The sequence below is a fragment of the Desulfobacterales bacterium genome (assembly GCA_029211065.1).
Classification (GTDB): Bacteria; Desulfobacterota; Desulfobacteria; order Desulfobacterales; family JARGFK01; genus JARGFK01.
Map to the genome: position 1 here is coordinate 1 of JARGFK010000003.1, position 93322 is coordinate 93322.

Annotated in this window: 90 protein-coding genes and 1 pseudogene; 36 read left to right on the forward strand and 55 right to left on the reverse strand. The window is 51.3% G+C overall.

Annotation, left to right across the window (positions count from 1 at the left end):
• Window positions 1-78: 78 nt before the first annotated feature.
• Window positions 79-666 (forward strand): annotated as a pseudogene (locus tag P1P89_01265) (sulfite exporter TauE/SafE family protein).
• 40 nt (window positions 667-706) lie between these two features.
• Window positions 707-2485 (forward strand): adenylate/guanylate cyclase domain-containing protein, encoded by a 1779-nt coding sequence (locus tag P1P89_01270; GenBank protein ID MDF1590115.1) that lies wholly within the window; start codon window positions 707-709, stop codon window positions 2483-2485.
• Window positions 2486-2513: 28 nt separating this feature from the next.
• On the opposite strand, the gene P1P89_01275 is transcribed toward P1P89_01270, so the two are convergent.
• Window positions 2514-2804, reverse strand: a complete 291-nt coding sequence (locus P1P89_01275) for a hypothetical protein (protein MDF1590116.1) — start codon at window positions 2802-2804, stop codon at window positions 2514-2516.
• Window positions 2805-3242: 438 nt separating this feature from the next.
• Between P1P89_01275 and glgP the strand changes: the two genes are divergently transcribed.
• Together glgP and P1P89_01285 are read left to right on the forward strand one after the other, a co-directional pair.
• A complete protein-coding gene (gene glgP / locus P1P89_01280) occupies window positions 3243-5381 on the forward strand; it encodes an alpha-glucan family phosphorylase (GenBank protein MDF1590117.1) in 2139 nt (712 codons plus the stop codon).
• Between the two features lie 51 nt (window positions 5382-5432).
• Window positions 5433-6764, forward strand: coding sequence for an SLC13 family permease (locus P1P89_01285; protein MDF1590118.1), 1332 nt, complete (start codon window positions 5433-5435; stop codon window positions 6762-6764).
• A 126-nt stretch (window positions 6765-6890) separates the two neighbouring features.
• On the opposite strand, the gene P1P89_01290 is transcribed toward P1P89_01285, so the two are convergent.
• Window positions 6891-8984 carry an SPOR domain-containing protein gene (locus P1P89_01290; GenBank protein ID MDF1590119.1) on the reverse strand — a complete coding sequence of 698 codons (2094 nt, stop codon included), beginning with the start codon at window positions 8982-8984 and terminating at the stop codon, window positions 6891-6893.
• Between the two features lie 355 nt (window positions 8985-9339).
• On the opposite strand from P1P89_01290, the gene P1P89_01295 reads away from it, so the two are divergent.
• Complete coding sequence (locus P1P89_01295; protein MDF1590120.1) at window positions 9340-9543, forward strand: heavy-metal-associated domain-containing protein; 204 nt, start codon at window positions 9340-9342, stop codon at window positions 9541-9543.
• Between the two features lie 62 nt (window positions 9544-9605).
• Window positions 9606-12053, forward strand: coding sequence for a heavy metal translocating P-type ATPase (locus P1P89_01300; GenBank protein ID MDF1590121.1), 2448 nt, complete (start codon window positions 9606-9608; stop codon window positions 12051-12053).
• Between the two features lie 19 nt (window positions 12054-12072).
• Here the strand turns inward: P1P89_01300 and P1P89_01305 are convergent, their stop codons facing one another.
• From P1P89_01305 to P1P89_01400, 20 genes are all read right to left on the reverse strand, one after another.
• Window positions 12073-12312: a hypothetical protein gene (locus P1P89_01305; GenBank protein MDF1590122.1), complete on the reverse strand. Its 240-nt coding sequence runs from the start codon at window positions 12310-12312 to the stop codon at window positions 12073-12075.
• Window positions 12313-12425: 113 nt separating this feature from the next.
• The gene (locus P1P89_01310; protein ID MDF1590123.1) at window positions 12426-12785 is read right to left on the reverse strand and encodes a DUF6488 family protein; all 360 of its coding nucleotides are present in this window, start codon (window positions 12783-12785) and stop codon (window positions 12426-12428) included.
• 134 nt (window positions 12786-12919) lie between these two features.
• Complete coding sequence (locus P1P89_01315) at window positions 12920-14467, reverse strand: multicopper oxidase domain-containing protein (GenBank protein ID MDF1590124.1); 1548 nt, start codon at window positions 14465-14467, stop codon at window positions 12920-12922.
• A 160-nt stretch (window positions 14468-14627) separates the two neighbouring features.
• The gene (locus P1P89_01320; protein MDF1590125.1) at window positions 14628-15884 is read right to left on the reverse strand and encodes an MFS transporter; all 1257 of its coding nucleotides are present in this window, start codon (window positions 15882-15884) and stop codon (window positions 14628-14630) included.
• A gap of 14 nt (window positions 15885-15898) precedes the next feature.
• Window positions 15899-16789, reverse strand: a complete 891-nt coding sequence (locus P1P89_01325; GenBank protein ID MDF1590126.1) for an EamA family transporter — start codon at window positions 16787-16789, stop codon at window positions 15899-15901.
• Window positions 16790-16842: 53 nt separating this feature from the next.
• A complete protein-coding gene (locus P1P89_01330) occupies window positions 16843-17736 on the reverse strand; it encodes an EamA family transporter (GenBank protein MDF1590127.1) in 894 nt (297 codons plus the stop codon).
• Window positions 17737-17845: 109 nt separating this feature from the next.
• Complete coding sequence (locus tag P1P89_01335; protein MDF1590128.1) at window positions 17846-20365, reverse strand: heavy metal translocating P-type ATPase; 2520 nt, start codon at window positions 20363-20365, stop codon at window positions 17846-17848.
• Window positions 20366-20546: 181 nt separating this feature from the next.
• On the reverse strand, window positions 20547-21062 hold the full coding sequence (locus P1P89_01340; GenBank protein MDF1590129.1) for a c-type cytochrome: 516 nt from the start codon (window positions 21060-21062) through the stop codon (window positions 20547-20549).
• Window positions 21063-21290: a hypothetical protein gene (locus tag P1P89_01345; protein MDF1590130.1), complete on the reverse strand. Its 228-nt coding sequence runs from the start codon at window positions 21288-21290 to the stop codon at window positions 21063-21065. It abuts the gene before it with no gap.
• A gap of 1 nt (window position 21291) precedes the next feature.
• The gene (locus P1P89_01350) at window positions 21292-21567 is read right to left on the reverse strand and encodes a hypothetical protein (GenBank protein ID MDF1590131.1); all 276 of its coding nucleotides are present in this window, start codon (window positions 21565-21567) and stop codon (window positions 21292-21294) included.
• A gap of 23 nt (window positions 21568-21590) precedes the next feature.
• Window positions 21591-21857, reverse strand: coding sequence for a hypothetical protein (locus P1P89_01355; protein MDF1590132.1), 267 nt, complete (start codon window positions 21855-21857; stop codon window positions 21591-21593).
• Window positions 21858-22009: 152 nt separating this feature from the next.
• The gene (locus tag P1P89_01360) at window positions 22010-22942 is read right to left on the reverse strand and encodes a cbb3-type cytochrome c oxidase subunit II (GenBank protein MDF1590133.1); all 933 of its coding nucleotides are present in this window, start codon (window positions 22940-22942) and stop codon (window positions 22010-22012) included.
• Complete coding sequence (locus tag P1P89_01365; GenBank protein MDF1590134.1) at window positions 22939-24312, reverse strand: cbb3-type cytochrome c oxidase subunit I; 1374 nt, start codon at window positions 24310-24312, stop codon at window positions 22939-22941. Before P1P89_01365 ends, P1P89_01360 begins: the two co-directional genes overlap by 4 nt.
• A gap of 11 nt (window positions 24313-24323) precedes the next feature.
• Entirely contained in the window at window positions 24324-24950 is a 627-nt protein-coding gene (locus tag P1P89_01370) for a cytochrome c3 family protein (GenBank protein MDF1590135.1), read from the reverse strand.
• Window positions 24947-26161, reverse strand: coding sequence for a hypothetical protein (locus P1P89_01375; protein MDF1590136.1), 1215 nt, complete (start codon window positions 26159-26161; stop codon window positions 24947-24949). Before P1P89_01375 ends, P1P89_01370 begins: the two co-directional genes overlap by 4 nt.
• Window positions 26162-26164: 3 nt before the next feature.
• Complete coding sequence (locus tag P1P89_01380; protein MDF1590137.1) at window positions 26165-26671, reverse strand: DUF3341 domain-containing protein; 507 nt, start codon at window positions 26669-26671, stop codon at window positions 26165-26167.
• On the reverse strand, window positions 26661-27995 hold the full coding sequence (nrfD, locus tag P1P89_01385) for a polysulfide reductase NrfD (protein ID MDF1590138.1): 1335 nt from the start codon (window positions 27993-27995) through the stop codon (window positions 26661-26663). Before nrfD ends, P1P89_01380 begins: the two co-directional genes overlap by 11 nt.
• 34 nt (window positions 27996-28029) lie before the next feature.
• A complete protein-coding gene (locus tag P1P89_01390; GenBank protein MDF1590139.1) occupies window positions 28030-28761 on the reverse strand; it encodes a 4Fe-4S dicluster domain-containing protein in 732 nt (243 codons plus the stop codon).
• Window positions 28727-30172, reverse strand: a complete 1446-nt coding sequence (locus tag P1P89_01395) for a molybdopterin dinucleotide binding domain-containing protein (GenBank protein MDF1590140.1) — start codon at window positions 30170-30172, stop codon at window positions 28727-28729. The genes P1P89_01390 and P1P89_01395 overlap by 35 nt, the downstream gene beginning before the upstream one ends.
• A 21-nt stretch (window positions 30173-30193) precedes the next feature.
• Window positions 30194-30979 carry a hypothetical protein gene (locus P1P89_01400; protein MDF1590141.1) on the reverse strand — a complete coding sequence of 262 codons (786 nt, stop codon included), beginning with the start codon at window positions 30977-30979 and terminating at the stop codon, window positions 30194-30196.
• A gap of 283 nt (window positions 30980-31262) precedes the next feature.
• On the opposite strand from P1P89_01400, the gene P1P89_01405 reads away from it, so the two are divergent.
• Window positions 31263-31556 carry an MTH1187 family thiamine-binding protein gene (locus P1P89_01405; GenBank protein MDF1590142.1) on the forward strand — a complete coding sequence of 98 codons (294 nt, stop codon included), beginning with the start codon at window positions 31263-31265 and terminating at the stop codon, window positions 31554-31556.
• A gap of 116 nt (window positions 31557-31672) precedes the next feature.
• Here P1P89_01405 and uvsE read toward each other — a convergent pair whose 3' ends face one another.
• Together uvsE and P1P89_01415 are read right to left on the reverse strand one after the other, a co-directional pair.
• Window positions 31673-32569, reverse strand: coding sequence for a UV DNA damage repair endonuclease UvsE (gene uvsE, locus P1P89_01410; protein ID MDF1590143.1), 897 nt, complete (start codon window positions 32567-32569; stop codon window positions 31673-31675).
• Between the two features lie 54 nt (window positions 32570-32623).
• Window positions 32624-33028 carry a hypothetical protein gene (locus P1P89_01415; protein ID MDF1590144.1) on the reverse strand — a complete coding sequence of 135 codons (405 nt, stop codon included), beginning with the start codon at window positions 33026-33028 and terminating at the stop codon, window positions 32624-32626.
• A 204-nt stretch (window positions 33029-33232) separates the two neighbouring features.
• On the opposite strand from P1P89_01415, the gene P1P89_01420 reads away from it, so the two are divergent.
• Window positions 33233-33763, forward strand: a complete 531-nt coding sequence (locus tag P1P89_01420; protein MDF1590145.1) for a hypothetical protein — start codon at window positions 33233-33235, stop codon at window positions 33761-33763.
• Window positions 33764-34062: 299 nt separating this feature from the next.
• Window positions 34063-35061 carry a tripartite tricarboxylate transporter substrate-binding protein gene (locus P1P89_01425; GenBank protein MDF1590146.1) on the forward strand — a complete coding sequence of 333 codons (999 nt, stop codon included), beginning with the start codon at window positions 34063-34065 and terminating at the stop codon, window positions 35059-35061.
• A 122-nt stretch (window positions 35062-35183) separates the two neighbouring features.
• Here P1P89_01425 and P1P89_01430 read toward each other — a convergent pair whose 3' ends face one another.
• Window positions 35184-36461: an FAD-dependent oxidoreductase gene (locus P1P89_01430; GenBank protein ID MDF1590147.1), complete on the reverse strand. Its 1278-nt coding sequence runs from the start codon at window positions 36459-36461 to the stop codon at window positions 35184-35186.
• Window positions 36462-36516: 55 nt separating this feature from the next.
• Window positions 36517-36966, reverse strand: coding sequence for a hypothetical protein (locus P1P89_01435; GenBank protein ID MDF1590148.1), 450 nt, complete (start codon window positions 36964-36966; stop codon window positions 36517-36519).
• Between P1P89_01435 and P1P89_01440 the strand changes: the two genes are divergently transcribed.
• From P1P89_01440 to P1P89_01460, 5 genes are all read left to right on the forward strand, one after another.
• Window positions 36944-37318 carry a molybdopterin-dependent oxidoreductase gene (locus tag P1P89_01440; protein MDF1590149.1) on the forward strand — a complete coding sequence of 125 codons (375 nt, stop codon included), beginning with the start codon at window positions 36944-36946 and terminating at the stop codon, window positions 37316-37318. The two genes, P1P89_01435 and P1P89_01440, sit on opposite strands and share 23 nt — an antisense overlap.
• Window positions 37314-37988, forward strand: a complete 675-nt coding sequence (locus P1P89_01445) for a molybdopterin-dependent oxidoreductase (GenBank protein MDF1590150.1) — start codon at window positions 37314-37316, stop codon at window positions 37986-37988. Before P1P89_01440 ends, P1P89_01445 begins: the two co-directional genes overlap by 5 nt.
• A 41-nt stretch (window positions 37989-38029) precedes the next feature.
• Window positions 38030-38659: a PA14 domain-containing protein gene (locus P1P89_01450; GenBank protein ID MDF1590151.1), complete on the forward strand. Its 630-nt coding sequence runs from the start codon at window positions 38030-38032 to the stop codon at window positions 38657-38659.
• 67 nt (window positions 38660-38726) lie between these two features.
• Window positions 38727-39182 carry a GatB/YqeY domain-containing protein gene (locus tag P1P89_01455; protein MDF1590152.1) on the forward strand — a complete coding sequence of 152 codons (456 nt, stop codon included), beginning with the start codon at window positions 38727-38729 and terminating at the stop codon, window positions 39180-39182.
• Window positions 39183-39271: 89 nt separating this feature from the next.
• Complete coding sequence (locus P1P89_01460; GenBank protein MDF1590153.1) at window positions 39272-40375, forward strand: Ldh family oxidoreductase; 1104 nt, start codon at window positions 39272-39274, stop codon at window positions 40373-40375.
• Window positions 40376-40662: 287 nt separating this feature from the next.
• On the opposite strand, the gene P1P89_01465 is transcribed toward P1P89_01460, so the two are convergent.
• Window positions 40663-41691: a zinc-binding dehydrogenase gene (locus P1P89_01465; GenBank protein ID MDF1590154.1), complete on the reverse strand. Its 1029-nt coding sequence runs from the start codon at window positions 41689-41691 to the stop codon at window positions 40663-40665.
• Window positions 41692-41936: 245 nt separating this feature from the next.
• On the opposite strand from P1P89_01465, the gene P1P89_01470 reads away from it, so the two are divergent.
• The 8 genes from P1P89_01470 to P1P89_01505 all read left to right on the forward strand — a co-directional run bounded on the left by P1P89_01470 (window position 41937) and on the right by P1P89_01505 (window position 47714).
• The gene (locus P1P89_01470) at window positions 41937-42257 is read left to right on the forward strand and encodes a cupin domain-containing protein (GenBank protein MDF1590155.1); all 321 of its coding nucleotides are present in this window, start codon (window positions 41937-41939) and stop codon (window positions 42255-42257) included.
• Window positions 42258-42291: 34 nt separating this feature from the next.
• On the forward strand, window positions 42292-42624 hold the full coding sequence (locus tag P1P89_01475; GenBank protein MDF1590156.1) for a DUF3147 family protein: 333 nt from the start codon (window positions 42292-42294) through the stop codon (window positions 42622-42624).
• A gap of 65 nt (window positions 42625-42689) precedes the next feature.
• Complete coding sequence (locus P1P89_01480) at window positions 42690-43055, forward strand: DUF2784 domain-containing protein (protein MDF1590157.1); 366 nt, start codon at window positions 42690-42692, stop codon at window positions 43053-43055.
• Window positions 43056-43073: 18 nt separating this feature from the next.
• A complete protein-coding gene (locus P1P89_01485) occupies window positions 43074-43841 on the forward strand; it encodes an N-acyl homoserine lactonase family protein (protein MDF1590158.1) in 768 nt (255 codons plus the stop codon).
• A gap of 149 nt (window positions 43842-43990) precedes the next feature.
• Window positions 43991-44521, forward strand: a complete 531-nt coding sequence (locus P1P89_01490) for a nitroreductase family protein (protein MDF1590159.1) — start codon at window positions 43991-43993, stop codon at window positions 44519-44521.
• Window positions 44522-44530: 9 nt separating this feature from the next.
• The gene (locus P1P89_01495) at window positions 44531-44728 is read left to right on the forward strand and encodes a DUF296 domain-containing protein (GenBank protein MDF1590160.1); all 198 of its coding nucleotides are present in this window, start codon (window positions 44531-44533) and stop codon (window positions 44726-44728) included.
• 236 nt (window positions 44729-44964) lie between these two features.
• A complete protein-coding gene (locus P1P89_01500; protein MDF1590161.1) occupies window positions 44965-46587 on the forward strand; it encodes a universal stress protein in 1623 nt (540 codons plus the stop codon).
• A gap of 95 nt (window positions 46588-46682) precedes the next feature.
• Window positions 46683-47714, forward strand: coding sequence for a hypothetical protein (locus P1P89_01505; GenBank protein ID MDF1590162.1), 1032 nt, complete (start codon window positions 46683-46685; stop codon window positions 47712-47714).
• Between the two features lie 386 nt (window positions 47715-48100).
• Here P1P89_01505 and P1P89_01510 read toward each other — a convergent pair whose 3' ends face one another.
• Entirely contained in the window at window positions 48101-49303 is a 1203-nt protein-coding gene (locus P1P89_01510; GenBank protein MDF1590163.1) for an OmpA family protein, read from the reverse strand.
• A 320-nt stretch (window positions 49304-49623) separates the two neighbouring features.
• Here P1P89_01510 and P1P89_01515 point away from each other — a divergent pair, with 320 nt between their 5' ends.
• The 4 genes from P1P89_01515 to truA all read left to right on the forward strand — a co-directional run bounded on the left by P1P89_01515 (window position 49624) and on the right by truA (window position 54459).
• A complete protein-coding gene (locus tag P1P89_01515; protein ID MDF1590164.1) occupies window positions 49624-50538 on the forward strand; it encodes a MoxR family ATPase in 915 nt (304 codons plus the stop codon).
• Window positions 50538-51449 (forward strand): DUF58 domain-containing protein, encoded by a 912-nt coding sequence (locus P1P89_01520; protein MDF1590165.1) that lies wholly within the window; start codon window positions 50538-50540, stop codon window positions 51447-51449. The genes P1P89_01515 and P1P89_01520 overlap by 1 nt, the downstream gene beginning before the upstream one ends.
• Complete coding sequence (locus P1P89_01525; protein ID MDF1590166.1) at window positions 51446-53419, forward strand: DUF3488 and DUF4129 domain-containing transglutaminase family protein; 1974 nt, start codon at window positions 51446-51448, stop codon at window positions 53417-53419. Before P1P89_01520 ends, P1P89_01525 begins: the two co-directional genes overlap by 4 nt.
• Before the next feature lie 245 nt (window positions 53420-53664).
• Window positions 53665-54459 carry a tRNA pseudouridine(38-40) synthase TruA gene (gene truA / locus P1P89_01530; GenBank protein MDF1590167.1) on the forward strand — a complete coding sequence of 265 codons (795 nt, stop codon included), beginning with the start codon at window positions 53665-53667 and terminating at the stop codon, window positions 54457-54459.
• Here truA and P1P89_01535 read toward each other — a convergent pair.
• The 6 genes from P1P89_01535 to P1P89_01560 form a co-directional block, all read right to left on the reverse strand.
• The gene (locus P1P89_01535) at window positions 54456-55301 is read right to left on the reverse strand and encodes a sugar phosphate isomerase/epimerase (protein MDF1590168.1); all 846 of its coding nucleotides are present in this window, start codon (window positions 55299-55301) and stop codon (window positions 54456-54458) included. The genes truA and P1P89_01535 overlap by 4 nt on opposite strands.
• Window positions 55302-55368: 67 nt before the next feature.
• Window positions 55369-56553 carry an inositol-3-phosphate synthase gene (locus P1P89_01540; GenBank protein MDF1590169.1) on the reverse strand — a complete coding sequence of 395 codons (1185 nt, stop codon included), beginning with the start codon at window positions 56551-56553 and terminating at the stop codon, window positions 55369-55371.
• 270 nt (window positions 56554-56823) lie between these two features.
• Window positions 56824-57363 (reverse strand): TlpA disulfide reductase family protein, encoded by a 540-nt coding sequence (locus P1P89_01545; GenBank protein MDF1590170.1) that lies wholly within the window; start codon window positions 57361-57363, stop codon window positions 56824-56826.
• A gap of 160 nt (window positions 57364-57523) precedes the next feature.
• Window positions 57524-58258 (reverse strand): ABC transporter ATP-binding protein, encoded by a 735-nt coding sequence (locus P1P89_01550; protein ID MDF1590171.1) that lies wholly within the window; start codon window positions 58256-58258, stop codon window positions 57524-57526.
• 9 nt (window positions 58259-58267) lie between these two features.
• Entirely contained in the window at window positions 58268-59425 is a 1158-nt protein-coding gene (locus P1P89_01555) for an ABC transporter permease (protein ID MDF1590172.1), read from the reverse strand.
• A 2-nt stretch (window positions 59426-59427) separates the two neighbouring features.
• The gene (locus P1P89_01560; protein ID MDF1590173.1) at window positions 59428-60051 is read right to left on the reverse strand and encodes a DUF2318 domain-containing protein; all 624 of its coding nucleotides are present in this window, start codon (window positions 60049-60051) and stop codon (window positions 59428-59430) included.
• Between the two features lie 919 nt (window positions 60052-60970).
• Between P1P89_01560 and P1P89_01565 the strand changes: the two genes are divergently transcribed.
• Window positions 60971-61447, forward strand: coding sequence for a ferritin family protein (locus P1P89_01565; protein ID MDF1590174.1), 477 nt, complete (start codon window positions 60971-60973; stop codon window positions 61445-61447).
• 76 nt (window positions 61448-61523) lie between these two features.
• Here P1P89_01565 and P1P89_01570 read toward each other — a convergent pair whose 3' ends face one another.
• On the reverse strand, window positions 61524-62207 hold the full coding sequence (locus P1P89_01570) for a Crp/Fnr family transcriptional regulator (GenBank protein MDF1590175.1): 684 nt from the start codon (window positions 62205-62207) through the stop codon (window positions 61524-61526).
• Between the two features lie 132 nt (window positions 62208-62339).
• Between P1P89_01570 and hcp the strand changes: the two genes are divergently transcribed.
• The 4 genes from hcp (at window position 62340) to P1P89_01590 (ending at window position 67671) form a co-directional block, all read left to right on the forward strand.
• Window positions 62340-63968, forward strand: coding sequence for a hydroxylamine reductase (gene hcp, locus P1P89_01575; GenBank protein MDF1590176.1), 1629 nt, complete (start codon window positions 62340-62342; stop codon window positions 63966-63968).
• 67 nt (window positions 63969-64035) lie between these two features.
• Window positions 64036-64767, forward strand: coding sequence for an HD domain-containing protein (locus P1P89_01580; protein ID MDF1590177.1), 732 nt, complete (start codon window positions 64036-64038; stop codon window positions 64765-64767).
• A gap of 49 nt (window positions 64768-64816) precedes the next feature.
• The gene (locus tag P1P89_01585) at window positions 64817-65575 is read left to right on the forward strand and encodes a 4Fe-4S binding protein (protein MDF1590178.1); all 759 of its coding nucleotides are present in this window, start codon (window positions 64817-64819) and stop codon (window positions 65573-65575) included.
• 485 nt (window positions 65576-66060) lie between these two features.
• A complete protein-coding gene (locus P1P89_01590; GenBank protein MDF1590179.1) occupies window positions 66061-67671 on the forward strand; it encodes an adenylate/guanylate cyclase domain-containing protein in 1611 nt (536 codons plus the stop codon).
• Between the two features lie 197 nt (window positions 67672-67868).
• Here the strand turns inward: P1P89_01590 and P1P89_01595 are convergent, their stop codons facing one another.
• The 20 genes from P1P89_01595 to P1P89_01690 form a co-directional block, all read right to left on the reverse strand.
• Entirely contained in the window at window positions 67869-69302 is a 1434-nt protein-coding gene (locus P1P89_01595) for a hypothetical protein (GenBank protein MDF1590180.1), read from the reverse strand.
• Window positions 69303-69570: 268 nt separating this feature from the next.
• Window positions 69571-70110 carry a hypothetical protein gene (locus P1P89_01600; protein ID MDF1590181.1) on the reverse strand — a complete coding sequence of 180 codons (540 nt, stop codon included), beginning with the start codon at window positions 70108-70110 and terminating at the stop codon, window positions 69571-69573.
• A gap of 132 nt (window positions 70111-70242) precedes the next feature.
• Window positions 70243-70785: a type 4a pilus biogenesis protein PilO gene (gene pilO / locus P1P89_01605; GenBank protein ID MDF1590182.1), complete on the reverse strand. Its 543-nt coding sequence runs from the start codon at window positions 70783-70785 to the stop codon at window positions 70243-70245.
• Between the two features lie 176 nt (window positions 70786-70961).
• On the reverse strand, window positions 70962-71561 hold the full coding sequence (locus tag P1P89_01610) for a PilN domain-containing protein (GenBank protein MDF1590183.1): 600 nt from the start codon (window positions 71559-71561) through the stop codon (window positions 70962-70964).
• Window positions 71552-72670: a pilus assembly protein PilM gene (gene pilM / locus P1P89_01615; protein ID MDF1590184.1), complete on the reverse strand. Its 1119-nt coding sequence runs from the start codon at window positions 72668-72670 to the stop codon at window positions 71552-71554. Before pilM ends, P1P89_01610 begins: the two co-directional genes overlap by 10 nt.
• Before the next feature lie 106 nt (window positions 72671-72776).
• The gene (locus P1P89_01620; protein ID MDF1590185.1) at window positions 72777-73958 is read right to left on the reverse strand and encodes a hypothetical protein; all 1182 of its coding nucleotides are present in this window, start codon (window positions 73956-73958) and stop codon (window positions 72777-72779) included.
• A 259-nt stretch (window positions 73959-74217) separates the two neighbouring features.
• Window positions 74218-74583: a four helix bundle protein gene (locus tag P1P89_01625; GenBank protein MDF1590186.1), complete on the reverse strand. Its 366-nt coding sequence runs from the start codon at window positions 74581-74583 to the stop codon at window positions 74218-74220.
• Window positions 74584-74650: 67 nt separating this feature from the next.
• A complete protein-coding gene (locus tag P1P89_01630; protein ID MDF1590187.1) occupies window positions 74651-75541 on the reverse strand; it encodes a type II secretion system protein in 891 nt (296 codons plus the stop codon).
• The gene (locus tag P1P89_01635) at window positions 75538-75966 is read right to left on the reverse strand and encodes a prepilin-type N-terminal cleavage/methylation domain-containing protein (GenBank protein ID MDF1590188.1); all 429 of its coding nucleotides are present in this window, start codon (window positions 75964-75966) and stop codon (window positions 75538-75540) included. Before P1P89_01635 ends, P1P89_01630 begins: the two co-directional genes overlap by 4 nt.
• A gap of 181 nt (window positions 75967-76147) precedes the next feature.
• Entirely contained in the window at window positions 76148-76726 is a 579-nt protein-coding gene (locus P1P89_01640; protein ID MDF1590189.1) for a GspH/FimT family pseudopilin, read from the reverse strand.
• 252 nt (window positions 76727-76978) lie between these two features.
• On the reverse strand, window positions 76979-77515 hold the full coding sequence (locus P1P89_01645; protein MDF1590190.1) for a type II secretion system protein: 537 nt from the start codon (window positions 77513-77515) through the stop codon (window positions 76979-76981).
• A 122-nt stretch (window positions 77516-77637) separates the two neighbouring features.
• Window positions 77638-78789, reverse strand: a complete 1152-nt coding sequence (locus tag P1P89_01650) for a type II secretion system F family protein (GenBank protein ID MDF1590191.1) — start codon at window positions 78787-78789, stop codon at window positions 77638-77640.
• 218 nt (window positions 78790-79007) lie between these two features.
• The gene (locus tag P1P89_01655; protein MDF1590192.1) at window positions 79008-80717 is read right to left on the reverse strand and encodes an ATPase, T2SS/T4P/T4SS family; all 1710 of its coding nucleotides are present in this window, start codon (window positions 80715-80717) and stop codon (window positions 79008-79010) included.
• Window positions 80714-81079 (reverse strand): STAS domain-containing protein, encoded by a 366-nt coding sequence (locus P1P89_01660; GenBank protein ID MDF1590193.1) that lies wholly within the window; start codon window positions 81077-81079, stop codon window positions 80714-80716. The genes P1P89_01655 and P1P89_01660 overlap by 4 nt, the downstream gene beginning before the upstream one ends.
• A gap of 11 nt (window positions 81080-81090) precedes the next feature.
• On the reverse strand, window positions 81091-82587 hold the full coding sequence (locus P1P89_01665; protein ID MDF1590194.1) for an HD domain-containing protein: 1497 nt from the start codon (window positions 82585-82587) through the stop codon (window positions 81091-81093).
• A complete protein-coding gene (locus tag P1P89_01670) occupies window positions 82580-82963 on the reverse strand; it encodes a response regulator (protein ID MDF1590195.1) in 384 nt (127 codons plus the stop codon). Before P1P89_01670 ends, P1P89_01665 begins: the two co-directional genes overlap by 8 nt.
• Window positions 82950-84779, reverse strand: coding sequence for an ATP-binding protein (locus P1P89_01675; GenBank protein ID MDF1590196.1), 1830 nt, complete (start codon window positions 84777-84779; stop codon window positions 82950-82952). The genes P1P89_01670 and P1P89_01675 overlap by 14 nt, the downstream gene beginning before the upstream one ends.
• A gap of 612 nt (window positions 84780-85391) precedes the next feature.
• Window positions 85392-86294 (reverse strand): TIGR01777 family oxidoreductase, encoded by a 903-nt coding sequence (locus P1P89_01680; GenBank protein ID MDF1590197.1) that lies wholly within the window; start codon window positions 86292-86294, stop codon window positions 85392-85394.
• Between the two features lie 20 nt (window positions 86295-86314).
• Entirely contained in the window at window positions 86315-87028 is a 714-nt protein-coding gene (locus P1P89_01685; protein MDF1590198.1) for an enoyl-CoA hydratase/isomerase family protein, read from the reverse strand.
• 15 nt (window positions 87029-87043) lie between these two features.
• Window positions 87044-88492, reverse strand: a complete 1449-nt coding sequence (locus P1P89_01690) for a sigma 54-interacting transcriptional regulator (protein ID MDF1590199.1) — start codon at window positions 88490-88492, stop codon at window positions 87044-87046.
• Window positions 88493-88802: 310 nt separating this feature from the next.
• On the opposite strand from P1P89_01690, the gene P1P89_01695 reads away from it, so the two are divergent.
• The 5 genes from P1P89_01695 to P1P89_01715 all read left to right on the forward strand — a co-directional run.
• Window positions 88803-89657, forward strand: coding sequence for an SDR family oxidoreductase (locus tag P1P89_01695; GenBank protein ID MDF1590200.1), 855 nt, complete (start codon window positions 88803-88805; stop codon window positions 89655-89657).
• 94 nt (window positions 89658-89751) lie between these two features.
• On the forward strand, window positions 89752-90816 hold the full coding sequence (dctP, locus tag P1P89_01700) for a TRAP transporter substrate-binding protein DctP (GenBank protein MDF1590201.1): 1065 nt from the start codon (window positions 89752-89754) through the stop codon (window positions 90814-90816).
• A 159-nt stretch (window positions 90817-90975) separates the two neighbouring features.
• Window positions 90976-91497 (forward strand): TRAP transporter small permease subunit, encoded by a 522-nt coding sequence (locus P1P89_01705; protein ID MDF1590202.1) that lies wholly within the window; start codon window positions 90976-90978, stop codon window positions 91495-91497.
• Window positions 91494-92813, forward strand: coding sequence for a TRAP transporter large permease subunit (locus P1P89_01710; GenBank protein ID MDF1590203.1), 1320 nt, complete (start codon window positions 91494-91496; stop codon window positions 92811-92813). Before P1P89_01705 ends, P1P89_01710 begins: the two co-directional genes overlap by 4 nt.
• A gap of 98 nt (window positions 92814-92911) precedes the next feature.
• Window positions 92912-93322: acetyl-coenzyme A synthetase N-terminal domain-containing protein (locus P1P89_01715; GenBank protein ID MDF1590204.1), on the forward strand; the 411-nt coding region annotated here is incomplete at its 3' end.

Consider the following 93322-nt stretch of genomic DNA (forward strand, 5'->3'; position numbering starts at 1 on the left):
CGCCTGTGTCGCGCCAAATGATTATTGGAGGTAACCCTCTACATATAGTGGGCGGTTGAGTTAACTGCATACCCAGTAAATTTAAAAGGGAAAAACATTTTCATATCACACGGCTTCTACAATGCCGGCAGAATTGTGACCTATGCGGTTCTCGGCGGCGTGATGGGGGTTGTCGGGTCATTTACGGCCGTTTCCGCCAGGATTGCCGGCCTCCAGCAGGGCGCCATGATCGCAACGGGCGTATTGATCATGGCGATGGGGTTGGCCATGAATGAATGGCTTCCCTTTGGAAAATGTTTCAGGAGGGGAGACCCTGCCGGAGGCATATTTTCCCGGGGGTTTCGCAAACTGTCTACCATCAAGTCTGCTTATGCCTACTTTCCCATCGGTCTTTTACTCGGCCTGCTGCCCTGCGGGCCGGCCTATACGGCCCTGATCGCAGCGGCCGGCACCGGCATCGGGGCCCCCAACGCGCTTAATGGTTTTCTTTCCGGGGCGGGACTGATGATCGCCTTTGGCCTGGGGACGGTACCCGCCCTGATACTTGTGGCCAAGCTTGCCGGCATGGGGTGGTTAACATCCCGGCGCCTGATCTACAGGATCGGGTCGATCCTGATGATTCTGGCGGGACTGTTATATGTCATTAGGGGGGTTCGGTACGTCTAAGTCCTTCTGGCCGCGATAAACTCATGAAAAGGGTGAAACAATGGCCGCCAAAGAAAAAAATATAGCGGGTATAAATTTTGCCCCGATAATTTCTTATCTGGAACAGCTGGGAAGAGACCCTTCGATTATCTTTGAACGGACCGGTCTTAACCGGAAAGAATTAACCGACCGCAGAGAATATGTTGATCTTCCCACCAGCAAGATTATATTCAGTTCGGTCAAGGAAATCATCGGCGACAGCGACCCGATGATTTTTTACGACATCGGCCGGGAAGCGGCGCGGCTGCGCGCGCTGGACCTGCTGCATGATATCGGCGTTTCGCTGGGAAATGTTGAAGAAAACGTCCGCTTTATCCCCAGGTTTAACCGCAAATTCAATAACGTATTTGACATGGTGGTTTGCGGGGTCACCGACCATTCAGCCGTCGTTTTGATTTATTATAAAAACAGGTTTGACAACCTGTGGTTCTATGATCAATGCCCGTGGAACAAGGGCAACATCGCGGCCATTCCCACCGCCTGGGACCTGCCCTATATGGCTATCGAAGAACCCCTTTGCAGGTTCAGCCTGGAAGAGATCTTCAGGGATTATGCTTTTTGGGAACATTCCTACCGCTGCGAAGACGGCAGGGCCTTTTTGGGGGAGGAACCCTTTGCCGTTAAGGTTCACATCGGAAAAGAGAAACTGAACCGGTCCGTTGACAGGTTGGGCAGAATGAATCCGCTCAACCGCAAAGGCGCCCCCATGGCGGTTCTCACCAACCAGGGATATGAAATATTAAAACACGATACTCCGTCAGGGCAGAGTGATATTCCCAGCGGCATGCTGATTATAAAAGATACGGTCGTCAGTAATCGGCTGACTCTTAAAAAGGGGCAGATTTTCGGGGCGCCGTATTGCCGACTGAACATACGCTGGCAAAGGAAAAATCAGCTTTTGGGAACGCTGCTGAATAAAACGGTCAGAAAGCGTCGGAACTCAGGCCTGCTACTGGAACACCTTGACAAAGAGCTGGAAGCAAATATTGTGCAAAAGCAGGAGTTGCTTAAATCCAAAGAAGAACTTCAGATTGCGCACAACCGGCTGAAGGATTATACCGAACGCCTGGAGCAGATGGTCCGGGAAAGGACCCGGGAACTGGAGGCTGAAAAAGAAAAGGTGTTAAATGCTCAGAAACTTCTGTCGCACTACCTGGCGCCGCAACTGGCCAGAAAAATTCTGGAGGGTCATATCGAAATTGTTTGGGGTCATCATCGCAAAAAGCTCACCATGTTTTTTTCAGATATCAAGGACTTTACCCAAACCACTGACAGTATGGAGCCTGAAGATATGGCGAACCTGCTCAATGAGTATCTGGCCCACATGATTGAGATTGTTCATCAATATGAAGGCACCCTGGCCCACATCATCGGCGATGCCCTGTTTGTCTTTTTCGGCGCCCCGGAACAAACCACGGATAAAAATCATGCCTTGCGGTGCGTCCATATGGCTATGGATATGCAGAAGCAGATGAAAGCGCTTCAGAAAAAATGGTTTTCCGAAGGGATCGAAGACCCCTTGCAGATTCGCTGCGGCATCAATACGGGGATGGCAACCGTGGGGGGGTATGGCTCAAAAGACCGGCGGGAATACACCGCCATGGGCACCCAGGTCAACCTGGCCTCGCGGCTTGAAAGCAGCTGCGAACCCGGCGGCATTCTGATCAGCCATTCAACCTGGGCGCTTGTCAAAGGCAAGATCAGCTGCGAACCGATGGAGCAGATAACCATGAAGGGCTTTCAGCGGCCGGTGCGGACGTACCGGGTTGTTTTTGAATAAATACAATCAAGGCCATGAACGCCGGGGTTCATGGCATCGGTTCTATTTTTCGGATTAAATATGTCCGAACTTCTTTTTCCAGTTTGGCGGGAGAACCGTAGCGGTATAGGCTGGGGCTGTAAAAAGCGCGGATGCTAGATTTATATCGGGTTCGTTTGTTTTGCCGGCCGATATCCACGGCGATCACTGTTTCCAGTTTGGCGGAATCCGGTTTGAAAATGTGGATATTGAATTTTAACTTTCCGGCCGACAGGCCGTATTGACGAGTTGCTTCGGCAACCTGCTGATCGATTCGTTCATATAATTGCGGGGTATTCATTTTCATTACCACCTATTTATTTGGTGAAAACATGACGTTTACTTAACCAAAGATCAAAACATCCTTTAGCTTCATTCACTTCGCCGGAACGGTAGGCTCTGTCGGCAGGGCAAAATTTTACCTGAGTGCAAAACTTATTTAAAATTTTCTGCCGATATGATAGCAAATAACAGGCTTTGCTATAAAATGTCAATCTATCCCCCAACAGAAAGATGAACTTTCACCCCAGGGCGGGGAGAACCGGCGATTGTTTGTATGGGCGGGGTCATCGCAACGGCCGTCCATGCTGCTACCGGGGCAAAGCCGCTGTATCTTCCCATTACACCGGTTCGCCTGAAAGAGGCGCTGGCAAAAGCATGAGCGGGTTTTGACGGTTAAAGGGAATTCGGCTGAAAACAGATTATCAGTTATGCCAATATGGAAAAAATGGAGCGTTGAATGAACAACTCTACGAATCATTTGCATGAAAGGCTGCGCGCGCTGGCTCAAAATCTCTGGTGGATGTGGCACCCGGAGGTCATTCGGCTGTTTACCGACCTGGATCCGCATCTGTGGCGGGAGGCCGGCCATAATCCCATTGCGTTTTTAAACCGGATGACGCCTGAAGATATTGAGCACAGGGCATCGGAACTGGTCTTGCACAGCCGTATCAACCATGCCTTCCGGCGGCTGACTGAATATCTGGAAAGAAAACAAACCTGGGGCAACATGCACTGCGGCAATCTGAGCAGCCGTCCGGTGGCCTATTTTTCCGCGGAGTTCGGCATGCATGAATCCTTGCCGATTTATTCCGGCGGGTTGGGGATTCTGGCCGGCGATCATTTAAAAAGCGCATCTGATCTGGATATTCCACTTGTCGCCATCGGGCTTCTGTATCAACAGGGATATTTCAACCAGCGCTTGACCCGGGATGGCTGGCAGCAAGAGGAATATGTTGATTTTGACAAAAACCAACTGCCGTTGGAACCGCTGAAAAATGGGGAAGGTCAACCCCTGACCGTCCATATCGATACCCGCGGTGCTGCGCTCCTGGCGAGAATCTGGCAATTGCAGGTGGGGCGGGTGCGCCTGCTGCTGCTGGATTCGAATGTGGAGGGCAACTCGGATGAAGACCGCGGTTTGACTTCCCGTCTTTATGGCGGCAATGAGCGCACGCGTATCCGCCAGGAACTGCTGCTGGGGATCGGCGGGGCGCGCGCCCTGCAGGCGCTTCATATTTATCCGGGGGTGCTTCATCTAAACGAAGGACACAGCGCCTTCGCCATCCTTGAAGAGGTGTGGCGAATGATGCAGGATGACGGCATTCCCTTTGAACGGGCACGCCGGCGCGTCGGACTTTACACCGTGTTCACCACGCATACGCCGGTAGAGGCCGGCCACGACCGGTTCAGCCCGGACCTGATCGAAGAACACCTGGGGGTTTTCCGTGAAAAACTGGGCCTCTCCCATGATGATTTTATGGCGCTGGGGCGGGTAAACCCCGCGGACCGCTCAGAACCGTTTTGCATGACGGTTCTGGCGCTGAAGAATTCCCGCCAGGCCAACGCGGTCTCCGCGATTCATGCCGATGTTTCGCGACGGATGTGGCATTCCCTCTGGCCCCAGCGCAGCGAAGTGGAGGTTCCCATCGGGCATATCACCAACGGCGTACATGTGCTTTCCTGGATTGCGCCCCAGATGTATAAATTGTTTGAGATGCGACTGGGGTCCGACTGGCCGACCCGGATGACCCACCCCGATATCTGGGAGAAAGTCTATGACATCGATGACGGCGAACTTTGGGAAACGCACCAGATCTTGAATATGCGCCTGGTAAATTTTGTCCGACGGCGGCTGCAAGTTGCGGCAAAACGGCTGGGCGACCAGGAAACAATCGATAAAATCGACCAGATTCTGGACCCTGATATTTTAACCATCGGCTCGGCCCGGCGCCTGGCAACCTATAAACGCGGCGATTTGATTTTTTCCCAGCTTGATCGGTTGGCCCGGCTGATAACCGATCCAAAGCGGCCGATCCAGATTGTTTTTGCCGGAAAAGCGCACCCGCGGGATGACGAAGGCAAAAAGATTCTGCAGCGAATCATGGGACACACCCGGAATCCGGCGTTCAAAAATCGAATCGTTTTTGTTGAAGACTATGATTACAATGTGGCCCGCCACCTGGTGCAGGGGGTCGACGTCTGGCTGAATACGCCGCGGCGGCCCTTGGAGGCTTGCGGCACCAGCGGCCAAAAGGTGATCCTCAACGGTGGGTTGAACCTGTCCATCTTGGATGGATGGTGGAATGAGGCGTATAACGGCCAAAATGGATTTGCCATCGGCCGTGGCGGGATGCATAATGACCCCAACATTCAGTACCAGAGAGATGCGGAGTTTCTTTACGATGTCTTGGAGAAGGAAGTGATTCCGCTCTACTATGAGCGGGAGGCGGACGGCATCCCCCACCAGTGGATCAGACAAATCAAATCGTCCATGCAAAGCCTCGGCTGGCGCTTTAGTGCAGACCGGATGGTCACGGACTATGCCATGCGGTTTTATCTGCCTGCGGCCGGATCAAAGTCAGCCGATACTGTATAGACCATGAAACAGCTGATATCTTTCCCTCGGATTGCGGCGGGTCTTGTGACAATGTCCGCCCTAGTGGTCGCCTTCGGCCCGGGCGTTATGCCGGCAACAAATGCCCGGGCATTGGGTCTGACCATTTTCACCATCGGATTTTGGGCAACCGGGGTTCTCCCCGAATATTTGACGTCGCTCGTTTTTTTCGTGCTGGCGATGCTTTTTTCCGTGTCGCCGGGCTATGTGGTGTTTTCCGGTTTTGCATCCTCGGTGGTGTGGCTGGTTTTCGGCGGGTTGCTGCTGGGAGTGGCGATCAAGCGAACCGGTTTGGGCGAACGCATTGCCAACCAACTGGCCTTGAAATTCGGTAAGACCTACGGCAGCATCATCATCGGGATGGTGGTGGTGGGGATGGCGCTCAGCTTCCTGATACCGGCGACGGTAAGCCGGGTGATACTCTTAACCCCGATTGCATCGGCGCTGGCAGCGCGGTTTGGCTTTAGGGAGGGGTCTAAAGGGTATACGGGCATCATCATGGCGGCTGTTTTCGGTACGTTTTTGCCCGCCTTTTCCGTTCTTCCGGCCAATGCGCCCAATCTGGTCATGGCCGGTTCCGCCGAGACCCTCTATGGAATTACCACGATCTACGGTGAATATCTCTGGCTTCATTTTCCGGTGTTGGGGCTGCTCAAAGCCGTGTTGCTCATCGGACTGATCCTGGGGCTCTATCCCGACACCCCCCGTTTAAACATACCCAATGAAGTCAGCCATACGCCCCTGTCTGTTGATGAAAAAAGACTTGCCGTCATTTTAACACTTACCATCGGATTCTGGCTGACGGATTTCTGGCATCATATTTCGCCCGCCTGGATCGGGCTGTCTGCCGGGGTGGTCTGTCTGCTGCCCGTATTCAGACTGGTGCCGACAGAGGGGTTCAGGCACGAGGTCAACTACGGGACGGTGTTTTTTCTTGCCGGGATCATCGGGTTCAGCGCCATGCTGCGGGACTCAGGTGTCGGCGACCATCTTGCAAAATTTCTGCTGGCGGTATTCCCCCTTGCACCGGATTCGCCGGTGCTGAATTATATCACCATCATCATTGCAACGTTCTTAACCGGCATTGCAACCACCTTGCCGGCGGTGCCGGCGGTGTTGACGCCGCTGGCGGGCCAAATGGCCCAGGCCGCTGCCCTGCCGGTTGAAACCGTGTTAATGATTCAGGTCATCGGTTTTTCCCTATTGCTGTTTCCGTATCAGGCCCCCCCGGTAGTACTGGCAATTCAAATGGGCGGATTGAAACCCAAAGCCGTCGTTCATTTTTTAATTCTTGTGACAATTGCGAGCGGTTTGTTTTTGTTGCCGATTAATTTTCTGTGGTGGCGTTTTATAGGTTGGATTTAACCAGAAGCCTTTTGAACTCGAACAAAATTGAACATTTTTCAAAGGTCTCTTAGCGCAGGTTTTGGGCAGGTAAGAACTACGCACTTTTAAGGTGTGAAAATATCTGTATTCAACGGCAATAACGAATCAGCGTTCGACTACCCGCGAAGAAATCCCCCTCGCGCTTAATTCGTCGGAGAGTTTTTCAGCGTTTTTCAAGCTGACATGGGCGCCCACATACAAACTCAGTTTGCCGTTGTCATCCATAATGACATAGGGCGAGTAACCACTTTCCGCAATCAGCCGGCGCTTGGGTTGCAAATCGTCTTCAGAGGCATAAGTGCCGATCAGGTTTGCATATCGGGTTTCTTCGGGCCGGACATCCGTTAGCGATTTAACTTCTATAATTCTCCGGGCTGATGCCAGATTGTTATAGTAACCGATAAAAACGCGATACCAAGTTCCCTTTTCTCCCAGGTCCACCGATGTCCAGTAGGCTTCCAATCCCATTTTACGATAGGCTTCAATCGCCTCCCGGGTGGCCGTCAGGGTTCGGTAGGAGCCGTCATGAAGCGAGTAGGGATAGGAGGATGTCGATGTTTGTGGGTTGGTACCGATAATCTTCCAGTCGGAGGCCTCTTTTTGCAGGACAAGGACCTGGTTTGAAGTGTCTGCATAATTCGAGGATTGATAGGCCTGGGTAAACCTGGCCTCATATCGGCCGTTTCCCAGGGGGCCAATTATATTGATTTTGTCCAGTGTAATACGGATCCACGCTTTTCTCCGGTTTTTTTCAGCCTTGTTCCGCCGCCATTTGTTTTTGTCGAGGCCGTTTGAGGTAAAACCTTCGGCGTAAAAAGACATAAAGGCGTCCGTGTCTCCTTTTTCTCCCGCGCTCTTTTCCCAGGCTGTTTTCCATTCTTGTAAAAAATCTTTTATTTCATCGGCGGCATTTTTGGCAGGCGTGGTCGGCGGTGCCGATTTTTTCTCATGAGCCGGGGTTGCAGTAGGGGGAACGTCAGGTTGGCTTACAGCGGGTTCGGGCCGTTTTGGAATGGTTTGCGCGGTTGGCGGAGTTGGTTTTGTTTCAGGAGCCTTTGCGGGCGGTTTTATAATTTTATTAACTGTCGGCGCTGCAACGGGTTGACTCTGGCGGGACGGATCTTGAGTTTGAAAAAAAGTGAGCAAAGCGATCATCCCTCCAACAAGAATGATTCCGCCTATGGCCAGCTTCAGCACGATAGATTTTTTTTTGCCTTGCTTTGGGTCGGATTTTTTCGATTCTTTTTTCGATTCAACCGGTTTGGCCGGGACCGGTGTTTTGATGTCTTTGATTGGAGAAATTTTTTCAGGCCTTGGGCCAGATTTGGTTTTTGAAATGATGGGTTTTTCTTTTGGGTCCTTACCGGCGGGAATCTTGTCTGCCGGTTTTTTCACCGCTGCTGCGTTTGCCGGCCTTTGTTCCTTTATCTGGAGCTTACCGGGCAGGTCGGATTTTGTTTTTAACTTGTCGGCAGTTTCCGCCTTGGTCGGTTTGCTGCTGTCGGTTTTCTTTCTCGATTCTTCTATCTCATTGGGGTGGATCGGTTGAAAGGATCCGAGTTCTAAGGGTTTCTGTTTTATCTGGCCGGAGACGCTCTTGCCGACCGGCTTTATTTCAGGTTTTTGAGGTGCCGGTGCTGCCGGTTTCACTGTCGGCGTTTTCGGGGCTTTGGAATCCGGAACTGCAATCGGTGCCGGTTTCGATTTTTCAACAGGCGAGGGCTGTGGTTTTTTCCCAACGGTTGGCGCTTTGGCAATGGGCGCTGATTGCGCTTTTTTGATGGAGGGTAAGGGCTCTTTCTGCTTTTGAACGGTTGTCTTTATAGAATCGGTCGCCGCGGGTGCAATTTTCCCCGGAGCTGAAGCGTCGGCTTCTTTTTTTGGGGGGGCAGCCGGAGGGGACGGCGCCACAGTTTTGACCTCCTCCGCCTTGTCTTTGACGGGATCTGCCGTTTTAGGGACGGTAGAAGTTTCTTTGATATCATCAAAAGGCGACTTGATTATTTGATGATCTTCAGCCTCTTCGGCTTCTTTTTCGTCAAACCCAAACAAATCATCCAGCTTGCTATCGAGTTCATCCAGGAGGCCTTTCGTCTTGGCGGTATCGGTATCTGTCTTATCGCCCTTTGCCGGGGGTGAACCGCCGGGTTTGGCGGAGGTTTTCAGCTTTTTATCAACGTCTTTGTTACTTTCTGTCAATTAGCATTCTCCTTAAACAAAAAAACAATTATATCAAAATATTATACATATAATGGTCAAAAAGTTTGCCCGTATTTAATAACATATAAGCATCAGATCTTCAAATATTATATGATTACATATTATTTGTCTGGATTTTAATGATAATATGTTTATATTTTCTTTTAAACGGGGTTGTTACGTCAGTTGTAACGGGTATAAAAACAAACCCCAGTAATTCCGTTCTTCTTAATATCCTTAGTGAGCGTTATGGGAAAAAGGGGAAATCGGCATAGCGGAATTTTAAATGAGGAAGAAAGACATTGTGGGATAATTCAGTCCGCGAGCTGTTTATTTTTAAAAGGAGGTACGAATCATGGAAGAAAAAACATTGTCAATTTTCAATATAACCTGCGGCCATTGTGTAAATGCGATCAAAAATGAATTGAGCGAGATAGATGGGGTCAAAGAGGTAATTGGATCTCCCGAAAACAAAAATATTACGGTGAAATGGGATCTCCCGGCAACCCTTGATAAGATCAAGGCGGCCCTGAAAGAAATCAACTATCCCGCCGTGTAATGGAAAATGGCGGATCTGCCGTTTCCCGGCGGACCGGCTGTAACGGAAAAGAGGTGATTTAGATGGCGGAACAGAATGTATCTTTGCCGATAACCGGAATGACGTGTGCCAATTGTGCTGCCAATATCGAAAGAGGGTTTAAAAAGCTTAACGGCATTAAAGCGGCGGCGGTAAATTTTGCATCCGAACAGGCCGCTGTTACATTTGATCCGGTAAAGCTGCAGGTGAAAGATATTGTCGAAAATATTCATAAATCCGGATATGCTGTGGCAACGGCAAAAGTAGAACTGCCGATAACCGGCATGACCTGCGCCAATTGTGCGGGCAACATAGAAAGGGCCCTGAACCGGAAGGTGCCCGGCGTTTTAAATGCGGCGGTGAATTTTGCATCCGAAAGAGCGTCCGTCGAATATCTGCCGTCGCTGGCGACCGTGGATGATATCATCGGCGCTATTCAAAAGGCCGGCTATGGGGCCATTGCCCCGGACGACCTTATGGACGGTGAAGATGCCGAACAGGCCGCCCGAAACGCCGAGATAAGAGACCAGACCCGTAAGTTTATTGCCGGCGCCGTATTTGCGCTGCCGCTGTTTACCCTGAGCATGCTGCGGGATTTTAATCTGATCGGCCCCTGGGGTCATGCCGCCTGGGTCAACTGGCTGTTCCTGTTCCTGGCCACCCCGGTCCAGTTTTATACGGGCTGGGATTATTATGTCGGTGGGATCAAGAGTCTCAGAAACAAGAGCGCCAATATGGATGTTCTCATCGCGCTGGGGTCTTCCGTGGCTTATTTTTATTCGCTGGCTGTTTTACTGCTTCCGCACGTCGGCGAGCATGTCTATTTTGAAACATCCGCCGTCATCATCACCCTGATCAAACTGGGTAAGCTTCTCGAAGTTCGCACAAAGGGCAAAACCGGCGGAGCGATTCGAAAGCTGATGGGCCTGCAGCCTAAAACGGCAACCGTCATCGTCAACGGCGACGAACAGGAAATTCCCCTTACCCGTGTCAAGGCCGACGACACGGTCATTGTCCGGCCGGGTGAAAAGATACCGGTGGATGGGGTTGTATTGGAGGGTTTATCGGCCGTAGACGAATCCATGCTGAGCGGTGAACCGATTCCGGTGGACAAAAATCCTGGCGATAAAGTGGTGGGCGGTACGATCAACGGCCACGGGCTGATTAAATTTAAGGCAACCCGTGTCGGTAAGGAAACCGCTTTGGCCCAGATTATCAAACTGGTACAGGAGGCCCAGGGGAGTAAAGCACCCATCCAGGCAATAGCCGACCGGGTATCGGCCATTTTTGTTCCTACTGTTATCGCCATTGCGGTTATCACGTTCGGGTTGTGGTGGGGTATCACCGGTGACTTTGTACCGGCCATGATCCGGATGGTGGCTGTCCTGGTGATCGCGTGCCCGTGTGCGCTGGGTCTTGCCACGCCCACTGCCATCATGGCCGGAACCGGCAAGGGCGCTGAAAACGGGATCCTATTTAAAAAAGGGGAAGCCCTTGAAAACGCCACCAAGCTGGACACCATTGTACTGGATAAAACCGGCACCATCACCATTGGAAAGCCGGCAGTTGCCGATGTGCTTTCGTTTGATCCCGTGTACCAGACACCCGAATCATTTTTAAAACTGGCAGCCTCGCTGGAAAGAGGCTCTGAGCATCCGTTGGGCAAAGCCATTGTCAATGAAGCCAAGTCAAAGGGCCTCAAACTCTGGGACCCGGAGGGGTTCAAGGCCTCCGGCGGTTTCGGGGTAGAGGCGCGGGTTGACGGGCATTCCGTCAAGCTGGGAAAGCCCAAATGGTTCGATGAATTAAACATCGATATCAGCCAGGCAAAAGATAAAATCGAATCCCTGCAAGGGGAAGGAAAGACCGTGATGGTTCTCGTCCGTGAGGATGCCCTGTCAGGCCTGATAGCAGTTTCGGACATGTTAAAGCCGGAATCCGCAGAAGCTATCCGGCAGTTGCACGAGCAAAACCTGAAGGTGGTGATGCTGACCGGCGATAATATTCAGACCGCCAAGGCAATTGCCTTACAGGTTCACATCGATGAGATTTTTGCGGAAGTGCGGCCGGAGGAAAAATCCTTGAAAATCAAGGAGCTCCAGAATAAAAAAGAAAACGTCGGCATGGTGGGAGACGGCATCAACGATGCCCCGGCCCTGGCCCAGGCCGATATCGGCATCGCCATTGGTACCGGGACGGATGTGGCCATCGAATCCGGCGACGTGATCCTGTCCAGCGGCAGCCTGACCGGGGTATCCAAGGCCATCGCCCTCAGCCGCAAAACCATGCGCACCATCCGGCAGAATCTTTTCCTGGCATTCTTTTATAATGTTGTGCTGATTCCGGTGGCAGCCGGCGTCCTGGCGCCGTTTGCGTTTTTCCCCATGGCGCTAAAACAGCTTCATCCGATTCTCGCGGCCCTGGCAATGGCCATGAGCAGCATATCCGTGGTGTCTAACAGCTTAAGACTGTATCGAGCAAAAATTGAATAACCTTTTAATGAAAGAGGGTTCAGTTTTTTGAAATCCATAACTGCCGAAGAATCAAAAAGGAATCGATGACAAAAACGGTTCCAAAAAGCATGCCGCCGGGGATATGCAGCCAGAAAAAGGCGGGATGGATGAATACTTTTAGCCAAACGGAGGCCAGATCGACACCCACGCCGATAAAGGGTAGAACGACTAGCCAGGTGCGGACCTTTGTGCTGAGATCGAGAAAAAGAACGATTCCACCCATTAAAATAAAGATCAAACTCATCCCGAACAAATGAATATGGACAAATTTGAGAGCGAAAATGAATTCGTCGGTTTGATAAAAAGGTTTTTTACTTCGTTTTGATTCATCGGCCCTGTCTCCCGAAACCATTAATCTCCAGTGAAATTCGAGCCCATGTATTCGCCTTTTTGAGAAAAAAAGATATAGACCGATTTGGGTTCTCCTTTGGCGCGACTGAACTTTACAACGAACCCTTCTTGATTGTCGATGGTTTTTTTGAACACGTTTAGATTTTCCAGGTCAATCTCCCAGCTTTCATCAAGCTTATCGCTGACAACCAGGCGATCGTAGAGTTCGACCCCTTTTTTTACAGCCATAAGGGCAGAAAATTCCATTTCATCATGGCCTTTGGGGCCATGGGCAACCGCAAGGGCCGTGAAGAATAAAAACAAAACACTCAACCAAATGCGTGTGGCTTTATGTCTTATGATATTGTCAAATTGAATCATAAGGCCTCCTTAACCGATAAGATATCAGGATTTATATGCAACAAATTACTACATTAAAATAAACCCTGTCAAAAATATGTCAAATTGCCTGCGGCGGTGTTTTGATATTGCAGTGGTTCATATCATCTGGTCATTCATATTTTTCTGACATAATAATTACGCATCATGCCCATATCTTCATGCTCCAGATTGTGGCAGTGATACAGGAACAGGCCGGGATAGTCCTCGAATCGGACCAGCAGCTTAACCCGCTCGCCGGGCATCAGCAAGACGGTATCCTTCCAGCCTTCGTCCACATAGCCGCGGTGTTTCACGCCGCTGCGACCCAGAACCTGGAACTGCATGCCGTGGATATGAATGGGGTGGGGCATGTCCATGGCCCCCATCATTCCCATCCCGCCGGGTTCGTTAACAAACTCCCAGACATCGAGGGTGTTTAACTGCACGATTTCGTCATCTGCGACTTCTTCCATACGGAATGTGCGACCATTAATGGTCCAGTTCATATGATTCAAAAGCAGACGGAATGTGCGGGGGGAGCCGGAATTGACCGCGGCACTCTCCTGGTAGCGCTGGATAGCTGAAAATCGCTGGGGCAAAACCAGAGTTTCTTTTTCCTTGCGGTCGACCTGTACCTTGAACACGGTAAAAGGGTACCCGTTCGGTAGCAGGGCGCTGCCTCCCATCATGCCGCGTCCCCTTCCGCCGCCGTTCAAGGTGCCCGCATCAAAGGACAGGCTCACCATGGCCGGGTCAGATCCCACCGGATATTTGCTGAAGTCGGCCCAGAGTTCAATCCGCTCCGCCGGTCCCAGCATGACGTAATTTTTTTGAACCGGCTTTTCCAGCAGACCGCCGTCGCTTCCGATCACCACGAGGGGGCTGCCGTCTTCCCAGGCAAGCTTGTAGACGCGGGAATTGGATCCGTTGAGGAGGCGCAGACGGTATGCCCGGGTGGCCACCGACAGCGTGTATTCCGGTTTTCCATTCACCAGGATGCGATCTCCCAACAGACCGGTCATCCGTTCCATCATATTCTGGACGGGGTATGACAGTTGATTATTGCCGTCAAAAATGCGGTCCTGAATAACCAGGGGGATGTCATATGGGTCCGCCGGCAATGCGACGGACTTTTCTTCGTCATCGGAAACAATAAAAAGTCCGGCCAGGCCGCCGTATACCTGGTGGCCGGTGCGACCATGGGGATGAGGGTGATACCAGTACATGCCGGCGCGATTGCGCACCTCAAATTCATAAACGTAGTTTTCGCCGCGGGGGATGACATAGCGGGGGTGCCCGTCCATGTCGGCCGGGACATGCAGGCCATGCCAGTGGATAATGGACGGGTCAGGTATTCTATTTTGAAAATGGATCCGGACTTTCTGTCCCTTTTGAATCCGGATGGTGGGCCCCAGATATGTGTTGTCGTTGTTGGTCATGTTGTCTTGTTTTCCCCTCAACAGTTTGCCCGTATACTTCCACACGTGAGTCGGCCTGCCGGCCATGATCTGAGCCTGGTCCGGGGCTGCTGTCAAAGCGATCTCAACATCCGGAACAAACGCCGGGCTGATTGCCGTTGCCGCAGATGCGACGGGAAGGTTTAAAAATCCCCCGGGAACACCAGCTAAACAGCCCAATGCTCCCGCAGAGCTAAGTTGTAAGAACTTTCGTCGATTGATCATGATATGCCTCAATGGATATGGAGTCGTTGTTTGGCCGTTTAAGATATACTACATGGTAGGCATTATCATGTGACAGTCAAGAAGAAGATCCAACTATTAATGAAGGTGGCAGCCGATAAAGGGGAAGGGTTCAGGCATTTAAATGCAGCAATTTTGTCAATCAGCTCATTTCAGCCTTTTGGCCTAAATCAACGGTGGAAAATATAAAGGCGGCACAGGCAAACAGCACGGCGACATATAAAAGGGTCGCGCGCATGCCGCTGTATTGATAGAGCGCCCCGGCAATTAAGGGAGAAACAGCTCCCATCAGATAACGGGTCAGCGATTGTACCCCGAGGATGGTTGTTGCCACACGGTTGCCGGCAATATCAAGGATTGTGGCCGACACAAGGGAGTAATCACTGCGGATGCTGAAACCCAGCAAAACGATCAAGAGCGTAAATATCGCGCCTTTGCCGAAAAAGGCCATCAGGGTAATGAGCAGGCATGAGTAGAGCAGCGCAGGCACCAGCACCTGTTTTCTGCCCCAGCGATCGGAAAGGTGTCCCATCAGCGGGCTGGCCACAATACCGATGGCCCAGAGCAGGCCGAAATGAAATCCGATGGATTTTGAAGAAAAGCCGAGCTGCTCCTTCATAAACAGGGGCAGAAAGGTTACGATTACAGCGAAACACATGCCGCGGAATCCGGCCACAAAGTTCACCCGCCAGAGATGGGTTCGTTTCAGAATATCTTTTGTAATGGCCAGCTGCTCTTTAAAATCAGCTTTTTTTTCAACATGTGATTCCGGCGTTTTATTTTTTGTTTTATCAATTATAAAAAAGGTATAATAAATCCAACCGGCCATGATCAGCGGAACGATGAAGTACATGGACAGGATGCTTTGCCAGGAAATAAAGCCGAGAAGGAGTCCGGTTAAGACCGGCCCGAAAATATCTCCCATACTGCCGCCGGAGCCGTGAATCGCAAGGGCGGCGCCGCGATGATTTGAAAACTGCAACCCGAGCTCGGCCAAAGAGGGCAGGTGCCAGATCGAACCGGCAATGGCCAGGATGATCATGCCCACAAGAACAAAACCATAAAACGGCGCAACACTGATCAGCAGCCAGCCAAGACCGAAAACAACCATGCAGGCCGCCATCAGCAGGGCGCGATGCCGGCGCAGGTAATCGGACAGGATGCCGCCCGGCAGAGACGACAGGCCGGCAGCCAATTCATGGGCGGTCATAATGGCGCCCAGCTGAATCGGGCTGATTCCAAAACTGGTTTTGACCGCCGGGAGCATGACGGAAAAACTTTGCGACATAAAATGAAACGTTGCGTGGGCAAAGAAAAAACAGGTCAGTATCAGATAGCTTCCCTGTCTGATGCCGGCGCCGCTAGTGAAAACAGTCTCAGAATGGTTTTCGTTTTTCATCTTTTGTGTGTCCTTTAAACCAAGAATAGCGTCCCGATGACGACTGAAATAGCCCCGATCACCACCCGGGGATTGAATATCTCCAGTTTGCGATTAAATGCAAACGAAAAAATAAGCACAAAAACAGGCACGGTGGAAGCCAAAGGGGTAACCACGCTTGCCGGCGCCAGATCCAGGGCAATATAACGGACAAAATTTGCGACAAAACTCAAAAACCCGGCGGCAAAGAAGAACCCGGCCGCCCTTCCCGAGGTAGCGGAAATAGAAATACGTGTTTTTTGTTTCAGAAGTGAAAGGCTTAAAATAGCCGTTGCCGCAACAAATGATACAAAGGCGCCTGCAACAGGGGATCCGATGCCGTCAAGTCCCAATTTGACGAAGATGGGGGCCACCCCCCACGACACCCCCGCACCGAGTCCCAAGACAAACGCTCTGGCCGGGATCCGGTAGAGAGATTCAGAGGATTTTTGAGTTCGCTGGGAGTTTAAACCGGTCAGGGTGATTCCCGTTAAGATCAGAAAAACGCCGATCCCCAGGCCCCAGCCCAAAGGTTCCCGCAGAACCGTAACGCCGATCACAACGGATATCAGGATATCCGAACGGCTGAGGATGTTGGCGATATTTGCGCCCACCAGCTGGATGCATTTATAATTTAAGGTGCGGCCGAATACAAAATGAACAATCCCTGCCAGTGACAGCCAGACATACCCTTGCCAGGTAAAGTTCAGGAGGGTGTGAATCTGGCCGGTAAATGCAATGACGAGAAACAGCAGCGGCACCGCCATGGAGACGCTGATGAGGATGCCGACGCTGATATCGACAACGATAATGACCGCGCGGCGAAGAAAAATCGCATTCAGTGCAAATGACATGGCCGACAGCAGTGCAAAGAGGGAGCCGAGCATAAACTACAACTCTAAGTGAACAGAAACAAAACGGTTAAAGTTGACATATGGCCTTACACCAGTAGAATGGCGCCGATTACCACGGCGATTGTTCCTACAATGACCGGAAGATTGAACACTTCCAGTTTTCGATTGAATAAAAAGGAAAACGCAACCAAAAACACCGGTGTTGTCGAGAGCAGCGGTGTCACCACGCTGGCCGGTGAGAGGTTCAGGGCAAGGAAGCGAAACATATTGGCAATTCCGGCCAACAGGCCAACCATACAATATAAACCGATGACTTTACATGGCAGTTGTGAAAAGGAATTTCTTCTGTCCCGGTTCAACAGCGAAAAGCTCAATGCAACGGTTGCGGCGAAAAATGAAATAAAAGCACCGGCAACAGGCGCATTTGATCCCTGAAGCCCGACTTTCATCAATACGGGGGTGATGCCCCATAATACCCCCGTACCCAATCCGAAAAAAAGCGCTTTGGATGATAGATTTAAAAAGGGCGCCTGCTTGTCGCGAACCATATTGGGGTTCAAACTGGTAATGATGACACCGAAAACGGTGAGCAGTATTCCAAAAACGAGCGGGAAGCTCAGGGGCTCGCCTAATAAAGCGACTCCGAGTAAGAGGGCAACCAGTGAATCGGTTCGGCGAAGGATTGAAGTAATATTGGCCCCTGAGAATTGTACGCTTTTGAAAAACATCCAGCGACCGATGACAAAATGAAGAATGCCGGCTGAGGACAGCCAGATATATCCGCTCAGAGAAAAACTGAAAATGCGCCCGGTCTGCCCGGAAGCAATCAGGATGCCGAGAAGGAAAGGAAGCGAAATAAGGATCGAGATGAAGACGCCATGCATGAGCGCCGGTCCTTTGATAACGGCCCGGCGGGTTGACACCGCGGCAAAGGCGAACGTCAGGGCGCACAACAGTGCAAACGTTGAACCGGTCAGCAAGCCTGCAGCCTGTTCCCTTTCAAGCTTAAATTATGCGGGATTCGGATCATTAACAGGCGATATATCATAAGGCTGGAAAACTTCAATGCTTTTAACAGCCTAAAACAATTCAGGCGCCGGGCCGTTCGGCATCGGCGGATGTCATGGGACGGCTTCTCATCATCAACAGTGTATTGCCGATAACCGTCAGGCTGCTCAGGAGCATGGCGCTGACGGCGATAAGGGGGTTCAGCAGCCCGCTCATGGCAATGGGAAGACTGCCGGTGTTATAAATGAATGAAAAGATGAGGTTCTGGGATATCTTTGAATTGATCCGCCCGGCAAGCGCCAACAGTTCCATAACCTGGAGGGGATCGCTGCGCATCAGGGTAATGTCGGCAACTTCTTTTCCCAGGTGACTTCCGGAATGAACCGCAACAGAGAGATCCGCCTGAATCAAGGCCGGCGCATCATTGATGCCGTCGCCGACCATGGCAACCCGTAAGCCGGATTCCTGAAGTTTTTCGATGAAATCCGCCTTCTGCCGGGGTAGCATCCCGCCGAATGATTCGCGGATTCCCAGACTGCCGGCGACGATATCGGTGGTTTTAACACCGTCGCCGGAAACCAGATAGGTCTTGACCCCTTTCATGTGAAGCTGCCGGACAACGTCGGCCGTGCCAGCTTTGATCCTGTCGCCGAAAATGAGAGCCGCACAGGGTTTGCCCCCGATGCTCATGTAGACAAAAGAGCGAATGGCAGGAGAATCTTTAAGGTTGTTGAGTTGATCGTCGGGGAGAGCCGCAAGTTCTTTTTGCAGATATCCGCTGGATCCGATTTTTACTTCTGCATTGTTGTGGCGGCCGCTGATCCCGTTTTCAGAATGAGAAATGTGCGCTACATCCGCCGGGGAGAGATGATGCTCTTGCGCATAGCGCCGGATTTCAACAGCGATATAGTGATCCGAATCCTTTTCCAGGGAAACCGCCAGGGACATCACCTGGGCCGATGTGAACGGCGTGAAGGGAACCAGATCGATCAGCTCCCAGCGGCCATGGGTCAAGGTGCCGGTTTTGTCGAATACAACGGCGGCTAGCCGGCCGGCTTTTTCAATGCCGCGAAAGTTGCGGACGAGGATTCCGGATTTTGCAGCCAGGGAGATGCCGGCCATCCGTGTCAGGGGGATGGCAATGCCCAGGGAGCAGGGACAGGCGATAACCAGCACGGTCACCATGCGAATCAGGGCATGCTCAAAAGAAAGACCGGCCAGGAGGCAGCCGGCAACGGTAACAACCGCCAACAACAGAACGGCGGGCACAAACAGGCGCAGGACCCGGTCTGATTTTTCTTCAAGGGGCGTTTTGGCCGACAGGGCCTGTTCCATAACCGCGATCATTTGACCGATGGTGGAATCAGCGCCTACGCTTTCGGCTTTGACGCGCAAACCGCCCTGCAACACCCGGGTGCCGCTGCGAACGCGGTCTCCGGATTCGATGCGAACGGGCCTGGCTTCGCCCGTTAGCGCAGACTCATCCACGGCTGCATTTCCTTCCAGAACCACCCCATCCCCTGCAATGGTTTCGTTTTCAGTCGCCAGAAAAACGTCTCCTGCCTGCAGGCTGTCTGCGCTCACATAGCGGCCCCGGGGATATTGGGCCGAACATATTTTAGCCTTGGACGGACGCAGTGAAAAGAAAGCCTCTATATCCGTGCGGACTTTGTCTTTGGCGTTTTTTTCCAGCAGTTTTCCCAAAAGAACCAGGGTGATGAGCATGCAGGTGGTATCAAAGTAGAGGTGAATGCTGCCTTTGACCAGATTGACAATGCTGAATAAAAAAGCGCAGGTCGAGCCGATGGTGACGAGGGTTTCCAGACCGAATGCGGCTGCAACAAACCCGGTCAGGGCTTTCCTGTAAATATTGATACCGCCGTAAAAAAAGACGACTGCCGTCATGAAAAAGATCGGCCACGATAAATGGCGCACCGTTTCAACAGACAGCTCGCTGAAAAATCCGGAATAAAGCGCAAAAGACAGCATCATGACGTTGGCGGTGAGAAAGGCGGATACCCCCAAGCGGATAGAATCGGATCGCTTGCCGGCCGTGTCCTTTTCTCCGGGTAGAAGCGTCCGGTAACCCAGAGACCGGATTGTGTCTGCAATGTTGTCCGGAGTGGTTGCCACCGGATCATAATCACACCGTAGATAATCGGTGGAAAAATTACAATTCGCTGAAATGATTCCGGGGGTTTTTTTAAAATAGGCTTCAATTACCCAGGCACACGCCGGGCACCACATGTTATCTACTTTAAGGGTGAGACCTAAAGCGGCTTGGGGTGGATTTAGTTGCCGGGAAGGGGCAGGCGCACCGGTTGATTTTGTTTGGGCTCTCCCTGCCCGAAAGGGCTGATCCCGGCCAATCAGATCTTCTTCGGATTGCGGGATGATGCCGATATCCCGGCATTTTTGAAACAGCTCCGTATCCCTGAAAGTTTTCGGATCCGCCGAACCGGCAGCTTCCAGCAGAAGATTGAATACCTGCCGGCAGCCCGGGCAGCAGAAGCAATAGGTTTTTGGGGATATGTCAAGGGAGATGGCGGCGTGGCCCAGGGGCAGGCCGCATAGGTCGCAGCTGGCGGAGGTCTTATTCATGGCAGGTGGGTTGGCATTTATATAATTTGTCCCCCAACGTTTTAAAATCCCTCCCAACCTCCCTTTATGAAAGGGAGGAGAATAATTCCCCCTTTATTAAAGGGGGCAAGGGGGATTTTTTCAAGGAAATATGTTTACATCCAGTTTGCATGAAGATCTTTGCTTTATAGATAATGCCATTCTAATTTCGAATCCCCAGTGATTTTACATATAGAATGATTCGCCAGCGGTCCGCTTCGGCAATTGTGGTGGCGAGGGGGGGCTGCCTGCCCTTGGGTATGCCGTAGCTGATCTCTTTAAACAGGACGCCGTCGGAAAGGGACTGGACCTTGGCGCTGCGCAGATCTCCCGGCAGGGGCGCAAAACTCTGGCCCACCGTGCCGTTGCCGTCATGGTATTTGCCGTGGCACTGGGCGCAGTAGGTGAAATAGAGTTTTTCGCCCTGTTTGGCGATATCCGGTGTCTCACCAAACGGCGAGTGGAGGCTTTCGGCGGCGGTCGCCTTTAAAATCGCTTCCCCGCCGGCAGACGGAACGGTTCCTGCTTCCATCAGGAGCAGGGGTTCTTCATAGGGCCGGACAGCGGGCGTTTCCCGCATCCGGCCGTATGGAAAATCGTTGTCTACCTTCAGGAGGACATGGTAGGCCCCCATGATCAAGACAAACAAAATCACTGCAGCGGCGGCAACCTTCTTCATTTATTCTCCCTCTGCGCCCCTGACATGCTGTGGAAAGGGCATGACATCGTAAACAGCATAGGGTGATTCACCGGGAACGTCCTTGACCGGCCGATACTCCCAGGAGGGTTGCCCCCTGTCACCCACTACATAAAAGGCAAAAAAACCTTTTGCCAGAATAAACAGTGCCAGCAGAAAAACCAACAACCAGGTTTTTCCGGCGGAAAGCGCTGTTGGTCGTGTTTCCATTTTATATCTTAACCCCCATCAAACCGTTGAACAGTATGTACAAAACGGCCCAGACAACCGTGCCGGCGATAATCAGCGTGAGCGCAATTGGAAATGGTGCATTCCTGTCTTCAAGATCGTCCGGATAACGGCCATGGACATGTGTCAGTCTCTCTGCAGCGTCGGCACTTTTAAAGTAAGATTTCGCCAGTGCCAGCCCGAAAATAATAATGAAAATAAAGGCCGGAAACACATACAGAATGACATGCTGAAAATTAAGCAGGGCAAAAAATCGCATACGTTTCTCCTCGCACGGTTTTGTCAGGGCGGCCCGCCGGGCAGCAGCGCAAAAACAAGGACGGCGGCACTGGCCAGCAGTCCGGCGCAGGCCAGCAGCAGCAACCCGTAAATTTCAAACCGGCTGATTCCGGTAATCGGGGCGGCATCGGCCCCTTTTTCATTCTCCAGCGGCAAAAACCGGGCCCGGCGCTGGTCTTTAAATTGATTGTTCTTCAGTGCCCATATGAATACACTCAGACTGATGATAAAGCCCACTGCGATATAGGTGATGAAATAAGGGAAGTACATGTCTTTCTTCCTTACTCGGATAAAACCATCAACGAACATTTTGCTATGTTAAAACAAATTAATCACGATGCAGGTATTTAGGCTGAAGGCTGAAGGTAAAATTCTGACTGAGGCGAGTCTAAAAGCCTTCAGTCTTCAGCCTATTCGCCTAATTACGGTTCATAGGCTGCATCTATCCCCTTGGGTTCGGTATTGGCGTCACTGTCGTTGATAAAATAAACGGCCACATAATTGCCGACATCCCAGATCTTTTCAGACTCCAGCTCCCGTTTGAAATACGGCATGGCCGTACCGGTAATGCCGTTCATAATCTGGTAATAAAGAATGCCGCCGGAGATTTCACGCCCTTTTAACAGGGTAAAGTTAAAAGGCGGCGGATAAATCCAGGGTTGGGCCGGGCCCATGCCGTCTCCCACCGGACCGTGGCAGCCCAGGCAGAAATCCTGATAAATCTTATGCCCCCGTGCAATGCCGGCTTCGGTGGTGGGATACGGATTGGGAACATCCCGCCATCCCCGGGGGATCTGATCATTCAGCCATTGGACATTGGCGTCGGGACCGGCCTCATAGGCCCGGACAGCTTCCTTTTTCCAGAAACGCTGCCGGTCCATGCGCCCATCCGCCTGGAGCAGGCCGAGACTCTGAACATAGCGGGTGAGCGTGTTCATCTTTTTCCTGTCGAGGAAAGCAAACGCCGGCATGATGGAATTCGGCCGGGTATGGCGCGGATTTATAAAATGGGCAATATGCCAGTCGTCGGGGTGCTCGCCGCCTTCCTGGGACAGGTCCGGACCGGTACGCTGGGATCCCAGCAGTACCGGATAGTCTGCCACATAATCTCCGGCCTGGGCGATCCGTTCCGCCCCCAGCCCCCAGTCAATGGAACGGATGGACTGGGTGTGACAGTACACGTAGCCGTTGGCGATATAAATTGCGCGCCCGGCGGATTCTTCCTGAATCCGGGTTCGGAAAATGTCCGAAGGGGTTTCATCGCGGGTGGTGTAGGGAATGAAAACAACCACAAAAACAATAGCCGCCAGGATCAGCAGGCTCCCTAAAATTAAGGCTTTCAGGGTCATCTTCATGGCGTTTCTCCGGGTTTGCCGTACAGGGTTTGCAGAATGTTATACAGGCCGAGTATTGCGCTGACAAATATCATTAGCCCCAGGGAAGCCCTGACAACATAATAGACATGGATTTCAGCCAGAAGCCGGTAAACCGTTTCACCGTTGAGCCAGGCCGATCCCTGAATCAGGCCGGCAAAGGTCAGGACCACGGTGAATCCCACCACGCCGATTAAAATCAGCCAATACTGCAGATCCGCCAGAAATCTGCTGTAAAGGGGACGGTTCGTTATCTTTGGAAGGATATAGTAAAGTCCCCCAAGGGCGATCATTCCGGCAAATCCCAAAACGCCGACATGGGCGTGTCCCACCACCCAGTTGTTGAAGTGCGTTACCCGCTGCACCTGGGGCAGCGACATCATGGAGCCCTGAATGCTGACAAAAAAATACATGATGGTTCCGGTGAAAACGAATTTGGCGCCGATGTCGACATGGATTTCTCCCAGCCGGCCTTTGGCAGTAAACCAGATATTGAGAAGAAACGCCATGACCGGGATTACCATGGCGACACTGTCCACGATGGCGATGACCTTGAGCCAGGTGGAAACCGGCACCTGCAGCAGATGGTGGGTCCCGATATGGGTATAGACCACGATCAGGGACCAGAAGCCCAGCAGCGAAAGGGTATGGCTGTAAAGCGGGGTGCGACAGGCCCGGGGGATAACATAATAGGTCACACCGGCGGCGAGGGGCGTCAAGAGCAGGCCGAACACATTATGCCCGTAAAACCAGAGCAGGATGGCATCCGGAATTCCCACCAGGGCGCCGCTGTCGGGCCGCCAGATCACATTGCCGAGGGCGTAGGTTGCGGCGGTAAGAACGGTGGCTGCCAGGACATACCAGACCGAGACATACAGAATCGGTTCGCGGCGCCCTTTTACCGTCATGGCCAGGTTGGTGAACACCAAGACAAAGGCGGCAATGATCATGATGTCGATGGGCCAGACCATTTCAGCATACTCGCGGCCCTGGGTGTATCCCATGGCCAGGCTGACGGTAACGGCCACCAGGGTGACGTTCCAGGCGATGACGGTGAGGATGCCGAGCTTTTCGCTGAAAAGTTCGGTGCGAAGCAGGCGCGGAAAGTAATAAAATGCCGCTGCCAGGAGTCCCGGTGTCACAAAGCCGAAAAGCACCAGATTGATATGGATCGGCCGGATTCTGCCGAATACCAGCCAGCCGACGTTGGCGGTCAGGTCCGGCGCGATCAGTTCGGTCGCCCCCAGAAGCCCCGCAAATGTCGCAATGACCATCCAGAAGGCGGACGTGAGGCAAAACCCCTTGGCGGTTAAGTGCGGTTGCGGCAATAGAGTCAACGAGGTGTCTGTCAACTGATTCTCCTTTAACTGTGACACGCCAGCCAGCAATCGAGGTTTGCTTTTTTCTGCTGGTGGCAGGTGATGCAAAATTGCATTCTGAAATACGTGCCTTTGATGCGGTCCATGGTTTCAATCGGCCCATGGCATTGCCGGCATTCGATTTCTTTTTTAATATGACGCTCGTGGTTGAACAGCACGTGTTCAGCCAGATAATTTACTTTGCGCCACTTCACCGGCGAACCGGTCTTAAAATAGTCATGTACCTTTAGAATCTGGGGATGACCGGCAATAATATGGTTGTGGCAATACAGGCATTTTTCAACCGGGGGGATTCCCGGATGAAGGGCTCGGTCCACATAGGGATGACAGAACTGGCACTGGATCTGCTTGACGTCGACATGCAGCCGATGGCTGAAGGGAATAGGCTGCTCGGGCCCGATATCCCACCCGGGGGGGCGATAGAAAAGGTACAGCAGCAGGACGGTAGACAGAAAACACAAACCCACCGCCAGCAGCACAAGCCTGTTTGAACGCGCAGGCATAAAGCAGTTATGCACTGCGGTTAATAGTGCCGAGAGCCAGTCCTTCCTGAACAGAATCAATACGGAAAGGATCAGTAACAGCAGGGCAATGGCAATGGTAATTTTCATTCCACCCCCTCACGCTTTCCGATCCGACCCAGTTCCGGAAATAATTTCAGAAAAAAAGCAACGGAAGCCAGCAGCAGGCCTAAAAATCCAAGACTGATCAAACCGTCCGTCAGGCTCAACGGCAAAACGACGGTATCATGACCCAAGGCCGGTCCCAGCAGCAGGAGATGCTCCAGCCATATTCCCACGATGACGATGCTGCACAGGGGTATCATGGCCCAGGGCTTTGTTTTTATCTTTTTGTTGAGCAGCAGCAGAAACGGCAGGATAAAGCAGACGATAAAGACGGTCCAGGCAAGCATCTTCCAGGGAGGCATCAGGGTGCGTTCAATGATATAGCCGGTCAGTTCAGGGATGTTTCCGTACCAGATCACCACAAGCTGGACGTAGAAAAAATCGGCCCACATCAGGCAAAAGGCGAAAAAGAGTTTGCCGATGTCGTGAAAGTCGGATAGCCGCAGCCCGAAACGGTTTTCAGCCTTAAGATACAGCAGCCAGGCGAGAATGATCAGCCCCCCCAGTCCGATGTAAAAGGCCTTGACGAATGTATACGCCCCAAAAAGGGTGGAATGCCAGTGCGGGTCCATGCTCATGACCAGGTCGAATCCCACCAGCGACAGGACCAGGGCAAATGCCAGCATGTACAGAATGCTGAAAATCGACTGTCTGCTTTGACAGCGCCGGGGGTCGATGCGGACCCAGTGTTTGGATAAGCGGGTGCGGATTTTTCCCCGGGACTCCAGCGTTCCGATTTTAGCGCAGAGGGCATAATACAGGTAGGCAAACCCGAACCCGTAGAGGATGAGCAGGCCCAGAATATCCCGGGCAAACAGAAACGGCAGATTAAGCCAGACCTCTTTGCCGTGAAGGTCATGGTGCAGCCAGGGGAAGACATGCTCTTTTCCCAGAAAGAGGAGTAGAAACAGGATGAAGGAAATCGGAAAAAAGGCGCTGAAAGATTCGGCCGCACTGGACAGGGCGCCGCTCCAGCGTGCTTTGGTGGTGTGCATGACGGTGGAAAAAAGAAGCGCGCCCTGGGCGATGCCGGACCAGATCAGAAAATTGATCAGGTACGCCTGCCAGGCCCTTTGCGGGTTTTGACCCAGCAGTCCAAAGAAAAAGGCGGCCAGGCCGATTCCTATCAGGATCGCGAAAAGAATAAAAAGCCTTTTTGCTTTCATAACGGCAATGTCAGTATGAGTTGTCGGCATTTTCTAATCAAACACCTTTACCTCGGCCCCCTGCTGCTGAAAAAAACCGGTCAGCTTCTCCAGTCCGTCCGCTTCACATGAAGCCAACAGGCCGAAATGAGAACCGGAGCAGCGCGGGTCATAATATCTCAGATTGTCGTAACGCGGCAGACCGGTCAGGGTCAGCATGCCGATCACGTTGGCGATGACGGCAAACAGAATGGTGCATTCAAACCCTACGATGAAAAAGGGAATCAGGGCCACGACGGGCTTTCCGCTGACTATCATACCCCAGCGGGTGGATGTGAATATCGCCAGGGCGAACCCGCAGATAAAGCCGATAATGCCCCCGCACAGGGTAAAATAGCCGACCGGGCTTTTTTTTAACTTTAGGGCGTCGGTCAGTTTGTGGCTTGGGATCGGGCTGAATACTTTTTGCAGCTGCCAGGGCGACTCGCGTAATCGGGCGGCGGCCTCAGCCGCCCGGTTTTCGTCCGTAAACAGACCGATGACGTGATGTTTAGCCGCCATGGTTTTCTCCTGCATGAGCGGTTTCCTTTATTTCCGTCATGGACACCGACGGCAGGTGTTTTACAAAGAGTACAAAAAGAAAAAAGAACAGGCAGAAGCTGCCCAGCATAATTCCGAATTCAATGGCTGTGGGCGCATACAATCCCCAGGCATGGGGGATAAAGTCGTGGGCGACGCTGCCGATGATGATGACAAAACGTTCAAACCACATGCCGATATTGACGATAAGGGAGATGATGAAAAGCCAGACAATGGTGGTTCGGATTTTCTTAAAGAAAAACAGCAGCGGTATAACGGTATTGCAGGTCACCATGATCCAGAACTGAAGGGAGTAGTCACCCACGGCGCGCCAGCGGAAAGTTTCCAGTTCCACGACATTATGGCTGTACCAGGCCATGAAATATTCGGTGCTGTAAGCAAAAGCGACGATGAGACCGGTAAAGATGATGGTCTTGGCGACATTTTCAAGTACCGAAAGGGTAATGATTTTTTCGTAGTGGAAGATCTTGCGCAGTGGAATCATCAGGGTCAGGACCATTGCCAGACCCGAGTGGATGGCGCCGGCAACAAAGTAGGGGGCAAAAATGGTGGTGTGCCAGCCGGGGACGACCCCCAGTGCGAAATCCCAGGAGACCACGCTGTGGACCGAAATCACCAGCGGCGTGGCCAGGGCGGCAAAAAAGAGATAGGTGCGTGAAAAATGACGCCAGTGCTCATGTTCGCCGGTCCAACCCAAAGAGAGAATGGTAAAAATCTTTTTGCGCAGCCCTTCGGATCGGTCCCTTACAGTGGCCAGATCGGGCAGCATGCCGGTATACCAGAACAGGGAGCTGACGATGAGATAGGTGCTGATGGCAATGACGTCAAACATCAGGGGGGATAGAAAATTCGGCCAGAGCCCTCGCTGTGTGGGGTAAGGCAACATGTAAAATACCACCCAGACGCGTCCCAAATGAATGAACGGAAACAGCCCGGCGGTGCAGACCGCAAAGACCGTCATGGTTTCAGCGGCCCGTGCAATGGGATTGCGCCAGCCGGCCCGGAAAAGATGCAAAATGGCCGATATCAGGGTGCCGGAATGGGCGATGCCGACCCAGAAAACAAAGTTGATCAAATAGGTTCCCCAGGCAACCGGGTTGTTCTGGCCGCCCACGCCGATGCCGCTGAAAATCTGATACAGCCAGCAGGCAGCGCCCAGCAGAACGCCCAGAAAGAGCAGAGCAATGGTAATCCAGTAGGGGCGCGTCGCCGGGCGGAGGGTGTCCAGCACCGTCTGGTCGATTTGGGCGTAGGTCAGTTTGGGGGAAGCACCGTCATTAGTCATAATCAAAAATCCGGATAGGAAAAAAATTTCAATTTTAAATTTCCGGTAAAACTTTTTTCAAATAAATAACCGCCGGTTTGGTGTTTAAATATCCCAGCACCTGGTAGGCCCGGGGATCTGCCGCCAGTTTCCTTACCCGGCTGCCGGGATCCATCAAATTGCCGAATATCAGCGCCCCGGTGGGACAACTCTGCAAACAGGCGGGCTGGATTTCGCCGTCGCGGACAGGCCGGTTTTCGTCCTTGGCAATTCCATGGGCGAACTTGATCCGCTGAATACAGAAAGAGCACTTTTCCATCACCCCCTTGCTGCGTGCCGTGACGTCGGGGTTTAACTGGAGATTCAACGGTGAGGGAGTTTCCCAGGTGAACCAGTTGAATCGCCGGACCTTATAAGGACAGTTTTGCGAACAAAACCGGGTGCCGATACAGCGGTTGTATATCTGGTTGTTGAGCCCCTCCTTGGAATGGTGGGGGGCATAGACCGGACAGACGGCCTCGCAGGGCGCATTGTCGCAATGCTGGCACAGCATGGGTAGAAAGGTTGTCTTTTCCGGATAGTCGCTGTCAAGATATCGCTCCACCCGAAGCCAGGACATTTCACGTCCCTTGAGAACCTGCTCCAGCCCCGCAACGCCGATGTTGTTCTCCGCATAGCAGGCGGCCGTGCAGGCGCTGCAGCCGATGCATTTATCAAGGTCCACCACCATGGACCAGCGGTAGGTGTCATGGTCATGGGGGGGGGTACATATCGCGTTTGGGGTCATACCCTTCCGGAATCGGCAGGGTCAGGGGAAAATCCTCCAGGGTTACCCCCGGCTTTTTGGGGGATGTTCCTGCTGAAAGTTCTTTCAGCGGTATGGAACGGGCAAGCTGACGGCCGTGCTGAAAACGGCTGCCGTCCAGATGCGCCAGCTTCAGCATTTTGCCGGTTTTTGTTAGGGTCACCGGTGAAGCGGACAGAACCGGCCCGCCGTCCAGCGGGTTGGGGGCGTCGGGGAGTATCCGGAACGGATTCAGACTGGTGTTGCGGGCATAACGACCGTAGCCGGGGTGTCCCTGACCGATTTCCATGACCAGAACGCCGGGTTTGACGCTGGGGGTTCCATAGACCGGCGCTTCCAGGGATCCCCAGCGGCTTTGAATCCGGACGACATCTTCCTGTTCGAGCCCATATTGTTTCAGCGTTACCGGATGCATGCGCACCGGTGTCTGCCATGCGATCTGGGTCAGGGAATCCGGAATTTCACAAAGCCAGGGCTTATTGGCGCCCCGGCCGTCATAAAACCGTATGGAGGGTGCGGCCATAAACGTGAGTTCTGATTCAGGGATGGTCGAGAGTCCCGTAAAATCTTCAACCAGCGGTTTTCCGAGCCTTGGTTGCACATATCCGGTCCGGGAGGGCGGACTGAAATGGCCGCCGGCGCTTAAGGCCAGTACCCAGTCGTTCAGGTTTTTGGCAAGCCGCTTTTCTAAAAAAGAGGTGTAAAGATACGCTTTATAGCTTGATTCAGGCCCGGGATTAGCTTCTTTTGGAAAAGAAAAATTTAAAAAGACGTCGCCCAGATGCGGTGCTTCCGTCAACCTTCCCATGGCCGGTTGAAGCGTGGAAACGACGCCATGCTTTCCGGAATATTCATCCCAGGTTTCCAGGGGAAGGCGGACCGGAAAGATCAGATCGGCCAATTGCGTGGTTTCATCCATAAAATTGGAAAAGCTGACGACAAAAAGGGAATCCTTTTGGAGTATGGCGTCAATGTTGTGTTGGGGCGGCAGGGAGAATGCCGGATTCACATTGTTTAACAGCAGCAGTTCGATTGCTCCGGTATCCATGGCATTGAAAAACTTTAATACCGCTTCCCGGCTGTGGGCGATTTCTATGGTGTGGCGATTGATAAAATCAAAAAGTTCCAGCTCCGGATTCAGGACCAGGTTCAGCAGGTTGACCGCCATGTTGGCCTGAAGGCTGTTTTTGGCAAGGGACCCGGAACCGGTGCCGAGTATCAGCGGCCGGTGTGACTTTAACAAATGGTTCAGCAGCTGCAGGTATTGTTCAGGGGTAATGCCGGCAAGCTGCGCTGCGCTCTCTTTGGTAAAAGGCAATGCCGCCTTATTAATGGCGGCGCGAAGATCTTCAGGCAGCTTCTTGCCCTTGCCCTGCATCATGCTTTCATTCACAAGGCTCAAGGCCAGGGCGGCTTAGCCGCCGGGGTTGCAGGGGAGCCAAACATCGGCATTGGCCCCGGTCAGGGATTGATACGGGCTGATGTGATAAAAAAGGTTTTTACGGCCGTTTTTAACTGAATGCATTTGTTTGAATTTGGCGCCGTATTCAACCGGAGACAGCCAGGTTTCAAGAAAGTCGGCGCCAAAGGAAAGCAGAAAATCGGCCCTTTCCATGCGGTAAGAGACCAATCCTTCAACCCCCAGGACACGATCATTGGCGGCTTTCAGGGACTCATAGGAAAAGGGTTCAAACACCAGCGGATGCGGGGAGTTCCATTTTTCGAGAGTATTGCTAAAAAGCGACAGCAGGCTTTCTCCCACCATTTCCGTGAGCATTCCGATGCGGTTCCGGCCCTTTTGGGCCGCGGTATCGGCCTTTTCTTTTAATAGGTCCTGGGCCGCTGCAAATGAAATTGGACGCCAATCATTGTTTTCTTTCAGCAGGGGGGTTTTGATCCGGTCCGGGTTGTAGATTCCCTGAAGGGCCGCCTGACCCCGCAGGCAGAGCTTACCGCGGTTGATGGGATGGTGCGGGTTGCCTTCGATCTTGACGAGGCGGCCTTTTCTGTTTTTGGCGAGAATGCCGCAGCCGGCCGGACACTCCCGGCAGGTGGACGCATACCAGGTCGGTTTCCCAATGACCATGTCGTCAGGGGCCTGGACCAGGGCATATAGTGATTTTTCAGGCTCGGAAGAACAGCCGGCCGCGATCGATACACTGCATAGTCCGGCTATTTTTAGGAATGTTCTCCGTTTCATTGCGGGAAATGCTTTCCGGTCTGATAAAAAAATTGATAATAAAAAAGCTGAAATCTTGGAAGGTGGCCCATGTATCGATTGCCTTTTAAGCATTTTCATTATATTGAATCTATTGCAGATTGTCAATCCTGCTATTCAGCTGATGTGATGTTGAAAAATCAAAAAACCACCGAAAATCCAAATCAAGGCTGATTTTTTTGGGTCTTCGGAAACTTACTGCTGTCACGGGCATTTTAAGGCATTTTTCAACCGGGAGTTGCCGTATTTAAGGAGGGAGGAAAGGATGAGTGTGATTATTGAATTTTCAATTTTTCCCCTGGACAAGGGGGTCAGTTTAAGTCCCTATGTCGCCAGGGCGGTTAAAATGGTTAAAAAGAGCGGGCTGCCGTATCGGTTCGGACCCATGAGCACGAGTATCGAAGGGGAATGGGAAGAAGCCATGGCCGTGGTCAATCAGTGTTTTGGAGAATTGAAAAAAGACTGCAGCCGAATCAGTTTGAGTTTAAGGGTCGATTACCGACAAGGCGCCGGCGACCGGTTAAACGGCAAAATAAAGTCGGTTGAGGATAAACTGTAAAAAGAATAGGGCTTGAAGCGCACGGCGCAAGGCACACGGCGCCGGAAAAGGGGCGGTTGGCAAGACAACGGTTCAACCGGGAGGCCGGGAAGTCGAGAAGCGACCATAAAAGGTCTCTAAAATTTAATTTGCAGCGAGGGTATCCGGCGATATAGCGCCAATACGGATTGCTCTTTGTTTTTGACCTCCAGCATGATGTCCAGGGGCAGGTGTTGGATGCGGCGATAAAATCGTTTAAATCCGGTCACATTGATGTTTTCGGAATGACTGCCCACGGGCCCTCCCTTTTTCTGATCGGAATAATGAATTTTTTGGGGGCCGTCCTGGGGCTGCCAGGTCGAAGCGATTGATTCCAGGATCCGAAGCAGTCCCAGTTTTTGAAGGGAGGGGTTGCAGCGGTGATGGAAGACATCCAGTATCATCGGAACCTGAAGCTCCCTGGCCACGGTCAAGGTGTCCGCGACTGTATAATTTTTTTCGTCATTTTCTATGACCAGTCGTTTCTGGACCGATAAGGACAGTTTCTCAAAATTCCGGACGAACCGTTTCATTCCGTTTTTTTTGTCGCCATATGTACCGCCCAGATGCAGGATGATTTTATGCGCTGCATCCAGGGAAAACGCGTCCATCAGTCTGGCATGATATTCCAGCTCGGCGATACTTGCGGCGACCACCGTTTCCCGGATTGAATTCAGGACAGTATACTGCCCGGGGTGCATGGAAACCCGCATTTTGTATTTAGCAATCAGGCGGCCCAGTTCGGAAGATTCGGTTTTTAGCAATCGTCGCCACGGCAGCCGGTTAACCGGGTGGGAGCCAAAAGGAATGGTTTCAGAGGAAATACGAAACAGCCCGATCCCCTTGTCCCGGTTCCAGAGTAGAATTTGTTTGAGGGCGCTCAGGTTCCGGCGGGACAGGCTCAAGATGTTTTCTTCGGATGCATTTTTTAACCGGCAGGTTCTACCGGCAGAGGGGAGCTGCGTGTTGATACAGGCGTATCCGAGTCTGATCATTTAGAACGCTCAATCATATTTTTACCGGCAAACGATTTTTAAGCTTGAACGCTGCTAACGTGGTTTTTTAAAAGTCAGAAAAAGTTTGTTGTTTTTGCCGTCAACTTCAAGTCCATTATCATTCCAGTCGAAAATTCTGCAGGCGTCGGTTTGCCCGGTGGGAACCGAGCAGGCAATAAAGGGCATCAGGGGATCGCCGGCGATGGATTTGAAGTTTATGATCATTGCCTCTGTTTCGGGTGTTTTTTCGAATTCGAGGAGTTCAACAAAATAGATGGAACAGTCGCCTTCAAAGAAACCGCTGATTTCTCTTTGCTTTTGAATGCGTTCTTTGAACAGCCCAATGGCGGCGCTGCGGGTTTCGGCCTGGACGATCAGATTGAATTCACCGTGTCGGCGTTCCGACTCCGATGCTTCTTCCTGGTTGGTCTGGTGCAGAAAATTTCCAATATAAATCATAGATTTTCTCCTCATGTGATTTTGGCATAACGGAGGGGTCAATAGTATGGGGCGCCTTTAACATCAACCCGGTGGCAACGCTTTCAAAAAACTGTTAAATTTATAACATAGTTCCGGCGGTTGGACAACTCAATTTCTGTAGATCAGTTTGCCTTTGTTTTGTGGATAATTTCGAATTATTTTACCCTAACTGGAGTTTTTAGCATGAACCCAATAATAAAACGGATGTGCATTTTGTTCATTATTCTTTCGCTTGCCGGGCTGCCGACCGTGACGGTCGGTGGTGAAACAGAAAAAGGGTACAAAGCCCGGGTGCGGCTTTCGGTAATTGCTGCCGAAAAGGTCAGCGGGCTGATCAGCAGCTTTATGACGATCGATTTAAGAAAGCTGGGGGATGTCGTCATAACGGACATGGACCCCGACTGGCATCTTGCGGTTACGGGGGTGGAATTGCATGCCGACGGCAAACGGACCGGTGTGGCCGTTTCGACCGTCATTATGGCGCCGGTTCGGGAAGCCGATGCAAAATCTATCATCACGGTTCTTGAAAAAGAGGGGTCGCTGCCGGCAGCGCTGCAGAAATTCAAATCGAAGCAACTGGTTGAAGTTAAAAGCAGCTGGCTGCGGGCAGATGCCGATACCGCCTTAAGAGAATTATGCCGGGGGATCATAGCCGATTTTGATGCCGAGTATCTTCAGCCCGGGCGGAAGAATGTTCAGCACCGTAATCAGTGATATGAACATTGAAGACAAATGTTCAGTCTTAAATCATAAGTTGCCTTGGGGCGAAATGGATGCAACCGGCCGGCTCAAAACCAAAGAAGGCGTCCGGCAATTTTGTTATTGACGGCCATGCCCATTTGTAGATATATTGTAGCTATAAATGCAGGCTGCCCTTTTTGACTTTCCTCAACATCTTCGTAAAGTGCATTTACAGTGAGCGTTTCTAATATTTCCGATTAAGGCACGCTGCCCAATAGCCGGCAGGGGCTTTGTTAAGTACAACACGTTAAACTATCAAAAATGGGGGGACTATGAGAAAACTGACACTGATTATTTCGCTGGTCTTGATGATGACGCTGACCGTTGCATCCGCAAGTTACGCCAAACCTTTCTATGATGGAAAGGTTATAACAATAATTGTCACCACCAAACCGGGGGGCGGTTACGACTGGTATGGACGCCTGGTTGCCCAATACATGAAGAAATACCTTCCGGGTAGCACCTTTATTGTTAAAAACATCCCCGGCGGCGGGCATATCATCGGCGTCAATACATTGTACAAAGCAAAGCCCGACGGGTTGACCCTTGGAACGTTCAACCGCGCTGTCGGTCTTACCCAGGTGGTGGGCTCAAAAGGCGTTAAATTCGATTTTGCCAAGTTGAGCTGGCTGGGGTCGCCCTGCAGCGAACTGTATGCCTATATCGTCAATCCGAAAATGTTCAAGAATATTGATGAGGTCCTCAAGGCCGATAAAATTCGTCTGGCTGCCGAGGGGTTGGGAGCGGTCTCGTACGTCAATCCCCTGATGATGTATCAGGCCCTGGAAAAGGACAATTTTCAGATTTCAACGGGTTATTCCGGAGCTGAAATGGAAATGGCGCTGATCCGCGGCGAAGCCGACGGTATCTGGGGTTCGGTCGGGAGCCGGATGGCGCTCTTCGAGAGTGGCGACGGCCGCGCGGTGGTCTTGGTGGGCCGGCAGAAACCGGAGCAATTAAAAGATGTGCCGTTTATTGAAGAAGTTTTAACAAAACCGGAGCAGAAGCCTGTTGCAAAACTCCTTCGCGGCATCCAGCTGGTGGGGCGTCCGTTTGCCGCTCCTCCGGGCATGCCTGAGGACCGCCTGAAAATACTGCGGGAAGCTTTTGAAAAAGCCTGCAAGGATCCGGAAGCGGTTGCCCTGGCCCAAAAGGCCGACAAACCGATGGATTTCGTCGATGCGAAAGAGGTCGAAGATTGGGCCAAGGGGCACTTTGAACTGTCTCCGAACATCGTGGCGAAACTCAAGGAAGCATATGGGATGAAATAACTTTTTGTAAAGTTCTTTAGGGGATTTCACAGGTATTTTGTTGAAGACCTTATAAAAACAAAAAAAGCAAGGCAACGTTAGTCTGTTGCCTTGCTTTTTTTGTTCCTTGAAATCCTTTCGATTCAGGTTTTGCTGAAAATTTCAGTTAATCCAAGTTTGTTCACCCGCTGTGCAACCTCTCGCGTATCTGTTGAATAGAGGCCTTTCAGCTTCATACGATCCAGGAACACGGACCCGGAAAAGGTGTATTTTAAGCCGAGACCCGCCTCGGTTTTCATCTGGGACCGAACATACTGAATGGCGTCGCCGACCGCCAGTGCAGGCGGCAGGATCAGGGGCTTTTCCCCCTTGATATATTTTACGGCATTGTAACCGGCCAGGGTGCCGGTACAGATCGCTTCGGTGTGCCCCACCAGCAGCCCGGCCTTTTCTCCGCCGCAGAACAGATTCTGAATGCCTTCCACTTTGAGGCTGTCGTCCCGGGGGGACATGCCGAAATAGCGGACTGAATTTCCCAGTCCGCCGGCGTAGGGATCTTCATAGCGGGCGTTTTCAAATCCGGAGATTTCCCGAAGCGCGTCCAGGGGAAAGAAGGGAGACATCAGCTTGGCATGACCGGTATCCAGCAGGACAATGTTGTTCTCAAACTCCGGCAGCGCATATTGCTGGCAGGCTTTCAGGTTGAGCTTGCCCCTGATGATTTTGGACGGGGGAATGGGAATGACGGCCACGCCCGTTTTGTTCAATTCATTCCGGATTTCGGTTGAAAGCGATTCTTTCAGCAATTTACAAGAACCGCTCATGGCGCCGACCTGGTCGCCCTTTCGGCCGATCATCTCCTTTACACCGGCCTGGGCGGCCAGACTGACGCGGCCGCCAAAAGCATGACAGCGCAAGATACACATGGCACAGCCATTGCCGTACTTGCTGCAATTGGCCGGCGGACCGGCGGTGCCGGTGGTGTCGATAAAAACATCTCCGGCAAAGGAGAGCGCTTCCTTATTGCATTTGCCGATGATTTTTTTAATTTGACCGCCCGAAATCTCCACATCGGTAATGCGGGTGGAAAGCTGAAGCGTGATGTTGCTTTCCAGCAGAAAGCGCCGGATGATCGGCTCCATGGTGGCCACATTGTACAGCGAAGCATGCCGGTGCCCCGGGAAATCAAAGTTTCGGTGAAGGGAATTGCGGTCGGTCAGTTGAAAGATCTCGCCGCCGCCCATGGCGATCATTTCCTCTGTGGCCGTGTAGCGGCCGTTGTTGCGCATAATGCCGCCCACCAGACCGGTCCCCAGCAGCATGTCGGTCCGTTCGACCAGCGTAACCTGGGCCCCTTGCTTTTGGGCTGAAAGGGCGGCCGCACAACCGGACCAGCCTCCGCCCACGATGATGACTTTCATAACTGTGACTCCTTGTGAAATGAATACGCCTTTTTAGAGCACCCCCAAGCTCGTGTCAAGGGCATTTAACAGGCGGTTGATAAACTGCGCCTGATGCCGCCATGCGGCGTTGAGCGGCTCTTGTCAATGCCCACATATGTGCGAAATTGCTGCGCTTGTCGACCTGATTCTTGTTTCTCAACGGCCTGTTAAAGCCAATCAAAACGCATTGAAAAACAGGTGTCTGTGCGTGCAAGTCCGGCCTGCCGGTGGCAAGCGAAAGGCAGACCACTGAAATCGCTTGACATTGAATCGGCAAATATTTAATTTTAATTGCTAAATTTGGATCGTCACCAAACCCGAACATGTTTAGACGTGAACGAAAGCCGCCGTATGTTTCATTAGATGAACCACCCAATCGATCCTGGCCCGGCATTTGATTTTGTCGTTGAGAACCACCTGCCGGCGTCTCAGCGGCAGCGGAAAAAAGAGAGGAGGGTGTCATGAAAGACAAGATGCGTATCATGAGCGAAAAGCCTCTCAACGCAGAGACCGCGAATGAATACCTGCGCTCCTGGATCACGGCCAATTCCGTCTTCTTTGATCGCAATCAAAGCGATATCATGGAGAGGCCGGTAGCACTCGACGATTGGGAACTTACCGTCACGGGAGAAGTATCTCAGGAAACCCGGTTCAGTTTCGGTCAGATTTTAAAGATGCCGAAAGCCATCGTAGCGGATACGCTGGAATGCTCCGGCAACAGCCGCTCGCTATTAAAAGAAAAGGCCCGGGGAAACCCCTGGACCATAGGGGGGGGTCGGAAATGCGGTCTGGGGCGGCGTATGGTTAAAAGACATCCTGGAAAAGGCCGGAATTAAAGAGACAGCCAAGCATATCGGGTTTGAAGGGTTTGACAAGCCGCTGGGTTCCGCCGGGATTAAATTTATCCGCATCATACCGCTGGATAAGGCCATGCCTTCCACCATCCTGGCCTATGAAATGAATGGCGAACCGCTGCCGGTCAAGCACGGGTTTCCCTTGAGGGGGCTGGCGTTGGGATGGACCGGCGCCAATTGCGTCAAATGGCTCCATAAGATAATGGTAATGGCCCAGCCCTATAAAGGGTTTTTCATGGATAATGTCTACCGGGTTTTTCAGAAAGACGAAGATCCCAAGACCGGTCAGGTGGTTACGGGGATTAAAATAAAGTCCATCATTACCCAGCCCGGCAAAGACGAAACCCTCTCCCCGGGTCCGGTTGTGGTCCTGGGGGCTGCCTTTGCGGGAGAAATCGATATCGAGCGCGTTGATATTTCAACGGACAACGGCCAAACCTGGGCGCCGGCAGCCTTCATCGGTCCCCATGAACCGTTTGCCTGGAGGCAGTGGCAATACGTCTGGGACGTAAAAGAGCGGGGGGATTATACCCTTATGGCCAGGGCAATGGATGTCAATGGCAATCAACAGCCCATGAACTCTTCCTGGAATGTTCTGGGTTATGGAACCAATGGCGTCGAAGAGCATGCCGTCGCCGTCCATATTACCTGAAACGGCCGATATCGGTTATAGTGAAAGGGGTGATCACAATCATGGAACAGGCAGGATTAAATAAAAAATGGCGACTGGTGCTTTTATGCCTGGGGCTGGCATTATTTTTGATAAGCGGCTGCGCCAAAACCGCAAAAGTGGTAAAGCCGGACAAGGCCGGCATTGATCCCGCATCCATCAAACCGGGCTTGGCGGTCCTTTACTTTGAGGGGTTCTACCGGCATATCAACAAGATGCCCATTGGTGAAACCGCCCTGAAAGAAGGCAAACCGGGAAAGCCGATCCCTTATATAAACCATCGTTTCGGCGCCGGTCCGGTGTATGACAGCGGGCTGAGCCGCGGGGTGGGGGTGCAGATGACCGGTTTTATCCGGTTCTCTTCGTCGGGCCGGTATCTGATGAAGGCAAAGTCCAATGACGGCATTCGCATTTTTGTAAACAACGAAATGATTATTGATGATCCCCTCGTCCATTCGGGGGGGGACCGATTTTCCGGGGAAGCCTCGGTTAGCATAGATAAACAGGGATGGTACGCTTTTTTCCTGCAGTATTTCCAGCGGAAAGGAACGTCCATGCTGGAACTTTACTGGCAATTGCCCGGCCAGGCCGATTTCAGTATCGTGCCGGCCGAGGCTTTCGGGCATATCCCGGAAACACCCAAAACCAAATGATAAGATGCCGGAAAGTTACATGCAGGAACATTCAGTTGCCTAATATGGCTGGAAAGGAAAGAGATACATGTCACTTTTGGAAAAGTTAAAAACGGACCTTAAGGCCGCGATGATCAAAAAGGATAATGAGGCCAGAAACACCATCCGTCAGATTATGTCGGAATTTCCCAGGCTGACGGTACCCCTGACGCTGGAAAGCGGCAAAAAGACCACGCGGCCCAAAAAGCCGGAAGAAATTACGGATGAAGATATTCAGGACATTATCCGGACCCTGGTTAAATCCGAGAAAACCGTGCTTGAATTAACCGGGGGGGACAGTTCAGCGTACCTCGAAATATTAGAAACCTATCTCCCCCAGATGGCAAGCCGGGCCGAAATTGAAGACTGGATTGGAGCGAACATCGATTTTTCCAATTTCAAATCCCCCATGCAGGCCATGGGAACCATCATGAAGCACTTCGGCAAGCTCGCCGACGGCAACCTCGTCAAAGAGATCCTTCAAGAAAAGAGCAAGGGGAGTTAGGCCCTGTCTGGTACGATCCTCTGAGAACGTTCATTTTTTCATAAGCAATTTTAACGACAATCCGTCTGATAAAAAAGGATAATTCTGTCATGAGCCTGGATCGGTTTAAAGTTCCAAAGGAAGAAGAAGTAAGGGTGTCTGAAGCGGCGTTGCGACGGGTGGTGACATCGATTTTTGAAAAACTGAGAGTCTCTTCGTCCGATGCAACCGAAGCTGCGGAAGCCCTTGTGACGAGCGATTTGCGCGGGGTGGAATCGCACGGCGTTTCCAATATGTTCCGGATCTATGTCAAAGACTATCAGGAAGGCCGGCTGAATTCAGCACCCGGCTGGAAAGTGCTGCGGGAAACAGCCGCAATCGCCGTGATCGATGCCGAACGCCGCCTGGGCATCATCATGGGGCCCAGGGCCATGCGTCTGGCTGTGGAGAAAGCAAAGCGCGTCGGGGTCGGCGTGGTTACGGTCCGAAACAGCGGACATTTCGGCGCCATCGGTCACCATGCCATGATTGCCGCAGAGCAGGACATGGTGGGTGTTTGCACGGCGGGGGCCGGCACACCCAAGGTGAGCGTGGTGCCGACCTTTTCGGCCGAACCGTTGTTCGGCACCAATCCCATTGCTGTTGCCGCCCCGGCCCAAAAGGAGGCGCCGTTTCTTTTTGATGTGGCCACATCGGCAATCGCCGGAAATAAGATCCGGCTGGCGGTCAGGACCGGCGCACCCTTGCTGCCGGGGTGGGTTGCGGACAAACAGGGAAATCTCCTTACGGAAGAGACGCCGGTTCAAGATCGCCATCAGTTCCACCTGCTGCCGTTGGGGGGGACCCGGGAGCAGGGGTCGCACAAAGGGTACGGGTTAATGATGACGGCGGAGATCCTTGCCTCGTTGCTGTCCGGAGGACTCCCGAACATGCTGGACGACAGCGCCGGTTCCAAGGCCCATTTCGCGGCATATGATATATCCGCTTTTACGGATCTCGAGGGTTTTAAAAGAGACATGGACCGGATGCTTCAAAAACTGCAAAATGCGAAACCGGTTGCAGGCCAGGAGCGCGTTCTATACCCCGGACTTCCCGAACACGAAGCGATTCAGGAGCGCCGCAGCCAGGGTATTCCGCTTCATAAGGAAGTGATCCGGTGGTTTGAGAATATCACCAAAGAATTGAATATCCCGGGGCTTGAAATCTTGCCATAAGTCAGACATATCGATGGATTTTCAGCAGACCGATATCTTTAGGGGTTGGAATGATATCTGGAATTCAGGACTTCCTTGAATGACAAATCGACGTCGTCCCATGAAGGACATTGATTTGGATCCGGAATCATCAATCCAAAACCTTGGATACGTGATAGAGGTCACAGACGCAACCAAACCTGTGATATGAGAATAAAATTTCGTGCAGGGGAATCATAGAGGGTACCCCTCTCATTGGCGGTGTTTGTTATATCTGCTTTTTATGGGTTTATGGGCAGCAATAAGAATCAGGGGGTCAATACGATCTTGCCGAACTGGTCACCCTTTTCCAGCATTCCGTAGGCCTTGACGCCTTCACTCAGGGGCATCACCCGGTCGATGACCGGTTTGAGTCTGCCGGACCACAGCAGGGCGGTGATGTCCCTGAAATCCTGGTGGGTGCCCATGGTGCTGCCGATGATGCGGATCTGTTTGGTGAAAATAAAGCGAATGTCGATCTGGGCCTCCGCACCGCTGGTATTGCCGACAATGACGATGCGGCCGTTGCGGGCAACTGCCTGCATGCTGATGCCCAAAGTCGCCTTGCCCACATTGTCCACAACAACGTCGACCCCGCGTTTTTCGGTGAGTTTATAAATTTCCTTGCCCCAGTTGACCTGGGAGCGGTCCAGAACCGCATCCGCTCCCAGCTCCAGGGCGCGCTCTCCTTTCGCCTTGTTTCCGGCCACCACAAATACGGTGGCACCGGCCAGTTTGGCAATTTGAATGGCCATACTGTTTACGCCGCCGCCGGCGCCGACGATGAGAACCGATTCCCCGGCGCGTAATTTTGCGCGGTGAACCAGCATGCGCCAGGCGGTGAGGGTAACCAGCAGGGGGGCCGCTGCCTCGGGAAACGGAATCCTGTCAGAGAGGGAGACCAGATTGCCGGCCGGCACCGCCACATATTCGGCTGCGCCGCCGCGCACATGTTCCCCCAGAATCTGATAGCCGGGACTGATGGAATCTTCGCCGCGGCGGGTAAAGTCGTCTTCCATCGTGGTAATGCCGGGATCCACGATAACCCGTTGGCCTTCTTTCCAGCCGGAAACATCTTTACCAACAGCAGCCACCTCGCCGGCCACATCGGCACCGCACCAGTGGGGCATCTCCAGATTAAGGCCGGGCCAGCCGCGGCGCACCCAGATGTCCAGGTGGTTGAGGGCGCAGGCTTGCACCCGAACGAGCACCTGGCCAGGAGCCGGTTGCGGGTCGGGGACATCGCCGTATTGGATGACGTCGAGCTTGCCGTGCTTTTCAAAATAGAGCGCTTTCATATTCTCCCCCTTATGTTCCTGATTATTTCGGTGGACAGGAGCGGTTGTTATTTAAAGTCATATCACGAGCGCCAATGCGGATCAATTGCCATGAAAAACTCATTATGTTGTTCGGCAGGATCAACTGATATTGCTTGATTTTTGTTACGAAGGGGTGTTTATATAAATATATTGGTACCTTTGCGGATGCTCCTTTTTCCCTTTCATGTATACTTCATGAAATAACGCTTAAAGCCGGTGAATCAATGATGCCGAAAAACATGTTGCGAAATATTCCGGATGTTTTGCCCGAGGAACTGGTTGAAGTGCTTCAAACGGGCAATGGTGTTAAAATTGAACGGATTGTGTCAAGGGGACACGCTTCGCCCAAAGGGTTCTGGTATGACCAGGAACGTCATGAATGGGTTCTGGTTCTGAAAGGCAGCGCCGGTATTTTGTGGGAAGGCCAACCAGATCCGATTGTCTTAGGGAAGGGGGATTATCTGAATATACCGGCGCATACGCGACACCGGGTCGAATGGACCGATTCCAAGCAGGAGACGGTATGGCTGGCGATTTATTATTAAACCGAACGGACATGAAAATGAAAGGCGAATAGAGATGAATTTTTTTGTCAAGCTGCTGATCAGCAATGCCGTCATTATTTTATGTACCCAGATCGGCAAGCGCTTTCCCTCGCTGGGGGGATTGATTGCCACCATGCCGCTGACCGGCCTGATTGTACTCATATGGCTCTTCACCGACAACCCGGAAGATTACGGCCTTATGAAAAACTATACCCGGGGAGCTGTGTGGGGGACGCTGCCCAGCATCCTGTTTTTTGCGGTGGCGCTCCTTTGTTTCAGCAGGCAATTGCCACTGGCGACGGTGCTTACAGCCAGTTTCGGCGTCTGGCTGACCGGCGCTGCGGTCCACCAGTTGTTTTTGAGATAACCCAAGGCCCGGAAGCCTCGGGCGGCGTCGTAGAAGGATAAGACTCCGCAAGTTTGAGGGATCAGATGCTATTTTACCGGATCATGGCCGACGGGATTTTGCTGATTCACTTTGCGTTTGTGCTGTTCGTGGTGGCAGGCGGGATACTGGCATATTACCGCCCAAGACTGGCGCTGGTTCACCTGCCGTGTGTGGCCTGGGGGGCCCTGGTAGAGTTTTACGGGTGGATATGTCCGCTGACGCCCCTGGAGAATTACCTGAGACATCAGGGCGCTGCAGGCGGTTATGATGAAAGTTTTTTGGCGCATTATCTCATCTCGGTTCTCTATCTCCAGGGGCTGACGCCGAGGATTCAGGTTGCGCTGGGGGTGATTGTTATGGGAATCAATGCGCTGCTTTACGGATGGGTGTTATACCGGCTAAAAAAATAAAAAGAGGAGAAGACGACCATGCAAGCTTTTGAGATCTATGCCTTGAAATATGCAGGCCCATTTACCAGTTCGGGGGCATTTCTGATGTGGATGAAGGACTGGGACCGGACGGAAGAACGAAATTGTTATTTGTGGTGCATCAAAGGGCCGGAAACGACGGTGGTTGTTGATGCCGGCGTTCCCCCGCAGCTGGCCGCATCAAAGAAAATGAACGGCTATACCAATCCGGAAGAAATGCTCGACCGGATCGGCGTTAAGGCTGAAACCGTCCGGCATGTTATCCTGACCCATATCCATTGGGATCATGCTGCCGGGGTAAGCCTGTTTCCGCAGGCAAAAATTTATCTGCAGGAAAAAGAATATCGTTTCTGGATTAAAGACAAAATAGCGACTCGGCCGGCATTCAGGTTTTACACCGATGATGCCGCCAATTTGCATTTGGCGTCTCTTGAAAAAACGGAACGGCTGGTTCTTCTGGATGGAGACCGGGAGATCCTGCCGGGGATGGAATGCCTATTGGCGCCGGGTCATAGCGTGGCGTTGCAGGCGGTGGCGGTGAATACGTCGAAGGGGACGGCCGTGCTCGGTTCGGACAGCGCCCATGTTTTTAGAAATTTTAAGGAGGATTGGCCCAGCGCATTGATCATCGACCTGGTGGGATGGATGCAAACCTACGATAAACTGCGGGCCAGGGCGGCTTCAGCCGATCTGCTCTTTCCCGGTCATGACCCCCTGATGACCCGGAATTATCCCCTGGTGGCGGAGGGGGTGACCCGTCTGGTGTAAGGCTTCGATACCGGCGGTTCCTTGACATTGCGGAAACCGGCGGATTTAAAATTTGTATTCTGTTGGGAATTTTGCTAATTGAACCAGGAGATGATGCAAGGAAGCGATTAAACCGGTGTCAAGGAAAGTCCATTAAAAGGAGGCGTTATATGTTGATTTCATTGTTGCAAAAGAGAAGAAGCATCCGAAAATTTCAAGATAAAAAAGTGGAGCCTGAGAAGATTGAAACATTGATCGAAGCGGCGCTAAGGTCGCCTTCGGGCGGAGCAAAAAATCCTTGGGAATTTGTGGTGGTTACCGACAAGGAGATCCTGGAAAAACTCTCGACGGCAAAAGAGCATGGTTCCGCTCTTATAAAAGGCGCATCTCTGGGAATTGTTATCTGCGCGGACCCCGGCAAGCAGGACATCTGGATTGAGGATGCCGCCATTGCTTCTACCATTATTCATTTGACGGCAGCCTCTCTGGAGCTGGGAAGCTGCTGGATTCAGATTCGAGAAAGAATGCACAAGGGAAATGAGCCGGCCGAGTCTTATATTACGGAACTCCTGGGGCTGCCGAAAAATTTGAAAGTGCTTTCCATGGTGGCCATCGGCTACCCTGCTGAAGAAAAACCGGGGCACGGGAAAGAAGAACTGCTGTATGATAGAATCCACCGCAATCGTTATGGAAAAAAATAGCATGGAACAATCTTTCCGGATGAAACCGGCCGGCCGATCCTGCATATGCATATGGCCTGCGGCCGAAAAGGAAAAACCGTTACCGGCTGCGTCCGGTCGGGTGTTAAAACCTGGCAGGTGATGGAAGTCATCCTGCTGGAGCTGGTTGACACCCGGGGGGTTCGTTTGCCGGATCCGGTCACGGGGTTTAAGCTGCTGGCGCCTTAGTGTATGAGAACACAAATACGATGACATTGTAATTCGTCAGATAACTCCGGTGAATAAAAACCCCTCCCGGCCTCCCTTTGTGAAAGGGAGGAGAATAATTGCCCCCTTTATTAAAGGGGGTTTGGGGGATTTTTTCATAGGAATTCGTTAGAATTCATTATACTGAATTCGTCATCGTACTAATGAAGTTGTGTGCTTGGCTCGCAACCATTCGCATAAACCGGGGGTTTTCTTCCATGCCCAACTATCCCCTCCTATTCAAGCCTTTTGATATTCCGCCGCTGCGACTTAAAAACAGGATTACCACGGCCCCGCTGTTTACGATGTACGCCCAACGGGACGGCAGTGTCGGCGAATTGATCCTGGAACATTACAGCGAACTGGCCAAAGGCGGTGTTGCCATGGTGGTGGTGGGCAATGTGGCTGTTGACCCCGGCGGGCTATTGGCCCGGCATTCGCTGCGGGCCGACAGCGACCGGTTTATCTCCGGATTATCGCGACTGGCCGAAACCATAAAGAAAGAAAATGTTGCGGCGGTGCTCCAGATCAATCACGGTGGTCGGTTCGCCCGCGGTGACAGACTGTTAGCGCCGTCGGCGGTTGCGTTGAGCGATATCAGCCTTGGCGGCATATACCGCTCAGCTTTGAAGTCGCTGGATTTCCAACAGCAGTGGTCGATTGTTTCGGAATTGATCCAACATCGTCCGGAACGGATACGGGTGATGACGAAGTCCGATATCCGCCGTATCATGACCGCGTATGTCGGCGCAGCGGTTCGGGCCCAAAAAGCCGGTTTCGATATGGTGGAAATACATGGCGGCACGGGTTATCTGCCGGTTCAGTTTCTGTCCCCCAGAACGAATAAACGTATGGATCGATACGGCGGAGATTTGGAAAACCGGATGCGTTTTCCGCTGGAACTTGTCCGGGCGGTCAAGGATGCCGTCGGGTCTGCCTTTCCCGTGGGCTACCGATTCCAGGCGGACGAATGGCTTCCAAACGGGTTCGGACTCGACGAAGCCAAAATTTTTGCCCAAAGGCTTTCCGAATTGCCGGCGGCTTATCTTTCCGTGACCGGCGGCACCTACGAATCCTTTGCCGACAAAGAAATAATGGAAAAATCCCACCAGCCGTGCTACATGGTACACTTGGCCCGGGCGATCAAACAATGTGTTGCGGTCCCGGTCATTGCCAGCGGCCGCATCGTAACACCGGATCTGGCAGAGACGGTTTTGCGCGAAGATAAAGCGGATCTGATCGGGCTGGCCCGGCCCCTGTTTGCCGATCCGCTCTGGCCGCTTAAGGCAAAAGCGGGGCAGCCGGAGGCAATCAACGCGTGCAGCGACTGCGGGACGTGCTTTCAGTTTTTAGTTCTAAATCAGCCGGTTCGCTGCGCCCAGTGGGAAAAAGATAAGCGGATCCATAGGCAGCGTATGATCAGAAATACCCTCAAGCCCCCCCAAAAAATACTCATTGCCCTGGACGGATCGGATAATTCCGCCATGGGCGCGGTATATGCCGGCGATATGCTGGCGGGGCGCAGCGATGTGTTGATAACCCTGCTGCATATCCGAACCGAAGAGTCGGACCGGAACGAACAAGAGGTCCGAAAGATAATGGAAATCTCCCGGGCCGTCCTGATAAAGGCCGGCATTCCCGCGGAAGCGATTTCGGTTCAGTTCCGCGATAAAAGAACGGGTATCGCCCGGGATGTCTTGGATGAAATCGAAGCAGGGGACTATGGGACCGTTATCGTCGGGCGGCGGGGCCTTTCCCGCGCAAAGCAGTTCCTTTTCGGAAGCGTGTCGAACAAGATCGTGCACAATACCAGGGACTGCACCGTCTGGGTGGTCGACTGATCCGGATTTGCCGAACATTTTGATTGAAATGGGACTGCCCCGGAGCTGAATAGGAACAGAACGGTTCATACAAGCCAACGTAAAAAGGAGACCCCATGAAATTCAGCGCCAGTAAAAAAGAAACCGTCATCATCGACCCCGGCGAGGGGAAAAAACGACGGGCCATACCGAGTGAAATCAGAAAAGACCCTTTAACCGGTAGAAGTTCACGGATTTGTCACTTCATGAAACTGCAGTGGCAAAAACCGGATTTTGAGGCCCTGGTGGCAGGGACCGAAAAGACGTGCCCGTTCTGTCCGGACAAGGTCATGAAAATAACGCCAAGCTTTCCTCCGGAAATTCTTCCGGAAGGCCGTCTGGTTTCTGAAGACATGATCCTTTTTCCGAATATCGCGCCTTATGACAGCCTGGGTGCGGTGGCAACCTTCAGCAGCCGCCATTTCATTCCCATGACGGAAATAGAACCAGAGCGCATTGCCAAAGCCTTCGGACTGGCCATGCAGTTTTTCCGGACCGTGCACCAGGCCGGCCATCCCGAATCGGTCTATCATTTAATTAACTGGAACTATATGCCGGCCTCGGGCAGTTCCCTGATTCATCCGCACCTCCAGGTGTTCGCCACCTCGTTTGCGCCGAATCTGATGCGTGAGGAGCTGACGGCGGCAAAAGCCTATCTGAAAACCAATGGGAGCAACTACTGGGACGATCTTGTTGAATTTGAAAAAAAAGAAGAGAAGCGATACCTGGGGAAGATCGGGCGGACAACTTGGTTCGGCGCCTATGCCCCCATGGGGGTTGCCGGCGACATCCTGGCGGTGACAGAGGGCGTGCGGTCTACGCTGGAGCTTACAGATGGGGATCTTGCAGATATTGCCGCGGGATTAACCCGGGCAATGGCGGCCTATGACAACATGGGAATTTACAGTTTTAATATGAATTTTTTTACCGGTGCGCCAGGGGATCATCATGCCCGCTTTCATCTGCTCTTTTCGCCGCGCACCTTTTTTAACCAGGCTCTGGGCACGCCGGACGTCGGCGCCCTGCGAAACCTCTACAACGAGACCCTTTGCATGGCGTTTCCGGAAGAGATTACCACGATGCTGAAACCCTATTTTATTCCGGGGTAGCATACCGGTTCCTGTTGTCCAGATCAAAAGTCAACCGGCTGTGCAGCGGATAATAGCACTAAAAATTCAAATCCCAAAAGCCAAATTACAATTAAATTCCAATATTCAATGACCCAAACCTCCCTGCAAGAATGTTTGGGTTTTTGAATTTTGGTCATTGGGATTTATTTGATAGTTGAGATTTGATGATCTTGTAAAAAGCCGAAAATGCGCCTCTTTCGTCATTCCCACGAAGGCGGGAATCCAATAATTTCAGACGGTTCTGGATGCCGGATCAAGTCCGGCGTGACAATTGGAGTACTTTTTACGAGTTCATCAGATTGGATGTTTGGATTTTGTCTGGCAAATGAAATTCTATCCGAGCAAATGCTTTAGTTGTCGGATACTTATTTACACTCAACAACGAACAACTCAACACGGCGATCCAGCGCGTCGCTGTCATCGTCCGTGCCGGTTCCAACGATATTTTCGCTGAATCCCTTGCCGACGATTTCGGAGCGTTGAAACACTTCAGGAAAATATTTTTGTAAAAGGGCCTGAACGCTTTTTGCCCGTTCCAGGGAAAGTTTGTCGTTATATTCTTCAGATCCCGTGCGGCTGGAATGGCCGACAATTTTCAGGCAAGTGTTCGTTTGATGAAAATATTTTCCGATATTGCGGATCCAGGTTTGATATCTGTCTGCCAGGGTTTTATCCTTCAGGAATTCAACGGAATTGACGCCGAACAAATACTTGACGGTAAAACTGCGATATTTTTCAGCGCTGATGGCAACCAGTCTGCTAAACGCCTTTTCCGCTTCTTCCAAACGGCCCAATTTATAATTCGCAAGGTATAAACCGGCATAGGTGTCCATACGCTGGCCGTCTTTTCGTCCGGCCGCCATCCGGAATAATGATTCAGCCCCTTCGTAATTGCCGTTTTCATAGGCCATGCGTCCTTCTATTAGGATGGCCGTCGTTTCAAGTGAGGTATCGATAAAATTTTCATCCCGGAGGATTTGCGGGGTTTTATCAGGTGTGGGCAAACGGCTTCCCTTTAAATAGAGAGGACTGTCGCGATATATGGGTGTCGGCACTACGTTGATGTCAAGATCAGCGATCCAGCGGCTTGATTTTCCGATAATTTTTTTGTCCTTTAATCGCGTGACCTCGCCGTGAGCGCGATAATATTTTTGGACTTTTTCGTCATGTTTACCCGGGTAAAGATCCATCCGGAGAGTTCCGCTTATAATGTAATCGATCTGGCTGATGTTTTTGGAGGTGAGCCGGGCCAACTCGAAACCTTTAAATTTTTGCGAGCCTTCGGTGATAAAGATGGTTTCGATCTGCCGGCTGACTTGCGGCACCTCATCGGTGTCAGCATCGGCAAAGGGTATGAGCATGACATGGATTTTGTCTTTACCAGTTGAATCCGGCCGGTCTGCCTTGATCCGGGCCAGCAGATCACCTGCCAGAGCCGAAATCGCTTCTTCGAAGGGAGCAGGCGGCTCAATCGGCTGCGGCGGTTTTGAGAAGATGGCGCATGATGTCAGCACAGACCATCCCAATGCAATGATGACACATCCCACCAATGAATTCATGCGGCGCATGTCAATTTTACCTCCTTAATCAGGATGCCGGTGCTGATTGAGAGTGAATAAAGCAGATATTTCAATTTCAAAAAAATGAGCTAAAAAGAAGCAATTTTCGAAAGGCATTCATGTGTCTTGACGGAATATCATTACCAAAGGCGACCGCGGTTGTCAATCCACGCACGGAAGCGCCGGGGTGCAATGTTGATATTTGCCGGGCTCTGGGTTATAAGGAACATATGAATAGAACTTAATCATAATCCCATTTGATGCCTGACCGTCCTGCTAAAGACGGGATTTCAGGGAAAATAGCGAAACGACCGACAAGATATACATTCATGCAAAGCGAATTTGAATCAATCGTTGACAACATCGGCAAGGTGGTTTTGGGAAAAGAGCCCCAGATTCGATTGGCGCTTACCTGTTTGTTTTCAGGCGGGCACCTGCTGATCGAAGACCGCCCGGGGATTGGAAAAACGATGTTGGCCAAAGTGTTGTCCAGATGCCTGAATCTCAAATTCAGGCGCATCCAGTGCACCAACGACATGCTGCCCGGCGACATTTTAGGGATTTCCGTGTTCGACCGCAACAGCAGCGCTTTTATTTTTCATCCGGGACCGATATTTACCCAGGTGTTGCTTGCCGATGAAATCAACCGGGCGACGCCGAAAACCCAGAGCGCTCTTCTGGAAGCCATGGAAGAGCGGCAGGTGACCATTGACGGAAAGACCCGTCCGTTGGAAGATCCCTTCTTTGTGATCGCCACCCAAAATCCCCTTGAGCAATCGGGAACCTTTCCGCTGCCGGAGTCCCAACTCGATCGGTTTCTGATGCGAATTGACCTGGGGTATCCGGACCGCAAAGCAGAAAAAAGACTGCTGCAACATGGAGAGACGAAAGATATCCTTGCCAATATGACGCCCTGTTTGCAATCCGCGGGCGTCTCTGAAATCCAGGAAAAAATAAAACAGGTTCACCATTCCGATGCCCTGCTGGAGTATGTTCAGAACGTATTGGACTTTACGCGGACATCGCCCCATTTTCATATGGGGCTTTCGCCCCGGGCCGGACTTGCCGTTTTAAGGGCGGCCGCAACATGGGCGTTTCTGGACGGCCGGGACCATACCCTGCCGGAAGATGTGCAGCATATCCTGCCCTGGGTTGCCGGGCACCGGTTGCGTTCCAGTGAAGACCTCATGGAATATCCACGGGGCCGGCTGATTTCTCTGATAAAAAGCGTACCCATACCCTGATGCAAGCATATACCATCCGCGGAAAAGGAATTCGATTCCGCCCCACCGGCTATGGCGTTCTTTTTGGCGTCGTGGTGGCCGCCATGACGCTGGGTTCGGTGAATTACAACAATAACCTGGGGCTGCTGCTGGCCTTTTTGCTGGGCGCCATGGCCATGGCCTCTTTACTCTATACCTACAAAAATATCACGGGCCTTCAAATTCTATCAATGGCCGCCCGGCCGGTATTTGCCGGAGAAACCGCTGTGTATGAATTGCAGGTTTGTGCCGAAGCGCTCCCCAACCGGTCGATCTTGTTTTCATTTAAGCAATCCGAGGAAACCTGTCAGGATATGATTACCCGTTTGCCCCGGCGCTTGTCCCTCCGCATTCCGGCAGATCAACGGGGCTGGCATAACCCCGGAGCCTTGCGGGTTGAAACCCGATACCCGTTCGGCCTTTTCCGGTCGATCATGGATATATCGCTCAATATCCATTGCCTGGTGTATCCCAAACCTATTTCAGATTCTTTCAGCACGGCTCAGAATTACGCTTTATCCGGAAGCGAAGGGGGGAAGGAGCTTTCGGGGATGGATGATTTCAAGGGACTGCAACCCTACCTGCCCGGAGAGCCGGTGGAGCATATTTATTGGAAAGCCTTTTCAAGAGGGCAGGGACTCCAGATTAAACAATTTGTCGAACCTGCCGGCACGGTGATTGTTTTTGACTGGAATTCAATCAAAAGCGCCGATGTTGAGCATAAACTCTCCCGGTTGTGTGATGCCGTACTGAAAGCCCATCGGTTCAACCTGTTTTACGGGCTTAACCTGCCGGGAAAATCGATTCCACCCGATGTCGGCAACACCCATCGCCGGAACTGTCTCAAAGCGCTGGCGCTGTTCCAAACATCCGTTAGCCCGGATATTTCATGAAAATGCCCGATAAAGATATCCCCGCCATTCTTGCGGCACTCGTTATTGCTGTTATTCCTTACTGGGTGAGGCTCCCGATCTGGATCACCCTCTGGTGCCTGTTTTTCTGGGGATATGCCTTCCAGACAACCTGTCGCAACCGGCAGATGCCGAAACCGTGGTTGCGACAGACGCTGATTCCGTTGGGCCTGTTGGGGGTTTTATTTTCTTATGACTGGGCGCTGGCCGGGGACACCTTTGTCGGTATGCTTGCCATCATGGTATCCTTAAAACCATTGGAAATAAGGACCTATCGAGACAAAATGATAACGGTCTTTCTGTCTTATGCCGTCATCCTGACCCATCTGCTGTTTGACAATTCATTTTTTACCGCACTCCATATGCTGGTGAGTGTTTGCATTACCACGGCGGTCCTTATCCACATCAACCACACCATCGCCGGGGTGTCGGCCAATCTGAAGCTTTCCGCCCGGATCATGATCCAGGCTTTTCCCCTGACCATCGCCCTGTTCATTCTGTTCCCCCGGATTCAGGGGCACTTTTGGGGCGTTTTCAATCCGGCAGCGGAAAGGACAGGATTTTCCGAGCGGTTGTCTCCGGGAGATATCAGCAGCCTTGCCCAAGACAATGCGATAGCGTTCCGGGTTGATTTTCATGGCGACATCCCGGCACCGGACCACCTGTATTGGCGCGGTATTGTATTTTGGTACTTCACGGGTCAGAGCTGGGAGCGGGGGAACAGGGCGCCCACTCGCCAAGCGTACTTTCCAGGGACTGAAACCGTACAATACACGATTTCCCTGGAACCGCACCATAAACGCTGGTGGTTTGCACTGGATCTGCCGGAATTTGCACCGCGGCAGGTCCGCCTGCTCGATGATTTTACACTGACCTCGTGGCGGCGCGTAACAGTGCGAACGGTCTACACCCTCCGCTCCCATAGGACGTACCATACCGGACCGTTGCGATATTGGGAGGCGGCCGCGCTGGAGCTTCCGCCCCAGGGAAATCCGAGGGCCAGAGCGCTGGCGCAAGACTGGCGGCGTCAGAACCGAGAACCCGAAGCAATCGTTGCAAACGCCCTGTCATTTTTAAAGGAAAATGGATTCAGCTACACCCTCAGACCGACCCCGCTGGAAGGCGACAGCATCGATGATTTTCTATTTCGGACCCGAAACGGATACTGTGAACACTTCGCATCTGCTTTCGCTTTTCTGATGCGGGCAGCCCAAATACCCGCAAGGATTGTCGGCGGATATCTCGGCGGCGAGCGGAATCCATTCGGCAATTATCTGATCGTTCGTCAGTCGGACGCCCATGCCTGGGTGGAAGTCTGGCTGCCGAAAACCGGGTGGACCCGGATTGATCCGACATCCGTGATAGCTCCTGCAAGGGTTCAGCAGGGTTCAGCCGCCGCCCTCCCGCCGGCCGAAAGACCGATTTACCTGTCTTCGCAGTATCTGGCTGCGCTGTATCGCTACTGGAAGCCCGTTCAATTCGCCTGGGACCGGGCGAATATCGGCTGGAACCTCCTGGTTATCGGGTATTCCCGCAGCCAGCAGCGGGAACTGCTTACGAGCGGGGATTTAATGGGCGCGCCGATCAAGAGAATATTGATCGGGCTCTTGATCCTTTCAGCCGCGATTGCCATGGGGGTATGGGTGTTTTTCCGGGGTTTAAGAAAATCCGGACCGCTCCAAACCGATAGGGTGCAGCGGGCCTATGAGGTATTCTGTCAAAAGCTTGCCCGGACAATCCGCCCCAGGCGACCGGCCCAGGGACCCATCGATTATGCCCGGCAGGTCGCCGGCCAAAGAGCGGATCTGGCGGAACGCGTAGCTGAAATCACCGGGCTTTATGTGCGGCTCAGATACGGGCGCGGCGGAAATGAACGGGATGAAAAACGGTTGCAGACGCTAGTCAAAGGATTTAAGCCCGATAAAATATATCGGACCAATCACCCGAATTAAGGTTGTTTGCTCGACTGTCGAATGAAAGACTTGGTTTTTAGTGACTGTAAAGGCGAATAGAATCTTGTTATTAGGAATTGTTTGTGGATATATTGAGATGATATGGCTATATTAGAGGGGGTGTACAACGGTTCTGTTGTAAAACAAATTTGTTGGATGTACACAGGCAGCAACAACCGATCATTCAGAAGCAAAGTACCCGACGCCTAGGATTTGCATTGAAGCCGGGAGAACACAGGTAAGAAATGGCACGCTTTAAACTCATTATTGAATATGACGGATCACCCTATCACGGCTGGCAGTTTCAGAAGAACAAGCCCACGGTGATGGGGGTTCTCATGAATGCCTGCAAATCGACCCTCGGGGTCGGCGCGTTTGAATTATACGGTGCCGGTCGCACCGATGCCGGTGTTCATGCCATGGCCCAGGTCGCCCACCTGGATGTTCAAACCCGCCTTCAGCCCGATGTCCTTTGCATGCGCCTCAACGACGCCCTGCCGGCTACCGTCAACATCCTTTCCGCTGCAACGGCGGATTCAAAGTTTCATGCCCGCTACGATGCCACGGCGCGCAGCTATGTATATCATGTTGCCACCCGCCGAACGGCGTTTGCAAAAAAATATGCCTACTGGGTCAAGGACACCCTCGATATAGCGGCAATGGAGCGGGTCTGCCATCTGTTTGAAGGGATGCATGATTTTAAATCGTTCGGCAACATCCTTGACGAAAAGCAGTCAACCCGTGTGCATGTTTATCATGTGGCGGTTCAGAAAAAAGGTGCTTCCCTCCTCATCCATATTGTGGGCTCTCATTTTTTGTGGAAAATGGTGCGGCGCGTGGTGGGCGTCCTGATTGCGAGCGGGCGGGGCGCCATGGGCGCTAAAGATATCCGGCGTTTTCTTAAGGCAAATGACCCTGAACCGGCCAAGCACACCGTGCCGCCGGCCGGTTTGTTTCTTGAGCGGGTATATTATGGAGAGCTGCCCCCGGATTTCAGTCCGGTCCTGCCGATGGTGATTCCCGAATGGCGAGATTCCTAATCGATCTTTAAACCGGATTCCAGCAGAATGGGCCGCAGATAGGAAAGACTTTTCCGTCCGGCTTCCTCGGGGATATCCACATAGGGGTATAGCTCCAGGCTGATGTCGCCCTGGTAGCCCAGCCGGGCCATGGTTTTAAAAACGTCCGGAAACGCGATGGCGCCCTGGCCGGCGATGAGGTGGTTGTGGCTGCGGTCGGGCGCGATATCTTCAACATGTACATGGCCGACCCACTGGAAAAGCGTTTCAAACGCCCGGCCGGGATCTTCACCGGCGCAGAAAAAATGGCCGATATCAAAATTGATCCCCACCGCCGCAGATTGAACGTCTTTAATGAAGTCCAGGAATTCACGGGTATTTTCCAAAAGCAGGCGCGGTTCCGGTTCCACCAGGATTTTCACGTCCAGCGATTCCGCCAGGGGAACAACTTTTTCAAGGCCCCGGTAAAACCGGGCCATGGCGATTTTTCTGGATATGCCGTCCAGGGGGCCGCCGGGGGGAACGGATATGTTTTTACAGTTCAGATAGTCCGCAATTTTCAAACAGGCGCGGGTGTGTCGGATGCGGGTTTTGCGGCGTTCTTTTTCAGGTTCGATCCATGACGGCAGATAGGTGTCGCCCACGGCAAAGAGGGTAAAGCTGTTGAGATTGGTTACCGTGAGGCTGTTATCGTCCAGGACCCCTTTGAGACGGGCAAGATCAGCTTCGTTAAAATCCGGTGGATAGAGGTGGGGCCTGTCCGCCATGATTTCAACCGCCCTGAAGTCCAGCCCGGCGATTTTTTGTATTGCTTCGGGGAGTGAGAACTTTACAAAGGCATTGGTACTGTATCCGAATCGCATGCTATTTTCCTTATTGGAGCCGTAATTTTTCTATGAACGGGCCAGGTAATCCGCCTGCAGTCAGCGGTTATTTATTAATGGCGGAATCGCCAAGGAGCCGCTGATCGCAGGCCTGCCGTAAGCGGTCTAAACCCATCATCTGATCCTGGAAAGTGACCGGACCATTCTCGCCGACCGGTTTTTTAAAATAAAAACCCAAGTCCGGGACAGGGCCGGCAAACCCGGCCAGCTTTAATGCGGCCATCCAGCGCGCCAGATCCAGCACCAGCGGGGCTGCCAGAACAGAGTCCCGACCCAGCAGGTTCAGCCGCAGGCTCATGGGCAGCCCGAAGATGCCGGAAAAGTCGATGACATCCCAGGCCTCCTTGGCATCGCCCCGGGGGGGATAGTAATCGATATGTACCTTGTGGGAAGACCCGCCGTATTTTGCGCCCACCGGATATCCCAGGATTTCTTCCAGCACTTCAGTTTTATTGGCCATTTTGCCGGATGCCCGCTCCGGGTCCATCAGGTTTCTGCCGTCTTCGTTTCCCAGGATGTTCAGGCTGTACCATCCGTCAACAACCAGTTTGCGGGCCTTGAGGGCGGAGGCCAGGACCACCTTCAGATACGTCTGACCGGTCTTTCCGTCCCGGCCGGATATCGGTACGCCTCTTTTTTCGGCCTCATCCAGAATCACGGGAACTTCCAGATCATTGGGGGTAAAGTTGACCACCGGGACATCGCAACGGATTGCGGCCAGCAGGTAGGCAATGTCCGGGCACATGACCGGGTCTGCCTTGGCCAGCAGGCGTTCCAAACTGACATGGCGGTAAAGATCCGTCTGGAATCCGGCCGGGAGCAGGTTGATGAAAACCGGCAGTGCGTGCGGAAAGTTATTTTTATACCTCTGGATGTCGGCTTGCAGAAGTTCGACCTGTTCTGCAAGTCCCAGATCGGAGGAAGGGGCCGGCTGCAGCGGAATCTCTTCGATCATGGTTTGAGAAAGCTTCCAAAGGTGTTCGGGTATAATCCCCTGGGATGTAATGGACTGGAGCAGGGTTCCGGGCTGTTTATCCCATCCGGCGAAGTGGACGGCCTGGGGCGGGCCTATGTAGGGGAACAGGTCGGCCGTCATCAAACCGGGCAGCACCGATTCAGGCTGTTGCTGCAAGGCAGCGACAGCGACGGCCAGGGTGGAGGCAACCGCCCCTTTGGCGCCGGCAACCAGCAGCAGGAGTGATCGCGACGTCTCGTCATTCCGTTTTGTCATCTCTGCAACCTTTCGAGAAGCTGCAGTCGTCTGGATCGCTGTCCAGCGCGCCTGCAGTGAAATGTATGTCCAAAAATCGTCTGACTATAGAGAAATGACTTCTGTGTGTCAAGTTCGGCAAAGCCGGGGGGCGATTTCAACCAGAAGCTATCTCAAACACTATTTTTGAGCTGGCTTCTAAATGCAGGCTAAAAATTATGACGATGGATCGAATCAATCATCAACAACCATTCACAGGCAAGTCTTTTGCGATTATTGGGTTCGGGACGGTCACTGACCTGTAAGATGCTTGAACAGGGCGATGGATTTTTTTCCGTTCCACGGTCGGGAACCCAGTGCCATTCCCAGAATTTTTCCGTTTTTATCAATGATCAGGGTTGTGGGAAGGGCCCGTATGGCCATTTTTGTGGTGATTTTTCCGTTCGGATCTAAAAGTCCGATAAACGTCAGTTTATACGAATCAAAAAATTTTTTAACGCGTTCGGCCGGCTCTTTCAGATTTATGGTGACCATGGCAAAGCTTTTGCTTTTAAACCGCGTGTGTAATTTTTCCATCGACGGCATTTCAGTGCGACAATCCGGACACCAGGTGGCCCAAAAATTAAGAAACACCACTTTCCCCCTGAATTCAGAAAGCTGAATTTCTTTGCCTATAAAATCATTTAAAATGATATCATCCGTGGACTCCGGAAAGGGGTATTGCTGAAATCCCATGTCACGCAGCAACTTGTCTGTTTTGCCGGATGGCGTTCCTGAAGCAAAAGGCCCATCAATTTCGGGCGAAAGCAGATGAAGGGCACTCCCGATCATTACTGTCAAAACCAAGAGCGGCAGGAGTCTATATAAAACAAAATTTTTCATGGTTGCGATGATGTTTTTTTTAAAAAAATATTTTAATCAGAGTCGATTCATCGGAATTAAGTTGTTATATAATAAATTTTATACGGATTTGCAATTTCCCTATATAATATCAGTTTAAACATGCAAATTGCCTATCCGGGTCGGGGGCGGGCGTCAAAACGTTCCGGAGTCGGTCTCCCTCAACCAGACGGCCGTCCGTCATAGTGAGTATCCGCCGGGCGTATTGTGCGCACGAGTGGCTGTGGGTAACCATAATAATCGTCATGCCGCCGCGGTTGAGCTTTAAAAGCAGCGCCATGATTTCACCAGAGGTTTTCGTATCCAGGTTTCCGGTGGGTTCATCCGCCAGCAGGATCGGTGGTTCGTTTACAATCGCCCGGGCAATGGCCACCCGTTCCTTTTCTCCGCCGGATATCTGATTCGGCAGGCGATTCGCCTTATTGGACAGTCCCACACACGCCAAGGCTTCTTGCGCCATCTCTTTTTTCTGTTTTCCTTTGGTATTGACGATGGCCAGGGGCAGCATGACATTTTCGATGACCGTCAGATAGGAAACCAGATAAAAACTCTGAAATACAAACCCCAGAAATTCTCTGCGGAAGTCGGCTTGCTGCTCCTGCTTGAGGCTGTAAACATTGATGTCATCGACATGCAAACTTCCTGAAGTCGGTGCATTCATGGCGCCCATTATGGAAAGCAGGGTCGACTTGCCGGATCCGGACTCGCCCATCACCCCGACAAATTCGCCTGTTCTTATTTCAAAGCTCACGCCTCGCAGGGCCGGCACGACCGCGTCGCCGCTGCCGTATAATTTTACCAGATTTTCTGCTACAATATAACTCATAAGCGCCTCCTAAAGTGCCCGTAAGGCATCATTCGGGTCCATGCGTGCGGCCATCATGGCCGGGTAAATACTGGATGCCAGACCTACGAACAAAGCCAGGCAAAAGGCACCGACGGCCAACTCCAGATTTAACGGGATGGAAACGGAATGGCTTTCGGTAAAAAATCGGAACACGGACTTTGTTGCTCCCAATCCTAAAAAATAGCCGACAAAACCGGATAGTCCCGACACGATGACGGCTTCAATCAACACAATTCGGGCAACATGGCTTTTGCGAAATCCAATGGCCCGGAAAATACCGATCTCTTCGGTCCGCTCCCGGACGCTTCCCATCATGGTAACCAGAACAACCAGGCTCCCAACCAGCAGCACCACAACGGAGACGCCGTATGAAAACTTTTGGAAATGCTGGATGGCCTCCATACGACTTTTGACGACCTGCTGGATGGCCATTACTTTGGCTTCAGGAAGTATTTCGGAAAGCTGTCTGACCATATCTTCAATGGGACAGTCTTTGCACAGGGCGGCGACTTCCGCCATGGAAACCCGACCTTTTTTTCCCAGGAGCGACTGGGCTGTTGCGAGGCGTGTAAATATCAGCTGGTCATCCTGGGAACCGGTGGGCTCCAGTACACCCGAGACCTGAAGGCCCCGCTCTTTTACCGTAAAAACGTCGCCTGAATGGAGATTCATGACACGGGCTGCTTCGGCGCCCAGCAAGACACCGTTTTCAGTCGGCAGGGACCCGTTGACCTTCCACCAGGGTTTTAATATTTTTGCCGCTTCAAAATCGACACCCGCCAGCAAAACCCGATGGTTTGGGACTTGGACGACCCCCAACACCAGGGGACCCATGGCCGCCACGTTGGCGGCATTTTTTATGGTGCTCACTTTTGCCAGTTGGTCCTCATGGATTTCTTCCATTTCAAAGGAAACGCCGCCGAGGGAAAGTCCCCCGTAGGACAGGGTGAGGTTTTCCGTTCGCGGGACGATTAAAATATTTGCGCCGTACTTTTCCAGCTTATGGTTGATATCATCTGTCATGGCATCCACCAGGCTGATGACCGTAACGACCGTAGCCACCGCGATCATCAAACCGGCCAGAATAAAAGCGGCTTTACCCTTACGCCGCATCAGGTTTCGATACGCAATCTCTTTAAGTGTCATGGCTAAATCCTTCCGGAAAAGTTAAAATATGGACTGCCTTCAAGAATATCGTTGATACGGATGACGACATTGTCACCCTGGATGTTTCTTGTTAACGGTGAGGGATTGCACCCTCCCTTTACTTCGTTGACTTTAATTGATGCGAATCTCTGGCCGCAATTTCGGCAGACCATGTTGTCGCCGACCTGAAAGTAGCCCTTGCCGGCGCGCCAGCAGACATCACAGGCATCAAAGGCAGCCCGGATGACACCGTCCGAACTTTTCAATATGAAATATTTGATCGTTACACCGGGTCCTTTATATTCGTAGTGACGGGCATTGCCGTCCTCGAACAGCGCTACCGGATATGCAAACTCAGTTGCAGCTGAATTGGCGGAAACTTGCGCCTGAACCACAGGGGTATCACTATTTCCGGCATTCATGCGATGGATCACAAAGTAAATACCACCGGCCACCAAAACGACACAGGTTAAAAGAACAGCCAAAGGGCGATGACGTTTTTTTTCTGTTCCCAGGACGGCCGCTTTTTTGGATGCCATCTTGTCATTGTCGGGAGTGCTTCTGGAAACTTCAGCTTGCTGACCGGATGCTATTGCTTTTGTAGACTTCTTCTTTTTTCTGGACATGAGCGGGTCCTCCTTATTGAGATTGTATTATTAATAAGTTTTTCTAAAAAAGGTTCAGCTATAGCCTGAACCTTTATTTTGACTCATTGGACAGGTCTGAAGGCATGACGAAACAGACTGTCTTTTATTAAGACCTGTTAACGAATATTTGTTTATATACGCTGATTTTTAGAAACAACGACGCTGGGAACGGTTGTGAGCCGTTTTGCGTGGGAATCAACAGATTATGGAAAGGTTCTGGAGGTAAATCGGTACGGAGCGGGCTTTTGCTTCCACAAGGGAACTTTGATAAAGCACCTTGCCGGGGTGATGTTGACGTTGTAAGTTGGTATCGGCATCGATAATAGTGATAGATCGAAAGTTGTCAAGGCGACAGGCTGAAACACAGAAAGCCGTCAACTCCTGCGATTGGCGACGCTCCAATTCACAGGGCGCCTGCTGATGCCGGGCGCAGCAGTCCGATGCCAAAGCCATGGGTTTTGATTGATGATGTCCCGTCGGCACGGCCATCTTCTGGCATGTATTTTCATTACAGCTTTGTTTGGCCGCTGCTCCGCTTGCAAAGAAACTGATTGCCAGAAAAGGGACCAAGAATAAACATATTAGTTTTCGTATTCGCATACACATACAATCCGGATCGTATTGGTACCACAATGTTCAATTTAAAGCATGTTTCTGTTTTTGTCAATTCAAAAAACGAATAGTAAGTTTCCAAAAGTTCAAAATGAAAACCGAAGTTTTAAGCGACGTGCATGTTTTGTTCCTCAAAGCCTTCCGATTTCAGTCTATCAGCCTATGCTGTTTCAGTATTCAGCCCCTGGGTACCGTCACGGTTTAGAGCGGCCGCCTTTACAAAATACATAATAATCGTTATAGTACTGAAAAGTTACGGATTATTCTTATAAAGAAAGGAAAAGATATGGCATACGATTTTAATGCGGACGAAGTATTTATTATGGCCGAACAGCTCGAAAGAAACGGTGCAAAATTTTATCGCGATTCAGCCAAAGCGGTTGAAGATTCCGCCTCCCAAAAGTTTTTAAATGAACTGGCCGAAATGGAAGATGATCATGAAAAGACTTTCAAGGCGCTTCGTGCTGAAATCACGGAAAAAGAGAAAGAGTCTACGGTTTTTGATCCTGAAGGAGAAGCCGCCCTCTACTTAAGGTCTTTGGCTGATGCCCGTGTTTTTTTTGAAAAGGAAATGGATGTGTCATCCTTAAGGGGTATTTTAAAAGCGGCCATTACAGCCGAGAAAGATTCCATTGTCTTTTACCTGGGTATGAAAGAGGCGGTTGCGGCAAGTCTGGGTAAAGGGCGGATTGAAAATATCATCAAAGAGGAGATGGGACACATCAAATTCCTCAGCAACAAACTGATTTCCCTTAAAAAATAACTTGGGTATCCAGAAAGCCTTAGTAAGGTGGTTGGCCGCCATAATAATCCGCTTCTACGCGTGTGAAGCTCACGCATCAGTTCTTGCCATGGGTTGCGAGGGATTCCAGCCCGGATGAATCCAGCAAACGGATCTGGCGGCCGTTTACCGCTATGAGCCCCTGCTCAGACATTTTGGCAAAAATTCTTGAAAGGGTTTCAGGAATTGTTCCCAGCAGACTGGCCAGCTGACCTTTCGAAATATTGAGCTTTACGGACTGCCTGTTTTCCTGTTCCCCCGAAAGATAGATGAGATAAGACGCCAGACGGCCGGGCACTTCTTTGAGAGACAGGTTTTCTATTTGAACGGTGAACTGCCGGAGCCGCATGGACAGGACGGCAAGGATGTTCAATGCCAGCGAGGGGTTGCCGGCTATCAGTTCCACAAATGCGGGTCTGGGAAAAAACAGCAAATGGCTTTTGGCCAGGGCTTCCGCATAGGCCGGAAAGGTTTGCCCGGTAAAAACCGGAACTTCACCGATGGGTTCGCCGGGTCCGAAAATATGCAGAATCTGTTCTTTCCCTTCAGATGAAACCTTAAAGACTTTAACCTGGCCGGCGGCAATAATATAAAAACCGCTGCCTGTATCACCTTCCGAAAAGATGACTTCGCCTTTTTGATAGTTTTTATTCACGGCGATTTGACTCAAGTCCCTTCGCTGGTCTTCGGGAAGACCGCTAAAGAGCGGTACGCCGGATATGATTTCTTCATTTTTCTTCATTTTTTTTGAAAATTACATTCTTTTTTGACCTAAGTCAAGGTAAGGGAAATCCGTTTGGGGTAGTAAGGTTGTAATACTTGAAAAAAAGGTTACTTTTCAAATAACAGATTAACTTAATTAAAGGAGAAGAATATGTTTTGTTTTCAGTGTGAGCAGACAGCCAAAGGTGAAGGCTGTAAATCGATGGGTGTATGCGGCAAAAAACCGGATGTGGCGGCGTTGCAGGACTTGCTGCTGTATGCGGCTAAAGGGCTTTCACAGATTGCCGTTGAAGGTCGCAAAGTTGGTGTTTCGGATGAGGCGGTTGATATTTTCAGTTGTGAAGCCATATTTTCAACCCTGACAAACGTTGATTTTGATCCGGACAGATTCGTCGGGCTGATTCATCAATGTATCGATTTCAGGAATTCATTGAGCGTCAAAGTCAAAGCGGCCGGGGGAAAGGTCGATTTTGCAAAAGGCCCGGCGACCTTTCAGCCCGCCAAAACAGTTGCGGAACTGGTGATCCAAGGCGAAGCCGTGGGGATCAAGTCTGATCCGGAAGTCAATCCGGACATACTTTCACTAAAGGAGATGTTAACTTACGGTCTTAAGGGCCTATGCGCCTACGCAGATCATGCACGCATACTGGGCCAGAGCGATGACAAGGTATTCGCCTTTGTCCATGAAGGCATGGCCGCGACCCTGGACCCAAACCTCGGCGCCGATGAGCTTGTGGGGCTGGTTTTAAAATGCGGAGAGATTAATCTGCGGGCCATGGAATTGCTGGACGCCGGCAATACCGGCGCCTATGGGCATCCGGTGCCGACACGGGTGCCGCTGGGGGCCAAAAAAGGCAAAGCGATCCTGGTCTCAGGACACGATTTAATGGACCTTGAAAAGATCTTGAAGCAAAGCGAAGGCAAGGGGATATATGTCTATACCCATGGTGAAATGCTCCCCTGTCACGGGTATCCGGAACTGAAAAAATATGCGCATTTTTACGGGCACTACGGAACCGCCTGGCAGCGGCAGGGAAAAGAGTTTGCCGAATTTCCGGGCGCCATCCTCATGACGACCAACTGTATCCAGCGGCCGCATGACACCTATAAAAACAATATCTTCACCACCGGACTGGTAGGCTGGCCGGGGATCAGGCATATCGCCGACAAGGATTTTACCCCGGTGATTGAAAGGGCGCTGGAACTTCCCGGATTTGCCGAGGACACCGATCGCGGGGCCGTAACGGTCGGTTTCGGCCGCAATGCCGTCATGGGGGTTGCCGATAAAGTTATCGAAGCGGTCAAAAACAAGGCCATTCGGCATTTCTTCCTGGTGGGCGGCTGTGACGGGGCCAAACCCGGGCGCAGCTACTATACCGAGTTTGTGGAAAAAGTGCCGGCGGATTGCGTGATCCTGACCCTGGCCTGCGGCAAGTTCCGCTTCTTTGACAAGGATCTGGGGGATATCGGCGGCATACCGCGGCTGCTGGATGTGGGCCAGTGCAACGATGCCTTCTCCGCCATTAAAATCGCATCGGCCCTGGCAGAGGCCTTTGAGTGCGGCGTAAACGACCTGCCGCTGTCCATGGTGCTGTCATGGTACGAACAAAAGGCCTGCGCCATTCTCCTGACCCTGCTCTATCTCGGGATCAAGGATATCCGGCTGGGGCCCAGTCTACCGGCCTTTATTACCCCCAATGTGCTCAACGTGCTGGTGGAAAAGTTCAATATCATGCCGGTTTCTACGCCGGAAGAAGACCTGAAGGCGATTCTGGGATAATACATAGAGGGAAACCAACGACGGGCAAGGGGCTATTCCTTGCCCGTCAAACTCAGGGAGGTTTACCATGAAATGTCCGGGACAGGATAGTCGCTATTGGAAACCGGGGGCCATATTTGAGGCCAAATGTCCCAAATGCGAACGCGCCGTCGAGTTTTTTAAAGATGATACCACCCGCAAGTGCGACGGCTGCGGCCACCGGTTTGTGAACCCCCACATGGATTTCGGCTGTGCCGCCTATTGTCAGTATGCCGAACAATGCATCGGCACCCTGCCGCCGGAGCTGGCGGCGCAGCAGGAGAACCTATTAAAGGACCGGGTGGCCCAGGAAATGAAACGCTACTTCAAGAGCGATTTTAAACGGATCGGGCATGCGACCCGGGTAGCGCGCCACGCCGAAAGAATCGGAAAAAGTGAAGGCGGAAATCTGGCGGTCATCCTGGCGGCGGCCTATCTTCACGACATCGGCATCCATGAGGCCGAACGAAAATACAACAGCACTGCGGCGAAATACCAGGAGCAGGAGGGGCCTGCCATCGCCCGGGAGATCCTGGTCAAGCTGGGTGCCAAGGATAGACTGATCGATGCGGTCTGCGATATTGTCGGCCATCATCATCATCCGCGGCCCGACGACAATCTGGATTTCAAGTCTGTTTACGACTCGGACTTGATTGTCGATCTAAAAGAAAAACAGGAGGAAAGCCCGGCAGCGCGGGAAAGGCTGGCGGAAATCATTAATAAGTCATTTTTAACTAGAAGCGGGCAGGAAGAAGCCAGAAAAGTACTTCTGGAAGCATAAACCGGTGGGTTAACCCTAACATTCTTTAACGTATAAAAAAGGCGGTCCTATGAAAGTAATGCGAAAAATCATACAGATTGATGAGGAATTATGCGACGGTTGCGGACAGTGTGTACCGTCCTGTGCCGAAGGCGCCCTGGAAATTATAGACGGCAAGGCGCGGATCGTTGCGGACTTGTTCTGCGACGGCCTGGGGGCCTGCCTGGGGGAATGCCCCACCGGCGCACTTGAGGTGATCGAACGCGAGGCCGAAGATTTTGACGAGGCTGCAGTTGAAGAACGGTTGTCTGAATTGGCCAAAAAGCAGGATAAAAAGGCGCCGACCCATCCCCAGGGGGGCTGTCCCTCTACCAGATTGCAGACATTTCAGCCGATGGAATCCTGCGGGTGTCAGGATCACAACAAACCGGCTGCCGTTCATGCCGGCGATACGGCGTCGGCGCTGACCCACTGGCCGATCCAGATCCGGCTCATCCCCCCCACCGCACCCTTTCTCAAGGGCGCTGACCTGTTGGTGGTGGCGGATTGCGCTCCGGTGGCCTTTGCCCACCTTCACCGGGACTATTTAAAAGGAAAGACCGTCATGATGGGCTGTCCGAAATTTGATGACGCCCAGGCTTATATCGATAAATTTGCCGAGATTTTTAAAACGGCGGATATCAAGCGAATTACAACGTTGATCATGGAGGTGCCCTGCTGCGCCGGGCTCCCGGTGATCGTGAAAAAAGGCCTGGAACTGTCCGGCAAAAAGATCCCCCTTGAAGAGGTGGTGGTCAGCACCCGGGGCAAGATCCTGGACCGCATGTAGAAACCGTTTTAAAACCTGATTTTGGCCTGACAATTCCGCAGAATGCGGGGTCGTCAGGCTTTTTTTCAACTGCTCGAATATTTCCGGTCTTTTATAGCGGTTGTCAAAAAAACGTCCCGTTACCCCAATGTTTTTTCTACAACCGCTTATACCGCAATTCATTGTTTCGGAACTTTATTATGGAAAGCGGTATAGGCCCGCTCTAACTGTCGGTGAACGATCCTGCCTGTATCATTCCATGTCCAAACCCGAACAGATAATGTAGTTTGATATTCGGACACCGACAGTATGATATTGATAATTATTTGAAATTTTGATACTATCTTGCAGAAATAAAATTCTGCGACACCATGCAGAAGGGAGGGAACATTTTCCGTTCTCTCAGCAAGAATCTGCCATAAAGAGCAATTTCTGGTGTTGCACTGCCGGTTTGTTAAGTCGCATCGTGCGATGCATCGAGGTGAAGGGTGTTATATTCCGAACGCATGCGAGAGTTTCTTTTAGACCTGTCTAATACCAGCCGGTTTGACTTTCAGTTATGGTCCGCAGAGAAGGGACTGATATTTTCTTCTATTACTCAGTCGTCCGACAAAGACGCCGGCAACGAATTCGGTGCGTTTCATAAGAAAATCATTTGCTGCGACGGATTCCAGCAAGCCCGGTTTAAGAAAAACGGTGCTGTTTTCGGTATTCAACTGAGGAATGGAACCGATGTGATGGGTTCTTTGGTAACGGTTCTGCCAGAATTTTACGGCCGCCCGTCATTGAAAAATAAAGATTCCACGAAGCTGTCGAACATCACTGAAGTCCGGACGTTTCTCATCCATCTTGCCCAGATCGTTGGATCTCAACTGTCCAGCCAGACCGAAACCGAAAAAATGGCCGAAGAACTGGGCCGGAGTTTCGAGGACATGTATCTGTATTCCAAGATCGGGGTCCAAACCATGCCGTTGAATTTTTCGGGCAAAACACTCCGTACGCTGATTGAAGACCTCCTTGAAACGATGCGTGCGGACCTGGCTTTTGCCTGGTTTAGTGAGAATCCGGATTACAACGCCGCCATCGCATCAGGGCAGGTGTCAGATATAATTTCCGATCCGGCCGCTTTGGTAGAAGCTTTACTGAACCAAATACCCACTGCTGTGCGCGCTTCAAATGAAGAGTGTTTTATTGTCAACGATTCCGGAAATGATCCGTTATACCGGAAGCTGCACCCGCAACCCTTTCGCTTTCTTAGCGTCACCATAGAAACCAAAGATCATCTCTATGGCTGGATGGGGCTGCTTTCATTCAATATGAAAGAATTCTTCCGGCAAAGCGAATTAAAGCTTTTAAAGTCCCTGGCCTCCGCTTCGGCCGTAGCATTCGAAAACTCCCGGCTGTATTTTGAATCGCTGCAGATGGCAAAGAAGGAACGCTACGTGCGCAATATTTTTCAAAAATACGTTCCCGAAGCGGTGGCCCAAAAAATATTAGACCGGGGCGATCGCGACCTCATTACCCTGGGTGAAAAAAGGATGGTCACCCTTCTGAATGTGGACATGCGCGGATATTCACGCATGTCTAAAAAACTGCAGAGCGAAGATGTGGTATCGGTACTCAATTATTTTTTTATGACCATGGGCTCGGCGATTTTAAAGCACAACGGCATTCTGGATAAATTCCTGGGGGACGGGATTCTGGCGGTTTTCGGTGCGCCGGTTGAAAGTGAAAACACCTCCCTCGATGCGGCCCTGGCGGCACTGGAAATGCGGGAAGAAGTTGAAAAGGTGAATGCTTTTGCCCGGGAGAACTATGGCGTATCCTTGGCCATGGGCGTCAGCATCAATACGGGTGAGGCCATCGTCGGAAATATCGGTTTTGAAAAGAAAATGGAATATACAGTCATCGGCGGCGTAGTCAACGACACGTTCCGCATTCAGGATTTTACCCGGGAAAAGCCCAACTCAATCCTGGTCAGCAAGTCAACCCACACAAAAATAAAATCTGTTATTTCTACACGATCGCTGGGCGTGAAGACACTGGGCGCCAATGAAAGCCGGATGGAGGTTTTTGAGGTGGTGGGACGGCGTGAACCGCCGGCCGGCAAAGCTTGAAGCGGGATGTCTTTTCGCCCCAGGCACGCATTATAATGCCTAAAGTTTGAAATGCCTAAAATGCCTAAATGTCTGAAACATCTGGTTCTTTAACTTTAGGCAATTTAGGCATTTTAGTTCATTTTAGGCATTTTTATATCGCAGGGAAAAGCCGTTTTTCTCAGACCTGCCCCCCGGCTGTGTGAAGCGTTTTAAACCTATTGAGGTTGATAGCCCCCCTTCTGCCGCAAATCCTTTTCAGCCTCTTTTGCTTTCTCAATGGCTTCCTGGAACTGCGGGGCACTATCTTCCAAAACCTGGGGCGTGATTAATACGATCAGCTCGGATTTGTCAATGAGGTTGCCGGTCCGGCCGAAGAGCAAACGGATGCCGGGAATATCCCCCAGACAGGGAACGCCTGCCCATGTTTCGGTTTTAGTATCCTGAATAAGGCCGGCGATAAAAACCGTTTCTCCGTTTTTGGCCATCATCCAAGTGGTGACTTTGGTGGATTTGGTCACAGGGATTCCCTGTTCAATCGTGGCGGAAGTCAGTTCCGGCTGGACCTTGAGCAGTATGTTGTTATGGATGTCGACATACGGGGTGATGTCAAGGATGGTACCTGTATCGATGAACTGGATGGTCTCGGTGGAGATCCCCTGATTTACCGTGGTCACGACATAACCCTGCTGACCGCCGACCATGACCTTGGCCGACTTGCTGTGAATCGCCAGTATTTTGGGGGTTGAAAGGGTTTTGACGGTGGTCTTTTCCTGCAGCGCATCGATGGCGGCCGCAAATTGATGGGTGGTTCCGGCGCCGGTTATCATGTTGGCGAAGATACCATCTCCTATGAGCGGCACAGGGGAAACCGGTGCGGTGATGGGCAAGACCGCCCGGCTGAATCCGCCGGTTCCGATCCGAACATCTCCCAGCATTTTTTCCCAGTCGACCCCCAGGGACATGTCATCGGTTAATGTGATCTCTAATATCTTGGCCTCGATCAGCACCTGTTTTGGCCGGGCATCCCAGTATCGGATCAGCGTTTCTATTTTTTTTATGTTTTCCGGGGTGTCTTCAACGATAACCGTTTTGGTGGGTTCATGGATTTTGATCATGCGGATATTGGGGATGGCGGTCAATACCTCCTGGATCTTGTCCATATCGGCATATTCAATTTTAAATATCTCCATCTTTAGTCGTGATGCCAACGGTTCCGGTTCAACCTTGGGTTTAAATACAAAATAAACATCCCCCTGTTTATAATAGCTGAACCCGCCGGCCCGGCAAATCGAATCCAGGGCCTTGTCGAGGGGAACCCGGTAGAGGTGCACGGATACTTCTCCGGAGACGTCTTTCGCCATTACAATATTGAGCTGCTGTTGCACGGCCAGGGCTGAAAGGATTTCGCGGACATCTCTTTTGTAGAAATTCAGGATTAACAGATTTTCGCCGGCGGATGGATCAGGGGGCGACTGTTTCGGGTTGCTGGATTCCGGATCGGCCTGTGCGGGGACGCCCGGTGCGGCGGATTGGGCCATCAGCATTGCCGGAGAGGGAAACAGCAATAGTGTGAAAAATACAATCCACAGTAAGGTTGTCTTTAGCGCTAATCCGGATAAAACCTTTAAAACTTGCTTGTTGGCATTCATATCCCTATTTCTCCATACGAACGACGCCTGATTTTTAATTTAAAATTCCCCACAGCAGCCCAACTTGTCTTCGACCCGGAGGCTCATGACCGAAGGGCTCGTCGACAAGTCTTGCTGAGGGGTAACCTCATATTCCCTCTCCCTGGGGAGAGGGTCAGGGTGAGGGGTAATATAAAATCAGCTTTTGTACCCTGCAGCAACGCGGCTTGTCTTCGACCCTGAGGCTCATGACCGAGGGGCTCGTCGACATGTCTTGCCGCAGGGAGATTCATTTGGCCGCGCCGGATATAACCTGAAGCACCTTTCGGTGCTTTCCCGACTCTAAATACACAGCACTGGGGGTAATCCCGACCACCTGATAATCACCGACTTTTTCCCCCAGCCGCACAAATTTATCATTAATAATGGCCAGCGGTTCGTTGCCGCCGACGACGGTCCCTTTGAGCTCCACATTGAGAGGCGGCGCCGGCGGCGCAACGACCGGTGCTTTTTCCATCGGTTTCGAAAGGACTTGGGGTTTCGGTTGAACCACCGGCTTTGGTTTCGGGGGCATCCGCAGCGGAGCGAAAATATCCCTGATATCCATTCTCAAAGGTTCCGTCAAGGCCGGCCGGGATACCCGCGGCCGTTGCGATTGGGCTGTTTTGGCTGGATCAAGATCGAACTGTGTCTGGGGGGAAGGGGTGCCGGCAACTGTAGCAGGGGTGACCGGTTCAGTCCTTTTATGTATAAAGCGAAAATAGGCGACAACGGCCGCTACCAGCGCCAGCGCGATCACAAGGTAGAGCTTGATTTTCTCGCTATTCACGGTCGGTATCAACCTGAAGTGCTCCTTCCCACCCCATTAGCGGCGGAATCATTAAAAATGCCTAAAGTTTGAACTGCCTAAAATTAATAAAATATATGGTTCTTTCATTTTAGGCATTCCCGGGTCATCCCCTCAGATCGCCTTGGGACGTTCGAAAACAGTAGTCGTTAATTCAACCTGGCACTGATCCGAAATTTCCTCTCTGGTGATGGTTAAAGTTTCCATGACCATGATACGATTCATTCCTTCAAGATTACGGATCAAATGAAGACTGTTGACAAAGCTTCCCTTGAACAAGAGTTTAATGGGATTTCTAAGATATATTTTATCCTGGCTGACGGGTAAGGGTTCTATGCTGATCAGGGTGATTTCATGCCGCTTCATCAAGGCATCGATCTGTTGTAATAACAATCCGATCTTACCGGTCTCCGGAATCCGTTCGTTTAAATCACTCAGTTCTTTTTTGATATCTGTCAGGTTAACCTGAAGCGTCTCCAGGTTTGTTGCCGCCAGGTTGATTTCCTTCATCTTATTTAAAAGTACGTTTCTTTCAGTTTCAAAAAAACGCTTTTTATTTGTGACATGGCGCACGGCCACAAAGCCGCATACCAGCGAAACGATAACGACGGTGATAAGGCATGCCCGGTCCAACTGTTTAATGCTTATGGTTATCATGTATAGAATGCCTAAAATTGAAACTGCCTAAAATGCCTAAAATTTGGAATGCCTAAAATGCCTAAGCTACAATTTGTTGTGTCCGAAATATGAGTTTCTTTAATTTTAGGCAATTTAGACATTTTAAACAATTTATGAATTTTAACTATCACCCGCTGCGTTAACTCGCCCTCATATCAATTGCTTTTAAACCTTGGGGTGTCACAATCAATCTGAAACTGAATAACTTTTAACTTTGATTCCGAATCTCGGGGTGACTGAATATTCTGGGCTTCCCTGGCATATCTGAGCACCACGTTATGGAACAGCGGGGCCTCTGAGAGCCGGTTTAAAAAATTTCCGACATGGTCGTTAGACAGGGAATACCCGTAAAGTTGTAAGGCGGCGGCGACAGATTCATTTTCAGGGCTGCTGTGAATGGTCAGCCTTGTGAGCCAGGTCTGGGCATTGATAATATCCGACAATTTCAGGAGCACCTCTGAAAACGGCTGATTTGTGTTGAGCGTTCTCAGGAAAGCATCCTGCCGGCTCAACTGTTCAATTTCCTGCTGGGAAATCTTGATTTCGGCGATGGTTGCGCCCAACTGGATATGCATGTCCTCGAGGGTTGTCTTCGGACGGTTTTTCAGCAGCACCGCATGGAGTTGGTATTGATAAAATCCGAAAATCAGGCCCAGGGTAAGCACCAGAGAACCGGCCCATAAAAATAGGTGACGGGCGACATGTTTTTTGTAAAGCATTTCCGCTGGAATTAAATTGACTTCTCTTAAAGCCATGTCACTTTCCGCAATGCGAGTCCGAGAGCCAGAGAAAAGGATGCACCCCTGTCCGTATCCGGGAGCTGTCTACCGTCCGCCATGTTCAGTTTTAGTATCGGGTTTATCGATTCCGTCGGAATACCGAGGTGAGCTTCCAGGTACCGGTCCAGTGCCCCCACCGAATTTACCTGACCGTACAAAAAGATTTTTTCAAAGCGGATGCCCGATTGATTCGATCGGGCATAACCGAAAATCTGGTAAAGTTCATGAACCAGCACATCCACATACGGCGACAGAATCTGGAAAAGCGTCCGGTAAATTTCGATGCCGTCTCCCGACCTTCCATTTTTGCCGTTTCCCGAATCGACAGGTTGCTGAATGTGATCGTCATACCTGAGGCCATACATTGCAAGCATCTCGGCTGACTGATGGCTGTCACTGGGGAGTTCAAGGTTGGTCTCCAGTCGATTGAAAAGCCCCTGTATGCCCCAAGTCGTCGTTCGTCTCGCCAGGATGCTGTCTTTGGTAACGATGGCGATCAGGGTCTGGCGCTGCCCGATATTGCATAAAACAACCGGTTCATCGCCCAGGGGATATAGATAATGGTGCAGCCGCAGAAGGGATGACAGGTCAAAATCGATCGTTTCGGCCGAAAGGCCGGCCCGTTTCAGCAGCCGGACATGGCGATCAATCTGGTCGCGGTGGGCAGAGATAATATAGGCTTTAAACCTTTGCTTTTCCTCGGAGGGAACTTCGATCAGGCTGGAATAATCGATGATAGCATTTTCAAGAGAAAAAGAGAGATGCTTACGACACTCCCGGGCAATCGCCATGTCGATGGTTTCCCCGGCATCGATCCTGAAAGATATCGGAAAACAATTCAAATGTCTGGCGGGAAGATGGATGGCCGCCCGTTTGCCGCGAAACCGTTTGTTTTTAGCGGCTGCTTTTAAAGCGGAAATGAGGGTGACCTCCCATTCCGGACTGTCCGTCTGCTGTTCGTTCAATTTCCAATAAAATAAGTCGCGTACCGCCGGCCCCTGCCGGGTTTGTTGGAATTGGGCGGCATAGACATGCCGATCGTCGATGTCAATGCCGATGGGGTATGTTTCGTTATGTCCAAGCATGATGTTACTGTCCAAATTGATCTAAAACAGTTGAAATGTCAATTCCTTTGTATGTGTCTTTCACACCGAGTTCGGCAAACGGGCTTCCCTTTCTGCTCTATTATTGTTATTTTCTGGCCCAGGCCAAAGACTCATAAGAAATATTAAGCTTGTTGACCTCATCATCTTTGCCCAACTGATATCCATCGTCCAGCAGCAGTTGAATGTGGTTGGTTGTGTTCACTTTACTGCTAAAATACATGGATTCATCCGCATTTTTGTCGATGGAAGCGGTGCGGTGAATCATGAATCTACCTGCCGATACGGCTCGAACAATGACATATTCGGGCTTGAATCCCAAACCGGTCACATTGCGGTTGTCCTGACCGTCGCCCCCATGTCCGCCGAACTGCTGCTGGCCGGCGATGTTGGGCCAGCACACATAGTGGTAGATCACCCCGTTTTTGTTTACGCGATCATCGCTGCCCAACCGGAAGCCGTCAAACGGAACCGGCGTCGTCAGGCAGTTGCCCTGTCCCTGGCCGTTGCCAAAGTTAAACGAGAGGTCGGAATAATTGGACCGGTGCATGACCTCGTGATTCTCCTCAGACAGGACGATGATCAGCTCGGGCTGAAATCCGCCCAGCCCGCTGATGACCCGGCCGCCGGCGCCGTCACCCGTGTAGGTCCCCACTTTCATTTCTCCGGCAACGGCCCTGAATGCCGCCCAGTAATAAATTGTGCCGCCTTTGTTGACCCGCCAACCGTTTCCCACCGTAAAGCCTGTGGCATCCAGAGACTGTATCAAATTGCTCAAAATCCCAACGGATCCCACCATGGGTTTGGCGCTCTCGCCGCTCATGGTCGCAGTGCGGATGATCCCTTCTGTCCCGTAATCCGCCGCCTTGATAATGACCACATCCGGCTGAAAGCCTACGTTCGTGATGGGGCGGTTGTCCGTTCCATCGCCCATATAAGCCCCTGTGATCATTTGTTGCGGCCCCGATTTTATGTACATCACATAACTTTGGTGCACCACATTGTCGCCCACAACTCCCACGGTGGCTACAGCGGCAAAGGTGGTATTCGTGTGCACCCTGACCTTGTAGCCGTAACGGCCTCCGCCCAGATCATGCATGTAATAGACGGTCGGGTCGGCCAGCGAACCCGGGTCGTTGAGCAGCCGCCACAGGGCATGGTCGGCCGCGGCTTCGGCCAGATAATCGGCCTGCATGCCGCTCAGCCGGTTGGCCGTCGCCTTTGTCAGGGTGCCGGCCTTGAAGAGAAACGCCATGGCCAGGGTGGACATAATTGCCAGGAGTACGAGGATGGCGACGTAGGCGAGGCCGGATTGGGGGAAGTGCCTGGAAAAGAAATGCCTAAAATGCCTAAAATGAGCTAAATTGCCTACACGGAATGAAATGCCTAAATTGCCAAAAATGCCAAAAATGCCTAAAATTGCAGATCGTAGACAATTTGCCGTTTGCTTGAAAAATGTAAGTTCATTTGAGTTCATTTTTGGCATCTTTAGCATTACTCATTTCCCTTTTCAGCCATTTTGGATCGGGTCATTTTCTTCTTCCGATGGAAGTAAAAATAGCAAGCAATTCGCTGCATTCTTCATACAGGGGTTTCACCTTTTCCCATGCCATCCATCCGGCTTCAACGATGACTTCCAGCCAATACTGAGTTTCGCTGGCTTCACTTTCGCAAATTTTTATTTTGTTTTTAAAATCAGCCCGGCTCCTTGACCGGTTGGCCTCACGGTAGTTTGCGCCGATGGAGGTTCCGGATTTGGCAATCTGGGTTCGAATCACCGTGCACTCAGGCGTATTGTACAGTGTGGATGATAAACGGATTATTTGCACGGCAAATATGCGCGTGCGCTTCTCAAGGTCTTTGGCAAATTGCTTTCGCTCAACAATTTTAGGCATTTCAGGCATTTTAGGTCTTTCACACCATTTTAGTCATTTTTAATTTTAGGCACTTTAGGCATTTTCTTTACCTCACCCTCTTGCCGGTTTTCTGAAAGACGTTTCTGGGGCAGACATATTCTGTAAACGTAGCGCTTTCTCCGTTATCGCCAGTAAGAGATAGGGTAATGCGTATCCGTTCCGGGGCTTCGAAAAAGGCCTCGAAGTTGGTCACGTGATCCGACAAGACCACCTTGGGTGCAGAACCCAATATGCCTGTGACAGGGTCGGAATGTATTTCAGTAAGGGTTTTAGCAGCAGAATTATACAAATACACTGCGAAAAGAACCACCTCCTCGTTTTTAAGCCCGTCCTCATCATCATCACTATCCTCACCTACTCCTTCGTCCACCTGTCCATCACCATCATCATCTATACCCTTAATACCGTAGGCACCGTCCTGGTTCATATCTTTCGTCACGTTCTCGTCGATATTCCCGTCCAAATCATTGTCTAACCCATCAAACTTGTCTTCACCAGTGAGTCCATCTTCATCATCATCAGATTGTTGTCCTTCATCAAACAGCTCATCACCGTCTTCATCGACGCCCCGGATGCCGTAGCCGCCCGATGAAAAATAATCATGCGTATCTTCATCGATGCGTGGAAATAAAGGGTTCCCCCACGCCCCGAAGTAGAAGTCACCGTCGGTGTTGACCAAACGGGAAAATGCCAGGATGTCTCGCGAGGGTTTGCGGTTGTTGGGAACCGTAAGGAAGGTTGTTTTTTTAGCTCCAGCGGTCATGCGTTCAATGGCCAGCAGGCCTTCCTGATAAAGCCGGGAGCGGGCGATGCCGCTGCGGTGGGCATCCAGGCTGCTGGAAAGAAGGGGGGTGGCCACCGCGGCAATGATCAGCAAAATGGTGACGGTAATCAGCAACTCCATCAGGGTCAGGCCGTTTTCACCGCATTTCCTCATGTTATCTTCCCCACTCTGCCTTCGTTATCGACCCGGATGGTTGTCAGGGAATGATTGGGCCGCTGGGTGACGGACACCGTTATCCGGACCGCGGAGGGTTCCGGAATCGTGTTGCCGTCCAGATCCACCGGCACAACCGTCCAGGTGATGGTAAAACTCTGTCCGTTGACGGTGACCGTCTCGAAGCTGCTGCTGAGGGATCCGAAGTTGGTGCTCACAAGCTCTTCCATCTTGCTGCGCAGGCGGCTGTCCAGGAGCATGGATTCGGCCTGCGCGTCCAGGGCCTGGAATCCGGAAATATAGGGAGCTGAAATCCCCACAGCCACAATCGCCAGGAGAGCCACCGCGATCAGGGCTTCTATGAGGGTGAAGCCGGTGGGGGATTTTAGGAGGTTAACAAATGTATAAGTTCTTTTGGGAAACATGGTAAAAAATGCCTAAAGTTTGGAATGCCTAAAATGCCTAAAGTTTGCAAATGCCTAAAGTTTGTAAATGCCTAAGATGCCTAAAATTTGGAGATCTGGTTTCATGGTCTATGGCAAACTGTTTTCGTTCGTCCATTTTAGGCAATTTAGGCATTTCAGCTCATTTTAGGCATTTGTTCTTCTATCCACTCACACTCACCCTCCCGGTGAGCGCATTTAAAGTCACCACCTTCTGACGGCCGCCAAAGGTCAATGTGACCGTTCCGCCTATGGAAGGGGTCCCGGTGGAATCAAAGGTGACCGGGGTGTCGAAGCCCGATGCGTTGATGTCCACGCCGCTGAAGCGGCTTTCATTGGGAAAGGTGATGGTATAGTCGATGCCCTTGTTCATGGGGTTTCCCAGATAGGCATAACTGCCGTTTTCCACTTCCGCCGCGGTATACGAGCCAGCACCGCCCAGCAGGTTTACGTTGGGTTTGAATTGTTTGACGTCGATCTTTTTGGTGGTTGCGCTGATGGTGACCTGGGTTTGCTGGCCGGTGACTGCGGTGAGCTGCGCGAATTCCAGAGCGTTGACGATTTCTTCGGCGGCAGTCCCCAGGCGGTAATCCCCCATGAACGCATTGATCGCCGGCCAGCCCAGCATGGTAAAAATCGATACGATCAGCAGGACGATGAGTAGTTCAAAAAGCGTGAACCCGTCCCTCCGGCGGCGTTTCAGTCGGCATGCTAAAAGGCTGTCTGCTATCTGGTGTTTCATTGGTCATTCATTCATGGAAAAAATATTGATAAAAAATATGGAAACGGGCAGAGGCACACCCGATGCAGCATGAGGTGGGGCATACACGGCCATGATCCGCTGGACGGTCAATTGGCTGCAGGGATAACCGCCGCCGATCAAAGCGGAAACCTCGGAACGGTTCATCCCACTGATACAATTTCAGACAATGACAGCGGATAGCATCGCACCGACAGGGAGCAACGATACCCGTCTCTTTCAACTTAAGCTGAATCAATAAGTGCCGCTGGTCGCACTGTCATTGGCGATAAAAACACCCATTTTGACATAGAATTTCCAGCCCGTGCCGTCGGCAGGGGTTGCCGCGCGGAGGGCAAGATCGATTGTAGTGATATCGCAAGTGACCGCACTAGATTCATTGTAGGGGTTTTGCGGAAGGGTCGCGGTCTTGAGATACGGGCCGAATATTGGTGCGGTCAATGTGCTCTTATCGCTAGATGTTTTACCGTCCAACTGCGAGTAATAAATCAGCTGATCGGTGAAGGCGGCGGGCAGGTCGGCCGCCACCGTGGCCGTGCCGCTACCGTCAATCTTTACAGCCCCGGGGTAGACATTGTTATGCTGATGGTAGTAAAGCTCGATGGCGTTGCGGATCGTACTCAAGTTGGTTCTCATGGTGCTCAACCGGGCTTCGCCCGTTGAGACATTGATTTGCGGGATGATGATCATTGCCAGGATGCCCAGGACAATAACGACAATAAGCATTTCGATCAACGTAAATCCGGCTTCTTTTCTGAATGGTATTTTCATTGCCCGACTCTCCTTTACATACCTCATGGCTAAAGGGTTAACAAATCATTATAACTTGATTTAATAACGTTTCATCTCTTGATTGCGGCTGCTTAGACAGGATCTGCTTCAGCGATCCGAAATTACCGCAATGCCTGGGACAACCGGAACAACGGAAGGATGATGGACGATACGATCACCCCCACGACGGCACCCATGATAATCAATGCGATCGGTTCGATCCGGGCGGCAAATTTTTTGAGTTCCTGTTCGATCTCTGTATCATAAAACGCGGCCAGACGCAACATTACGTAGGGCAGTCTGCCGGTTTCCTCGCCGATGACCACCATCTGTTTCACCGTCCGGGGAATATAGGGGTTTGCGGAAAACGGCAGGGAAAATCGTCCGCCGCGATCCACGCTATCGCTGATTTCATCCAGAAAGCGGCGATAATAGCGATTCCAGATGGTGGGGCGGGTTGCCTTGAGCGCTTCCAGCAAGGGGACCTGGCTTTCCATCAAGTGCCCGATGGTCCGGAGCATTTCACAGGTATAAATCTTGTTCGTTAGTCCGGAAATTAACGGCCCGCTGACGAGCAGTCGATCTCGCAATGCCCGGCCCGGCGGGCTTTTCAGCCAGAGGGTCACGCCCGTCACCGCGCCGCAGGCAAAAAGAGAATACGCCCACCAGTGATGCCGCAACGTTTCGCTGGCCATCATAAGGAAACGCGTGGTCCAGGGCAGGATGCTCTCTTTGCCGGCAAAAAAAGCGGCGAATTTCGGCAGCACTCCGACCAGGATAAACACGACCACTCCAAATCCGATAACGCACAGGAAAGCGGGGTAGGTCAGGGCCAGTTTGACTTGATTGATCATCGCCAGACGCTTTTCCTGCATCTCGACAATCCGGTCCAGGGTTTTATTCAAAAAACCGCCGGTTTCCCCCGCCTTTACCATGCTGGTGAACTGGTCGTTGAAAATCCGGGGGTGAAGCTTCATGCTTTCGGACAGCTGCCGGCCTTCCTCAATATCCCGGGATATGGCTGAGATGACTGCTTTAAATGACGGATGTTGAATCTCCTCAGCGATGGTCTGGAGGGCAACATTAATGGGGGTATCCACCGCCAGCATGAGGGAAAGCTGGGTTGTGAAAAACATCACCTCGCGGGAACTGATCCGGTTGAACAAGCGGTCGGTGATCCCCCGGGCAAACGCTTGGTTCAACCGCGCCGCCGGCAGCGGCCGCAGAGCCGTTTGGGGTTCAAGTATTTCTTCCGGTTTGAATTGTATGGCCATAATCTAAAATGCCTAAAATGCCTGAAATTGAAAATGCCTAAAGGTGAAAATGCCTAAAATGCCTGACCTGCAATTTCTTGTGTCAGTAATATGTGTTTCTTTAATTTTAGGCAATTTAGGCATTCATCAGTTTAGGTATTTATTATTTCACAAGGCTCTGACTGGCCCAGAGGACCAGATTTACGGGATCGACATCTCCATTGTATCGTTTAAACAAGTCAAAGCTCCAGCGATACAGCCCGATGGACCTCCTCTATGGTCGTAAGATTTTGCAGGACGCGCTGATATCCTGCCTGCTCCAGGGTGGTGTATCCGCTTTCCGTGCATTGTTTTTTTATGGCCGCGATGGTCGGATTCTGCAGGATTAAAGCCCGCAGGCCCTGATCGATCGCCAAGAGTTCATGGATGCTGGTCCGCCCCTTGTAACCGGAATCATAACAGTCCGGACATCCCTTGCCTTTATACAAACGCAGCCGTTTGTCTTCATCAACTCCCAGCTCCTTGAGTACACTTGCAGGGGGGAAGTAGGCTGTCTTACACTCGGGACAGATGGTTCGCACCAGCCGCTGGGACATGCAGGCAATCAGGGACGAGGAAAGGAGATAGGGCTCCACGCCCATTTCCAAAAGTCGCGTGACGGCGCTGGGGCTGTCGTTGGTATGCAGGGTTGAAAGCACCAGATGGCCTGTGAGGGATGCCTGGATGGCAACTTCGGCTGTTTCGCGGTCACGGATTTCACCCACCATGATGATGTCCGGGTCCTGGCGCAGCGTGTGCCGGATAAAGGTGGCAAATTTCATGCCCAGAGCCGTATGGACCTGGGTTTGATTGATATTCTCCAACTGATATTCCACCGGATCTTCAACGGTGACGATATTTCTTTCGGTGGTATTGAGCAAGGTGATGGCCGAATACAGGGTGGTGGTCTTGCCGCTGCCGGTGGGCCCGCAGACCAGAATCAATCCATGAGATTTCCGCAGGAAAGATTTGAATTGATCAAGAATTACAGGTTCAAAACCGAGGGCATTGAGATCCAGAATGGTTTTGCGCTTATCGAGGATTCGCAGAACCACTTTTTCACCATGAACCCCTGGCATGGATGAAAACCGGAGATCAATGGTTCGCCCCAGGGCTCTGATCTGAAAGCGGCCGTCCTGGGGCATGCGTCGTTCGGAGATGTTCAGGTTTGCCAGTACTTTCAATCGGGAAACCACCGTGGGATGCATCGCTATATTCTGGGGTTTCAATTCGTAGAGAATTCCGTCGATCCGCAGCCGGATCCGCAGTTTGTCCTCCTGAGGTTCGATATGGATATCGCTGGCTTCGTCCTTGATGGCTTTCAGCAGAATCATGTTCACCAGGTTGATGACCGGACTTTCCTTGGCCTTGTCAGACATTTCGCTGATGTCTATTTCCGGACGGGCCTCGATCACATCGATACCGGACTCGCTGTCATTGACCATGAAATCTTCGATGGTGATATTCTCCTGATAGGCCTGAGATATCGCCGCTAAAATATCCTCGACGCGACAGATGACCGGTTGGACTTCCATTTTAGTCAATTTTTTTACTTCATCAATGACAAAAAAGGCATAAGGGTCGGATACCGCCAGCGTCAAGACGTTGTTGACGACAAACATCGGAATAACCTGGTGGTAGAGCGCCTTTTCTTTGGGCAGAACATGGACGACTTTCGGGTCTATCAGCCCTTTGCGTAGCCAGACATGCGGGATGCCGAGCTGTTCTCCCAGGATTTTTACCAGGTCTTCATTGGATATAATCCCTTTTTCGACAACAATCTGGCCGAGGGACTTGGCGGTTTCCTTTTGGTGCCGGAGAAATTCAGCCAGTTGATCAGGCGAGAGGAGTCCTTGCTGGATCAGAATTTCACCCAGCTTCCTTCTTTTGGGTATCAGGGTGGTTTTCATGATATATTTCGTATCGCCTCGTGAATATCCTTATAGATTAAAATCACGTTGTTCAATCGGGTTGCCGCCAAAATATCCTGGCACACCTGGTTTAAACCGATGATCTTCAATGCGCCCCTTTTGCTCCTGAGCTCATTATGCGTTTGAAGCAGCAGTTCCAGAGCGGCACTGTCCAGGAGTCCCACGTTTTTACAATCCAAAATGACCTCGGTTTTATCCGCTTCAATGGCCGCAAGGATTGATTGTTTAATGTCCGGGCAATTTTCATGGGTGATGGATCTTTCGGGCGTCAAGACGGTTCGGCTACTAACATTCACGCTTTTGGCCCTGCCCGGTTCATATCGTTTCGTAAGGTTTTCCATAGCGTTCCTTATCAATCTGATTTCATATCTTCAGTGTAGACCGTTCTGAAGACGTTAACCAGTCGGGGATCCAACTGGCTCCCGGCCAGTTTTTCCAAAGTATCGAGAACCTTTCCGTCAACAGAGGCGCCGCGGTAAGCCCGTGAAAAATTGATCGCATCGAACGTGTCGGCGACGGCGATGATGCGGGCAGACAGGGGAATCTCTTCGCCCTTTAGGCTGCTAGGGTAACCGCTGCCGTCAAAGCGCTCATGGTGATGGATGATACCGGGAAGTGAACCGGTAAAATACTCGATGGGTTTCAGAATTTTGCTTCCTTTTACAGGATGGTTCTTGATGATTTCTAATTCCGCGTCCGTCAGCTGGTCCTTCTTATTCAAAATACTTTCAGGGATGCCGATTTTGCCGATATCGTGCAGAATTGATGACCACTTGAGCTCTTCATATTCCTTTTTGCCCAGGCCGAGCCGCGCTCCCATCAACATGCAATAAGTGGAGACCCGCTCCGAATGTCCCCGGGTATACTTGTCCTTTGCTTCAATGGCAAAAACCAGGGACTTGACCATGTTGACGACAAACTGTTCCAGATTTTTATAAAGGTTCGTATTGTCGATAATCATCGCCAGTTGTTCTGCCAGGGATAGCAGGAGTTTTAATTCACCCTGCCGGAAGATTTCCGTCAGGTTAAAACAGAGCAGCCCCAGCCAGCCGTATAACTCTCCCTGGTGCTGGACTCTGACGGCAAGAAAGCGATAGGGATCCGGCAGCAGATCCCGATAGCGTGGATCTTCCCGGGAGTCATTGACAATAAAATAGTTTTCATTTGTTACGGACGCGTTCAGCGGGATTAGATGGAGAATTTTTCCGAAAAAGTTCTTTTGGGATGAAAATTTTTCGGAAACCTGCGGCAATATTAGATCCAATTTGTAATCGCGCTTGTGTGACAAATAGGCAAAGGCCGCGTCCACCCGCATGCTTTCTATCAGTTCTTCCATCAGGAGCTGGAGCATGTCGTCGGATAATTTTAATGTCTTTATCTGGGAGGCGACCCTGGTGTACAGGTAAAGATCTTCAAAACCCTGATCCATTTTCTGGGTCATTTCTTCGATTTCCTGCTGTGCGTTCAACTTTTCTTCAACAAGCGTGGCCAGATTGCCGAGGAAGCTTTCCATTTCCATTGATTGAGGGCCTTCGGCGGTATTTGCGGCTTCACCTGTGTCCGGTCTGAACGAGGACAGACCCCCGGCCAGCAGTGCGCCAAAAATATTTCGGCTGTTTCTGAGGGGATGGCCGCACAGAAAACTTTGGCCGACGGTATGATAGTGGTAGCTGTTTTGTGCGATGATGGCTTCGGCCAGGGCCTGCGATTTTTTTGATGAAAACTCTTCCGGCATGGCAACGCCCGTGAAAAATATCACCCTGCCGGTGTCGTCCCATATCTGAAAATGCAACCGGCTGACCGGGGCAAGGCTGGACAGCAAGATTTCGAAGGTTTTTAATTCATTCATTCCGGACCTCGAGATATTTCTCGATGGCGTCCACAATTTTGTTGGGACTGAAAGGTTTTTCCATGAAAAGCGTATCGGTCATCTGCGCGATCCAGTCGCGCTCCTCCGGATTGATCCGGGCTGTTACGATAATGGTCAGAAAAGGCCTTTTCTTTTTGATCGGGTTGGTTTTTTCACATAAGGCTTTACCGTCCAGTTTGGGCATCATGATATCGGAAACGACCACATCAGGCTGCTGGTCTTTAATGGCGGCAAACCCCTCTTCACCATTTGCGGCCGTCAGAACCTGGTAACCCCTGTTTTTCAATTTAAGTTCAAGCACACGCCGAATATATGCTTCGTCATCAATGATCAGGATTTTTTTATTTTTCGCCAAGATAGTCTTCCTTCTTCGGTATTTTCACCGTAAAATGCGTCCCTTTGTCGATTTTGCTTTCCACCTTGATTTCCCCCCCGTGAAGGCTGATGATTTGAGACGTAATGGCCAGTCCCAGTCCGGTACCCTGTTGCGAAACAATTTGCGGGTTGCCGGAACGATAGAATTTATCAAAGATGAGGGGAAGTTCTTCCTTTGATATGCCGTAGCCGCTATCACTGATGTCGAAGATAACCATATGGTCATCCTCACTTAACTCAAATTCGACCTGACCGTTTTCAGGCGTATATTTGATGGCGTTACCCAGAATATTAATGATGGCCCCTTTCAATAATTCCTTGTCACCCATCAGGGTGGGAAAGTTGTCCGGCAATCTTTTGAGGATGGAAATATTTTTTTTGCGGGCGGCGCCTTCGATGGTTTCAATGCAGTCCTTGAACAGCCAGTCGGATTTTACCCGGCTTAAATTCAAGGGAAGGCTGCCCATTTCAATTTGGGACAAATTAAGAAGGTCCTTGATGAGACGGGACAGGCGGTCTGTCTCAGCGTTTATAATATTGTAAAAATCCTTTTGGGTTGCGGTGTCCGTGATTTCACCGTCCATTAACATTTCGCTGTAGGATTTGATGGTGGTCAAGGGTGTCATCAGTTCATGGGTCACGTGTGCGGTAAAATCATTGATCGCCTGTGCGGCCTCTTTTTCTCTGGTGGTGTTATTGAAAACGATCAATTTGCCGATCAAGGCTTTACTGTCATCCGTGAAGTAAGTATAGGAAACTTGGTAAGTTTTATTCGATGCCAGGTTGGGAAAAATGATATCGAGATGGTGGTTGCCAGTTGGGTTTTCAAACCCTTGTGATTGTGAAATGAAGGATAAGAATTCCGGGTGTTTAATCACCTGGTCCAACGGGCAATCGATCACATCCTGCCGCTTTTGTCTAAGCAGGTTGAGCATATAATCGTTGATAAAGCCGATATTTTCATGGATGTCGGTTACAATAATACCCAGGTTGATCGAATTCAGGATGTAACTCGATTGATTTTTTTCAAATCTGATAATGCCGAGCGTGTAGGTCAGGTCTTTATTTTTTGTTTCAACATCATCCAACCGGTCCTTTAATTCCTTTATGGAATTTTTGCACTCCAACATCATCGGCTCAATTCCAAAGCTCCTGGAGGAATTTTTCGGGGAGGTGCCGGTGCTGTTGGAGGGGGTGAGTATGTTCGCCAAAAATTTCTCAAGAGGCTTAAAAGCCCTGACAAACCCATAATAAGACAGAATGATGGACGCAATGATAAAGAATGAGATGATGCCGATAAGGGTGATTCTTTCCGAGGAAAGAATCGATATGGGCGGCGGTTTGAAGCCGACTCTTACCGTGCCTGTTTTTTTCCCTTTTTCGAATATCGGTTTGGAAAATTCATATATGCTTGTTTCGGATTCAATCGGTTTGAAAAACTGATGCACCAATCCCATGGCTGCCAGAGAATTCTCCTGGATGTTATAGGGGATTTCAGCCGCGATGTGGTTAAGGGCTAAACTAACGAGAGGCTTTCCATTCTGGTCGTGGATAAAGCAATAGACAATCCCCTCATGAACATCAGACTGCATCAGGGTTTTAATCAGGAGATCGCGTCTTGCCCCCTCAAAATCTTTAATGGAATGCAGAGAAAGGAGGCCGACGATGTGGTCTCCTTTGCCGTATAAGTCGTTTATGGCCGCTTTTTTTTCTGTTCGGACCAGAAACTGCAGGAAAATGGCAAGGCCGAACAATATTAAAACAAAAAAAGCAATGCCGAGCGCTTTAGATTTCATAGGTAGTTCCTGCTAAAGACTTGATTTGTCGTTCAACGCTTCATGATATTTTCTAGACCTGACCCGTTTTCCTTCTCCTTTTGTTGCAGACACCGGCGGCAAAGGCCCCAAAAGTTTCCCGTGCATTTTGAATTATTGCAGTGCAAAGCGTATGCCAATCTTTATCCAAGTACCACAAATACAATATTTGATAAGAATTGTATTTTTTCATCTGATTGCAGGATAAACTTAAACGCAATCCGAAAAACAACTATATTTAACAAATTCAAACGGATATGTCAAGTCACTTTTATTATAACAAAAAAACCATTCCGGAATTTTGGTATCAGGGAATTCACCCAGGAAGACGATTCGATAGCCTGAATGGTTTCCCTGGTCGAGGGGGCATGACAGATATCATTTGAGGGGAGCTTCCGGGGGCGCAATTGTCTGCAAAAAATGGTGCTCTACCTCCAAAATTATTAACCGACAATTCAATATCAAAACGCAACTTTCGCCCGGATGCGCCAGTATTCGTAACAGGCATTAAGGGTTCGGTCCTCCTTTGTCGGAACCGGCGGCTTTGAAGATTCTCCTGCAACCTGCTGCTGGGTCGGCGTGCGCTGTTGGGTTTCATAAGCTTGTAATGTTGGCCAGCGCGTCTTCAATCCCGGGATATTTAAACCGGAACCCGAATCCCAGCAACTTCTCCGGGACAGCACGCTGGCTGCACAGGACCGCCCCGGCAAGTTCCCCCATCACGAAACGCAGCAGCAGGGAGGGTGTCCGCATGAAAACGGGCCGGTTCAAGACACGACCCAGACTTTTGGTAAAATCAAGATTCCGAACCGGGTTGGGCGAACAAAAGTTAAGGGGTCCCTTGACGGCGTCATTTTTTAAAACAAACCCGAATGCCGCCAGCAGGTCGTCCATATGGATCCAGGGAAACCACTGGGTGCCGTCGCCTAAAGGTCCGCCGATGAAAAAGCGGAAAGGCGGCAGCACTTTCTGCATCATGCCGCCCTGTTTGCCGAGAACGATTCCGAACCGGGTTAAAACCACCCGGGCGCCTTTTTCTCCGGCGCGCAGGGCTTCCGCTTCCCAATCCTTGCCCACCCGGGCCAGAAAATCATCTCCCCCGGGGGAGGATTCGGTCAGGATGTCGTCACCCCCATCGCCATAAAAACCGGTGGCGGATGTGCTGCAAAAAATGACGGCTTTATTTTCAGGCAGGGCTTCCACCAGATTACGGGTGGTCAGAATGCGGCTGTCATAGATGCTTTTTTTATACCGCTCTGACCATCTGCTGAAAATGGATTTTCCGGCCAGGTTGATCACGGCATCTACGTCGGCAAGGGCTTCCTGCCAGGCCCCCGGTTGGGTGGTATCGCCGGAAATGTAGTTGAAATTTTCATGAGTGATCAGATCCTGGCGGGTACGGGTGCCGATCCCGGAAACCGAATGTCCCTCAAAGAGGAGTAAATTGGACAAATGCCGGCCGATAAACCCGGTGGCGCCGGTGACTAAAATCTTCATAGGCCATCTCCCTAAACGTTTTAATACATAAACTTCGTGGATTTTATATAAGGACCGTCCTGGGTATCCAGCACCTGAACGATGTCCTGATACATCCTTGGCTTCATTTCGCTGATGATGCCGCGTGCTTTATTCAGGCTTTTGGCAAACTTCAGCGTCTCATCCATGAGGGTGTCGATATGACAGGCCTTGGTGATGATGTGATGCCGTTCGCATTCGGCTGCGGTCAGGCGCTTGCCGGTGTACTGCAGTTCCTCCAGCTGATACATGGGGATCGCTTTCTTTAACAGGGCGAGCATGCCGGGCAAAAACGGGATGCCCAGGTCGATTTCCGGTAGGCAGAAGTAGCCGCGGTCCGATCGCATAAACCGAAAATCAAAGGCGCAGGTCAGGATGGCTCCGGCGGCAAAGGCATGCCCGTTGATGGCGGCAATAGTGATCATGGGATACAGCAGCATTCTTTTATACAAACGGTTCAACAGGCGAAAGAAGTCGGAAATCACCCCGAACTCCCGGTTCTGGAAAATCGGGCCCAGCCATTCCAGATCAAGTCCGTTTGAAAAGATCTTTTCATGGGACGAACAAACGACCATCGTCTTTACGGCGGTTTCCTTTTCAACCTGATCCAGCACGTTCAGATAGGCCTCAATAAAGGGGGGGTTAAATCGGTTTTCACCGCTGTTCATGGTAACGACGGCTATTGTTTCATCTATTGAAAACTCAACCAGTGCCATAATCGCCTCCGTAGGTCAGCCTCTATCCAGCGGTAGATTGTATTTTTTCATCTTCTTGTACAGCAGGGTGCGGTGGATACCGAGCTTTTTAGCGGCGCCGGTTTTATTATAATTGCAGGACTCCAGGGTGAACCGAATGACTTCTCTTTCCGCCTGGGCCTGCACATGCCGCAGCGAGGGATTCCGGGAGCTGGCCTGTTTGCTTTTGCTGCGGCACAGATAAAACGGCAAATCGCACAGATGGACCGTATCCCCCGCCAGGGAAAACAGCAGCCGTTCCAGGACATTGGAAAGCTCCCGGACGTTTCCGGGCCAGTCGTAAGCCAAAAGCTCTTTTTCGGCGCGGGGCCCCATTTTTATTTCTGAAAGAGAGCCCTCCCGGGCAATCTGGTCCAGGATATGGCGCGTCAGGGGTATAATATCTTCCCTGCGCTCGCGCAACGGCGGGATATGCAGCGGGATGACATTGAGCCGGTAGAAAAGATCCTTGCGAAAACTCCCGGTTTTCAGTTTTTCTTCCAGGTTTTGATTGGTTGCGGTGATGAGCCGAAAATCCGCCCGGATAACGGTATTGCCGCCCACCCGTTCAAATTCTTTTTCTTCCAGGGCCCGCAACAGTTTCGGCTGCATTTCCAGGGGTAAATCACCGATTTCGTCCAGAAACATTGAGCCGCGGTGGGCCAGCTCAAACTTTCCCGGTTTGCCTTCCGACCGTGCGCCGGTAAACGCCCCTTTTTCGTAGCCAAAAAGTTCGGACTCCAGCAAATCATTGGGAATGGCGGCACAGTTGATTCTAACAAAGGGATACATCTTTCTGGGGCTGGCATGATGAATCGACTGGGCAAAGAGTTCCTTGCCGGTGCCGGAGTCTCCCGATATCAAGACCGGCAGATTTTTGGCGGCGGCATTCAGCGCTTCCCGTTTCAACGATGTGATTGCCGGACTTATCCCCACGATGCTGTCTATGGTATAGCGCGTGGAGCGAAGGGCGATCAATTCCTGCTCATAATGCTGCACCTTGGATTCCAGCAGAGAGAGATTTTTGGCAAGCCGGCCGACATCGCGCACATCTTTAAACATCACCTGACCGAACACTGCAATTACTTCGTTGTTCTTTTTGATGGGGATCCGCTGAACCACCATATCCTGCCCCATAATCCGCTGGGTGTGGTTGATTTCCGGCACACCGGTTTGGGCCACAATGTGCATGCGGGTATTTTCAACCACTTCGGTGCAGTGCTTTCCGATCTGGGCGGCGGGGTCGATTCCCAAGAACAAGCCGTAGGGCTTGTTGAAGTAAATAACGTAGCCATCTCTGTTGGTAACAATGCAGCCGTTGTAAATGCTGTCGAATATGAGTTGGAACATATCGGGCTGAAGCTGGAGATTTTTAACGGTAGGCAAGGAAAGGCGTTGTTTCTTAACCCTACGCTGATTGGTTTCCGGCGCTTGTTTCTTTTTCACTTTAACAGCACCTCCGTATCATATTTGCTATATGTACCTATTTTGATACGTTTTGATACATATACGCGCTTTGAGCGTTTAAGGCAACAGCTATTTCCACCAATATGTCTAACCGACTGAAATACATTGTATAAAAACGCTATATGCGGCTGCGGCCAACCCGATGACTGATGATGAGGTGGTTCGGCATAAAATTCGCATAGCCAATAAGTTGACCGCAAAGGCGAATGCATTCCCCGACTCGTCCAAGCGGACCGCAGGGTTCTTTAATTGTATCTGATTTTTTTTAATAATTTTAGGGAGGACGAAAATGAACATAGCAGAGCCGGAAATCATTAAAGACGATATTTTGTTCCTGAAGGACAATGATTTCAATCATGGCAATGTCTGTATTGTCACCGGGGCTGCCAGCGGCATTGGCCGGGCGGTGGCAATTGCAGCAGCGGCAAACAACCTCGTGAGCGTCGGGTTGGATGTTGATGAAGTTGAAGGCAAAAAGACGCAGCAGCTGGCCCGGGGTTTCGGGGGCCAGATGATTTTTATAAAAACCGACTTGTCGAACGATGATGATCTCCAGCATGCCGTTTCCGAGGCGGCAAAGGTCGGCGCCATTCGGTATCTGGCGAACATTGCAGGGATTCAGCACATTGACGCCATTGAAAATTTTCCCATGGAAAAATACGATTACATGCTGAAAATCATGCTGCGGGCGCCGTTTTATCTTTCCAAACTGTGTATCCCGCACATCAAAAAAGGAAAGGACGGCAAGGGGGCCATCGGCAACATGGCTTCCGCGCATGCCCACATCTGTACCCTCAACAAGCCGGCATATAACATCACCAAGTTCGGACTGCGCGCATTATCCCAATCCATTGCTGCCGAAGGCAACGGGCATATCCGTTCCTTTTCCGTTAGCACCGGGTTTGTTAAAACCGCTTTGGCTTTAAAGCAGATCCCTTCCCAGGCCAAGCAACGGGGGATCACCCCGGATGAGGTTGTGCGGGATGTCATGATGGGAAACTCCCGTGTCAAAGAGATGATGTCGCCCATCGAAGTGGCGAATCTTTTTATCTTCGGGTTTTCACGCTTTGCCAGGTACCTCGTCGGCGGCGATCTGTTATTTGACGGGGGCATGGTGCTGACTTATGCCGAAAAGAAAATTTAAATCAGGAATTCCAGGAGGAGGTGATCACTTCATTATATGATTGGGGGGCGATGGTTTTAATTAGTCACAACAATAATCTACAAAGGAGGATAAAATGAAAAGCAAAATGTTGGCCTTTATCTTTGTCTTGATATGGGTGGGGTCCTTGATTATCGGGGGACCTGCGCAAGCGGCAACCAAGGTGAATTGGACGTTGCAAACCACCTGGGCGCAAGGATGGCTGCTGCATCAAATGGCCGAAGACTTTGCCAAGCGTGTCAAAGAGATGAGTGGTGGAAATTTCAATATCAAGGTGCTTCCTGCGGGCGCCGTTGTCGGGGGGCTTGAGGTTATGGAAGCGACCGCCGCAGGCACCCTCGATGCATACCATAGCTGGACCGGGTACTGGATGGGCAAGCATCCGGCCGCGCCTTTTTTCGCATCGATCCCCATGTCACTTGAACCGCTGATGCATACGACCTGGCTCTATGCCGGCGGCGGCAAGGAACTCATGCAGCAGATGTACGACGAAATGGGCAAGAATCTTATGGTTGTTCCCGGCGGCGTGACACATCCGGAACTTCTGGCGCATTCCAACAAGCCCCTGACGACACTTACAGACTGGAAAGGCTTGAAGTACAGAACGCCGGGCTGGTGGGGTGAAATCCTTAAGGGAATGGGGGTCGCCGTCACGATGCTGCCCGGTACGGAACTCTATCCTGCTCTGCAAAGGGGCATTCTGGATGCCACGGAATTTTCCTCACCGATTGTGAACAAGCAGCAGGGATTCCATGAAGTGACCCAATATGTTGCCGGACCCGGCATGCATCAGCCGACCTGTTATTTTGAGCTTGGTTTCAACAAGGGCAAGTACAACGCCCTTCCCGATGAATACAAAGCCATGATCCAGACAGCCTCGATGGCTACCACGCTCTGGAGCTGGACGCAGGATATCGTGCTGGGCATCCAAACGCTTGACGAATGGGAGAAACAAGGCAAGAAGCTGACACGGGTTTCCGACGAAGCCCAGAGAGAGTTTCGGAAACAGGCCTGGGCTTATATCGATGCCGATGTAAAGAAGAAAAATAATGCCCTTTACGCTAAAACATGGAAGTCCGTACAGGACTTCTGGGTTCAGTTTTCTGACTATGAGTATTTTATGGTGCCGGTCCGAAAGTAATGTTGTTCTGCTGAAGGCAGCGCCGGGGAGTCCCGGCGTTGCCCTTTGTCCGAAGGTTTCTGTTCGGCTGCGCTGACCGGGCGGAACGGTTGCGAGGGTTCCGGCGTGCCCCTGAGAAGGGGCGCTATCCAGGAGATGAGAAACTTAAGGGATGTGATTATGAAAAACATTATCACGATGATGAAAATCATCAATAGCGTCAATGAGAAAATCGCCCGATATGCCTCTTTTCTTGTTTTTCTGTTGATTCTGACCCTGACCTATGAGGTCGTGGCACGCTACGGTTTCAATGCGCCGACTCAGTGGAGCTTTGATCTGACCTATTTTCTGTGCAGTATGACCATGATCTTCGGAATGGCCACTACCTGGCAGTCCGGCGGACATGTCAGCGTTGATCTGATTTCCGCAAATCTCCCGCGCAGGAAGCAGGCCTTTCTGAATGTATTCTTTTTGCTGACGCTGTTTTTTTTGTGCTGGATCAATATCATTTGGATGCTGACGCCTCATCTGCTGAATTCATGGAAGATACAGGAACGATCCATGACCGGCTTCATGCCCCCGATCTACCCTTACAAGACATGGATTTATATCGGCATTGCCATGTTGATCCTCCAGGGAATCGAGGTGTTTATCAAGGAGCTGTACATGCTGATTAAAGGAAAGGAATTGGAACTCTCATGAGCGTAGAAATAATCACCTTTTTGATGTTGACCTCTCTGATCGGTGTGATTCTGCTCGGTTTTCCGATCGGTTTTTCCCTGGCCGGCATCGCCATGATCTTTGGCATAATCTTTGTTGGGCCACAGATCGGCAATGTTTTCATGCTGCGCATGTTCGTTACGCTTTCGGATTATATTCTGATCGCCATTCCGCTGTTTATATTCATGGGAATCGTCATCGAAAGGGCGGGGATTGCCGGAAGGCTATTCGATGCCATGTATGTCCTGTTCGGGGGGTTGAGGGGCGGGCTGGCGATTGCGACGATTCTGGCCTGCACGATCTTTGCCGCAGCAACGGGCGTCGTTGGGGCGACGGTGGTGACGATGGGGATTATGGCGCTGCCGGCGATGCTTAAATATAAATACGACAAACCGCTGGCCTGCGGATCCATTTGCGCCGGCGGCGCTTTGGGTATTCTGATTCCGCCGAGCATCCTGATTCTGGTCTATGCTCCAGTTGCGAACGTCTCCGTCGGCGCTTTATTGATCGGCGCCTTTATTCCCGGATTGCTGCTTTCACTGCTATATGTTTTGTATGTCATGATTTTATGTTATCTGAAGCCCCAAAAAGGGCCGGCCATATCTCTGGAAAGAAGAGTCTCTGTTCTCCAAAAGCTCAAAATGATCGTAACCTCGGTATTGCCTGTCTGCCTGCTCATTCTGGCCGTCCTCGGCACGATCTTTTTCGGATTGGCCGCGCCCACCGAAGCGGCCGCCATCGGCGCCCTGGCTGCGGTCATCATGGCCGCCGCCTACAAAGCGCTTACCTGGGAAACCCTGAAACAAGCGGCGATCGGAACCATGAAGACATCCGCCATGGTCTATCTGGTCGTCATCGGGGCCTCCTTTTTCACGAGTATCTTCATGCGGCTGGGCTGCGGCGACGTCGTTGAAAACCTGGTGATGGCGCTGCCTTTCGGCAGATGGGGAATCGTCATTACCATGTGGGTAATTATCATTATTATGGGCGCTTTTCTGGACTGGATCGGCATCGTCATGATTGTCGTGCCGCTGTTTTCGCCCATCGCGTTGAAGCTCGGCTTTGATCCGATCTGGTTTGCCATGATGAATATTGTTGTCTTGCAGACGTCATTTCTGTCGCCGCCTTTCGCCTATGCGATCTTCTACCTAAAGGGGATCGCACCCCCCGGGATCAAGCTCGCTGATATCTATTGGGGAGTCGTTCCGTTTCTGCTGCTGATGTGCCTTGCCATCGCCATCCTTGCGATTTTCCCAGGCATCATTCTCTATGCCCCGAAGGCGGCCGGACTTTTATAAGGACCGTGCGATGGATCAAAAGACATACCATGCGCCCGTGACGCTTAAAATCGCAGATGGACCGCAACCGCCGCAAGACAGGAGGAAAAGGATAGAATATGGCTGAACTGTTATGGAAACCTTCACAGCAAAGAATTGAAAGTACGAACCTGTACCGGTTTATGGACGCGGTCAACACCCGGTATGGCCGTGAGTTTGTGGACTATGACGGGCTGTACGGATGGTCCATCGAGAATATTTCAGACTTCTGGGCGGCCATGTGGGATTTTGGCGGCATCATCGCTTCAAAGCCCTATACCGAGGTGGTGGATGATGCGACCCGGATGCCCGGAGCCAGGTGGTTTTCAGGCGCCCATCTTAATTTTGCCGAGAACCTGCTGCGGTACCGGGACGACCGAACGGCCCTGATTTTTAAAGGTGAAGGCCGACCGGTGGTGCGCATGACCTATGCCCGGCTCTATGACGAGGTGGCGCAGCTGGCCGATGCGCTAAAACGCCTGGGGATTGCC

Coding starts and splice junctions, on each gene's coding strand:
- P1P89_01270 (MDF1590115.1), top strand. CDS start 707: ATGGCCGCCAAAGAAAAAAATATAGCGGGTATAAATTTTGCCCCGATA.
- P1P89_01275 (MDF1590116.1), bottom strand. CDS start 2,804: ATGAATACCCCGCAATTATATGAACGAATCGATCAGCAGGTTGCCGAA.
- glgP (MDF1590117.1), top strand. CDS start 3,243: ATGAACAACTCTACGAATCATTTGCATGAAAGGCTGCGCGCGCTGGCT.
- P1P89_01285 (MDF1590118.1), top strand. CDS start 5,433: ATGTCCGCCCTAGTGGTCGCCTTCGGCCCGGGCGTTATGCCGGCAACA.
- P1P89_01295 (MDF1590120.1), top strand. CDS start 9,340: ATGGAAGAAAAAACATTGTCAATTTTCAATATAACCTGCGGCCATTGT.
- P1P89_01300 (MDF1590121.1), top strand. CDS start 9,606: ATGGCGGAACAGAATGTATCTTTGCCGATAACCGGAATGACGTGTGCC.
- P1P89_01310 (MDF1590123.1), bottom strand. CDS start 12,785: ATGATTCAATTTGACAATATCATAAGACATAAAGCCACACGCATTTGG.
- P1P89_01315 (MDF1590124.1), bottom strand. CDS start 14,467: ATGATCAATCGACGAAAGTTCTTACAACTTAGCTCTGCGGGAGCATTG.
- P1P89_01320 (MDF1590125.1), bottom strand. CDS start 15,884: ATGAAAAACGAAAACCATTCTGAGACTGTTTTCACTAGCGGCGCCGGC.
- P1P89_01325 (MDF1590126.1), bottom strand. CDS start 16,789: ATGCTCGGCTCCCTCTTTGCACTGCTGTCGGCCATGTCATTTGCACTG.
- P1P89_01335 (MDF1590128.1), bottom strand. CDS start 20,365: ATGAATAAGACCTCCGCCAGCTGCGACCTATGCGGCCTGCCCCTGGGC.
- P1P89_01340 (MDF1590129.1), bottom strand. CDS start 21,062: ATGAAGAAGGTTGCCGCCGCTGCAGTGATTTTGTTTGTCTTGATCATG.
- P1P89_01345 (MDF1590130.1), bottom strand. CDS start 21,290: ATGGAAACACGACCAACAGCGCTTTCCGCCGGAAAAACCTGGTTGTTG.
- P1P89_01350 (MDF1590131.1), bottom strand. CDS start 21,567: ATGCGATTTTTTGCCCTGCTTAATTTTCAGCATGTCATTCTGTATGTG.
- P1P89_01355 (MDF1590132.1), bottom strand. CDS start 21,857: ATGTACTTCCCTTATTTCATCACCTATATCGCAGTGGGCTTTATCATC.
- P1P89_01360 (MDF1590133.1), bottom strand. CDS start 22,942: ATGAAGATGACCCTGAAAGCCTTAATTTTAGGGAGCCTGCTGATCCTG.
- P1P89_01370 (MDF1590135.1), bottom strand. CDS start 24,950: ATGAAAATTACCATTGCCATTGCCCTGCTGTTACTGATCCTTTCCGTA.
- P1P89_01375 (MDF1590136.1), bottom strand. CDS start 26,161: ATGCCGACAACTCATACTGACATTGCCGTTATGAAAGCAAAAAGGCTT.
- P1P89_01380 (MDF1590137.1), bottom strand. CDS start 26,671: ATGGCGGCTAAACATCACGTCATCGGTCTGTTTACGGACGAAAACCGG.
- nrfD (MDF1590138.1), bottom strand. CDS start 27,995: ATGACTAATGACGGTGCTTCCCCCAAACTGACCTACGCCCAAATCGAC.
- P1P89_01390 (MDF1590139.1), bottom strand. CDS start 28,761: ATGACCCCAAACGCGATATGTACCCCCCCCCATGACCATGACACCTAC.
- P1P89_01400 (MDF1590141.1), bottom strand. CDS start 30,979: ATGAAACGGAGAACATTCCTAAAAATAGCCGGACTATGCAGTGTATCG.
- P1P89_01405 (MDF1590142.1), top strand. CDS start 31,263: ATGAGTGTGATTATTGAATTTTCAATTTTTCCCCTGGACAAGGGGGTC.
- uvsE (MDF1590143.1), bottom strand. CDS start 32,569: ATGATCAGACTCGGATACGCCTGTATCAACACGCAGCTCCCCTCTGCC.
- P1P89_01415 (MDF1590144.1), bottom strand. CDS start 33,028: ATGATTTATATTGGAAATTTTCTGCACCAGACCAACCAGGAAGAAGCA.
- P1P89_01420 (MDF1590145.1), top strand. CDS start 33,233: ATGAACCCAATAATAAAACGGATGTGCATTTTGTTCATTATTCTTTCG.
- P1P89_01425 (MDF1590146.1), top strand. CDS start 34,063: ATGAGAAAACTGACACTGATTATTTCGCTGGTCTTGATGATGACGCTG.
- P1P89_01430 (MDF1590147.1), bottom strand. CDS start 36,461: ATGAAAGTCATCATCGTGGGCGGAGGCTGGTCCGGTTGTGCGGCCGCC.
- P1P89_01440 (MDF1590149.1), top strand. CDS start 36,944: ATGAAAGACAAGATGCGTATCATGAGCGAAAAGCCTCTCAACGCAGAG.
- P1P89_01435 (MDF1590148.1), bottom strand. CDS start 36,966: ATGATACGCATCTTGTCTTTCATGACACCCTCCTCTCTTTTTTCCGCT.
- P1P89_01450 (MDF1590151.1), top strand. CDS start 38,030: ATGGAACAGGCAGGATTAAATAAAAAATGGCGACTGGTGCTTTTATGC.
- P1P89_01455 (MDF1590152.1), top strand. CDS start 38,727: ATGTCACTTTTGGAAAAGTTAAAAACGGACCTTAAGGCCGCGATGATC.
- P1P89_01460 (MDF1590153.1), top strand. CDS start 39,272: ATGAGCCTGGATCGGTTTAAAGTTCCAAAGGAAGAAGAAGTAAGGGTG.
- P1P89_01465 (MDF1590154.1), bottom strand. CDS start 41,691: ATGAAAGCGCTCTATTTTGAAAAGCACGGCAAGCTCGACGTCATCCAA.
- P1P89_01470 (MDF1590155.1), top strand. CDS start 41,937: ATGATGCCGAAAAACATGTTGCGAAATATTCCGGATGTTTTGCCCGAG.
- P1P89_01475 (MDF1590156.1), top strand. CDS start 42,292: ATGAATTTTTTTGTCAAGCTGCTGATCAGCAATGCCGTCATTATTTTA.
- P1P89_01480 (MDF1590157.1), top strand. CDS start 42,690: ATGCTATTTTACCGGATCATGGCCGACGGGATTTTGCTGATTCACTTT.
- P1P89_01485 (MDF1590158.1), top strand. CDS start 43,074: ATGCAAGCTTTTGAGATCTATGCCTTGAAATATGCAGGCCCATTTACC.
- P1P89_01490 (MDF1590159.1), top strand. CDS start 43,991: ATGTTGATTTCATTGTTGCAAAAGAGAAGAAGCATCCGAAAATTTCAA.
- P1P89_01500 (MDF1590161.1), top strand. CDS start 44,965: ATGCCCAACTATCCCCTCCTATTCAAGCCTTTTGATATTCCGCCGCTG.
- P1P89_01505 (MDF1590162.1), top strand. CDS start 46,683: ATGAAATTCAGCGCCAGTAAAAAAGAAACCGTCATCATCGACCCCGGC.
- P1P89_01510 (MDF1590163.1), bottom strand. CDS start 49,303: ATGCGCCGCATGAATTCATTGGTGGGATGTGTCATCATTGCATTGGGA.
- P1P89_01515 (MDF1590164.1), top strand. CDS start 49,624: ATGCAAAGCGAATTTGAATCAATCGTTGACAACATCGGCAAGGTGGTT.
- P1P89_01520 (MDF1590165.1), top strand. CDS start 50,538: ATGCAAGCATATACCATCCGCGGAAAAGGAATTCGATTCCGCCCCACC.
- P1P89_01525 (MDF1590166.1), top strand. CDS start 51,446: ATGAAAATGCCCGATAAAGATATCCCCGCCATTCTTGCGGCACTCGTT.
- truA (MDF1590167.1), top strand. CDS start 53,665: ATGGCACGCTTTAAACTCATTATTGAATATGACGGATCACCCTATCAC.
- P1P89_01535 (MDF1590168.1), bottom strand. CDS start 55,301: ATGCGATTCGGATACAGTACCAATGCCTTTGTAAAGTTCTCACTCCCC.
- P1P89_01540 (MDF1590169.1), bottom strand. CDS start 56,553: ATGACAAAACGGAATGACGAGACGTCGCGATCACTCCTGCTGCTGGTT.
- P1P89_01545 (MDF1590170.1), bottom strand. CDS start 57,363: ATGATCGGGAGTGCCCTTCATCTGCTTTCGCCCGAAATTGATGGGCCT.
- P1P89_01550 (MDF1590171.1), bottom strand. CDS start 58,258: ATGAGTTATATTGTAGCAGAAAATCTGGTAAAATTATACGGCAGCGGC.
- P1P89_01555 (MDF1590172.1), bottom strand. CDS start 59,425: ATGACACTTAAAGAGATTGCGTATCGAAACCTGATGCGGCGTAAGGGT.
- P1P89_01560 (MDF1590173.1), bottom strand. CDS start 60,051: ATGTCCAGAAAAAAGAAGAAGTCTACAAAAGCAATAGCATCCGGTCAG.
- P1P89_01565 (MDF1590174.1), top strand. CDS start 60,971: ATGGCATACGATTTTAATGCGGACGAAGTATTTATTATGGCCGAACAG.
- P1P89_01570 (MDF1590175.1), bottom strand. CDS start 62,207: ATGAAGAAAAATGAAGAAATCATATCCGGCGTACCGCTCTTTAGCGGT.
- hcp (MDF1590176.1), top strand. CDS start 62,340: ATGTTTTGTTTTCAGTGTGAGCAGACAGCCAAAGGTGAAGGCTGTAAA.
- P1P89_01580 (MDF1590177.1), top strand. CDS start 64,036: ATGAAATGTCCGGGACAGGATAGTCGCTATTGGAAACCGGGGGCCATA.
- P1P89_01585 (MDF1590178.1), top strand. CDS start 64,817: ATGAAAGTAATGCGAAAAATCATACAGATTGATGAGGAATTATGCGAC.
- P1P89_01590 (MDF1590179.1), top strand. CDS start 66,061: ATGCGAGAGTTTCTTTTAGACCTGTCTAATACCAGCCGGTTTGACTTT.
- P1P89_01595 (MDF1590180.1), bottom strand. CDS start 69,302: ATGAATGCCAACAAGCAAGTTTTAAAGGTTTTATCCGGATTAGCGCTA.
- pilO (MDF1590182.1), bottom strand. CDS start 70,785: ATGATAACCATAAGCATTAAACAGTTGGACCGGGCATGCCTTATCACC.
- P1P89_01610 (MDF1590183.1), bottom strand. CDS start 71,561: ATGGCTTTAAGAGAAGTCAATTTAATTCCAGCGGAAATGCTTTACAAA.
- pilM (MDF1590184.1), bottom strand. CDS start 72,670: ATGCTTGGACATAACGAAACATACCCCATCGGCATTGACATCGACGAT.
- P1P89_01620 (MDF1590185.1), bottom strand. CDS start 73,958: ATGTCCACCCTGGCCATGGCGTTTCTCTTCAAGGCCGGCACCCTGACA.
- P1P89_01625 (MDF1590186.1), bottom strand. CDS start 74,583: ATGCCTAAAATTGTTGAGCGAAAGCAATTTGCCAAAGACCTTGAGAAG.
- P1P89_01630 (MDF1590187.1), bottom strand. CDS start 75,541: ATGAGGAAATGCGGTGAAAACGGCCTGACCCTGATGGAGTTGCTGATT.
- P1P89_01635 (MDF1590188.1), bottom strand. CDS start 75,966: ATGTTTCCCAAAAGAACTTATACATTTGTTAACCTCCTAAAATCCCCC.
- P1P89_01640 (MDF1590189.1), bottom strand. CDS start 76,726: ATGAAACACCAGATAGCAGACAGCCTTTTAGCATGCCGACTGAAACGC.
- P1P89_01645 (MDF1590190.1), bottom strand. CDS start 77,515: ATGAAAATACCATTCAGAAAAGAAGCCGGATTTACGTTGATCGAAATG.
- P1P89_01650 (MDF1590191.1), bottom strand. CDS start 78,789: ATGGCCATACAATTCAAACCGGAAGAAATACTTGAACCCCAAACGGCT.
- P1P89_01655 (MDF1590192.1), bottom strand. CDS start 80,717: ATGAAAACCACCCTGATACCCAAAAGAAGGAAGCTGGGTGAAATTCTG.
- P1P89_01660 (MDF1590193.1), bottom strand. CDS start 81,079: ATGGAAAACCTTACGAAACGATATGAACCGGGCAGGGCCAAAAGCGTG.
- P1P89_01665 (MDF1590194.1), bottom strand. CDS start 82,587: ATGAATGAATTAAAAACCTTCGAAATCTTGCTGTCCAGCCTTGCCCCG.
- P1P89_01675 (MDF1590196.1), bottom strand. CDS start 84,779: ATGAAATCTAAAGCGCTCGGCATTGCTTTTTTTGTTTTAATATTGTTC.
- P1P89_01680 (MDF1590197.1), bottom strand. CDS start 86,294: ATGAAGATTTTAGTCACCGGCGCCACCGGGTTTATCGGCCGGCATTTG.
- P1P89_01685 (MDF1590198.1), bottom strand. CDS start 87,028: ATGGCACTGGTTGAGTTTTCAATAGATGAAACAATAGCCGTCGTTACC.
- P1P89_01695 (MDF1590200.1), top strand. CDS start 88,803: ATGAACATAGCAGAGCCGGAAATCATTAAAGACGATATTTTGTTCCTG.
- dctP (MDF1590201.1), top strand. CDS start 89,752: ATGAAAAGCAAAATGTTGGCCTTTATCTTTGTCTTGATATGGGTGGGG.
- P1P89_01705 (MDF1590202.1), top strand. CDS start 90,976: ATGAAAAACATTATCACGATGATGAAAATCATCAATAGCGTCAATGAG.
- P1P89_01710 (MDF1590203.1), top strand. CDS start 91,494: ATGAGCGTAGAAATAATCACCTTTTTGATGTTGACCTCTCTGATCGGT.